This window comes from Microbacterium sp. NPDC090003, from assembly GCF_044748385.1.
Classification (GTDB): Bacteria; Actinomycetota; Actinomycetes; order Actinomycetales; family Microbacteriaceae; genus Microbacterium.
Genome location: NZ_JBIVFW010000001.1, coordinates 1,644,047 through 1,755,378 on the forward strand (window position 1 = coordinate 1,644,047; position 111,332 = coordinate 1,755,378).

The window sequence follows — 111,332 nt, forward strand, 5'->3', positions numbered from 1 at the left end:
GTTTCTCGAACACGATATATCTCGATCCTCGACCCAGGAGAAGCAGACATGACCGAGAAGTGGCTCATCGCCCCCGGCGAAGAACGCGTCATCGACATCGAATCCGTGACGCGCCTCAAGGTCGGCCTCGTCGGCGGACAGGTCGACGTGATCGCACACGACGAACCCGGCATCCGCATCGAGGTCCACGGTGTCACCACCAAGGACCTCCGCATCGAATCCCACGACGGCGAGGTCGAGATCGACCACCCGCAACTCGGCTGGGACAACTTCCTCGAGGTGTTCCGCAACTTCGGCAGCGGCGGCCCGCGCGCCGAGGTGAGCGTGGCCGTACCCCGCTCGATCGCGCTGAACCTCGGCGTCGTCAGCGCGGGCGCCCTCGTCTCCGGCATCCGCAACGACGCCCGCCTCAGCACCGTCTCGGGTGATCTCATCGTCGACACGCTGATCGGCGACCTCACCGTCAACACCGTCTCGGGCGACGTGCAGGTGCGTGGCCTCACCGGCTCGATCAACGCGAACAGCGTGTCGGGCGACGTTGCCGTCACCGGCGTCGTGCGCAAGGCGACCGTCGACATCGTCTCGGGCTCGACCACCGTCGACGCCGCGGGCGACGTGAACACCATCTCGGTGAACTCCGTCTCGGGCGGCACCACGGTGCGCCTCGACGAGTCGCTCGCGGCGAACTACGTCATCCGTTCGCTGAGCGGGCGCCTGCTCATCGACGGCGTCGAGCGCAGCACCTCGGGACCGAGCAACTACACCGGCACCAAGGGCGAACTCGCCGGGCGCTTCGTCGATCTGCGGGTGAACTCCGTCTCGGGGGGCGTCACCGTTCTGCGCCGCACTCCCGAGTCGATCACGAACGATGCGGAATGGGAGGAGGAAGCATGACCCCCGCCGTCTTCTCGCACGGCGACCTGCGCCTGTACCTGCTCTCGCTGCTCGCCGAGTCGCCGCAGCACGGGTACGGCATCATCCAGGCCCTCACCGACCGCACCGGCGGCACGTATACGCCGAGCGCCGGCACCATCTACCCTCGGCTCGCGAAGCTCGAAGAAGAGGGCCTCGTCACCAAGACGGTCGACGGGCGCACCACGATCTACGCGATCACCGACGAGGGCCGCGCCGAACTCGCCTCCCGTGAGAACGACCTGGCCGGGATCGAATCCGGGCTCGCCGACTCGGTGCGCCTCATCGCGAACGAGGTGCGTCAGAGCGTGCAGGACGCGATGAAAACGCTCCGCGCCGACCTCGCCTCGGCCGCGCACGATGAGCGTCAGTCGGCGAAGAGCCGTCCGCGTTCGGCATCCGACGACACCCGGGCGACGAGCCGTGAGGAGATGCACCGGGCGGATGCCGTGATCAACGCCTTCCGCGCACGCATCCGCACCGATCTGCGCACCCACGTGGCGCAGGGCGGTGCACTCCCCGCGAGCGTCGTGACCGATCTCGAGACTGCCCTCGACGCCGCCGCCCGCGCGGTGACCGTCGGCATCTCCGAGACCCGCTGACCGCCCGACCGGGTCGCTGACCCCGCAGCCGGGTCGCTGAGCCTGTCGAAGCGCCCCACCCCGCACCACCGTCAGCCGATGGTCCCGGTTTCGCACGTCGATACCGGGACCATCTGCGCTACTGTCACCCCATGCACATCGCTCGTCGCCTGCGCCGCGGCATCACAGCCGCAGTTTCGGTCGCAGCCACAGCCATCCTCCTCACCGCGTGCGTGCCCAGCATCACAGACATCCTTCAGCGTTCGACCGCTTCCTCCGTCGAGCAGATGCAGGACGAGCTCTGGCCTTACCGTGATGAGATCGTCGCGGATCCCGAACAGGCGATCATCGATCTCGGTTACATCCTGGACGCCCGCCAAGGGGTACCCCCGAAGTACAACCGCGGCGGAACCCTCCTTCTCGATATGAGCGACGCCGGCAACGGCCCCGCTCTCACGCTGCTCACAACGGGAGGGGCGGAAACCGGAGGCGGGTGGACCTATGACCAGCAGTCGGCCGCGGTCTGCTTCACGTTGACATTCCCGCTGACTCGGGATCGCATCGTCGCCACGCCCGCAGCCTGCCCCGACATCCCGCAGCTCGAGCACTTCGACCGCGTCTACTCCCTCGACGACCTCGACGTGCGCGGGGAGGTGACCGTCGCCGACTATCCCGCGCCCGTCTGCCAGTGCTACAGCGGCAGCCCGTGCGACTGCCCGGGCGGGTAGACGTAAGGGTCAAGCTTTCGACCGAAGCTTCGAGCGTCACGAGGGACTCAGGCCACGCACGAGGGTGAACGGTGCCAAATCCCGCTGTGCGCAGGCACCTGCCACGAGCGGCAATCGCCTAGGTCCCACTCCTCGAGCCCGAGCTACCCGGGTGTGATCCTTGCTCGGATACCCTCGACGAATGAGCGACGACCCTTCCGAATCCTCCGGGGAGCCACAGATTCCGTTCCCGAACGCGACATATAGGGAGCTGGCTGAACGGGCTACCGCGGCGGGCAGGAGCTATGCCCTCCGATACTTTGGTAATTCACCCACCCGGAGGCTGGTGGCCTTCGATCTATTCTTCCCGAGCGGTGCTGGCGAGCGCGCTCTGCCCTTGTCGAATGGGCGCCGGGTACGCGAGATGCTCGAGGTCCCGTTCGAATCTTTCCGTCTATCTGCTCGATACGAAGCACTGATCGACACACGCTCAGGCGAGGTCGAGGTGGGTTTGCTCGGACGAAACCGAGCCCGTGGCTCATCGCGGGTCGCGGTGTGGGATCTTCCCGGGGTCGTCATAGACGAGGACAGCTCACTCAGAACTGGCGCGGACATCTCCTTTTACGAGACGCCGGACGGCTGGCGCTTAGTCGTTTCAAACGGTGACGTTCAGCTAGAAGTATCTACTCCCAGCGAGATGTTCCAAACCGCTTACGCATACCCAGACATCACCCTGAAAGTGACTCATTCGAAAGGAGCCCAAGGTCCTCGTGCTGACCGGCTTCTCGCTGACTACGGTGAGGATTTCCTCCTAGAACTCGATCTGAAGTACGGCGTAGGACTGACCATGGCCAAGACTCGATCGGCACGCGCGAAGGGAATCGCCGCTGTTTCATCTGATACGGAACCGAGATTCCCTACGCTCCGCTACTCCCCAGAAGCCAGCGCCCTCTACTGGTACGGCGCATCGGCTACAGGTTTCCCGATGCTGCAGTTCCTCGCCTACTACCAGGTGCTTGAGTACTTCTTCTCCTCCTTCACCCGCCGGGCGGTTGTCGAGCGTTTGCGTTCGCGTTTGAAGGACCCGCGCTTCGATTTGCGAGTTGACACCGACATCGACGGCCTGATCGACGCAAGTCGCACTGCACATGCGGGATTGAAAAACGAACTCGATCAACTCCGACACACGCTGAGTGACTGCATCGCACCGGAGGCCGTGAGAGCGTTCATCCGCGGAGACGATCAGTTGTCGAGCCACTTCGTGACGCCAAAGTCCAAGATTCGAGGCACTACCGCCTTACGTCTCGACGCTGACGACGAAAATCTTCTGCGGCAGCTTGCCGATCGCGTATACCGAGTGCGTAATCGGATCGTCCACACCAAAGCAGGCGCTGAGGAGATCGGACTCGACCTTCTGCTTCCCTCCAGCTCTGAGAGCGACGATCTGTGGCCCGAAATCGAGCTCGTCAGGTTCCTTGCGCAGAGCGCTCTCGTTCATGGGGCGGTCCCGCGGTAACCTTCCGACGCCGGCTATCCCGCCCGCCTGCCAATGTTGCTCCGGCAGCGACTGTGACTACCCGGAGGCTCGGCGTACCGGAAGCTTGTCTCCGCTGACGCGTTCGGCTAACCCACTAGGGTGCGACCCCAGTCCTCAGTGTGATTGGGCCCTGATCCCACCACGAACGCTCAGCACCCGGAAGGACCGATATCGTCGGCTCGGCAAAATCAAGAAGGAGTTAGCCCCCGTCTTCCGAGGTCGGCTGCGAGTCGACGAAATCCAGCACCTTCAAGTTGCTGATGTCGACACGGGAGAAACGGGGATCTTCGGGAGTTCCCCACTCTGCACCGGGCTCGACGAAGATGTACCCCGCCGAAGAGATCAACAGAACCTCTTGTCGGCCCACCGTGGATGCCGGGCGACCCTTGTTGTCTCGTATAGTCCGGATGCCGCTGCCAACTTCAGCTTCGTACTCGGCTCCCTCCAAGCCGAACCTCGCTTTAGTGATCCTCGCGTCCTTCCAAATCACGTCTTGCGTGATGTGGCGATGTTCTCCGCTCTCGTGTGCGCGCGCGGCTACTGGCGAGTAGCCCTCAGCGATCTCTTGCGCCAACGTTCCATCGGATGGACCACCCCTGTGTAGATAGCTCATGTATGAAGTATCCACGAGCCTGATTTGAGTTCACGGGGCCGAGCGACAGGGGTCGACCGCTTGCGCTTCTTGATGCTTCTTGGAGATTCTTGCCGTGTGAATCTCTTCGCATCTGAGTGGCCTACTCTGGTAGCCGTCGCCGTATCCCTGCTCGGCCTTGTGGCGACCTTCTACACAGCGTTTGGTTCAACCGCGCGACGCCTCCGCCGCGACCTCACCATTGACGTTAAGCTTCTCGCCGACCTCGACGGCGACGTGAAGGCAGACCTCCAAGATAGCGTCACGGATCGCTCATACCGCCTCGTCGCAGCAACCCGGTATCCGAGCTTGACGTGGTACGAGGCCGCGCTCGCTCTCCTGCTAGCGCCGGTTTTTTGGTTCCTGTTCAGCCTGCCGAGTGAAGTGCGCGCATTGGCCGAAAGGGGAGAGAACACGTTCGAGTTGATGGGCCCCGGTCAACTCATGGCACTCTCCGTCGCCCTCGTGACCTGGGCCGCTCTTGTGCGCTCATGGTCTCGTCGCGCCGCTGCTCGGGTCGTATACATCTACGAGCGACTAGGCGACGATCAGGCTCGCGCGCTAGTCCGACTGCTCGCGTTCCCAGCCAACTTGGTGCCGATCTTCTTTGTCGCCGCGCTCGCGTTCAGCGCGCTGCTCAACGTCAAAGAGATCACTCAAGCAATCTCTTGGCCGTTGGGCGTGGGGGTGCTGATCACGACGGGAATCTGCTTCGTCCTGATCGGGCTCGTCTATTGGCCCGCTGCTCGCGAGGATCTGTCCGGGTACCTCCGCTTCTACACGGACCCGATGCACATCGGTGCGGATATACCCCGTCTTCGTCCTGCTGAGCTTGGACAGACCGAGGAGGATCTGACCCGCTACCTGGACGCGTACGACCGCCGTTTTCCCGGGAGGCGCCGCAAGAAGGAGTGACGCTGCATGCGCTACACCCGTGGGTGTCGGCGTTCGACCGTTTCACCAGGGTGTACCGCCAGTCATCAGTGTGAGAGTGTTCTGATCCCACGCTCGGTAGTGGCCGACGGTCGCCGAGGTCTCAGAACGGAAGTGCTTGCTCTACCCATGGGCTAGGCCGTCCTCTCGGATTCCCTCGCCAGTTCCGCCCGCATGTATGAGACTTCCGATTCGCTCAAACCCGTGAAAACAGCAGTCTGCTGCACCGCAGGCGGAGCTGCGGCGTCGAAGACCTCCATTGCTTCAGTCAGTTGAGCCGCAATCAGATACAGATCATCCCGCGCCTTCGTTGCCGCTTCAAGCGCCGGAGAGGGCAGCATCCGTGTCATACGGTTGGCTTCGCCTGCGAGCACGAGAGCCTCGGACATCTTCATCAACATGGACAGTCGGACGTCCCGACTGCGCCTCGCGGCTGCAAGCGCTTCTTCGCGACTGCGGATGACCTGTAGCTGCAGCCTCGAAAACCTTGACCACGGGACCCTGCGCGCCAGAAGCGTCCAGACATCGTGAGTCGCGTTCACGAACAAGAGAAGTGCAGGAGTTCCAATCGCGATGATCGCGGCCGAGAGGAGTGCCCCTGCGGCCACGCGTCCGCTCACGCTGTGAGTGGCAGTGCCACTGCGAAGTCCGTCCACCCCAAGCCAGAACGTGACGAGTAGCAGCGCGGACACCACGAGGGAGCTGATGCCCGTCCAAACTCTCACAACCCGACTGCTGGTGAACGCGAAGTCGTCCACCGACGTTCTCCGGAGAAGGTAGCGGTACTCGAAGATCACCGCGATGAAGAGCACCGGCGTGGTCTGTACCACCGTGCTCCAAAATGCCGCCACGTCCCCCACGATCACACCCCGCGAGGAAATTAGTCGAGAGCAACGAAGCTCGGCTTGGGCGCGATGACCTTGGCTTGACGCTCAGTGATTGAAAGCCAAGGTGGAGCACCAACGGACAGAAGCTCATGATCTACCGACACCAGACCTTGCTGCGCTGCCTCGTCAAGCGCGTCACAGATATCCACTACCTTCGACTTTTTGTACTTGAGGATCTGCTCGACCATGAGCTGGGACTTCACGCTGGGCTTCAGATAGTAGGGAGGCTTCTCGTGTTTTCCGATCTCGTAGATCGCACTGGCGACGCCCCAGTACGCGTCGTTGAAAAGACCCATGAAACCGTCGGGATCTGGCAATACCGTGAGCCAGAGTCCGGTCTTCGGGTCTCGTCTCGTGCCGGGCGTGTACTTCGTGGACGCGGGCACGATTCCGACTCTCAACCCCGGGCCGCCCTCAAGTAGCGCTGGGTTGCTCTTCACAGTCGCTGCGGTATACCGGAGTGCATTCTGGTCAGATATGAACAGGTCTGTCTTCCAGATCTTGGTTATGCGGTGACCCAATAGATGCTCGCCTCTCGCGCCGCGCGCCGCTTGGCGAAGCCAATCGCTGGTGAAGCGGTAGGGCTTACCGCGACCATCCGGAAGCAAAACTGCGTCCGCCCCGGCTTCCTTGACGACGGAGTCGAGGAAGCCAAGGTGCTGCGAACGCTCCTGCCCGAAGAGCAACGACGAGGTAAACTCGGCTCCTTTGAATTTCGGCGAGACCTTCGTCAGCGTATGGGCGAGGGGTTCAACAACCAGCGGTTCGCCGCCGACAATTGCTTCGTGAACCGCCCATTCGAAGCCGTCGCCGCGCTGTCCCTTGTCCCGCTCCAGTCGCGCATAGTTCGACAGCTGTCGCATAGTTACGTCAGTGCGATTGCTGAGGTTCAGATCCTCTAGGTCTTCGGCGCCCATCCCGTCAAGTTGTGCGCGAATGATCGACCGCGCCACTGCGTACAAAGCTCGGCCGTATTCGTCGACGGGTTGCGCCTGACGGAGAAAGGTGATGTCGCCCATGCGCTCATCATAGAGACGGCCATGCGCGCTATGCCACGAGCGACCGTTCCTGTGTCGATGGCGCATGCATGAGGTATCTACATGTGTGCCCGCAACGGACGTCCGTCGGCCACCACGGCCTTCGACCAGGGTCGACTTCCCGTCATCAGTGTGACCAGAACCCAGCAACCCGCAGCAAAGCGATCAGCGATGTTGCTGGCGCACATGCCCGGCACGAGGTCACTCACGGCATGATGAAGATCGGCCGGCGGCGCCCCGTCTCGCGCGCACCACGATGGACCGATGAAAGGATGACGGGATGACCACTCTCCGCCCGATCGACCTCGACTCGTGGCCGCGCGCCGAGCACTACCGCCACTACGCGACCGCCGTGCGGTGCAACTACGCCATCACGGTCGAGCTCGATGCGACCCGGCTCACGTCGGCGATCCGCGACGCCGGCCGCAAGACCTACCCGTCGCAGATCTGGGCGCTCGCGGACGCGGTCAACCGTCACGAGCAGTTCCGGATGGGGCTGACGGACGACGGTCAACCGGGTGTGTGGGACGTGGTGCATCCCTCGTTCACCGTCTTCAATCCCGAACGCGAGACGTTCGCGAGCGTCTGGGCTCCCTACGACCCCGACTTCGCCTCCTTCCACGACCGCGCCGTCGATCTTCTGCACACCCATCGCTCGGCGACCGAGATGTTCCCGCAGTCCGATTCCCCGCCCAACACCTTCGACGTCTCGAGCCTGCCGTGGACGACGTTCACGGGGTTCTCGCTGCAGATCGAGGATGCGTGGTCGCATCTCCCGCCGATCTTCACCCTCGGGCGCTACGTCGAACGTGAGGGCCGGGTGCTCCAACCGCTGGCGATCCAGATCCACCACGCGGCGGCGGACGGCTTCCACACGGGCCACCTGGTCGACGACCTGCAGCGGTTGTTCGACGACCCGAGCTGGGTCGACTGAGACGCTCCGGTCGCGCGAACGGTCACGCCGCGCTCCTCCGGTCGCGCGAACGGTCGATCCGAGCGCTCATACCGACCACTCGCGCGACCGGAATGGCAAGCGCCGGCTCCGAACTACTCCGCAGCCTCCGGCCAGATCTCCTTCTGGGAGTCGGGCACGAGGTCTCCCAGCGGCACGACGAGGATCGACCGGTGCTGGCGATGCGCGAGGCGGGCGGCGACCGAGCCGGTGAAGAACTCGCGGATGCTCTCGCCGATGCCCCGCTTGCGGGTGCCGATGACGATCAGCTGCGCGTCGAGCTTGTTCGCCAGCTGCTTGATCGCCAGGGCGGGGTCGCCGACGAGCTGACGCGCGGTCCAGGTGAGCCCCGAGGCGTCGAGCGCCGGAGCGACGGCCTCCTGCACGGCCTCGAACTCGGCGGCGCCGGCGTCGAAGTTGATGTCGATGGGAGCCGAGTGCACGTAGCCGTCGGGGTCCTCGTAGGTGACGAAGCGCGTCACATCGACGTGAGCGACCACGAGGGGAACGCCGAGCAGTCGGGCGTAGCGCACGGCCTCGTCGACCACGCGGCCGTCCTGATGGGGCTGCACTCCGACGATCACGGCCTTCTGCAGAGTCTGGTTCTGCGCCGCCTCGTCGGACGGAGTGGAGGTGTTCTCGGTCATGATGATCGCTCCCTTCACCAGCCCGCCTGAGGCCAGGGGGTCTGACCCGCGTGCTATTCTGAATGCTACTCTTACCGGCTTCGAACCGGTGTCGTGAATGCCGCGGGACCTGACCACCCGCCGCTTAACTCGTGAGGGGGTCTCGCGCATGGGCCGTGGCCGTCAGAAGGCGAAGCACACAAAGATCGCCCGCGAACTCAAGGCGTACAGTCCGTCGGTGAACTATTCCGCGCTCGAGCGCGAATTGGCTCACCCGACCGACGAAGACGCCTACGTCGACAAGTGGGCAGATGACTACGCCGACGAAGACGAGGACGAACTAGAGAAGGCCTGACCGCCCCTCTGTTCGACTTCTCCCCCGTATGACCTACGGGGGTTTCGTCGTACCCGGGTGGCACGATCTGGGAGGATCGAGGCATGCCCCACGTCGTCGCGCTCTACCGTCACCCGATCAAGGGCTTCACTCCGGAATCGGTCGACTCCCTGACCGTGCAGGCCGACGGACGGGTCGCGGGCGATCGCGTGCTCGCTTTCCGTTTCGCAGATGCCGCGGTGCCGGAGGAGCGCGACGGGCTCGATCACTGGCCGAAGGCGAAGGGGCTCGCCCTGCAGGACTTTCCGGCACTGGCCGCCCTCCGCACTCACTACGACGACGCCCGCGCGCGGGTGCGGATCGAGCACGACGGTGCCGTGGTCGTCGAGGCCGGACTCGACGACCACGGTCGCGAAGAACTGACGGATGCCGTCACCGCCTACGTGCGCGCGACGCGGGAGGGTCGACGCCTCGAGCGCCCCGGGCGGCTCCCGCTCGTGCTCGTGGGCGACGGCGAGACGTCACGCTTCCAGGATCGGGCCCGCGGCTACGTGTCCCTGCACAGCCGCGGCAGCGCGGCGGCACTGGGCGAGGCGGTCGGCACGGGGATCGACGATCGACGCTTCCGGTCGAACATCGTGATCGACGGGGTCGACGCGTGGGCCGAATTGGACTGGGACGGCGAGGTGCGGATCGGCGACGTCACCCTTCGGACGGAGGGCCCGATCGTGCGATGCCTCGCGACCCACGCGAATCCCGACACCGGCGAACGCGACGTGAAGGTTCTCACGACCCTCACCGGTGCGCTCGGACAGGATGAGCCCACGCTCGGGCGCCTGTTCCTCCCCGCGGTGTCAGCGGGCGACGAGCACGAGCCGGCGGGCGTCATCCGCGTCGGCGACGAGGTGCACGCGCTCTGAGCCGCGGACTCACCAGCGGCCGTGCCGCGCCTCCCACTCGTCTTCGATCGTGCGGCGGCGCCCGGCCACGAGTCCCGCGGGGATCGACACGACGAGCACACCGATGACGACCATCAACGGCACCTGCCAGCCGCCCGTCGTCTCGTGCAGAAGGCCGATCAGCAGCGGGAAGACCGCGGCGATCCCGTACCCGATGCTCTGCACGAACCCGCTCAGGGCGACGGCGCTCTCGGGGGTGCGGGCACGGATGCTCAGCAGCACCAGGCTCAGCGGGAACAGGATGGCGGTGAGCCCGTAGATGATCGCCCAGAGCGCAGGGGCGACCGTCGGAGCGAGCAGCAGACCGCCGAGACCCACGACGCCGCAGGCGACCGCGAACAGGAACAGCGGTCGCGTCGCCTGGAACCGAACGATCAGGATCGGTACCAGCAGCCCGCACGGCAGACCGGCGAGAGCGAAGAGCGACAGCAGGAATCCGGCGGTCGCCGGGGTCACTCCGGCGATGTCGACGAGCATGGTCGGCAACCACGCGAACGCGACGTAGGCCATGGTCGACGAGGTGCCGAAGACGAGCGCGAGGGCCCACGGCAGCGGCATCCGCCACAGCCGACCGAACACGCGCGGGCTGGCCGGGACGGTGGCGATGGGTCCGGTGGCGACGGCCGCGGCGTCCGTCAGATCGTCCACCCCGTCGGTCGGGTCGAGCACGACGTCGGCGGCAGGAGCGGATGCCGTCGCCACGCGCCCGCGTTCGCCGATGAGCAAGGCGATCCACGGCAGCAGCGCGAGCACCGCGAACCCGCCCCAGAGCCCGAGCGACACCCGCCAACCGAGCGAGTCGGCCACCGGCACGGCGACGAGCGGTGGCACGAAGGTCGAGACCGCCATCATGGTCGAGTACAGCGTCATCATGACGCCGAGACGGTCGGGGAAGTACTTCTTCACCAGCGGCGGCAGCAGCACGTTGCCCGCGCCCACACCGGCGAAGACGACCACGGTCGCCGCGAGCAGACTCGTCGAGTCACCCGCGAAGCCGCGCAGCAGCAGACCGAGAGACATCAGGGCGAGCGCGCCGACGGCGACGCGCTCGAGTCCGAGCCGTCGTTCGACGAGCGGGGTGACCAGTCCGAAGACGGCGAAGCACACCGGTGGCGCCGCACCGATGAGGCCGACGATCACCGGCGACACCGGGAAGTCGCGGGAGATGTGGTCGATGACCGGAGACAGCGAGGCGACCGCCGAACGCAGCGAGAACGCCACGAGCACGATCCCGATCAGCGCGAGAGCCCTCCCCTGCCAGAGCGGGCGGCCCTCCGACGAGCTCAGGGGCCCGCCCATCAGGAGGTCTGCGAGCTCTCCACCCAGGCCAGGTACTCGTCGCTCACGGTGCCGGTGACGTAGCGACCGTCGAAGCAGCTCATGTCGAGGTCGTCGACGACCGAGCCCTCGGTGATCGCGGCCTTCAGGTCGTCGACCTCCTGGTAGACCAGGTGGTCGCAGCCCAGCACCTCGGCGATCTCGGGGATCGTGCGGCCGTGCGCGATGAGCTCGTGGCGCGACGGCATGTTGATGCCGTAGACGTGCGGGTGGCGCACGGGCGGCGCCGCCGAGGCGAAGGTCACCGAGACCGCGCCGGCATCCCGCGCCATCTGGATGATCTCCTTCGACGTCGTGCCGCGCACGATCGAGTCGTCGATGAGCAGCACGTTCTTGCCCTGGAACTCGGTCGACATCGCGTTGAGCTTCTGGCGCACGCTCTTCTTGCGCACCGCCTGTCCCGGCATGATGAAGGTGCGGCCGACGTAGCGGTTCTTGTAGAAGCCCTCGCGGTACTCGATGCCGAGCTTGCGGGCGACCTCCATCGCGGCGGGGCGCGACGAGTCGGGAATGGGCATGACGACGTCGATCTTGTTCATCGGCACGTGCTTCGCGATGGTGTCGGCGAGACGGTCTCCCATGCGCAGACGCGACTCGTAGACCGAGATCCCGTTCATGACCGAGTCGGGACGCGCGAGGTAGACGTACTCGAACGCGCACGGCGAGAGCTGCGTCTCGGCGGCGCACTGCTTGGTGTGCAGCTCGCCCTCGGTGGTGATGAAGACGGCCTCACCGGGCTCGACCTCGCGCACCACCTCGTAGTCGCCGTTCTCGAGCACGAGCGACTCGCTCGCGACGACCCACTCGTCCTTGCCCTCGCTGCCGGGCACGGTCGAGGGGCGACGCCCCAGGATCAGCGGGCGGATGCCGAAGGGATCACGGAACGCGAGCAGACCGTAGCCGGCGATCACGGCGATGACGGCGTACGCGCCCTCGATGCGCTCGTGCGTGCGCTCGACGGCCTCGAAGACCCGCTCGGGGTCGAGATCGACCGTCGAAGTGGTGTTCTGCAGCTCGCCGGCGAGGACGTTGAGCAGCAACTCGGTATCGCTCGACGAGTTGAGGTGGCGGCGGTCGCGCTTCGCCATCTCGGCGGTGAGCTCACGCGTGTTGGTGAGGTTGCCGTTGTGGATGAGGATGATGCCGTACGGCGCGTTCACGTAGAACGGCTGCATCTCCTCTTCATTCGAGGCCGTGCCCTTGGTCGCGTACCGCACGTGACCGAGACCGACGTTGCCGAGCAGCGCGCGCATGTCGCGGGTGCGGAACGCTTCGCGCACCATGCCCTGCGCCTTGGCGTTGTGCATGACGCCGTTCGCCTCTGCCGTGGCGATGCCCGTCGCATCCTGGCCGCGATGCTGCAGCAGGAGGAGGGCGTCGTAGATGTCCTGATTGACCGGGGCAGTCCCCACCATTCCGACGATGCCGCACATGGGGTTTTACTTCGCTCCGTCCGCGTAGGCGCCCACGAGGCGCACCGCTCCACCGTCGACGCCCTTGGCGCCCTGTTCGAACTCTCCTGCCGGACGCCCGTCGAAACGCACCGTACCGACCTGCCACGCGGGCATGCCCTCGGCCTGGAGCGCCGCGATCGCGGCATCCTTCGCACTGTCGGAGACGACCGCGAGGAACCCGATACCCAGGTTCCAGGTGCCCTCCGCCGACTCGAGCGACGAACCGGCGATGTCGCTGAGCACGCGGAAGACCGGGCTCGGCGACCACGTGCTGCGGTCGACCTCGGCCCAGCTGCCCTGCGGGAGCACGCGAGCGAGGTTCGCCGCGATGCCGCCGCCGGTCACGTGGCTGAGTGCGTGCACCGCGCCCGGGACTGCGTCGATGAGACGCAGCAGGGGAAGCGTGTAGAGGCGGGTCGGCTCGAGCAGTGCCTCGCCCCACGTGCCGCCGAGGTCGGCCGAGTTGTCGCCGTAGGAGATGCCGGCGCCCGTGATGATGTGACGCACGAGCGAGTAGCCGTTGGAGTGCAGACCGCTCGACGCGATCGCGAGCACCGCGTCTCCGTCGGTCACGCGGTCGGCGCCGAGGATCGCATCGGCCTCGACGACTCCGGTCGCGGCACCCGCGACGTCGTAGTCGCGCGGACCCAGCAGACCCGGGTGCTCGGCCGTCTCGCCGCCGACGAGAGCGGTGCCGGTCGCGGCGCACGCCTCGGCGATGCCTCGCACGATGTCGGCGATGCGCTGCGGGAAGACCTTGCCGCAGGCGATGTAGTCGGTCATGAAGAGCGGCTTCGCCCCCACCACGACGATGTCGTCGACGACCATGCCGACGAGGTCCTGGCCGATCGTGTCGTGCTTGTCGATCGCCTGGGCGATCGCGACCTTCGTGCCGACGCCGTCGGTGCTGGTCGCGAGCAGCGGGCGGCGGAAGTCGCGCAGCGCGCTCGCGTCGAAGAGACCGGCGAATCCGCCGACGCCCCCGAGCACTTCGGGGCCGTGCGTCGCCCGCACGGACGACTTCATCAGCTCGACGGCGAGATCGCCGGCAGCGGTATCGACGCCGGCTTCGGAATAGGGATTGGTGGGGGAGGCAGCCACGCGTCCAGCCTACCGTCCGCCGGGCGTGCCGAGATGCGATCGACTCCTGGGGAAGGAGGCGATCGCATCGGCGCCACCGTCAGCGCTGAGCGTCGTCGGCCCCGTCGCCATCGTCGGTCGTGTCGCGCTCTCCTCCGGCATCCGCGGCGTCGCCGTGCCGCGCGTCCCCTTCGCCGCTCACGCCCCAGGGAGCGGTGCCCGTCTCCATCCCGCTCATCGCCTCGGACTCGCCGTCGGCGCCGTCGATTGCCGGGCCCTCGCCCGCGCGTTCGTTCTCCTGATTGCTGATCATCGCTCTTCCTCTCGTCTGCGGGCAGCGGACGGCCCGCTCCCCCGGTCTACGCCTCGACGGCCGAAAGGGCGCGCGGGTTGACGCGGCGAGCGGCAGCGGTTAGCACCGCCCTCCCGGATTCTCACCCCGAGCGCGGCCGCAGCCCTACGATGGGGCCATGGCCGACAAGCCGCAGTGGCTCATCCGCGAAGACGCGAGCGTTCCGGTGCTCGTCGCGCTCGCGCTGCGCCAGGCCCTCTGCATCCGCGTTCCGGACGATCTGCCCACTCTTCGCGATCTGCCGGTGCGCGCGCCGGATGCCGCCGACGCCACGTCGGCCCTCGAGAAGCAGTGGCGCGCCTACTGGGACATGACGGTCGAGCCGCGCGCGCACCCCTCCGGGGTGCCCCTCGAACTGATCGACGGTTTCGACACGCTGGTGGCGTTGCCCGCCTCGGGCGCGGAAGAGCTCGGGGCGGGGATCGCTGCCCATGCGGCATCCGCTCTGCGCTACGCGCGCGCCGCGCACGACCGCTACGTGAAGTCGATGAAGAGCCACACCGGCGGCGACGCCTACCGGGCGTACGCGAGCGCGATCGCCGAGTTCGAGCGCGACATCGGCCGGCGGGCCCATTCGTTCGAGCTGAACGTGCAGGTGCTGCCGTTCTCGCAGCGCGGGATCTGGTGGATCGGCGATCTGACCGTAGCGGTGACCGACGGTCTGCGCCGAGACATCGTGGCGTTCGACTCGGCCATCCGGCCGGTCATCGCCGAGCTGGCCTGAGGCTCAGTCGCGCTCGCGGCGCAGCTCTCGGTCGACGTCGGCCTCGACAGCGGGGCTCGCGGTCGGCGCGGACTCGGCATCCGGGGTCTCGGTCTCATCGGGCGCTTCGATGATCGTCTCGCGGTCGACGCGCACGACCCGGTCGTGCCGGCGGCCGGTGCGCTCCAGGATCAGCGCGACGACACCGCCGAGGGCGATCCCGATCGGCACCGTCCACAGCAGCAGGAATCCGAAGACCTGCCCGGGCGGGTAGACGACGTCGAGGGCCTGCGACTCCTCGAAGCTGCCGGTGAAGGTGAGGATGCCGGCGGCGATCACACCCAGCACGACACCGATTCCCATGAACACGCCGTACCGCGGCACGTGGCGCACGGTCGCTTCGACGGTCTGCGGGGTCTCGGAGGAGGACATGCCTCCATTCTCCCACCGTTCCCTGTGGGCCGCAGCACGTCGCTGGGCCCCGAGCCTGTCGAAGGGTCCCACCCCGCGCGCAGCGGAGGAGAACTCGCGCTCCGCAGGAGGCATCCGCCGTTCTGATCCTGCGGAAGGCGAGATCTCCTCCGTTACGGGCGGAGAACTCCGCGCCGGGCGGATGCTTCGCCCGGAGAACTCCGCCCGACGCCGAGACCTCCGCCCGACAAGGAGAACTCCGCCCGACACCGAGACCTCCGGCCGACCCTCCGACGACGAACCGCCCTCCCGCGCGATGCAGAAGGGCGGTTCGAGCGGGTGTCAGACCTCGGTCGAGGTGACCTGCGGCTCGGCCGTCCCGCGACTGCGGCGTCCGATGAGCACACCGCCCGTTCCGACGAGGGCGACCACGACGAGTCCGCCGACGATCCAGACCCAGACCGGCACGCCGCCCTGCTCGTCGGCGACCTCGGTCACGGCGGTGACCGCGGTGGTCGCCTCCGACTCGGTCTCCTCGTCGTCGGCCGGGGCCGCGACTCCGCAGTCCGCGCCGACGGGGATGACGGCGCTGACGGGGTCGAGCTCCTCACCCGCGGCGTAGGTGCCGAAGGCGGCGGCGCCGGCATCGGTGAGCGTCGACGGGATGCCGTCGAGCGTGATCACTCCGTCGACCGCGGTGACGTCGGCCAGCGAGAAGTCCGCGAACCGCACGTCCTTCAGGTCGATGGCCTCGCCGGACTGCGTGGTGCCGGTGACGTCGACCACGATGTAGCCGGTGTCGCCCGCGAGCTCGAGGCGGAAGTTCGCCAGCGTGGTGTTCAGCGCGCCGTCGTGGCCCGTGAAGGTGATGCTGCCGCCGTAGGTCACCAGGCCCGCGCCGCTCTCGTCGTCGTACGAGCCGGAGCCGTTCGACCACACGAAGTCGGGGTACTGGTAGACCACGTCGGTCAGCGTCCAGCCGCCCTTCGCGATGCCCTCGATGTAGGTGCGGAACGACTCCTTGTAGCCCCAGTTCAGGCTCGCGCCGTCAACGGTGCAGGCGCCGATCACCACGGTCTCACGGGCCAGCGTGAAGACGAGTCCGCGGGTCACCGAGCCCTGGAGGGTGAGCGTGTGCTCGCCGTTCTCGAGCGTGGCGGGCAGTGTGCCGGTCCATGTGGCGACACCGTCGGCATCGGCATCCACCGTGCCGAGCAGGACGGGCGTCGAATACACGACGACCTGGATGTCCTTCTCGTTCGGCTCGAAACCGGATGCCGTGATCGTCGCCGACCTGCCCGACTGCAGGGCGGTGAGGTTCTCGTCGTCGATCTCGATGCCGGTGGTCGCCGGAGGCGTGGCCGGGAGGGCCGTCTTCTTGACGACCGCCGCAGCTGCGGCGACCGTGCCCGTCGATCCGCTCGGGGCCGCGGCCGCGGACCCGACCGTGAAGGTGACCGGGCTCAGCGTCGTCGAGTACCCCTGGAACACCTGGTTGACGCCGGCGGAGGTGATGGATGCCGGAGCCGAGGTGTAGGTGACCGCGCCGTTCGCCGTGGTCTTGCCCGCACGCGACAGGTCGAGCGTCGCGAACGCGACCTGGCTTCCGCCGTTGGTGACGTAGAGCGTCGCCGCGTTCGCCGAGGTGAAGCGGATCTGTGGGTTCGCGATCGTGACATCGAGGATGCCGCCGTGACCGGTGAACCGCACGGATCCCACGTACGAAACCGTGCCGAGGCCGGTCGCGGGGTCGTAGGTGCTGCCCGCCGCCTGGCCGAACTGGAACAGTCCGTCGGCGCGCGTGGCGCCGCCCGTGACCTCGATCGCGCCCTTGGCGATGTCGCTCGTGATGTATCGCAGGAACGTGCTCGACACGTCCCAGCGCAGCGATCCACCGGTGACGGTCGCGACCGGAGCGGTCGGGGTGACCGGCGGCTTCGGAGGCTGCGGCGGCGTCTTGCCGAAGATCGCATCCCACTGAGCCTCGGTCACGGTGACGGTGCTGCGCGCGTGGATCGTCGACGCGGTCGGCATCGTGTGCTGCTGCCAGCTGATGACCTCGTACGTCTTCGTGCGGTCGAGCTTGCTCGCCGCCGCCGTGAGGTCGACCGAGTAGCCACCGCCCGAGACGCTGCGCACGTACTGCATCGCGACGAAGCCGCCCTCGGCCGTGACGTTCGCCTCGGTGCCCTTCTCGATGAGCGCCACGTACGCACCCGAGATCGAACCGTGCTTCGATCCGGTCGCCGTGACGGTCAGGCCGTTCTGCGCGGTCGCGGACTTCACCGCGGTCGTGACCTTCGGGCCGTCCACGGGGCCGAACACGGCATCCCACTGCGCATCCGACACCGTGACGGCCTGGCGGGCGTAGATCGTCGACGCCGTCGGGAGCGTGTGCTGCTGCCACACGATGACCTCGTACGACTTCGACCGATCCAGATCCGCCTTCGCCGCCGCCAGGTCCACGCTGAACGCGCCCCCCGACACGTTGCGCACGTACTGCATCGCGGCGAACCCGCCACCGGCGGTTACATCCGCCTCGGTGCCCGCCTCGATCAGCGCGACATACGCACCCGTGATCGACCCGAGGTTCGACCCCGACGTCGCGACCGTCAGGCCCTCGGTCGACGCCACCGACACCGAACCCGACACCGTCGGACTGCTCGGCGGGAACACGCTGTTCCACTGCGCATCCGACACCGTCACGGCCTGACGGGCGTAGATCGTCGACGCCGTCGGGAGCGTGTGCTGCTGCCACACGATGACCTCGTACGACTTCGACCGATCCAGACCCGCCTTCGCCGCCACCAGATCCACGCTGAACGCGCCCCCCGATACGTTGCGCACGTACTGCATCGCGGCGAACCCACCACCGGCGGTCACATCCGCCTCGGTGCCCGCCTCGATCAGCGCGACATACGCACCCGTGATCGACCCGAGCTTGGAGCCTCCGGCCGCGATGGTCAGGCCATCCTCGGTCGCCGAGGTCACCGTCGCGGTCGCCACCGCGGCCTCGCTGTAGTTCAGGGCGACGCTGCGCTCCTGCTCGGGGTTCACGACGCCGCCGGCGGCGTAGGTGTACACACCGTACGCACCGGGCTTGGCCGCGGCATCCTTCAGCGTGAGCGTCGCGGTGAACGTGCCGTCCGCCGCGATGTCGACCCACTGACTGCGGATGGTCGGCTGGAAGGCCTCGGGAACCTGGTTCAGCACGGTCTCGGAGAGCGCCCAGAGCTGCGAGCCGATCGAGCGGTTCGCAGACGGAGCGGATGCCGACGGCTTCCAGTTCTCGGCGAAGTTGCCGAACACGACGTACGTGCCCTGCGGCAGGCTCGCGGGGATCGGCACACCTCGGCCGCCGACGTTCGCGGTCGGGCTGTATCCCGAGCCCTTCACGACGACCTTGTCACCGGTCTTGAGGGCGGCGCCCTCGGCCGGGGTGACGCCGTCGGCCAGGAAGACCGAGATCGACGGGGCAGCCGGAACCGGCTGGACGATGTCCCACTGCGCCGTCGAGATCGTGACGGGCGTGCGAGCGAGCATGGTCTGCGCGTTCGGCATCGTGTGCTGCGTCCAGACGATGACCTCGTAGGTCTTCGTGCGGTCGAGAGCGGATGCCGGAGCCGCGAGCGCGACCGAGAAGGCACCACCCGACACGTTGCGCACGAACTGCATCGCCGCGAACCCGCCACCGGCGGTGACGTTCGCCTCGGTGCCGGTCTCGATGATCGCGGCGTACACCCCGGTCACGGCGCCGAACTGCGTGCCGTTGACGTTCGCCGTGATGCCCGCGTCGCTGACCGCGAGGTCGGTGACGGCGACCTTCGGAGCCGGTGCGTAGTTGAGGGCGACGCTGCGCTCCTGGTCGGCGTTGCTCACGCCACCGGCACCGTACGTGTAGACACCGTACGAGCCGGGGGTCGCCGTGGTGTCCTTGAGCGTGAGGGTCGCCGTGAACGAACCGTCGGCCGCGAGGGGGACCCACTGGCCGCGCACGGCGGCCTGGTACTGCGAGGGAACCTGGTCGAGCACGCTCTCGGCGAGCGCCCACGCCTGCACCGAACCGGAGCGGGTCGCGGCTGCGGCACCGGCCGACGGCTGCCAGGTCTCGGCGAAGTTGCCGAACACGACGTACGTGCCCTGCGGCAGAGTCGCGGGGATCGGCACGCCACGGCCGCCGACGTTCGCGGTCGGGTCGTAGCCCGAGCCCTTCACGACGACCTTGTCACCGGCCTTGAGGGCGGTGGTGCCGACCGGGGTCACGCCGTCGGCCAGGAAGACGGAGATCGCGGCGGAGGTGGGAACCTCCGGCTCCGTCGGGGTCTCCGGCTCGGTCGGGGTCTCCGGTTCCGTCGGGGTCTCCGGCTCGGTCGGGGTCTCCGGCTCCGTCGGCGTCTCGGGTTCGGTGGGGGTCTCCGGCTCGGTCACGGGCGGGAAGACGGCATCCCACTGCTCCTCACTGATGGCGACATCGGCGCGGGCGTAGATGTTCGTGGCGTCCGGGATCGTGTGCTGCTGCCAGACGATGACCTCGTACACCTTGGTGCGGTCGAAGGCGGATGCCGCCCCCGTGAGGTCGACCGTGAAGCCGCCGTCGGTGACGGTGCGCACGAACTGCATGGCCGCGAATCCGCCGCCCGCGGTGACGCCGCTCTCGGTGCCCTTCTCGATGACGGCGGCGTAGGCGCCGGTCGTTCCCTCGGGAAGCGCGGATGCCGTGGCCCGCACCGTCACACCGGACGTGTCGGCCACGGTGACGCCTGTGGTGACGACGGCGTCGGCCGCGAGCGCGGGCTGAGCGACCGTGAGGCCGGTCACGACGAGGAAGAGCGATATCAGCGCGGCTATCGCCGCGCGGACGCGGGTGCTCGCTGTGGTGCTGGATGCTGTGGAGTTCACGGTTTCTCTCCGGGCCCCGGGGTGCGCGGGCACGCACGCCGGCGGTGCCGCTATGCAGTCGGGCGAAGGGATTAGGTTAGGCTGCACTAAGCAGCTACCGATCCTGAGCGTAGGCTGTGCGCGAGGCTCGCGTCAAGTTTTAGGATAGCCTTGCCTTATGCGTCGCGTCCTTGCTGTCCTCCTCGCTGCCTCGCTCGCGATCGGACTCGCCGGTTGCGCACAGCCCGGCGCCGACGCCGCAACCCCCGACGCCTCGGCAACGCCGGCGGACGATTGCCCCCAGGCATCCGTCGCTCTCGCCGATCTCGACCTCGTCGACGACGTCCGCACCGTCGAGGGCGGATCGACCGCGTGCCTGTCGAGCCACGCCATCACCCCCGTCGACGACGACAGCGCCCCCGAGCTGCCGGTCGCGGTGACCGACAGCGAAGGCCGCGAGGTCACGGTCACGTCGGCGGACCGCATCCTGCCGATCGACATCTCGGGCACCATCGCCTCGACCGTCTTCGCCCTGGGCCTCGGCGACCAGGTCGTCGGACGGGACGCGTCGACCCGGTTCGCCGGCACCGAAGACCTGCCCGTCGTCACGCAGAGCGGGCACAGCCTGAACGCCGAGGCGATTCTCGAGCTCGCCCCCACCGTCGTGCTCACCGACACGACCATCGGGCCGAAGGAGGTGCGCCAGCAGCTGCGCGACGCCGGCATCGCGGTCGTCGTGATCTCGAGCGACCGCCGCATCGACACCACCGACGAGCTGGTCACCGAGATCGCCGGGGCCCTGGGCGTTCCCACACGCGGGGCGGCTCTCATCGAGCGCCTCGCGGGCGAGCTCGACGACGCCGAGGCCGAGATCGCCGAGATCGTGCCCGCCGACGAAGCCGACCGCGCCCGCATGCTCTTCCTCTACGTGCGCGGCAGTGCGAACGTCTACTACATCTTCGGCGAGGACTCCGGTGCCGACTCCCTGATCGATGCCGTCGGCGGCGTCGACGTCGCCGAGGAGATCGGCTGGGAGGGCATGAAGCCCATGACCGCCGAAGCCCTCGTCGCCGCGAAGCCCGACGTGCTCGTGATGATGACCGATGGACTCGAATCGGTCGGGGGCATCGACGGCCTGATCGAACGCGTGCCCGCCGTCGCCCAGACGCCCGCCGGAGCCAACCGCCGCGTCATCGATATGGCCGACAGCGAGATCCTGAGCTTCGGACCGCGCTCGGCCGAGATCATCAGCGCCCTCGCCCGAGCCCTCTACGCGCCCGAGCCCGCGAAATGACCTCGGAGGTCGTCACCCCGACGCCCACCACGCGCCAGGGGCTGCGCTTCGCGCTGGTCGTCACCGGCCTGCTCGTCGCACTCGCGATCACCTGCATCGCATCGATCACGAGCGGCCAGTACGACCTCTCCCCCACCGATCTCGTCGGCGTGCTGCTGCACGGCATCGGGATCGACACCGCGTGGGCGCCCGCGAACGCCACCGACTACGGCGTCATCAACAGCATCCGAATGCCGCGCCTGGTGCTCGGCCTGCTCGTCGGCGCCGCGCTCGCGGTGTCGGGCGTGCTCATGCAGGCGATCTTCGGCAACCCGCTGGCGGATGCCGGAGTCGTCGGCGTCTCGTCGGGCGCCGCCCTCGGCGCTGCCGCGAGCATCACGCTGGGACTCGCCTCGTTCGGAATGTGGACCACCCCCGCATTCGCCTTCATCGGCGGACTCGTGGCGGTGCTCTCGGTCTACTTCATCAGCCGCTCCGGCGGCCGCACCGAGGTCGTCACCCTCCTACTCACGGGTATCGCGATCAATGCGATCGCGGGTGCCGGGATGGCGTTCCTCACGTTCATCGGCACGACCTCGACGCGCGAGCAGATCGTGTTCTGGCAGCTCGGATCACTCAACGGCGCGCTGTGGCAGAACGTCGCCCTCGTCGCGCCGCTGGTCGCGATCGGTATCGTCGTGGCGTTGATCGTCGCTCCGAGCCTCGACCTCTTCGCCCTCGGCGAGCGCACCGCCCGGCACCTCGGTCTCAACGTCGAGCTGCTGCGCATCACGGTCATCGTCACCGTGGCGCTGCTGGTGTGCGCGGCCGTCGCGTTCGCCGGGATCATCGGGTTCGCGGGCCTCGTCGTGCCGCACCTGATGCGCATGATCATCGGCCCCGCGCATCTGCCGCTCGTGATCGCCTCCGCCGTCGGCGGCGCGCTGCTCATCGCCGTCGCCGACCTCGTCGCCCGTACCGCCGTGCCCCTCGCCGACCTGCCGATCGGCATGATCACCTCGCTCGTCGGCGGCCCCTTCTTCCTCTGGCTGCTCGTGCGCACGCGCCGCCGGGCGGGAGGCTGGGCATGAGCGTGCGGCTGCGGGGCACCGGCCTCACGGTGCGCGTCGGCGACGGCCGCGCGATCCTCGACGACGCCTCGATCGACATCCACTCCGGCGAGATCCACGCCCTCGTCGGCCCCAACGGCGCCGGCAAGTCGACCCTGTTCGGCGTGCTCGCGGGCGACGTGACGGCCCGGACCGGACGGGTCGAGCTCGACGGGGCGCCGGTCACCGGCATCCGTTCGCGTACGCTCGCACAGCAGCGGGCGGTGCTGCTGCAGGAGAACACGGTCACGTTCCCCTTCACGGCCGAGCAGGTCGTGCGCATGGGTCGCTCGCCCTGGGCGCGCACCCCCGCGGCCGACGACGACGACGCGATCGTCGCGACCTCGATGGGATCGACCGAGGTGCTGCCGCTCAGCGCCCGCTCGGTCACGTCTCTGTCGGGCGGTGAACGAGCCCGCGTAGCGCTGGCCCGCGTGATCGCTCAGAGCACCGGCGTTCTCCTGCTCGACGAACCCACCGCCGCCCTCGACCTCAAGCACCACGAAGACGTCATGCGGCTCATCGCTCTGCAGGCGGCCGAGGGCGTCGCCGTCGCGATCGTGCTGCACGACCTCAACGCCGCCCTCGCGCACGCCGACCGCGTCACACTCCTGTCGCGGGGGCGCGTCGTCGCCACCGGCACCCCCGCCGAGGTGCTCACGGCGGAGCGCATCGAAGAGGTCTACGGACAGCCCGTCGACGTCTTCCCCCACCCCGTCACCGGGGTTCCGCTGGTGGTCGCGCGGCGCTAGCGCCTCGGGGCCGGGATGCTTCGACAAGCTCAGCAACCCAGGGTGAGGGCCCCACGAACTGGGTCCCTGAGCCTGTCGAAGGGCCCACCCGAGAGACCCTACGGGCGCAACGGCAGCACGTCGACGAGGTCGGCGCGCGTACCCGAGGCGGCGATGCGCCCGGATGCCGCGGCATCCGCCCATTGCTCGTCACCCAGCGCGACCGCCAACCACGTCGCAGCATCCATCTCGACCACGTTCGGGGGCGTGCCGCGCGTGTGCCGCGGCCCCTGGATCACCTGCACCGCACCGAACGGCGGCACCCGCACCTCGACGCTGTTGCCCGGGGCCTTCTCGTCGAGCAGCTGCAGCAGGTACCGCACGGCCGTGGCGAGGGCGGGACGCGGGGGTTTCTCGCCCGCGGCATCCGCCCGCTTCACGACGTCGAGCGCCGTGCGCCCGTCGACGATGTCGATCTTCTTGGCCATCTCCCCACCCTACGACCGCGCGTAGGCTCGCAGCATGAGCATGCATCCCGAGGGCGCCCGCGCCGAACTGGTCGCCGCGGCCACGGGGCACAGCTGGGGCGGACCCTTCCCCGCACTGCTCGACCCCGAGAACGCTCACGACGCGGCGGTGCTGATCCTCTTCGGCGTGCTCGACCGTTCGCCCGCGGTTGTGCCCGATGCGGCCGTCGCGCGTGATCTCGACGTGCTGCTGCAGCGCCGCGCCCCCACGCTCTCGTCCCACCCGGGGCAGGTGTCGTTCCCGGGCGGACGCGTCGAGCAGGGCGATGCGGATGCCGTCGCCACCGCGCTGCGCGAAGCAGAGGAGGAGACCGGGCTCGACCCCACCGGCGTCGATGTGCTCGCGACCCTGCCCGAGATTCCCCTCGCGGCGAGCAACCATCGCGTCACACCGGTGCTCGGCTGGTGGCGCACGCCGTCGCGCGTGGCGGCGGTCGATCACGCCGAGACGGTGGAGGTGTTCCGGGTGCCGGTGGCGCAGCTGCTCGACCCCGCGACGCGGTACACCTCGGTGCGCACGTTCGGGGACCGCACGTTCCGGGCTCCGGCGTTCGACGTCGACGGCACGATCGTGTGGGGCTTCACGGCCATGGTGCTCAGCGGCATCTTCGACGCGGCCGGGTGGACGGTGCCCTGGAACGTGGCCGACGAACGTCCGGTCTGAGGTTTCGTGGGCGGTAGGCCTTCGACAGGCTCAGGAACCCAGGTCTCCCGTTCACAACTCCGGAGAAAAGTGGCGATTCCGGCCGGATCACGCAGCTGCGGAGCGATCCGGCTTGGATCTCCGGAGTTGTGCACGCCGCAGCCCACCGAAACGCACCCGACGAGGCTCGATAGGCTGGGCGGGTGAAGATCCTCGTCCTCGGTTCCGGTGCCCGTGAGCACGCGATCATCCTCGCTCTGCGAGCAGAGAAGGCGGAGCACGAGATCTTCGTCTCCCCCGGCAACGCGGGCATCGCGCAGGACGCGACCCCTGTCGCGGTCGACATGCTCGATGGCGGCGCGGTGACCGCCTTCGCGAACGAGCACGCGATCGACCTCGTCGTGATCGGTCCCGAGGCCCCCCTGGTCGCAGGAGTGGCCGATGCACTGCGTGAGCGCGGCATCCCCGTCTTCGGCCCGGGCAAGGCGGCCGCTCAGCTCGAGGGTTCGAAGGCCTTCGCCAAGCGCATCATGGATTCCGCGGGCGTTCCCACGGGTCGCGCCGTGCGCGCGACCACCGCGGCCGAGGTCGAGGCGGCGTTCGACGATCTCGGTGCGCCGCACGTCGTGAAGGCCGATGGTCTCGCCGCCGGCAAGGGCGTCATCGTCACCTCCGACCGCGCCGAGGCCCTCGCGCACGCCGAGCAGTACCTCCCCGCCGGCCCGGTTCTCGTCGAAGAATTCCTCTCGGGCCCCGAGGTCTCACTCTTCTTCCTCAGCGACGGCGACACCGTACGCGCCCTCAGCCCCGCGCAGGACTTCAAGCGCGCGCTCGACGGTGATGCCGGCCCCAACACGGGCGGCATGGGCGCGTACTCGCCGCTGCCCTGGCTCGTCGAGCAGTTCGGCCGCGAGCAGGAGTTCGTCGCCGAGGTCACGCGCGACGTGGCCGTGCCCGTGATCCGCCAGCTCGACGCCGAGGGCACCCCGTTCATCGGCCTTCTCTACGCCGGGCTCATCCTCACCCCCGCCGGTGTGCGCGTGATCGAGTTCAACGCGCGCTTCGGCGACCCCGAGACGCAGGTCGTGCTGCCTCGCCTGATCACGCCGCTGTCGGAGCTGCTGTTCGCCGCGGCATCCGGCACCCTCGAAGACCAGCCCGACCCCGTGTTCAGCGATGACGTCGCGATCACCGTCGTGCTCGCGAGCGAGGGGTACCCCGAGGCTCCGCAGACCGGCCGCCCGATCGAGAACCTCGCGGATGCCGCGGCCGTCGAGGGCGTGCGCATCGTCCACGCCGCGACGGCGGGTCCGGATGCTCCGGGCGGAGACCTGCTCGCGACCGGCGGCCGGGTACTGAACGTGGTGGCGACGGCATCCGATTTCGGCACCGCCCGCTCGCGCGCGTACGACGCGATCGCGCGCATCCGCCTCGAGGGCGCGCACTACCGCGGCGACATCGCCGCCCGCGTCGCGGAGTAGTCGCCGGCGCGGCGGTCACACCCCCGCTTCCCGTCCGCACCCCCGCTTACGCGCGCCTGCATCCGGGGGCGCGGGCGAGAACAGGGGGCGCGGACGACCCGCGACGCGGAGCGGAACTACAGCGCGATCCAGTAGCGGCGCAACAGCCCCATGCCGCGTTCGGACTGGTCACTGATGTCCTGCAGCACTCCACCCGCGCCCTCGATCGTGCGGTAGGAGCTCTCGTTGTCGACATCGCAGGTGACCAGCACGCGATCGAGACCGATCTCGCGGGCGCGCTCGAGGCCGAGGCGCAGCGCGGCCGACGCGATGCCCTCCCGACGGCGCGACGCGCGCACGGAGTACCCGATGTGTCCGCCCGCCTCGGCGAGCCAGGCGTTGAGCGCGTGCCGGAACGAGAGGAAGCCGACCACCTCGGCACCGTCGACGATCCAGTACAGGTCGTTGTGCACCCGGTCTTCGGGCGGCGCGATGGTCTTGTCGGCGAGGCGCGCGGCATCCGCGATCAGAGCATCCAGGGTCGCCCGGTCCGGGGCGACGGGAGCCGTCAGACCCGATCCGTCGACGTGCCCCTCGCCGAACTCCGCCACGGCGGCGGCCCAGGAGTCGAAGAGGACGGCGGTCGGACGCACGAGCTGAACGGTCATCGCCCCACCCCATCAGGTCGCGACCGCCGACACAACTTCGGAGATCTGCGACGACACTCCGCGCTCGGGGTAGTTCTGGCGGCGCGTCGCCGCGAAACTCCGAAGTTGTGCGCGTCACACGACGCAGAGCGGATGCCGCGGGCTACAGCACCTTCGAGAGGAACTCCTTCAGTCGCTCGTTCTGGGGCGCGTCGAAGAGTTCGGCGGGAGCGGCCTCCTCGACCACGACGCCGTCGTCCATGAAGACCGTGCGATCGGAGACCTCGCGGGCGAAGCCCATCTCGTGCGTCACGAGCACCATCGTCATGCCGCCCTCGGCCAGGTCGCGGATGACCTGCAGCACCTCGCCCACCATCTCGGGGTCGAGGGCGCTGGTGGCCTCGTCGAACAGCATGATCTCGGGATCCATCGCGAGCGCACGGGCGATCGCCACGCGCTGCTTCTGGCCGCCCGAGAGCGAGGCGGGCTTGGCATCCGCCTTCTCCGACAGGCCGACCCGCTCGAGCAGGGCCAGTGCGCGCTCGCGCGCCTTCGACTTCGACAGGCGCCCCAGCTCGATCGGCGCGATCGTGATGTTCTCGAGCACCGTCATGTGCGGGAACAGATTGAAGTGCTGGAAGACCATGCCGATGCGTTGACGCACCTCGTCGAGCTTGACGGTCTTGTCGGTGAGGTCGACGCCGTCGATGACGACCTTGCCCGAGGTGGGCTCCTCGAGCTTGTTGAGGCAGCGCAGCAGGGTCGATTTGCCCGAACCCGAGGGCCCGATGACCGCGACGACCTCGCCGTCGTCGACCGTCAGGTCGATGCCCTTGAGCACCTCGTTGCTCCCGAACGACTTGTGCAGGTTCTGCACGGAGATCTTGCTCATGCGTTGAACTTCCTCTCGAGGCGGTTCGCGAGCAGCGTCAGCAGCGTGATCACGACGAAGTAGATGATGGCGACGATCGTCAGCACCTGCGCCGACAGGTAGGTCGAGGCGATGATCTGACGCGACTGGAACGTCAGTTCGGCGAGACCGATGACGCTGATCAGCGACGTGTCCTTGAGGGTGATGATGCCCTGGTTCACGAACGACGGGATCATGATGCGGAACGCCTGCGGCAGCACGACCTTCTGCATGGTCTTCCAGTGCCCGAGACCCAACGAGCGCGACGCCTCGTTCTGACCGGGGTCGACGGCCTGGATGCCGCCGCGGATGATCTCGGTCATGTAGGCACCCGTGTTGAGCGAGAGCGTGATCGCTCCGGCCACGAACGGGTTGAACTGCAGACCCGGGAACAGCTGCGGGATGGCGAAGAAGACGAAGAACGCCTGCACCAGGATCGGGGTGCCGCGGAACACGAACACATAGGCGGTCGCGAGCCAGCGGAACGGCAGGAACTTCGAGATGCGCCCGAAGCCGAACACGATGCCGAGCACGAAGGCGGCGACGAGGGCGACGAGCGTCGCGAGGATGGTCAGCCAGAGACCGCTCATCAGCGCCGGCCAGTACTTCATGGCGACGGAGATGATGTCGGTCGGCTGCGCGGAGGCCTCGCCCGCGCTCAGGTAGGTGTCGACGATCTCGTCGTACTCGCCGCTCTCCTGCAGGTTCGCCAGGCCGGCGTTGAACTTCTCGATCAGCTCGGGGTTCATGCCCTTGTTGACCGCGAAGCCGTACTCGCCGCCGAGCTCGGGCTCGCCCACCAGGCGGAAGCCGGACCCCTGCTGGATGCCGTACGCCAGCACCGGGAAGTCCTCGAAGTAGCCGACGGCCTGGTTCGCCTTGACGGCGTCGACCATGTCGGTCGTGTCGGAGTAGGGCGTGATGCGGAAGCCGTACTCGTCCTGGTTGTCCTCGGCGAAGGTCTGCCCCTGGGTGCCGGTCTTCACCGCGACGGTCTTGCCGTCGAGATCGTCGAGCGAATCGATGTCGCTCGACTCGAGAACACCGAGCTGGATGCCGCTGGTGAAGTACGGGTCGCTGAAGTCGAACGTCTGCTGACGCTCCTCGGTGATCGACATGCCGGCCATCACGGCATCCACCTGGTTCGACTGCAGGGCCTGCAGGGCCGCATCGAATCCGAGCTGGCGGATCTCGACCTCGAAGCCCTGGTCTTCGGCGATCGCGCGGAGCAGGTCCATGTCGATGCCGACGAGCTCGCCGTCGGAATTCGTGAACTCGAACGGCGCGAAGGTCGTGTCGGTGCCGATGACGTACGTCTCACCGTCGGCGGCCGCGGCAGGGGCGGCTCCGCCGAGCAGCGCGGCGCCCGCGACGGCGGTCGCGAGCACGGCGGCTCCGGTCGTGCGGGCGAGGCGGCGGAGCCGGGCGCGCAGGGAAGAGGGGTGTGGGATCACGACGGATGCTCCTCGGATCGGGGCGGCGACCGGCCGGTCGCCGCCGTCTACCTTAGTCAACGCGAAACGCCCCGCCCATTTCGGGGCGGGGCGTTCGTCGGTGGATCAGACGGTCGGATGCTTCGGCGCACCGCGCAGGAACAGCGAGGCGATGAGCGCGACGAGGATCACGCAGGCCGGCAGCAGGATCGCCTGCGACATGCCCGTCGAGAAGCCCTCGGCGACGACATCCGGAAGCGTTCCGCCCGTGCCGATCGAGCCGCCGGCGTCGTCCATACCCGGCAGGTTCGCCTCCAGGCGTGCCTGCATGAACGTGGCGATCGCGGCCGATCCGACCACCGATCCGATCGTGCGAGTGGTGTTGTAGATGCCCGCGCCCGCGCCGGCCTGGCGCATCGGGAGCATCCGGGTGGCGGTCGTCGCGAGCGGACCCCACATGCCGGCGTTGCCGAGGCCCATGAGAGCCGAGGGGAACAGGAACATCCAGATCGGGGTGTCCATGTTCACCAGCGACGAGTACCAGAACAGGGCGCCCGAGACGGCGAGCAGACCCGGGATCAGGATGAGGCGGGGGTCGGTGCGGTCGAGGATCTTGCCCGCGACCGGCGCCAGCACGCCCGAGAGCACCGCCATCGGGATCATCAGCAGGGCGGCTTCGGTCGGGGTGAGGCCGCGGGCCGTCTGCAGGAAGAACATCAGCGGCAGCGACATGCTCGTCACCGTGAACCCCACCGCGGCGATCGCGACGTTCGCTCCCGAGAAGTTGCGGTCCTTGAAGAGCTCCAGCGGCACGAGCGCCTCGGACTTCGTCTTCCACTGCTGCACGATGAAGACCGCGAGCACGACGACGCCGGCGATGATCATGCCCCATACCGAGATCGGGCCCCAGATGACGCCCCAGTCGTACTTCTCACCCTCCTGCAGCCCGAAGACCACGAGGAAGATCGCGACGGCGCTCAGCACGACGCCGAGGATGTCGAAGCGGTGCGGGTGCGTCTTGAGCTTGGGTACGAGGATCCACGCGGCGACGAAGGCGATCACGCCGACGGGCAGGTTGACGAAGAAGATCCACTCCCAGCCGAGGCCGTCGACGAGCACGCCGCCGAGCAGCGGGCCGACGAGCGTCGCGACACCGGCGGTCGCGCCCCACAGGCCCATGGCCGCGCCGCGACGCTCGGGCGGGAAGGTGCGGGTGATGACGGCCATCGTCTGCGGGGTCATGAACGCGGCGCCGAGGCCTTGCACGGCACGCGCAGCGATCAAGCCCTCGAGCGAGCTCGACAGACCGCACCAGAGCGATGCCGCGGTGAAGATCGCGAGTCCGATGAGGTAGATGTTCTTCGGGCCGAAGCGGTCGCCGAGGCGCCCGGTGATCAGCAGCGGCACGGCGTAGGTGAGCAGGTAGGCGCTGGTCACCCACACGACGTTGTCGAGGTTGTTGGTGTCGGGGTCGAGGGCGGCCTTGATCGCGGGGTTCGCGACCGAGACGATCGTCGTGTCGACGAGGATCATGAAGAAGCCGATGACGAGCGCCCAGAGGGCGGGCCACGGGCTCTTCGGCGCCTGCCCCGTGGCGAAGGGGCCGGTCTGGGGCGCGGCGGCCTGGCGGGATTCGGTCATTGCTGTGCAGCCTTTCGCTGAGCGATGTAGCGGTCTGAGTCGGGGAAGGCGTCGGGTCCCCAGGGGAGCGCGTCGCCGCCGAGTCGGGTGAGAAGGCTGTCGAGCCAGCGCACCTCGGCGTCGAGCAGTGCCTCCTGGCGTTCTATCTCGACGAGCACCTGCGCGGGAGTACCCCGCTCGTGCGCTGCGCGGAGTCCGTCACGGTGGGCCACGTGGCTCTCGACCAGAGCGGCCCGGCGCTCGCGCAGAAGCGCGGAGACGTCATCGCGCTCGAGATTGTGGGATTCGGCGAGCGCGATACGGAAGTCGGTCTCGCTGTCGATGCGGGGCAGCTCGCGCCGCACCCACGCGATGACGGTGTCGCGACCGGCATCCGTCAGCGTGTAGGTGGTGCGTTCGGGGCGGTTGCCGTCGCGATCGATGCCGACCTCGTCGAGCAGGCCGGCCTTCTGCAGCCGCGCGACCGTGTGATAGAGCGTGCCGTTGGTGATCGTGAGCAGGCGATCGTCCTGGCGGACGCGCAGCAGCCGCACCATCTCGTAGGGGTGCATGTCGCCCTCGCGCAGCAGCGCGAGCACCATCACGCCCATGGGCGTGAGCGTGTCGATCGGGTCTTTCATCACCTGCTCCACTTCGATTAGTCCACGTGGACTATACGCCTGTGCGGCGGGAGTGGGCAAGCGCGATGCCGTCGGGCGCGCCGTCAGCTCTTCAGTCGCCGCAGCGCCGACCCCCTATGCGCGGCGCGGTCGCCGCTCTTCTCCGACTCGACGATGTAGGCCGGGTCATCGGCCGTCGCCGTGAATTTCTGCCCCGCGAACTCGAAGTCCGTCGTGCGCTTCTCCGCGACCGTTCCCCGCGTGCGCCCCTGCGAGGTGTTCCAGCTCACCCGGTCGCCCTTCGACAGCTCTTTCGACATGCGTCCTCCGTTCGTTGCGGAGAGCATCGCGGATGCCGCGGCATCCGCCACTCCCCTTGACACGGCACGGTCGCGCGACCGGGATAATGGGGCAGGTGAGCACTCCTGCAGACAGCACGTCCCAGAGCATCCCCGGCTGGCGTCACCTCTACTCGGGCAAGGTGCGCGACCTGTACGCCTCGGAGGATCCCGCCGACACGCGCATCCTGGTCGTGGCGAGCGACCGCGTGAGCGCGTTCGACTTCGTGCTGTCGCCCGGCATCCCGAAAAAGGGCGCGCTGCTGACGCGGCTGAGCCGCTGGTGGTTCGCGCAGCTCGACACCCCGAACCACCTCGCCGAGGGCGAGATCCCGGATGCCGTCGCCGACCGCGCGATGCTCGCACAGTCGCTCGAGATGCTGCCCGTCGAGTGCGTCGTGCGCGGCTACATCACGGGATCCGGCTGGGCCGAGTACGAGGAGAGCGGCACGGTCTGCGGCATCCCGCTGCCCGCCGGGCTGAAGAACGGCGACCGGCTGCCCGAGCCGCTGTTCACCCCCGCATACAAGGCGCCGATGGGCGAGCACGACGAGAACATCACCTTCGCGCAGACCGTCGAGCTGGTGGGTGAAGCGCGCGCCGCCGAGCTGCGCGACACCTCGATCGACCTCTACACCCGCGCGGCCGCCATCGCCGAGGAGAAGGGCCTGATCCTCGCCGACACCAAGTTCGAGTTCGGCACGGATGCCGACGGCAACCTGCGCCTGGCCGACGAGGTGCTCACGAGCGATTCGTCGCGGTACTGGGATGCCGAGGCCTGGCGCACCGGCGTCACCCCGAGCCAGCGCATGGCGAGCTTCGACAAGCAGATCGTGCGCGATTGGCTGGCGTCGCACTGGGACAAGCAGGGCGAGCCCCCCGCGCTGCCCGAGCACATCGTCTCGCGTACGGCCGACCGCTACCGCGAACTGATCGACCGCCTCGGAGCGTAGTCAGGCACCCAGGGAACACTCAGGAATCGGTAGTGTTGCTCCAGCACTCCCCCACCCCGAATCCCTGAGGAGCCCGCATGCCCCTGTGGAAGATCCACGGCAACGGCCGCACCGTCGAAGCCGGCGCCGTCGTCGCCCCCGAAGAGCGTCTGAACTGGCCCGCCACGATCGCGATCGGTGCGCAGCACGTCGTCGCGATGTTCGGCGCCACGTTCCTCGTGCCCACGCTGACGGGCTTCCCCGTCTCGACCACCCTGCTGTTCAGCGGTGTCGGCACCCTTCTCTTCCTCCTGATCACCAAGAACCGTCTCCCCAGCTACCTCGGCTCGTCGTTCGCGTTCATCGCGCCGATCACCGCCGCGGTCGCCGCGGGTGGCACCGGTTCGGCTCTCGCGGGAGTGGTCGCCGTCGGCATCCTGCTCGCCGTCGTCGGTCTCGTCGTGCAGTTCGCCGGCCTGCGCTGGGTCGACGCGCTGATGCCCCCGGTCGTCGCCGGCGCGATCGTCGCCCTGATCGGCTTCAACCTCGCGCCCACCGCGTGGAACAACTACAACCTCGACCCGGTCACCGCCACGATCACGCTCGTCGCGATCATCGTGTTCGCGGTGCTGTTCCGCGGCTTCCTCGGCCGCATCTCGATCTTCCTCGGCGTGGCCGTCGGCTTCATCTGGGCCGCGTTCAACGGCTCCTTCGACGTGCCGAACGAGCTGCGCGGCGGCAAGACGCCCGCCGAGCTCATCGGCGAAGCATCCTGGATCGGTCTGCCCGACTTCCAGTTCCCCGATTTCGTCGCCCCGGGCACGTGGTCGACGATCGCGATGTTCCTGCCGGTCGTGCTCGTGCTCGTCGCCGAGAACATCGGCCACGTGCGCGGTGTCGCCACCATGACCGAGGACCCGACGGTCAACAAGCAGACCGGTCGCGCACTCATCGCCGACGGTGTCGCGACGACCATCGCCGGGGGTTTCGGTGGTTCGGGAACCACGACGTACGGCGAGAACATCGGCGTCATGGCCGCCACCCGCGTCTACTCGACCGCCGTCTACTGGGTCGCGGGTCTCTTCGCTATCCTGCTCGCCTTCTCGCCCAAGGTCGGCGAGGTGTTCAACTCGATCCCCGCCGGTGTGCTGGGCGGCGCGACCACCGCGCTCTACGGGCTCATCGGCATCATCGGCATCAAGATCTGGGTCGACAGCCGCGTCGACTTCTCGCGGCCGGTGAACCAGTACACCGCCGCGGTGTCGCTCGTGATCGGCATCGCCGGATTCTCGATGAACCTGGGCGACTTCGCCTTCGGAGGCATCGTGCTCGGCACGGTCGCTGCGCTGCTGATCTACCACGTGGGCAACCTCATCGCCCGCGCGCGCAAGACCGGAGCCGACGACCCCAAGCCGCTCGAGCCCGTCGGTCCGCTGGGTGGCGACCCGGCCTGACCCCGGCCCGCACGACAGGCTCAGGGACCCAGTACGCAAACTGGGTCGCTGAGCCTGTCGAAGCGTCCCGCTCGCGAGACCCGGTCAGCCGTCGGAGCCGGCGCCCTCGCACACCCCGCCCCGAGCCCGGGGGCGTGGTTCGCCGTCACGCGGCGCGACGTCGAGCGGCAACGGCTCGGTGGGCTCCGGCAGGCCGTAGAGGCTGCGCACCCAGCGGCGTGCGTCTTCGAGGGGGTACGTGTCGCGATACACCGAGTACTTGACGAACACGCCCTCGAGCAGGCTTCGGAACATGACCTCTTCGAGGCCGGGATCGGATGCCCCGCGCGCGCGGAACAGGTCGCGCACCGCGTCTTCGGCCATCGTGACCTGCTCGCCGAAACGGTCCTCGGACTCGGCGAAGAGACGATGCGTGGCCGGCTGCTGCTGGATCGCCAGCACGACGCGTTGCAGCGGCACGGCGTAGGCGGTCGCCTGGAACACGCTGTCGATGATCGAGGCGAGCACCTCGTCGGGACTGCCCTCGACGCTCGGCAGTTCGAGGATCGTGAGGAACCAGCGGTCGATGACCGCGGCGATCAGCTGGTCCTTGCCGCCGAAGTGGTAGCTGACGAGCCCCTGGGCGACGCCGGCGCGCTTGGTGATCTCGGCGATGCTGGCACCCGAGACGCCTCTCTCCTCGAACACCTCGATCGCCGCCTGGAGGATCACCTCCTTGGCACGCTCGCGCGCAAGTCTGTTCTGGTCTTCTGACCGCGCCATCTGAAATTCACTTCCCCGTAAGCCCCCATAAATGCACTTGCGTGCGTCCCCGCCCTATAGATTACTCACTGAATGTACGTTCAGTTTAAGAATCTCTCTGGGGAGCCTCCATGCATCGTTTCGCGTCCGTCGATTTCAACGACCTCGGATCCATCGTCGGATGGCTGATCGGCCAGTGGTGGGTCTGGGCGATCGTGGGCGCCGTGGCCCTCATCTTCCTGATCCTCTGGATCATCCCCGCGGCCAAGGTGAAGCCCTCCGACACGTTCTCGACGACGGATGCCGAGGCGAACGAGATCGCCCTGGGCTTCCTGCAGATCCGCAACCTGCCCTCCGGCCCGTGGAACGACCCGACCGCGAGCGACCTCGGGCCGTCGGAGAAGTCAGTGCTCGTCGAGCAGTGGGGCGTGCACACCCGTGAGGAGTGGCTGTCGAACATCGAGCGCCTCACCACGGTGCGCCGCCGCCGCGAGGTCTGGGTGCTGTACCTCGCGGTGCGCGTCGCCCTCGCCGAGCGCCTCGGCCGCGCCCCGAAGGCGAAGGAATGGCTGGCGGGCATCGTCGAGGAGGGTGGCGACAAGCGCGACGCCAAGGCGTTCATCACCGCGATCGAGTACATCGAGTCCGAGGTGCGCAAGCGCGTCGGCAAGGACATCGTGACGCCGGGCCTGTTCGTGCAGACCCTCGACGGCTACGCGATCGGTCAGGCCGTCGCGATGGCGACCTGGGGCGTCGCCCTCGGACACGGCGACGTGCCCGAGGCACGCTCGATCATCCACGCGATCAACGTCGAGGCGCGTCCCGCGTTCTCGTCATGGGCCGACTTCGGCCTCAGCTACATCGCCGGGCGCGTCATGCACTGGTCCGACGGCCGCGTCGACGAGAAGTCGTTCGAGAAGTTCGGCGACGGATGGGCGGACTTCACGGCCGCCGCGACCGAGAAGCGCAACGGTCCGTGGGCGACCCTCCCGTGGACGCTGTAGCCGTCGATCTCGCTCCGCTGCAGCGCAGCGCCGGCATCCGCGACATCGTCGCCTACGAGCGGATCACGAAGGCCCCGCCGCACCGGCGCTTCGTGTTCCTGCTCGTGGTCGTGCTGCTGTTCGCGGCGGCGATGCTCGTGGGCCTGTGGTTCCTCGGGCGCACCGACATCCTCGCCGTCGCGCCGATCCTCGCGGTGTTCGTGATCGGCTATACGCTGCTCGCGGCCGTCGGATTCGTGTGGTTCGCGGTGGGCCTCAGCCGCCGCGTGAAGATCGCGGCGTTCGCCTGGCAGAACGGCTGGGCCTACGCGGATCGCCTCGAACAGACCCGCCGTACGGGCGCGCCCTTCGCCCGCGTGCTGCGCGGGCAGGAGCGTGCGGTGGTCGCGGGAGACGATCCGCGGATGCCGTTCGAGCTGGGCATCCATCACTCCCTGTCGCGCGGTCAGGAGGGTGCGACGGTGCAGCGTCCGTTCGCCTTCATCGAGCTGCCACTGCCGTCGTCGGTGCCGCACATCGTGCTCGCGAACCGGCGACGCAGCATCGTCCCGACGCTGGGCCTCGGCCGCGGCGCCGCCCGGATGGAGCTCGAGGGCGAGTTCGCGAAGGTGTTCCGGCTGATCGTGCCGGAGGGATATCAGGCCGATGCCCTGTACATCTTCACGCCCGACCTGATGGCGCGCGTGCTCGACCTCGCCCGCGGCGCCGAGATCGAGCTCATCTCCGACCGGTTGTACCTGTACCTTCCGGGGCGCACGCGCTTCGATCGCCCCGCGACGATGGCCGCGGCGCTCGTTGTCGCCGAGGAGTTCCACCGCCGCTTCGCCGCACGCACCGAGCTCTACCGCGACGACGCGGCAGGAGAGCTCGCGGCCCGCGCGGGCGCCTCGGTGGGGCTGCGAGGGCAACGTCTCGGCGGGCACGGCATCTCGGTGCTGGCCGTGGCGAGCACCGCCGGGGTGGTGCTGCTCTCGGCCGGCGTCACCGCCCTCGCCCTTTTCGGCGGCCTCTAGACCCACGGATGGGTTCCTGTACCCGCTCTAGGCACACACCGACTGACAACCGAGCAAGCCGTGTGACGCAATAACGACGTCACCTGGTCGGTCGGCTGGTGCTCGGACTGCGTGCGCGCAGTGCTGTGGCGGTTTAACGAGGACAGCGAGTCGCTGGTCACAACCTGGCCCTTCTACGATCATGAGTCATCGGCACTCTGCCCCATCCCCAAACGAACATCGCGTATCGCGGTAAGGTCGTCACCTCGATACAGTCACCGACAACCCGCGCCACTCTATGACGCGCGGAGAACAGGGCAGCGATGGATAGCTCCGACCTCACAGACGCGATCAACGCTGCTTTGCGAGGAACAGGCATGGAGTTTCAGCTCGCCGCATCCGGTCCGCAGATCCCCGGTGTCATGACCGTGATCTCAGGGTCGATCGACGGGCACCCCATCCGGTTCGACTTCCACGGCCCCGACAACGTCGAAGAGAAGCTGCACCTCGTGTGGGCCTTCGACCCACGCACCACGAACCAGATCGGGGACGCCTCTGACCCGCACGGGTTCACGGAAGCGCTCGAGCAGATGGACTGGGCGAACCTCCTCGGAGCCCTCACCCACTAGCGGGATCCCGCGGGATGCCTCCTGCTCAAACTCTCACCACAGTGAACGTGCGCCCGGCCTAACCGCTCAACGCAGAGAGGGACCAGGCCTGTCGGCCTGGTCCCTCTCTGCGTTCTTGCGTATGCGCTGTCCCACTCGCCGCGCTGGCGAGCCTGATACGCCGTCAGAGCCTCGTAGTAGTAGTCTTCAGCGGCATTTCCTACTCTGCCGAGTCCATCCAGTTCCCACTCCTGGCCCAGTGGCGCGCCCCCAGTTGTGGGGTCGTGCTTGACGCCCTCGCGCACCTGGAACGTCACCGTCCGCAGGATGTTCGCACGCTGGTGGAACGGAATACGCGTAGCGAGTTCACGCGCCTAGCGGGCGAGCTGAGCAATCTCGTTGTCAACATCGCTGGTAGTCATGCGCCCATTCTCGCGGACGACGTGCCCCACACCGCTGAGAGGGGCGGACTCTCACTCCGCTAGTGTCCAGGGGACCGAGCGTAATCCGCGTGGTTCAGAGATGGGTCCCGCTGTCCACCTGTGGGCGAGCTGAGCCCGGGCGTAGCTCGGGTCGCCCACAGCTGCGTCAGGGGGGCCGATCAGCCGAGCATGGGCCGCTGCCTTTTGAGGTACCCAGCGCAGCCGCATACTGCCCGGACGGAAGACTAAGCCGCCGACGTCTATGCTCGGCATCGTGTCGACACCGAAGAAGCATCACTATGTGCCTCAGATGTTGCTTCGGCGGTTCGCCCACGACGGACGCCTGTGGCACGTACCCGTGGACCGCGAGGATGTTCCGCGGAAACAGAGGCCCACAGACATCGGGCACGTGAACGGCGGACACAATTTGATCCGCCTCGATGGGACGGTCGATCGGGTCTCCATGGAACGAGCCATGGGGGAGATTGAATCAGAGGCATCCAAAGCGATCACCGCACTAGAGCAGGACGAGTCGCTCGATGTCGTCCCCCCTGAGCTCGCTTCCCCGATCGCGTGGTTGGCAAGCTTGCAGCGTGCGAGAAGTCGAGCACGACTCGGTTACATCGCCGAGTCGGTCAGCGGATCACGGGATGATGACCCTCACAAGGGGACCGCGTTCGATCTCCAATCCTCTCTGCTCCGTGTGGGCACCGTAGGGCTCTTCAACGCTTGGTCGCTCCGAGACGATGAAACCGCGCGTCCGAAGGACCGTTGGGATTTCACCACCCACGCGCTGCTGGGCATGCGATGGGACGTGATGCGGTACTCGGATCGATGCCTGGCTATCTCCGATGAGTTCGCGGCACAGTATGGCGTTCGTGTCGATGCTCGAGGCGACTTCACTCGTGACCCGTGGTCATCGAAGTTCGGACTTAACACACCACTCTGGGCGGCGACCGGCGCGACGATCGCGCTCACTCCGCAACTTGCCTTGAGCCTGCACCATGGCGATCACAGGAAGCCAACGGCGGCTGCGTCAGTAAACATGCACACGATTCGGTCTGCACGGTCGTTTGTAGCCTTCCCCACGGACTACGAACTGGAGCGGGTTCTTGAGAGCTGGGCTCTCTGGATTCAAGAATCTCGCTTCGTTCGAGATGCGCTACCCCGTGCGCTGTAACTGTGAATACCGGGTCGACAGTAAAGAACTCGCATCTGCACCAGCACGGCGTCAGGAACCCATTCGCTCCCGCGCTATCGCGAGCGGTATGGATGCTTCAAATGAAGAATCAGTACCGTTTCACTCCACGTATGCGGACATCCCTGCTCAGTGGGCACAGGATCGAGGGGATATCCGTGGGCCATAAGCATCTATTGCAGCGAGAAGTTGGGGTCCGGGGCGACAACGCCGAGCGTGGCGCTCGGGTCAAGACCGATGGCGCACCCGATAGAACTCGTGTTGCCATAGGTGCGCCATGCATAGAGTGAGTCGCTGTCAGCGGACGCGCAAACGATGAAGCGAGAATTTTCCAGTAGCCCTGATTCCGTGGATCCGCTGAGGTGCATCCCCGAATCGAGGTCGTTGAGGAGGCGGCTCGCCGAGTACGCGAACGCGCTCATCGTCGCGTCGGCTTTGAGATCGGTCAAGGCGGCGGCGAGCGCTTCATCGGCTGTCACAGTTTCTCGGATGTCGTTCTGGAAGGAGACCTCGGTGGCGAGCAGACAGTTGCTCTCGAGGATCGTCGCGAGCACATCCAGGCTCGTGTAATGCCAGATCAGCCCGCCGCCGATGCGGGCGCGCGCTCCTTGTTCATCCACGAGATCACCTATGCTCTTGCTGATCGGTTGACCGCCTACCTCGGTGAACCGGACTGAGATTGGGCCGCCGGCTCAATCTCACCACGAAAGATCGAAGAGCTCTCACTGGCTCAGCCAGGGCCACTCATCCTCACCGTAGCGTTTCAGCGAGATCGCATTCTCTACGAGATTGATGAAGTCGCGGAGGTCTGCGAAGTAGTTCGGGTATGCCTCTTTGAGGTCGTCAACGTCGTCGATAGCGACGAACAGGATGTCGTAATACGGGTTGTCCCGGACGTGCCGCTCCAAGGACTCGTACTTCCGAATGGCCTCGTCGCGGTCAGGGAAAGAGTTGATGGTGATGAAGGTGTCACGGATATCGAGGTCGAGGACCAGGAACTTCCCTGAGTACCCGCTGCCATCGGAGGTGACGTGGCGGAAGGCGCTGAGGCGCTTGAGCACGTCGAACTCGTCTTGGATCTCTTGCAACCGCTTACGACGTTCCGCAACATCCGCGGAAACGCCTGGAACGGCGGGAAGGCCTTCTGCGGCCGCGAGCTCGCCGCTCATGAGCGCGAAGAACTCGCGCCACCACTCGTCGCCGGCTCCAGACTTGAGGCGCTGCCCGGTGAAGAGATCCACAGTTTCGACGGCAGTCGCCCATGTGTGCTGGATGCGGGTTCGGATCTGCACTTCGACGCGCAGCCCTTCCCACGGAGTGGACCGTCGCGTGCCGTATGCGTGAACGAGGTGCACGGAGCGATACCCGTCGGGCTTCGGACTGGTCAGGTAGTCCTCGTGGCCGGTCAGCTGGTGCTCACCAGGACGATCGAGCAGCTTGCGCTGCAACATGCGAACGTCAGCGACACGGGGGACGATGACGCGCACACCGCCGAGATCCTGAATCGTCGATAGCTGCATGTTGTCGAAGCGTTGCAGCTTCTTCTCGATCGACGGCATGCGCTTGAGGCGTTGAACGACGCTCGATCCCTCGATGCCCTTGGCGTAGCGTCTCACTCGGATCTGCCAGGTGTTCATCGGATAAGCGTGCGCTCGTCGCCACGCCTCCGCCACGGTGAGCGCCCCTGCTCGCTCGGCTGGATCAGCTCCCGGGTTGCGCAGTACCTTGCCCGCCCGGACGATGCTCTTTTTCGAGCCCTCGAAGACTCCCCACTTACCTGAGCTCATGCGTGGCTTTCGTCTACGTGATGGTGATGTGGAACCGGTCACCTACAACGGTGAGCGCGGAATCGTTGGCATGGATCGGCTGCTCGCCGCTGATACTCACGCCGAGGAATGTGGCGGGTGTGTCTTCGGGTCGCCAGATCGCTCGGCACCAGGCGCCTCCGTGCTTGCTGGGGAACTGGATCCCTCGGGGGCCCGATCCATCGTGGAGGTCGGTGGTGCGGACCACATCCGCCAGGACCGTCGTCACCATGCGGTTGTTGCCGGTGAGAGCGGAAAGGGTGAGCGCGGAGATTCCCTGGCTCGACAAGAAGCGTGCCACGGGGCCATCTGCGGGCCCTTCGAGTGCAGAGATGGTTGCGGGGTGCTGGATATCTACGAGCCAGCCAGGGCCGTTCATTGTTGCCTCGAAGAGCCGTCGTGCTTCACGCCAGGAAGCGGGGATCCCGCCGAACCCCCGGAAATTCTCCTCGATCAACTCCCAGTCCTCGGTAATCCACTCGATGGCTGTGTTGCGTGGCACGCCGTACATGTCGGCGATGTCCTGCAGCGGATCGTTCACACCGTTGGGGAGCTTGAAGGCCGCGAGGACTTCGGCATAGGCGGTCTCGATGTCCTCGGCGACGTAGAACGTCTCGCCGAGGACATCGAAGCGACCCCAGTCCTGCCGGTGTACGTCCGCGGTGCGCACGGCTGCCGACGGCTGCCGGTACTTCGCCTTGCCTACGTGGTAGCCAACACTCGGACCAAACGGGACCAGCCGGAACCCACTAACCGGGCAGGTATGAGCCTGCCCGGTCACTCGTCGACGTCGCCGTCGACGAACGCCTGAGCGGCCCTGCGCACCTCTGCGTGGCGATCGTCGCGGATCGCGGCGATCGGCGATTGCTCGGACAGCAGCGGGTTCCCACCGATGAACCAGCGACGTGCAACGCCGGCACCTTCGGCCTCTTCGACGTCGCGCCAGATCTGGTGTGCGAACTGCAGCCGGTTCCACGCCGTTGCACGAGGCGTCGCACCATCAGCCTTCGCCCACTCGTACGGCTGGGCCCGGTTCTTCGACCCGGCGAGAGCTGCGACCAGCGTGGTGCCAAGACCGTCATTGAGTTCCCGGACGAGCTCGTGCGGCTCGTAGCGGCTCGTGTCCCGATGCCTTTGAACGACGGTTGAAGTGACCATGCGTCCAGGATAGCGCGAACTAGCGAAAAGTGGCTGAAAGACAACGAGAAAAAGATACGTATAAACAACAGTAAAACAACTGATAATAGTAATAATCTATCATCTGGGAGGTGGGCCACCGTCTGCGCGCCTCTCCCCCGCCTGTCAGAAGGTGATCAGGAGGCGCAAGAACCCAAGGGGTCCTGCGGCGAGGGCGACGATGAGCACGAAGAGTCCGCTGATCACGAGGGCAGCGAGAGCCACCCCGCGCGGTTGTGATCGCCGCACGGTCGCGATGATGCTCAGGATGAGGGCGATCACGCCGACGCGCACCAGCATGCGGCCCCCAGCCGGGTCGAGCCATCCGTAGGGCACGAGCGTCGGCAAAGACAGCAGGGACAGGAGCAGGGCACTCCACGCGAGCGCACCCAACGGCCGCGCCGGCTTCGCGAACTCATCCGGCGTGTTGATCCCGCCGATCTTGACGTCGCGCATGGGTCATCCTCCCCTCAGGCGGCTGCGGTCAGGAAGAAGACATACAGGAGCAGCATGGCCGTGGGGAAGAACGCGAACATGATCGACGATGAGACTGTCAGCGACGCGTAGAACCGGTAGCGGCGATCTTCCCTGTCCGCGGCCCTCGTCGCCTTCACCCCCCGCAACCGTCAGCAGGGCTATCACCACGAGTACCCCGATCACCGCGCCGACGGGCGTTCTCAAACCCCAGATCTGCGGGAACATGAACGAGGCCGCATTCGTCTCACCGATGGCTCCGATGACCGCGAACATCAATCCGATCAGGTTGACCACGGTGAGCGTCTTGACTCTTCCACGAGATTCCGCGCGGGAGAACGCCCTTCTCGCGGCCTCCGCGCGCTCTGCCGCCGCCAGGTCGGCCACGTCAGGCGAGAGGGACATGGGGCTCCTTGTCTCGGTGGCGAGAGTCGCTCGGCGCGTGCTTGTAACGCCCCCACGCTACCGCCCCGCGAGACCCCTCAGGCCGAACCCCGCACCACGAGCTCCGTCGGCAGGATGGTCGTGCGGGGCGGGTCTCCCCCGGCGAGCCGCGACAGCAGCACCTGCGCCATCGCCTCGCCCTGCGCGTACATCGGCTGGCGCATCGTGGTGAGCTGCGGGTCGCAGCTGAGCGCGACCGAGGAGTCGTCGAACCCGACGAGGGCGATGTCGTCGGGAACGCGGATGCCGGAGGCGCGCAGCGCCGTCAGCGCACCCCGGGCCATCAGGTCGCTCGCGACGAAGATCGCGTCGGGGCGCCCGGCCGCGAGGATGCGACGGGCGGCATCCGCACCGCTCGCCTCGCTGTAGTCGCCCTCTTCCTCGGCGAACGGCGAGAGCCCGGCATCCGCCAGCGCCTCGCGGAAGCCGCGCACCCGGTCGATCGACGAGAGCATCGTGAGCGGGCCGGAGATCGTGGCGATACGGGTGCGGCCGATGTCGACCAGGCGACGCACCGCTTCGCGCGCACCGGCCACGTTGTCGACATCGACCACGTAGTCGGTCTCGCGCGTGCGCACGGGGCGCCCGCCGTAGACGACCGGCACGGCCTCCGCGATCCGATCGATGAACGCGTCGCTCGTGTGGTGCGAGACGAGCAGCGCCCCGTCGACACCGCCGTTGCGCACGAAGCCCGTCATCTTGTCACCGGGGTCGTCGCTCGCGATGAGCAGGTTCAGCAGGTAGTCGGAGGTGCGGAGCGTGCCGGTGATGCCGGCGACGATCGCGGCGAAGAACGGGTCGCCGAAGAAGCGCGTGGTGTCTTCGGGAACGATCAGGGCGATCGCGTGGGTCTGACGTGACGCGAGCGACCGCGCCGCACGGTTCGGCACGTAGTTCAAACGCTCGATCGCGTCTCGCACCGCGGCGAGCGCCTCGGGGCTGACCGCCGTCGATCCGTTGACCACGCGCGACACCGTCGACCGTGACACGCCGGCGGCAGCGGCCACCTCTTCGATCGTCGCTCGCGACACAGCTCTTCCTCCGATCCGGCGGGCGATCGGGTGCTCCGACCGTCCTCGCCGCCCGGCCTCAGAGAGAGCGAGCGGCGATGATGCGAGCGTACTCCCGCGCGGAGTCCTTGAGCGTGCGCTCCTGGGTGTCGTAGTCGACGCGCACGATGCCGAAGCGCTTGTCGTAGCCCCACGCCCACTCGTAGTTGTCGAACAGCGACCAGTAGAAGTATCCGCGCACGTCGACCCCGGCATCCGCCGCGTCGAGCACGGCGGCGAGGTGCAGGCGCAGGAACTCGGCGCGGTCGTCGTCGTGCACGCGCGTCTCGCCGTCTTCAACGACCGCGACGTCGTCGTAGGCGGCGCCGTTCTCGGTCATGTACAGCACGGTTCCGGCGGGCTGCGCGTACTCGGTCCACACGCGCTTCAGCAGGCGGGTGAGGCCCTCGGGCTGCACCTCCCAGTTCTGCGCCGTGCGCGGAAGGCCCCGCTCCACGTTGTGGATGTTCTCGAACGAGGGGTAGGGGCTGCGCACCTTGCGCTCGGTGTCGGGCACGCTCTCGACGGCGACGTTCTCGGGCACCGCACCCGAGACGAGGTCGCCGTGGTAGTAGTTCACGCCCTGCGTGTCGATGTGCTGCGAGATCGTGGCGAGGTCGCCGCCGTGGATGGCCGCCTCGAAGGTCGCGACGGCGTCGGCATCCACCGCCCGGATGTCTTCGACGATGTCGGCCGGGTATTCGCCGCGGTAGATGGGGTCGAGGAACCAGCGGTTGAACTGGCCGTCGATGCGACGCGCGGCGTCGACGTCGGCGGGGTTCGTCGGGTCGGCCGGGTCGGCGACCGTGTGGTTGAGGGTGATGCCGATGTCGAGCGACGAGTCACGACGACGCAGCTCGCGCACCGTCTCGCCGTGGGCGAGCAGCAGATGGTGCGAGGCGAGCAACCCCTCGGCGACGCTCGTGTGGCCGGGCGCATGCTCGCCACCCGTGTACGAGAGGAACGACGAGCACCACGGCTCGTTCAGCGTGGTCCACACGTTCACCCGGTCGCCGAGCGCGTCGTGCATGGTGCCCGCGTACTCGAGGAAGCGCTCGACCGTGTCGCGGTTCGTCCAGCCGCCCGTCTCCTGCAGCGCCTGCGGCATGTCCCAGTGGTACAGCGTCAGCCACGGCAGGATGTCGGCGGCGAGCAGTTCGTCGACGAGACGGCTGTAGAAGTCGACGCCCGCCTGGTTCACGGCACCGCCGTCGGGGCGCACCCGCGACCACGAGGTCGAGAAGCGATACGTCTGCAGCCCCAGGTCCTTCATCAGCGCCACGTCTTCGCGGTACCGGTGGTAATGGTCGCAGGCGATGTCGCCGTTGTCCCCGTTGATCACCGCTCCGGGCACGCGCGAGAACGCGTCCCAGATCGACGCGGTGCGCCCGTCTTCGAAAGCCGCCCCCTCGATCTGGTAGGCCGCGGTGGCGGCGCCGAAGAGGAAGTTCTGGGGAAACGCACGGGTCATGGAGTCATCCTTTCACCGCGCCCGCCATGATGCCACTGACCAGCTGCTTGCCCGCGACCACGAAGAGCACGAGCAGCGGGAGGGTCGCGAGCACCGCACCGGCGAGCACGATCGAGTAGTCGATGTAGTAACCGGACTGCAGTTGGCTCAGCGCGGTCTGGAGGGTGGGGTTCGAGGGCGAGAGCACGATGAGCGGCCACAGGTAATCGGTCCACGCGGTCATGAACGTGAAGAGCCCGAGGATGGCCATCGCGGGGCGCGCAGCCGGGATGCCGACCGTCAGGAACGTGCGGAACTGGTTCGCGCCGTCCATCCGGGCCGCCTCGATCAGCTCGTCGGGGATGACGTCGACGAGGTACTGCCGCATGAAGAAGACGCCGAACGCGGTGACGAGCGTCGGCACGATCACGGCACCGATCGACCCCGTCCAGCCGAGTTCGCGCATGAGCATGAACAGCGGGATGATGCCCAACTGGGTCGGGATCGCCATCGTCGCGATCACGAACACCATGAGGCCGTCGCGTCCCTTGAACCGCAGCTTCGCGAACGCATAACCCGCCAGCGTCGAGAACGTGACGACCGAGATCGTGATGATGCCCGAGATGAGGAACGAGTTTCCCAGCGCCAACCAGAACGGGATCGCGTCGAACACCTTCGCCGCGTTCACGAAGAAGTTGCCGCCCGGGACGAGCGGCAGGGTCTCGCCGCGCGTGGCGTTCGTGCCGCTCGCGACGACGACCGACCACCACAGCGGATAGACGCTGCCGATGATGAAGGCGGCCAGCAGCCCGTAGGTGAGGAAGCCGGGCCGACTGCCGATGCCCGCGTTGCCGAGGGTGGCCCCGCGGCGACGACGGATCTTCTCGGGCACGCTCAGTGCCATGGTCGCGGTCATCGGGCGTCCTCCTCGAGGGTGGCTGCGGTCGCACGGGCGCGGCGGCGCGCGGCACGGTTCTTCGGGGCGTCGCCGGTGGAGATGCGGCGCGAGATCAGGAAGTTGATCACGCCGATGCCGACGATCAGCAGGAACAGCAGGATGGCGACGGCGGATGCTTCGCCCAGGTCGCGCCGGAAGAACGCGAGCTCCCAGAGGAACAGCACGGTCGTCTGGAACTGCCGATCGCTGCCGCCGATGCCGCCCGCCGTCGAGACGTCGAACAGCCGCGGCTCGGCGAAGATCTGCAGTCCGCCGATGGTCGCCGTGATGATGACGAAGATCAGGGTCGGGCGGATCGTCGGGATCGTGATCGAGAAGAAGCGGCGGGCCGCACCCGCGCCGTCGAGGGCCGCGGACTCGTAGAGATCGCGCGGCACGGCCTGCATCGCAGCGAGCAGGATGAGGGCGTTGTACCCGGTCCAGCGGAAGTTCACCATCACCGCGATCGCGATGTGCGACAGCGCGGTGTCGTGCTTCCACTGCTGGTCGGCGATGCCGATGAGGTTGAGCAGGTTGTTCGCGAGGCCGTCGGCCTCGTTGAAGATGCTCGAGAAGATGATCGCGACCGCCACCGGGGTGACCACGAACGGGATGAGCACGCTCATGCGCCAGAACGTCGGTGCGCGCAGGCCGCGATCGAGCAGATAGGCGATCGTGAGGGCGACCGCGAGCTGCGGGATCGCCGACAGCAGGAAGATGCTGAGGGTGTTGAGGATCGAGTTCCAGAACATCCCGTCGCCGAGGATCTCGGCGAAGTTGCCGAAGCCGACGAACCCGCCCTCGCCCTTGAGCAGATCCCACTCGTGCACGGCGACGTACACCGTGTACAGCAGCGGGAAGAGACCCACCAGACCGAACAGCAGGAAGAACGGCGAGATGTAGAAGTACGGCGAGGCGTTCTGGTCGAAGCGCGAGAGCCGGTGGCGCCAGGGGCGCTTCGGCGGAGCATCCGATTCAGGGGCGGATGCCGCGGCCCGCTGCGGCGCGGGCGGTGCGGTGAGAGTCATGGGGTTCCTTTGCGGGATGCTTCGACAGGCTCAGCAACCCAGTACCGATGGGTCCCTGAGCCTGTCGAAGGGCCGGTCAGCCGACCAGGTCGTTCAGGAGGGAGATCGCCTGATCCCAGGCACCCTTCGTGTCGGTCTCGCCGCGGTCGAGCGCGCTGAGCGCCGGGCCGAAGACGTTCTCCTGGATCACCGAGTCATCGGCGCCCTTGAACTGCGCGACCACGCCCTTCGCGCGCTCCGCGAGGATCGCGCCGGTGGGGGCGTCGTTGAAGAACGCGTTCGGCGTGGCGTCGGCGGCGAGGGTCTCCTGCGCCGTCACCGTCGAGGGGAAGTTGCCGGCCGCGGCCGACTGCTTCACCTGCTGCTCGGGCTGCGTCAGCCAGTCGGCGAGTTCGGCCGCGGCCTCCTTGTGCTGCGAGGACTCGGGGATCGAGAGGAACGCCCCGCCCCAGTTCGCCGCTCCTCCGGGGAAGACATCCGCGAAGTCCCAGCCGGTCGATGCGTCGCCGCCACCGGCCTCGACCTGCCCCTGCACGACGCCGAGCATCCAGCCCGGGCACACGAACGTCGCGAAGGTGCCGTCGACGAACGACTTGCCGCCGTTCCAGTCCCACGCCGTCTGCGCGGCGGACTGGCCGCTCTCGGTCGCCGCTCCGAGCAGTTCGAAGCGCTCCTGCAGCTCGTCGTTGCCCTCGACGTTCAGCTCGCCGTCGGCGGTGTAGTACCCCTCGTCGAGCTGGTTGACCATCGCGTTCCAGACGAAGCCGGAGTGGTCGTACCAGGCCTTGCCGGTCGTGGCCGTGTAGTCGGCGCCGACCTGGAAGTAGTTCTCCCAGTCGCCGTTCAGCAGCTCGGCGACCGACTCGCGGTCGCTCGGAAGACCGGCAGCCTCGAATGCGGCGCCGTTGTAGCAGATGCCCGAGGGGCCGATGTCGGTGCCGTAGCCGATGACGCGGCCCTCGGCATCCGTCGCCTGGCCGTACTTCCAGTCGACCCAGTCGTCCTTGCGGTCCTCGATGCCGTAGTCGCGCAGATCGACGAAGGTGTCGGAGACGTCCATGACGGCGCCGAGCCAGCCCTCCTCGATCGCGACGACGTCGCTGAGGCCGGAACCTGCTGCGATCTTGGTGAAGGCGTCGGTGCGGGCGTTGCCACCGGTGTCGATGTTGGTGGCCTCGATGGTGATGTTCGGGTGGGCGGCCTCGTACTCCTCGTACAGGTCGTCGTAGCCGAAGGTGCCGAACGTGGTGACGGTGAGGGTGATCTTCTCATCGGCGTTCGAGCCGCCCTCGTCTCCTCCGCCGGTGGAACAGCCGGCGAGGGCGAGGGCCGAGACGGATGCCACGGCTGCGGTCGTGAGGACCCGGTGGCGGGCGCGTGCGTTCACAGTTCACTCCTTTGTGAGGTGGTGCGGTGGGTGGTGCGTCGGGATAGTGCTGAGCCGTGGACTCCGCGATGGGAGCGCTCCCACGACGTTCCGGCCACGATATGAGAGCGCTCCCACGATTGTCAAGGGTTCTCGTTTTCGAAACCGTCGAACGCGAGGAGTACCCTTGCTCAGTGCCCGAAGCCGAACTCGCCCCTGCCCTCGTCCGCGCCCAGTCGCTGATCCGCAACGTGCCGGACTACCCCCAGCCGGGCATCGTCTTCCGCGACATCACTCCGCTGCTCGCCGACGCCGAGGCCCTCCGCGTCACGACCGAGGCCATCATCGAGCCCTTCGCCGGGCAGTTCGACGTGATCGCCGGGATCGAGGCCCGAGGGTTCATCCTCGCGAGCGCCGCCGCGATCGCCGCGGGCACCGGGCTCATCCCGATCCGCAAGGCGGGCAAGCTGCCCCGCCCCGCGGCATCCGTCGACTACGCCCTCGAGTACGGCACCGCCACGATCGAGATGCACGACGACCTGCCCGCGGGATCGCGCGTGCTGCTCATCGACGACGTGCTCGCGACGGGTGGCACCCTCGCCGCCGGGCGTCAGCTCGTCGAACGCCTCGGCAGCCACGTGGTCGGCATCTCGGTGCTGTTCGAGATCGACGGCCTCGGCGGCCGCGAGCTCATCGGCGATCTGCACACCGTCTTCCACGCCTGAGCGAAGCCACCTTCCACGCCTGAGCGACGCCCCGTGCGCCACGCCCGGCGGCGAATCGCGCCCGGAGCAGGGCGGTAGACTGGACGCGCCTTCCTGCCCGCGACTTCTGGAGCCGTTCATGCCCACCATCGTCGTCGACGTCATGCCCAAGTCCGAACTGCTCGACCCGCAGGGGAAGGCCGTCTCCGGAGCGTTCGCACGCCTCGGCGTCGAGGGCTTCTCCGACGTCCGCATCGGCAAGCGCTTCGAGCTCACGGTCGAGGGCGAGGTCACCGACGAGCTGCTCGCCGAGGCGACCCGCATCGCCGACGAGGTGCTGTCGAACTCCGTGATCGAAGACGTCGTGGGCATCGAGGTCGTCCAATGACCGTACGCATCGGGGTCGTGACCTTCCCCGGCTCGCTCGACGACCGCGACGCGCAGCGCGCCGTACGCATCGCCGGTGCCGAGCCCGTCGCCCTCTGGCACGGTTCGCACGACCTCGAGGGTGTCGACGCCCTCGTGCTGCCGGGCGGGTTCAGTTACGGCGACTACCTGCGCGCCGGCTCCATCGCCGCGCTCTCGCCGATCATGGCCGAGGTGAAGGATGCCGCGGCCAAGGGCCTTCCCGTGCTCGGCATCTGCAACGGCTTCCAGATGCTCGTCGAGTCGCACCTGCTGCCCGGCGGACTCATCCGCAACAGCCACCAGCACTTCATCCGCCGCGACCAGAAGCTGACGGTCGAGAACTCCGACACCGCGTGGACCAACGAGTTCCGCCGCGGTCAGGAGATCGTCATCCCGCTCAAGAACGCCGACGGCGGCTACATCGCCGACGAGCAGACCCTCGACCGCATCGAGGGCGAGGGTCTCGTGGCCTTCCGCTACGCGGGCGTCAACCCCAACGGTTCGCTGCGCGACATCGCCGGCATCACGAACGAGGCGGGCAACGTCGTGGGGCTCATGCCGCACCCCGAGCACGCGACCGAGGCCGGCTTCGGCCCCGACACCTCGGTGGCCATGCGCTCCGGCATCGACGGGATCGGCTTCTTCGCGAGCGCGATCGCCGCGGTCGCGCGCGTCGCCGCGTAACTGCTTCGAAGAGGGGGCGGATGCTTCGGCATCCGCCCCCTCTCGTTCGCGACGGCGAGGAGGAGACGCCGCTCAGCGGATGCCGAGTTCCTCGGCCACGACGAGGGCGGTGCCGCCGAGCAGCACGATGTCGTCGCCGCGTACGGCGACGCGGATCTCGAAGTCATCGGTGACGATGGCCAACGAGTGGTGCTCGATCGCCGCTCGGGTCTCGTCGAGGAACACCCCGGCGACGATCTCGGGAGGCCCCGAGAGAACGACCTGTTCGAGCCCGAGAGCGGCGACCACCGGTGCGAGAACCCTGCCGAGCGCGCGACCGGCATGGGCGAGGACGGTGTCGGGCGAGACCCCGGGCTCGGCCAGCCTCTCGCGGATCCACGGAACCGCCGCAACGACCTCGAGGCACCCGCGGCGGCCGCAGCGGCATACCGCGCCGCCCTCCTCGACCAGCACATGACCGATCTCGCCCGCCGTGAAGCGTGCTCCGGTGACGAGCGCACCGCCCACGATGACACCGCTGCCGATACCCTGCCCGATCCGCACGAGAGCCAGGTTGTCGACGCCGGGCTGGCCGTAGGTGCGAGCGGCGAGCGCCGCGGCGTTGGCATCGTTGGCGACGTGCACCGGCACCGGCACCGCGCGCGAGATCGCCGCGGCGACCTCGAGGTCGTGCCAGTCGAAGGCCACCGCTTCGCGCACGACGCCCTCCGTGTCGACGACACCCGGCGAGCCGACGCCCACCCCGAGAACCCGCACGGTCGAGCGTTTGACGAGGGCCGCGGCGAGAGCGCACACGCGATCCAGCAGGGCGGCGCCGCGCGCGCCGTCGGTGGGCACGCTCATCGCGTGCACGACCTCTCCGTCGAGGTTCATGATCGCGCCACTCAGCTCGGCGTACGCCGAGAGGTCGAGGGTCACGACATGGTACGCGTCGGGATTCAGCGCGATGAGCGTGCTGGGCTTCCCCACCCGCCCCTCCGGGCTCGGCCCGCTCTCGCGCACCAGACCTTCGGCCGCGAGGTCGTCGACGATGCGCGACACGCTCACCCGCGTGAGCCCGGTCGCCCGGGCCAGGTCGGCCCTGCTCATGCCGTCGCAGCGGAAGAGGGTGCGCAGGATCAGGGAGCGGTTCGACTTGCGCGTGTGCTCGGGCAGCGCCTTCTCGCCGTCGCGGCTCACGAGATGCCCAACTCTGCCGAGAGGACGGCGACGAGCGGGCCCTGCAATGCGAGCAGACCGCCGTCCGAACCGATGTCGACGCTCACCACGCTCGTCGTGGTGGGAAGGGTGCGATCGACGAGGCGAGCGCGCGTGCGGTCGGCGAACCCGTCGTCGAGGATGTCCTCCGGGCCCACGAGCACCACGTGAGTCGCACCGAGAACCGAGATGATCGGCCCGAGTGCCGCGGCGAGAGCATCCGCCGCGTCGTCCATGACGGAGTCGCGGTCCTCGCCGTCGTCGAGACGGCGACGGATCTGCGGGACGGCCACGATCGAATCGAGACACCCCTTCCGGCCGCAGAGGCAGGTGGTCTCCCGGCGCGGGTCGATGACGACGTGGCCGATCTCGCCGGCCGTGAAGTCGACCCCGTCGACCAGCGTCTCGCCGACGATGAGACCGGCGCCCGCACCTCGCTGGATCGTCACGATGAGGATGCTCCGGCCGTCGTTGTCGCGGAAGGTGTGCACGGCCAGCGCCATGCCGTTCGCGTCGTTGACCACGTGCACCGGGAGCCCGAAGCGGTCGGCGAGCGCACCGCGCAGGTCGGCGTCGAACCATCCGAGGTGCGGGGCGTAGCGCACGACGCCGGAGCGATCGACGATCCCGGGACTGCCGACGCCGATGCCGAGGACCGGAGCGGATGCCTCGGCGAGCAGCTCCTCGGCGAGCGAGACGACGCGGGCGATCGCCGCATCGCCCTTCTCGGTGACCGCATCGACCTGGCGTTGGTGAGCCGCCCGACCGCGCAGGTTCATCACTGCTCCGCGGAACGAGAGCGCATCGGACAGATCGAGGCTGATGATCGATCGGGAGTCCTCGTCGAGCGCGACGAGGGTGGCGGGCTTGCCGACTCGCACGTCCGTGGACTGCCCGGCCTCGACGACGATGCCCTGCTCGATCAGGTCGCCGACGATCGTCGAGACGGTGACCTTGTTGAGTCCCGAACCGCGCGCGATGTCGGCGCGACTGCGGGGCCCGTCGTGGAAGAGGGTCTGCAGCAGCATCGCCCGGTTGCGCAGACGGTTGTGCTCGGGGAGCGCCTTGGTCGTGATGCGGAGATCGGCCACAGCCCATTGTCCCCCGACGCGCCCCTCCGACGATAAGGACTCATCGACGGAGGAGGCGTTCGACGAGGGGAGCCCGTCGCCCGCGGGCATCCGTCCGTTCACCCCTTGACGGCACCGGCCGACATGCCGGTCACCAGATTCCGCTGGATGATCATGAAGAAGACGACGACGGGAAGTGAGAAGAGGGTGGCCGCGGCCATCTGCCCGCCGTAGTCGGTTCCCATCTCGCCGCCCACCGAGACGGTGAACGAGTTCAGCCAGACGGGCAGCGTGTAGTTCGCCTGATCCTTCATGAACGTGAAAGCGACGATGTAGTCGTTCCACGCGGCGATGAACGCGAACACGCTGCTCGAGACGATGCCCGGCATCACGAGCGGGAACAGCACGCGCGTCAGCACCTGCCAGGTTGAGGCGCCGTCGATGCGGGCGGCCTCGTCGATCTCGATCGGGATCGCGAGGAAGAATCCGCGCATGACCCAGATCGAGAACGGCAGCACGCTGGCGACGTAGGCGAAGATCAGCCCCCAGTACGTGCCGAGGAGCCCCATCGAGTTGAAGATGAGGAACTGCGGGATCAGCAGCGCCGTGCCGGGCAGCATCTGCACGATGAGGATGAGCACCAGGATCGGTCGGCGGCCACGGAACCGGAACCTCGAGAGGGCGGCCGCCGCGAAGATGCCGAGGACGATCGCGAAGATCACCGCCCCGGCGACGACGATCACGGAGTTCTGCAGGTAGACGAGGAACTGGCCCTTGCCGATCGCGGTGAAGAAGTTGTCGAGCGTCGGCGCCTGCGGGAAGAAGTGCGGTGTGCTGCTGAGCATCTCGGACCGCGGTTTGAACGCGGTGTTGATCATCCAGTAGACGGGGAACGCCCACACGATGCAGAACAGGATGGCGATGCTGCTGCTGACCCAGGGGGCGCGCCGCACACGACGGGAGCGGGTGGTCATGTCAGAGGTCCTCTCCCGAGCGCACGAGGTGCCGGATGTACACGGCGCTCAGCGCCGCGAGGATGATCGTCGAGGCGACCGCGATGGCCGAGCCCGCACCGATCTGCAGGTTGCCGGAGAAGGCGGTCGTGTAGGTGAAGACGCCGAGCGTCGAGGTCGCCCCGTTGGGCCCGCCCTCGGAGATCAGCCAGATCTGGTTGAAGACGTTGAAGTCCCAGATGATCGAGAGCATCGTCACCAGCAGGATGGTGGGCCCGATCGACGGCAGCACGACGACCCGATAGATGCGCCACTCGGATGCTCCGTCGAGTCGAGCCGCTTCCTTGAGCTCGACGGCCACCTGGGTCTCGGCGGCGTAGAGCGTGAGAGCGATGAAGGGCACGGCGCCCCAGACCACGAGCAGCCAGATGCAGACCCACACGAGGACGGGATCGGATGCCCAGTCGCGACTGGTCATGTCGCCGAAGACGCCGAGCTGGGTCAGGATCCAGTTGATCACGCCGTACTGCGGCTGGAAGAGCCAGGACCACACGATCGACGACGCCACGTTCGGCATCGCCCAGGCGAGGATCAGCACCACGGTCGTGAGGTGACGGATGCCGGTGGGGAGGCGCGTCATGAGATGCGACATCCCGGCGCCGATGGCGACGCTGCCGACGACCAGCGCCGCGGTGAAGATGATGGTGCGGATGAGCGACAGCCAGAATTCCTGGTCGGTCAGAACGGCCGCGTACTGGTCGAAGCCCACGATGTCGAACGCGCCGGTGAAAAGGGTGCGCTGGTTGTAGTTCGTGAACGAGGTGAAGACGAGGAACCCGATCGGGAGGAGCGTGACGAACACGATCATGAGCCCTGCGGGGGTCAGCAACCAGAACGGCGCCGACGAACGGGTGAGTGAGCCGGAGCGGTGCGTCTTCGATGACGCAGCCGGCCGGGGAGAGCGGGAAGGAGCCGTCGGCGGGGACTCCACGGGGGTGGTGACCAAGGACTCGCCTTTCTTCAGGTCGGGGCCCGGAAGGGGCAGGAGGGGGCGATGCGACGGGATGCCGCGCGGCGCGACCGCGCGGCATCCCGGGCGACTACTCGATGTTGAGCGTCTTGTCGGCGTCGGCGTCGAAGTCCTTCGCCGCCTCCTCGACGCTCTTCGAGCCGGACGCGATCCCCGAGAAGAGGTTGTTGATGGCCTTGTTGCTCTCGATGGTCGTCCAGTTGGCGTTCGCGGGGGTGGCCTTCGAGGTCAGCGCCGCGGTGAAGAAGCTCGACCGCACCTCGTCGAGCGACTCCTGGGCGAACTCAATGCCCTCGACGCTGTTCGGGATCCACTTGTCGACGCCCACGACGTACTCCTGCTGGATCTCGGGGCTGGCGGCGATCTTCACCCAGTTGAGGGCGAGGTCGGACTTCGGCGACTTCGCGGGGATCGCCCAGTCCGATCCGCCGAGCATGACCGGCTGCGCCTCGCCCGAGATGCCGGGGAACGGGAAGGTACCGAGGTCGGCCTCGAGCGCGGGATTGATCTTGAGGATCGCGCCCGTGTTGGTGTTGAGGATCGCCGAGGTCTTTCCGTCGGCGAAGAGCTGGCTCTGGTTGGGCTCGAAGGTGTCGAGCGTCGCCGAGGCCGCCGTGGAGTACTCGTTCTGGAACTCCTTGAACGCCTCGAGCCCCTCGATCGCCTCGTCGGAACTGAAGCCCGAGGTCCACTCGCCGTCCTTCTCGGTGGCGATGTCTCCGCCGGCGTCCCAGACGAATTGCATCCCCGCGTAGAAGTACTGGCCGGGGAGGTAGAAGGCCGAGAAATCGGCGCTCTGCGCATTGGCGGCCTTCACCTTGTCGAGAGCGGCGGTGAGTTCGTCGTAGGTGGTCGGCGCCTCGGTCACACCCGCATCCGCCCACATCTTCTTGTTGTAGATGACCGCACGGGCTCCGGCGAAACCGGGCACGCCGTAGAGCGTGCCGTCGACCGTGGCGGGATCGACCAGTCCGTCGAGCCAGGTCTGCCCCTGGGCGAGGTCGTCCTTGTACGGCGTCAGGTCGAGGAGCCCTCCGTTGGCGGCGTAGCTGGCGATCTGCGTGTTGCCCACGTCGAGCACATCGGGCGGGGTGTCGGTCGCGAGAGCGGTGGTGATCTTGGTGGTGATGCCGTCCCAGGTCTGCGACTGCACGCTGACCTCTGCGCCGGTGAGCTCGGTGAACTTCGCGTTGATCGCGTCGAGCGTCTCGGGGGTGTAGTCGTTCTGCATGACCCAGACGGTGATCTTCTCGCCCGAGCCGTCGACCTCGGGCACCTTGCCGTCGGTGGGTGCTCCGGCATTTCCGGCGCCGGCCGAACCCGAGCATGCGGTGAGTGCGAGAGCGGTGACGATGCCCATCGCACCGATCGTCGCCAACTTCCTGATTGCCACGTGAGTCTCCTTGGTAGGTGGGATACCGCAAACGGATACGTCGATGTGTCGTGCGGTGAAGTTAGTACACATCTGTTGCATATCCTTTGTCAATCATTATGTTGGGAGATGTAGAACTGTTATGTTTCCCCGTTATGACGGCCTTGTTTCGCAATCACCGGAAATCCAGCTCGTCGAATTAGGTCACTTTATTTACTAACTATTAGGGCATGTAACCAACTAATTCATGCCCGGGCGAAATACAGCGAGGAGCTGCCCCATGCCGACCCTTCTGCCCCGACCCGCTTCGCAGACCACCACCCCCGGAGAGTTCGAACTCGCCTCGGACGCGACGCTCTCCACTCACCCCGCGCTACTCGAGCCGGCCCTGCGGCTGCAGGAACGATTGCGCGCGGCGACCGGCTTCGTGCTCCCGGTGGCGGTGGCCGATAGCGCGGCCCCCGCAGGCGACGCCGACGCGCCGAGCATCCGCCTCGACCTCGACCCGGCTCTCGCGCCCGAGGGGTTCGGGCTTGAGACCACCGAGCGGGGCATCCACCTCACGGCGTCGACCGACCGGGGGGCGCACTGGGCCGTGCAGGCGCTGCTCCAGTTGTTCCCGTCTGCCGCGTACCGCCGCTCCCCCGTGGCCACGACACGGTGGACCACCCCGGTCACGCGCGTCGAGGATGCCCCGAAGTTCCCGTGGCGCGGCGCCATGCTCGATGTCGTGCGCCATTTCGCCCCGACCCGCGACGTGCTGCGCTTCATCGATCTGCTCGCGATGCACCGCCTCAACACGCTGCATCTGCACCTCACCGACGACCAGGGATGGCGGATCGAGATCGCCCGGTATCCACGGCTGACCGAGGTCGGCGGGTGGCGTCCCGAGACCCAGCTCGGCGCAGCCCACGGGTCGGCGACCGACGGGCGCCCGCACGGCGGGTTCTACACACAGGACGACATCCGCGAGATCGTCAGCTACGCGGCGGCCCGCGGCATCACCGTCGTTCCGGAGATCGAGCTGCCCGGTCACGCCCAGGCGGCGGTCGCGGCCTACCCGGAGCTGGGCGTCGGCGATGCCGAGCCGACCACGCCCTGGACTCGATGGGGTATCAATCCCGTGATCTTCAATGTCGAGGAGTCCACCATCGACTTCCTGTGCGGCGTACTCGACGAGGTCATCGACCTGTTCCCTTCGCCGTACATCTGCATCGGCGGTGACGAGTGCCCGAAGGTCCAGTGGGTCGAGGACGAGCGCACCCAGGAGCGCATGCGCGAGCTCGGTCTGCACGACGAGGAGGAGCTGCAGAGCTGGTTCGTCGGACGCATCGGTGCGCACCTCGCCTCACGTGGACGCAAACTCCTCGGCTGGGACGAGATCCTCGAAGGCGGCCTCGCCGACGGGGCATCCGTGCTGTCGTGGCGCGGCCGCGTCGGGGCGCTGGCCGCCGCGCGAGCCGGTCACGACGTCGTCGCCTGCCCGGAGGACACGGTGTACCTCGACTACCGCGAATCGGATCTCGCTTCCGAACCCATCCCGACGGGTACCGTCACCACGGTCGAGAAGGCGTACACGTTCGATCCCGTTCCCGCCGAGCTCGACCCCGATCAGGCCCGCCACGTGCTGGGTGGGCAGGCCAACCTCTGGACCGAGCACATCGACTCGATGCGAGGCCTCGACTACCGCGCTTTCCCCCGCCTCGCCGCCGTGGCCGAGGCACTGTGGACCGTGGGAGAGCGGTCGTACGACGAGTTCGCGCCCCGCCTGACGGAGCACCTCGCGCGCCTGGATGCCGCGGGCGTCGAGTATCGGCCCGCCGACGGCCCCCGACCCTGGCAGCAGCGCCCCGGCGTGAGCGGCCGGACGCGCTCGGCGGAGGAAGCAGCCGCTCACCTGGCGAAGATCACGGCGAACATCGCCTGAGGGACGACTCCTCCGGGCTTTCGAATCGCTTGATCCGTCGCTTCCGGCGACGACGAGTCAAGCGGTTCGAAAGCCGGAGGCGTCAGTCGGCCGGCAGGGTGAAGGGGTTGTCGCCCGCCTCGGCCAGGAGGTACCAGGCGGTCGCACCGGTGTGCAGGCTGGCGTAGTAGAGGTCGCCGAACCCGGAGTCGAGTCCGTCGGTCGAGGTCGCGACGATCCCCTTGCCATCGCCGTTCACCGCGTCGCGCTGACCGAGACGGATGCTGTCGAGCAGTGTCTCCGCGTAGGCGTCATCGCCCGCCGCCCCCCGCAGTTTCAGGGCGAGCGCCAGGTGCCCGGCGCCCTCGAACCACACCTTCGACGTGTCGACGTTGCTGATGCCCGGGCCGACGTAGGGGCCGTCGGTGCCGATGAGGTTCGCGAGCGTCCAATCGAGGGCCGCGTCGTAGCGGGGGTCGCCGGTGGCGAGCGAGGTCCAGGTCTGCCCGTCGAGCGGAATGGGGTGCGTATTGACCGTGCTGCCGTCGAGCAGAGTGCCGGTGTCGACGTGGCCGTCAGCGCTCTGCATCGCCGTGACGAAATCTGCGGCGACCGCGGCGCGATCGGCCCAGACGGTGTCGCCGGTGAGCTGCGCGAGCTGACCGAAGAACCCGGCGATGTCGGCGTTGTGCTCGGTCGACTTCCAGAGGAGCGGGTCTCCGGCATCCGTCTGCCCGCCGGTGTAGCCGTAGGGCGCGCGCACCATGTCGGCGGTGTTCGTCTGGATCCAGTTCGCGATGCGCAGCGCACCGTCGAGATAGCGCTGGTCGCCGGTGGCGTGGAAGAGGCGGGTGAGCGCCAGCCCCGCCCAGGCCTGGTTGCCCGTGAAGGTGCCGGGTCCGGTGATCTCCATGCGGCCCTGACGGATGGCGTGGGGCTCGTAGTGCGTGCGCACGCGGCCGTCGCCGATCGGGTCGTTCTCCTGCACGAACAGCAGGGTCTCGCCGATGGTCTCGGCGCGACGGATGTCGTCGGGCAGACCGCGCGCCGTGTAGGCGATGACGACCAGGGCGTCGTCGTAGACGAACGATGGCGTGAAGTCCCAGGTCGGCGTCGTGAAGAAACCGCCCTCGTAGCTGCGCGGGAGGCACATGCCCTCGCCGTCGCAGAACTGATCGGTGCGCGCGTCGAGGAACTCGTAGGCGAGGGCGATCGACACGGAGGGCTCCGGTGCAGTGGGGTCGGATGCCTCGTCGGCGGCGGCCAGGTCGCCGGAGGCTGCGGACGCCGCGCCGGCGAGTACGGCGGTGGCCACGAGCGCGGCCGCGACGGTCCAGCCGATGGCGCGGCGTGGGAGACGAGACATGTGGGGACCTCTCGCAGAGGACGCGTGTGCGGGGGATCACACGGGCGACCCGGGGGTCACGCGATGATCTTCTCAAATCCCGGCGCGAGAGGGAAGGGGATTTCTTCCAGTTTCTGCTCGTGTACCAGAAAAGGATTTACACGGTCATCGCGGGCGGCCACACCCCGATGATCGCCGCCATCACGAGCACCGTGACGAGCTCGTGCGCGATGTTGAGCGTCGTGAGCCGGGTCGAACGCCCCTCGAAGGCGTCGTGGGTGATGAAGCGGGCCGCCGTGAGGCCCGCCCAGAGGGTGACCGCGGTGATGACGGCGCCCCAAAACCAGGACCCGCCGTAGAAGTGCCAGGCGATGGCGGATGCCCCGGCGAGCACCCAGGAGGTGATGAAGCTCACGATCACCGTCGTGATGATCGGCCAGACCGCGGTGGCGGCGGGGCGATCCATGTCGACGTTCGCGAGCTTCGACCAGCGCGTGCCGAACACCTTCGGCGAGTACCAGATCGAACCGACGATCATGCTCGACAGCGTGGCCAGCAGAACGGCCCAGTAGTTGATCTCGGGAACCATGATGGCGCCTCCTCGTGATGGTGCCGTCAGCGTACTCCCGGGCGCGCGGTGCGCGAGTGATGCAAGCGCTTGCATTAGGCTCGGGGGATGCCTGAGATCGAACAGTTCGCCGCGCCCGGATCCGAGTGGTGGCGCAGCGCCGTCATCTACCAGATCTACCCCCGATCCTTCGCCGACGCCTCGGGCGACGGCATCGGCGACCTGCCCGGCGTCACGAGCCGGCTGGACTCGCTCAAGGACCTCGGCGTCGACGCCATCTGGCTGAGCCCCTTCATGACCAGCCCGCAGCGAGACGCCGGATACGACGTCGCCGACTACCGCGACGTCGACCCGCTCTTCGGCACCCTGGCCGACTTCGACACCATGCTCGAGGCGGCCCATGCCCGCGGCATCCGCGTGATCGTCGACCTCGTGCCGAACCACTCCTCCGACCAGCACGTCTGGTTCCAGGAAGCGCTCCAGGCCGCTCCCGGCAGCCCCGAGCGCGCGCGCTACATCTTCCGCGACGGCAAGGGCGAGAACGGCGAACTGCCGCCGAACAACTGGGAGTCCGTCTTCGGCGGCGGCATGTGGCAGCGCGTCACCGAGGCCGACGGCACGCTCGGCCAGTGGTACCTGCACATCTTCGACGCCACCCAGCCCGACTTCGACTGGACCAACGAAGTGGTGCGCGAGGAGTTCCGCTCGATCCTGCGCTTCTGGCTCGACCGGGGCGTCGACGGATTCCGCGTCGACGTGGCCCACGGCATGATCAAAGCCGACGGTCTGCCCGACTACACCCCGCCGACGGATGCCGACTCGATGGGCGGCGGCGAGGCGAACGTGCCGTACTGGGGGCAGGACGGCGTGCACGACATCTACCGCGACTGGCACCGGCTGCTCGCCGAGTACGACGGCGACCGCGCCCTCTGCGGCGAGGCCTGGCTGCCGACGATCGAGAAGACCGCGCTCTGGGTGCGGCCCGACGAGATGCACCAGACCTTCAACTTCGGGTACCTGATGACCCCGTGGGACGCGCAGGAGCTCGGCGACGTCATCCGTAAGTCGCTCGATGCCTTCGGCGCGGTCGGCGCCCCCAGCACCTGGGTGCTGTCGAACCACGACGTCGTGCGCCACGCCTCGCGCCTCGCGCTCACCGTCGACAACCCGCAGGGCGAGGGCATCGGCCCGAACACCCCGAACAAGCCCGACGCCGTGATCGGTCTCGCCCGTGCCCGCGCGGCGACGACCCTCATGCTCGCGCTGCCCGGATCGTCGTACCTCTACCAGGGCGAGGAACTCGGCCTGCCGGAGGCCATGGAGATCCCCGACGAGTACCGCCAGGACCCGACCTGGTTCCGCACCCAGCACGAGCGCTACGGTCGCGACGGATGCCGCGTGCCGCTGCCCTGGGAGGCGGATGCTCCCGCCTTCGGCTTCAACGACACCGGACTCTCGTGGCTGCCGCAGCCCGACGAATGGGCGACGTATGCGCGCGACGTCGAGCTCGCCAACCCGAACTCCACGCTCTCGCTCTACACCGAGCTGCTCGCACTGCGCCGTGCGCACGGCTTCGGCTCAGGATCGCTGGTCTGGGAGGACCTCGGCGCGGATGCCGTCGCCTTCCGCCGTGGCGACGTGCACGTGGTCGCGAACCTCGGCACCGCGCCGCTTGCGCTGCCCGACGACGCGACGTCCCTCGTGAAGAGCCAGCCCTTCGCGGGGTCGGAGCTTCCCGTCGACACGACCGTCTGGTTCACGCGGGGCTGATCGCCTCGGCCGGGGCCGCGCGTGCGTGCGGCCCCGGCATCCGCTCACCCACCAGATCACTCGATTCGAAAGGCGGCGAGATGGCGAGCATCGACGACGTGGCACGACTGGCCGGCGTCTCGACGGCGACCGTCTCGCGCGCCCTGAGCGGGCGCGGCAAGGTCTCGGACGCGACGCGCGAGCGAGTTCTGAGTGCCGCCGACAGCCTCGGGTACGTGGTGTCGTCGCGTGCGTCGAGCCTCGCCTCCGGGCGCACCCGCACGGTCGGCGTGATCGTTCCCTACCTCGACCGTTGGTTCTTCAGCACCGTGCTGTCGGGGGTGTCGTCGGCGCTCATGCGCGCCGGCTTCGACATCACGCTGTACAACATCACGACCGACCGCGAGACGCGGAAGCACGTCTTCGACACCTTCCTGCGACGCCAGGGGGTGGATGCCGTCATCGCCGTCTCGATCCGGTTCGAGGACGATGAGATCCGGCAGCTGAGCGGGTTGGGATTGCCGATCATCGCGATTGGCGGGCCGCATCCGTCGCTCGACACGCTCACCGTCGACGAGCTCGGGATCGCCCGCCTCGCGACCGAGCACCTGATCGGGCTCGGGCACCGGCACATCGCCTATATCGGGGCGGGACCCGAGTTCGACGAGGGCTTCCACGTGCCCACGAACCGGCGTCTGGGGTTCGAGAAGGCGCTGAGCGATGCGGGCATTCCGGTCGACCCGTCGCTCGTCGTGGCGGCGGACTTCACGATCGCGGGCGGCGTGCGCGCGGCGACGCAGTTGCTCACCGGCTCGGGCGCTCGACCAACCGCGGTGTTCGCGGCATCCGACGAGATGGCGATCGGGGCGATCCTCGCCGCGCGGGAGCAGGGGCTGCGCGTGCCGGACGATCTTTCGGTCATCGGCATCGACGGGCACGAGCTCGGTGCGATCTTCGATCTCACGACGGTCGATCAGTTCCCGCTGCAGCAGGGCGAGAGGGCGGCCGCTGCCGTGCTCGCGCGGCTGGGCGAGGGCGAGGTTCCGGCCGCCGAGCTGCCGTTCGTGCTCACGGAGCGGGGTTCGACCGCCGCGGTGTGACGCAGCATCCGCCTTCCGGCCTTCGATCCGAGGTCCGGTTCGTCGGCGTCGTTCATAACTCCGGAGAGAACGAGCGTTCCGGGAGTTTCGGCCCGGAATCGTGGCCGCGGGCGCCCGAGTTTGAGGAGTTATGCACGCGGGAGCTCGCCCGCCCGTCTCGTTTTACAGCGGTTCGACGCGCACATCAGTGAGATCGAAGCTTCGGAGAACCGCCAGGGCGCCCGGCGAGACGACAAGCCCCGAGCGTCCTTCGAGGTGAGCGAAGTCGTCGGTTGCAGCGTCTCCCCACACCTCCACGCACCGGAGGTCCGGCAGCTCTCGTCCATCGAACTCGCCGAGACCGGCCATCTGGGGGTCGAAGGACATCGTGAACTCTCTTTCGCTGAGACCGCTCAGGCCATTCACTTGCACGGCATCCAGAAGCCTTGGTGTCACGAAGTAGACGCCGGACAGGCGAGAGATGCTCGACCGCGGCATGGCCAAGAGGACGACGTCGATCACCGTCACACGGGGACGCCCATTGATCCAGCGATCCGGATCCTGATCGATCTCGGCGCGTTCACCCAGCGCCATGTCCACCGGTGCCTTCACGAGGAGTCGGGTGCTCATGGCGTCAACCGTAGGCGATGCGGGCACGAGAGAGGGTTCGCCCGCGCATCCCGGAGGCATCGCCTCCTAACCTTCGCGCGCGGGGCGCGGCACCACCTCAGGACAAACCTCGCCGAAGCAACCGATCCGCGCACGATTCGGCTTCTCGCGCACCGTTTGTCCTGAGTTGAGGACGCGCAGGTCGTGGGCCGTTCATAACTCCGGAGAGAACGAGCGTTCCGGGGAGATTCGGGCCGGATTCGGGGCCGCGGCGCCCGACGCTGAGGAGTATGCGCGCTAGCGGCGTACCCAACTCAGGAACAACGCGGCGGTAGCACCGTTTCGGTGTCGGAAATTGCCGCCCGGCGGCCGATCTTCCTGAGTTGGGTACGGGGCGCGGCCGGGTCAGGAGGGGTGCGGGAGGGCGTGGAACTTCCGGTCGACGTAGACGAGGGGGCGGCCCTGGGGGCCCGAGAACACCTCGAGCACCTCGGCGATCACCACGCTCGACGTTCCGACGGGCACGGTCTGGATCGCGCGGCACCGCAGGGCGAAGCGCGCGGCGGGGAGGTACGGCTCGCCGGTCGGGAGGGTGCTCCACTGCTGCTCGGGGGTGAAGCGCTCCGATCCGCTGACGGCGAAGCTCTGCGCGAGGGCCGAATGGTCGTGGTCGATCAGGTGCACGACGAACGTGTCGGCCGAGAGGAGTCCGCCCGCGCTGCCGGTCGCGCGGGTGACGGAGAAGACGATCGCGGCGGGGTCGACGGCGACGGATGCCACGCTCGATGCCGTGAGCCCGACGGGGCCCTCGGGGGTCGCCGCCGTGATGATCGCGACGCCCGCGGGGTGGGTGCGGAACGCCGCCTTGAGCCCTTCGCCGACGGCGCTGGGAACAGGGATGCCGGATGCTGCGGTGCTCACTCGGCACCCTCCTGCGGGGGAAGAGCGGCGATGAGGGGGTGGTCGTGGGCGATCATTCCCACCTTCGCGGCGCCGCCGGGCGAGCCCACCTCGTCGAAGAACTCGACGTTCGCCTTGTAGTAGTCGGTCCACTCATCGGGCAGGTCGTCCTCATAGAAGATGGCCTCGACGGGGCACACCGGCTCGCACGCCCCGCAGTCGACGCACTCGTCGGGGTGGATGTAGAGCGAGCGTTCACCCTCGTAGATGCAGTCGACGGGACACTCGTCGATGCACGCGCGGTCCTTGACATCGACGCACGGCAGGGCGATCACATAGGTCATCGGGGCTTCCTTCGGGTCAGCGTTCCACGCTAGAACCTCAAGTACACTTTAGGTCAAATCCGCGGGCCAGGATCCGCGGACATGAGCCAGAGTATTCCGGAGGCAGGGATGACCTCGCACGCCGATACCGCGCACACCGCCGAGGACGCCCTCTCGATCGGCGAGATGACGCGGCGCACGGGGGTCGCGGCATCCGCACTGCACTTCTACGAGTCGATCGGCCTCATCGCCTCGTTCCGCACGCCCGGCAATCAGCGTCGCTACCCGCGCCACATGATCCGGCGGGTGTCGCTGATCGCGGTGGCGAAGCGCCTCGGCATCCCGCTCGCCGACGTGCAGACCGCGTTCGCCGACGTGCCGCTCACCGAGACCCCGAGCCACGACGACTGGCAGCGCGCCTCGCGTCGCTGGAAGCGCGCGCTCGAGAAGCGTCGCGAGGGCATCGAACGCCTCGAACGCGAACTGACCGGATGCATCGGCTGCGGTTGCCTGTCGATGAAGGCGTGCGGTCTGCTGAACCCCGACGACGAGCTCGGCAGTCTGGGCGCGGGGCCCCAGCGCCTGCAGGAGGATCCTCCCGCCGGATGACCTCGTGTTGCACTCGAACGTGCGGGCGGATGCCGGGGAGCCATAGCGTCACGGTAGTCCCACCCGTCAGCAGAGAGCAGAGCATGAGCGCCTACTTCGACAGCGAAGCCGACAAGACCTACACGAAGGTCTACAAGGAGCACACCCCCGACATCCTCGCGGCGTTCGCGGCCTTCGACAGCGCCGTGTTCGCGCCCGACGAATCGCGGGCGATCCCGCTGAAGTACCGCGAGCTGATCGCACTGGCCGTGGGCATCACCACGCAGTGCGTGTACTGCATCGACGCGCACTCGCAGAAGGCCGTCGCGGCCGGCGCCGACGAGGCCGAGCTGGCCGAGGCCGCCTGGGTCGCGACCGCCATCCGCGCGGGCGGCGGCTTCGCGCACGGACGCCTGGCGTTCAAGCTCGCCGAACCCGCGCACGAGCACCAGCACTGAGAGCAGGATCATGCCCGACTTCGCCCCCGAGAAGCAGTGGATCGTCGTCGACACCGACACCGGGATCGACGACGCCCACTCCCTGCTCTACCTGCTGGCGCAGCCCGACGTCGAGATCGTCGGCATCACGACGATCTACGGCAACTGCGCGGTCGAGGACTCGGCCCGCAACGTCGCGTACGTGCTCGACGTGGCGGATGCCCCGCGCATCCCGATCTACCTGGGCGCGAGCGGCCCCCTCGACGGCGACCCGTCGATCGCGTGGTTCGTGCACGGCCACGACGGCCTCGGCGACCGCGGCTTCGAACGCCCCGAGCCTACGCTCGAAGCGGAGTCCGCAGCCGACTACCTCGTGCGCATCGCGAACGAGCACCCGGGTCAGATCGACCTGCACCCGCTCGGACCGCTCACGAACATCGCACTGGCGCTGGAGAAGGACCCGGAGCTGTTCCTGAAGTTCCGCTCCGTGGTCATCATGGGCGGCGCGGGGCCGTACCCCGCACCCGGCACCCCGACCGTGACCGATGCGAACACGAACAACGACCGCGCGGCCGCCGAGGCGGTGTTCGGTGCCGTGAACGACGGCAACGTGATCATGGTGGGCGTCAACGTGACCTCGCAGGCGCTGCTCGAGGAGGACGTCACGGCACTCCTGCTGGGCTCCGACCTGCCGGCGGCGCACTTCGCGGGCACGATCCTCGACGCGTACAACGACTTCTACCAGTACAAGTGGGGGCGCCGGATCTCGGCCGCCCACGACGGCCTGTCGTCGGTGATCCTGCACCGCCCCGAGATCGTGACGGGCTGGATCGAAGGCCCGGTCGATTTCACCCCGGCCGCGGGTTCGCTCGCGACCCGGGTCGCACTCACGAGCGATGGCCTGCCGCTGGTGTGGGGCACGCCCGAGGGTGCCTCGACCCGCGCGGTCACCTCGTTCGACCTGACCGAGTTCCGCCGCCGCTTCGTGCACGCGCTCGCCTACGGCCGCACCCGTCCGGCCCTCGACCCGGCCGGGCGCACGGCCCCCGCCGGCTGGCCGAACTCCGCCCCGTCCGGCGTGGTCGGGACGGTCTGACGGATGCCGGAGGATCTGCTCGCATTCACCTCGGTCGCCGATGCGGGGTACGCCCTGCCGAACGTCGCCGAGATCGATGAGGTCATCGGCCGCATCGCCGCCGAATCGCCGGCGCGCGACCATGACCGCGACCCCGGACGGGGACTCCGCGCCGACGTGCGCGAGCTCGCCCGCCTCGGGCTGGCGGCCGCGCGCCTGTCGGTCGCGGCCGGGGGCGCGGGGCTCACGTACCCGCAGCTCGTCGACCTGCAGATCCTCCTGGCCCGCGCCGACGCGAACGTCACGCAGAGCCTGCGCACGCACTTCACCACCAGCGACCGTGCCGCCCGTGCCATCGCCCGCGGCGAGACGGATGCCGCGACCGCCGACATCGCAGCCGGTCTGCTCTTCGCCGGCGCGACCACCGAGGGCGCCGGAGAGATCGGCACGGTGGGCACGACGCTGCGCACCGATGCCGACGGCATCCCGCGTCTGAACGGCCGCAAGGCCTATGCGACCGGCACGGGCTACGCCGACCGGATCTCGGTGCTCGCTTCCGACGAGGAAGGCCGCCATCTGGTCGCGGTCGTGGCGGCGGATGCCGAGGGCGTCGTGCTGCACGACGACTGGGACGGCGTGGGCCAGCGGCTCACCACGTCGGGCACGGTCGAGTTCACCGACGTCGTCGTCGACCCGGAGCGCGTGCGGGTGGGCGAGGGCTCGCGCACCGACCGGCTCGGCAACCTCGACGCCGTGCTGCAGCTCACGCATCTCGCCACGCTGGCCGGGATCGCGCTGCGCACCCGCGACGACGCGATCGCCTGGTTGCGCTCGCGCACCCGCAACTTCAGCCACGCCTCGACCGCCGTGCCCGCCGACGACCCGCAGTTGCAGGAGCGCATCGGCACGCTCGACGGTCTCGCGCAGGCCGTCGTGGCATCGGTGCGAACGGCCGCCTCGCTGCTCGGAGCAGACCTGGAACGCCCGCTCGACGCGCAGACCGGTGACGGCCACCTCGCCGTCACGCGCGCGCAGATCACGGTGCCGGCGCTCGTGCAGCGGGCCGCGCAGAGCGTGTTCGACCTGGGCGGCGGCTCGCTCGTCGACGGACGCCTCGCGCTCGATCGGCACTGGCGCAACGCCCGTACGCTCAGCAACCACAACCCCGTGCATCTCAAGGCCCGGGCGCTCGGCGAACGAGCGCTGGTCGGCAGCGACCTGCCCGAGATCTGGTACGTCGGCACGGGCCGGCTCGCGAGTGGGGCGGACTCAGAACTTCGCAGTTCTGCAGAACCTCGGATGCCTCGCCCCGAGAACCTGCGGGATTCTGCAGAACTGCGAGATTCAGACACGAAGGAGCCCGCCCGATGACCCGTCCCCTCGTGATCGGCGCGAACGTCTACGACTACGGAACGGATGCGGGTGCCTGGCGCGCCCCGGGCGAAGACCCGTTGCGCGTGTTCGGTGCCGACTTCTGGCGCGACGCCGCCCGCACGGCGGAGGACGCCGGCATCCACGCGATCTTCCTCGCCGACACCCCGGGGCTCGCGTCGAACCCCGCGATCCGTCCGAGCCGGCTCCTCGAGCCCCTCGCGGCGCTGGCCACGGTCGCCGCCGAGACCGAGCACCTCGGCATCATCTCGACCGTCTCGTCGAGCACGAACGATCCGGTCGAGCTCGCCCGCCGTCTGCTCAGCGTCAGCGCGTTCAGCGGCTCGCGGTTCGGGTGGAACGTCGTCACGGGTGTCACCGGTCCCGCCGTCACCGACTTCGGCTACACCTCCGACCCCGGACGCGAGGAGCGCTACGCCCGCGCCGAGGAGTTCGTCGACGCGTACACGGCGTACCTCGCCGCCGTGCAGGGCGACACCGACTACGTGCACGAGGGCGAGTACTTCGGCGACAGCATCCGTCGGGCCGACCTGGGCGTCGATCCCGCGATCCGGGCCCTGCTGCCCGACGTCGCACCCCTCGTGGTGCAGGCCGGTGGCTCACCGCGCGGGCGACAGCTCGCCGCCGCGAGCGCGGAGGCCGTGTTCGCGGCCGAGACAGTGAAGGAGACGGCGGCCGAGAACCGCCTCGACCTGCGCCGCCGATCGGCGGAGCTCGGGCGGCCCGCGCCGCTCGTGCTGCCCGGCATCCATCTCGTCGTCGGCTCGACCGAGGAGGAGGCCGAGCGCCGATTCCTGACCGTCCACGAACGCGGTCCCGACGGCTACGTGCTCAAGCGCTTCACCGCGATGTTCGGGATCGACGGCTCGCGACTCGACCTCGACGCACCGGCCGAGGGCGAGATCCAGCGGCTGTCGGGCGATCCCTCCGCCGCGCCGATCGGATTCCGCAAGGCGATCGCCGCCTACGGCGCCGCCGGTAACCTCACGGTGCGCGAGCTGCTGCGGTACTTCGCCGGCTTCGGGCACCAGCTCTTCATCGGCACGCCCGAGCGGCTCGTCGACATCATGACCGACTGGGTGGATGCCGGAGCCGCCGACGGGTTCAACCTGCTGTTCGACACCAACCCGTGGGGACTGCGCGAGTTCGCCGAGCACGTGACGCCGGTGCTGAAGTCGCGCGGGCTGCTCGCCTCGCCGGGCGATCAACCGTTCACCCGCTGGATGAGAGAGGCCCGCCGATGACCCGTCTGCTGCGCGTCGACGACGCCACCCTCGCCGCCTTCGCCGTGCGCTCCGGCTCCGGGCGCGATGCCCGTGCCGCGCTCGGGGCCGAGTTGGATGCCGGAGCCGACGTGCTGCTGCTGGGCGACCTCACCGGTCCCGGACCCGACCGCACGGCTGCGGCGGGAGCCCTGCTCGCGATCACACAGCGGGTCGTCGTGGTGCCGATCATCGCTGCGCGACAGCATCCGATCAACCTGGGCCGGAACATCGCGACCCTCTCGAACCTGCACGGACGGCGGATCGGGCTGGCCGGGACCTCCGCGTCGGTGCTGGCGCTGATCTCACGGCTGTTCGAGTCGTGGCCGCTCGATGCGATCATCGGCGACACCGAGGCCGGGGCGTACGTCGACGATTCGCGCATCGTGCGGATCAGCGACCCGGGCTTCCCGTCGATCGGCGGGCCGCTGACGGTGCCCGTCGACGTGACGGACAAGCCCGTGACGGTGCTGCTGGGCTCTGGTGGGGCCATTCCGGGCGTCGATGTGGTGCTCGCGGTCGACGAGGTGCCGGTGTGGGGTGCCGTGCCAGTGCTCGGCGACGACGGTGATGCGGATGCCGTGGGCGCTCGCGCCGCCTTCGGTCTCGGTGCTTCTGAGGCGATCGCCGTGGGCACCCCGGCGTTCGCGGGCTCGGGGCGCTTCGACCAGGTCTGAGGTCTCTCCGGGCGGGACGCTTCGACAGGCTCAGCGACCCAGCTTCGGCTCAGCGACCCAGCCTCTTGCACCCGACTGGGCCCCTGAGCCTGTCGAAGGGCCCGCCCCGCAGCGTCCGCCCATCAGTGGTACTCGATCTCGCTCACCGGGACGAACTCGTCGAACACGTCGTCACTCGCGCTGTACTGCTCGAGGTACGTCGGCACGCCGTTGTCGACGAAGAGGAGCAGGCCCTCCGTCCCCCGCCACCCGTCGAGCACGACGCGCGGGCCGGTGCTGGGGTACTCGCCGGAAGTATCACCGAGGTCGATCGAGGGGCAGCGACCGCACCCGCATCTCCCCCACACGCGCACGTCGTCGACGGTCTCGAGCAGTGCCGCACGCTCGCTCGCCCCGAACGCGCCGTGGGAGGGTTTCGCGTGCGTGATCATCGCGACCAGCACCTCGCGTTCGCGCGACGTGAGTGCGCGGCCGTCTGGTGTGTCCATGGTTGTCGAGGGTAGCGCGCCACGCGGGCGGGGCGCTTCGACCAGGTCTGAGGTCGCGCGGCACCGCGTGGGGCGGAGTTCTCCGTGATGGGCGGAGGAACGCGCCGAGAATCTCCGCCCGACAGCGAGATCTCCGCCCGCACCACTCGGTGGCCGCCCCGCATTGCAGGAGATCTCGCGCTCCGCAGGATCAGAACAGCGGATGCCCCCTGCACAAGGCGAGATGTCCTCCCCTGCGCGCGTTCGGGGCGCCTCGCGCCCACCCGGCTACGGCCGACGGAAGCGCTCCAGCACCCCACCCTGGCCGTACTCTCGCCGGAAGATCCCGCGGCGCTGCAGCTCGGGCACGACCTGGTCGACGAAGTCCTCCAACCCGGAGGGGAACAGGTCGAGCATGATGTTGAAGCCGTCGGCCGAGCCCGCCCGGAACCACTCCTCCATCGTGTCGGCGATCTGCTCGGGCGTTCCGGCGAGGAACCGCTGCCCGTAGCCGCCGAAGTCGCGCAACAGGCGGCGGATCGTGGGCTGCTCCGTCCGGATCCGCTCGATCAGCACCCGACGGTACGCCGCCGACCATCCGGCATCCTGAGCCTCGGCATCCGCCAGCACCTGCTGCGGGACCTGTGCGTCGAGGTCGAGCCCCGAGAAGTCGGCACCGAGCGCCTTCGACAGCTCGTTGAGGCTGTAGGTCGCGGGGGCGAGGTGCTCCCAGTGATCGAAGCGGTCCCAGGCTTCCTGCTCGGTGCTGCCGATCACCACCGCGAGCCCCGGGAAGACGCGCACGTCATCGGCCGAGCGACCGGCGTCGACGGCGTACGAGCGGATCTTCTGGCGGTGCTCCGCCGCGGATGCCGGGTCGTGGTCGACCGAGTACACCCCGTCGGCGACGAGCCCTGCGAGGCGCCAGCCCGGCTCCGACCCGCCGGCCTGCACGATGGCCGGCCGCTCGGGCACGAGGGCGTCCATCTCGAGCCCGGCGTGCACCGAGAACGAGCCGTCGTGGTCGACCACGTCGGAGGTGCCAGCGGTCGCCCACAGCCTCTTGATGACGGTCACGAACTCCTCGGCGCGGGCGTAGCGCACGGCGCGCTCGGGCACCTCGGTGATGCCGAAGTTGCGCACCGCCTCGACGTCCCAGCTGGTGACGGCGTTCCACGCGAAGCGGCCCTGCGTCGCGGTGTGCAGCGCCCACAGGCGGCGCGCGAGTTCGACCGGCTCGTTCAGGGTGGTGGATGCCGTCGCCACGAAGCCCAGATGCTCGGTGGCCGCGGCCATCGCGGGCACGAGAACGCCGGGGTCGAGGTACTGCACCGGTCGGCTGCGCGGGTCGGTGATCGCGGGGCGGTCGGCGAGGAAGATCGCGTCGACCAGCCCGCGCTCGGCGATGCGGGCGACCTCCTGCCAGTGTGCGAGGTCGACGATCGCGTCGGGGTGGATGTCGGGGGCGCGCCACGCGGCGGGTCGCTGGCCGACACCGAGCACGTTGATGTTGACGGTGAGCAGGCGGTCGTCGTGGCTCATGATGCCTCCGTCTCGCTGCCGCGCTCGAAGCGGGCGGATGCTCCGGGGAGCTCGTACAGCGCGGGTGCCGGCAGCCGCAGCCGGGCGCGCAGGGTCTGGGGCACAGCATCCGCTGCGGCATCCGCGATCTGCGGCAGGGCACCGGCGATCAAGAGCAGTCCGTCGATGTCCGACACCTCGTGGATGGTCGCGAGCGGGTGGCCCGCGGCATCGGCGTAGGGCAGCACCCAGGCGTCGTCGCGTACGAGCAGATCGACATAGCGATGCACGTCGTCGAACCGGCGCGACGACACGAACACCGGCAGGTGCTGCGGGCTGCTCGGCACGTTCAGCGGGCCGGCCGTCGGGTAGGCGCCGTCGGCGTTGATGCGACGGATCTGCTCGGTCTGCGCGAAGTGCCGGGCACCGGCATCCGCGGCGATCGACTCGCGTGGCCAGGTGCGCAGCAGCTGCTGCACCACGCGGATGCGGTCGCGCTGCTCGTCGGTCTCGGCGGTGCCGTCGTCGAGCACCCAGGCGGTGCGTCCGCCCGAGAGCTGCTCGAGCGAGGCGATGCGCCGCGCGAGGTTGTAGGGGTGGCCGGTGTCGCCGAGGTCGGCGGTGCCGATCGCGAACCACGCCGACGGCAGACGGTGCAGCAGGGTAGCGATCGCGACCGCTGCGTCGAAGTGCGCGCCCGGGCGCTCGTCGAACTGGAAGAGCACCGGCTCGCGCCCGCCGAAAGCTGCGGCGACCGCGTCGAGCGAGCGCGGGTCGGCGGTGAGTCCGGCGGCCAGCGCGGCGTCGACGCGCACCACGGTGAGCGGGCGAATGCCGTCGGTGATCGACTGCGCGACGGCGACCTCGCGCTCGGCGGGATCGGCGATGCGGTCGATCGCGTAGATCTCGCGGTCGGCGATCGCGCGCAGTCGGTGCAGCACGGGGTTGTGCGTCGACAGCGTCTGGGCGTTGCGCCAGAAGCGGTCGAGACGAAGTGACTGGCGGAGGTTCTGCGCCTCGGCGACGTCATCGAGCAGCGCGGGCAGGGTCATGAGTTTGTCGGCGGCCTCGATGACCTGGGGCACGATCGTGGCCTGCGCCTGGAAGACGGCGTTCACCGCATCGTCGGCGAGGGTCTCGGCATCCGCATCTCCGGCGATGATCGCCTGGTGCGCGATCTCGCTCAGCCGGCCGATCTCACCGAGCGAGGCGCGGGCCGACGCGACGAGCGCGCTGATGCGGCCGTACCCCTCGAGCACGAGGATCGGGGAGCCACCGTGCGCGCGGTCGATCTGATCGATGAGATCGGATGCCGCGGCCCGAGCACCCTCGCCGATGCCGACGAGCACGGCGAGCAGGATCATCTGCTGCCACCCCGGCGTGCCGAGGTGCTGCGTCTGCCAGGGGGCGACGTCGTCGGGATCGACCGGGGCGCCGTCGAGCACGGTCGTTCCGCTCGCGGTGGCACGCTGGCCGAAGCCGGTCCAGTCGTCGAGGAGCGTGACGCCGGGGGCATCCGTCTTCAGGGCCGCGATCACGAGCTCGCCCGCATCGTCGACCGCGCTGTACTCGAGCCAGTCGGCGTAGCGGCTGCCCGTCGAGTAGAACTTGCGACCGGTGAGGCGCGGGATGCCGGTCTCGGTCGACAGGCGGGTGGTGAAGACGCTCGGGCCGGAGCCGTCGGCCTCGGTCCAACCGCCGCCGATGATGGAGCCTGTGGCGACGCGGGAGATCCAACGGTCGCGGAGAGCGCCGGCGGGCGACTTCACGTGGCGCTCGGTGGCGAGCACGTGCGTGCGCCAGGCCTGCGCGAGGTTCGAGTCGGCCGCGGCGATCGCGACCAGCGCGTCGAGCAGATCGAGCACGTCGCCGCCCAGACCGCCCTCGGCGACGGGTACGCGGATGCGGCCGAAGCCGGCGGCGGCGAGACGGGTGAAGAAGCTCTGCGGGAGCTCGGGGGCATCGGCGATGCTCGCCTGGCGGATCTCGTCGAGGAGCGCCGGGATTCCCGGGGTTCTCCGCGCCCAATCCAGGGAGCCGAACGGACGGGAGGTCATGGCTTCAGCGTATCCAGCGGGCCGCCTTCGAGTCGCTCACGTTAACGCGCATGACGTTCGGGACGGATGCCGTTCGCTACAGTCGGAGCATCCCGCCGCCGTCTTCTCCGAGGAGCACCATGCCCGCCTCCGCTCTGCCGTCCGACCGTGCCACCGGGCTGGTGCGCGACCTCGCCGACCTGATCGCCGAGGTCACCGAGACGGGCGCCGCGCAGACCGCCGCACGCACTCGCCGCCAGCAGCACGGCAACACCGAGCGCGCGGCCGACGACCCCCAGTTCTTGCGGGTGCTCGCTGATTCTGCAGCCCGCTCGGCCGTGGCGTCGGCCGCCGCGGAGTCGGTGCTGCGTCGCGCGGAGGAGGGCACGGCATCCGTCGCCGATGTCGAACTCGTGGCCGCAGGTCTCGTACCCCTGGCCGGCGATGCCGTGCGAGCACTGTTCGAGACGCTCGGCGCCTCGGCCACCCTCTCGGAGCATGGCCTCCACCACTTCTGGACGCGCCTGCACGACCTCGAGGCCCGTTAGGCGGGCGCGCGGGTTCGCACAATTTCGCAGATCTGCTCTATTTCGCAGACATAGAGGCGGATGCCTACGAGATTCTGCAGATCTGCGAACCCCTGCTTACCGGCATGGGTTAGCGAGCCTGTCCGCCCTGGGTTGCTGAGCCTGTCGAAGCATCCCGGGCGGGACCCTTCGACAAGCTCAGGGACCCAGTTGCACCGCGACCCTCCCAGGTGCAGGTGCGCGCGGTCTCCTCGCGAGTCGCGACCCCGGTCCACTGGCTGCGGGCGGTCACGGGGCGACCGCCGCGGCATCCGAAACGCCGGAAAGATACGCGCTCACCGCGGCGAGCGCCGCGTCGAGGTCGGCGATGAGGTCGGCCACGGTCTCGATGCCGACCGACAGCCGTACGAGTCCCTCGTCGATGCCGAGCTGCGCGCGCAGTTCGGGCGTGAACGACAGATGCGTGGTGGTCGCCGGGTGCAGCACCATCGAGCGCACATCGCCGATGTTGGTCATGCGGCTGAACACCCGCAGGCTGTCGATGAAGATCTCGGCTCCGGCCCGCCCGCCGCGCACGGTGACGGCGAACACCGATCCGCTGCGGCCGCCGAGGGTGCGCTGGGCGATCTCGTGCTGCGGATGCCCCGGGAGCCCTGCGTAATCGACGTACTCGACCGCCGGGTGCTGGGCGAGGAACTCGGCGATGGCGCGGGAGTTCGACACGTGCCGTTCCATGCGCAGCGACAGGGTCTCGATGCCCTGCTGCAGCAGGAATGCGTGGAACGGCGAGAGCGCCGGGCCGAGGTCGTTCACGATGCCGCCGCGCACGAAATACTCGTAGGCCCGGCGACCGTAGGTCTCGAGTGCACTCGGCACGCCGGGAGCCGGCGATTCGGTGATGCCGGGGTAGTCGCGCGGGCTCCCGGCCCAGTCGAAGGTGCCGCCGTCGACGACGACGCCCGAGATCGCGGCGCCGTGGCCGGTGAGGAACTTGGTTCCCGAGTGCACGACGATGTGCGCGCCGTGCTCGAACGGGCGCACGAGGTAGGGGGTGCCGATCGTGTTGTCGACGATGAGCGGGATGCCGTGGCGCTCGGCGATGCGGGCGACCGCCGCGATATCGACGACGTCGTTCTTGGGGTTCGGGATGGTCTCGGTGAAGATCGCCTTGGTGTCGGGGCCGATCGCGGCCTCCCACTCGACCTCGTCGGTCGGGTCGTGCACGTAATCGACGCCGACGCCGAAGCGGGCGAACGAGCGGCCGAAGAGGATGCGGGTGCCGCTGTAGATGCTCGCGGTCGAGACGAACCGGTCGCCGTTGCCGACGATCGAGAGGATCGCCGCGCTGATCGCCGCCTGACCCGACGAGACGACGATCGCGCCGACGCCGCCCTCGAGCGCGGCGATGCGACGCTCGGCGACCTCGTTGGTGGGGTTGAGGTTGCGGGAGTAGATCTGCCCGTCCTCGCCGCCGAAGCGACGCGTGCTCTCGTCGAACGAGTCGAAGCGGAACGCGGCGCTCAGGTAGATCGGCGCGATGCGCGACCCGTGGGCGGGTTCTTCGAACTCCCCCGCATGGATCTGGCGGGTGTCGAAGCCGAAGCCCGTCCAGTCGTACACCGGTTCGAGCACTTCGTGCGGGACGGATTCGGGACGGATGCCTTCGCTCATTGCCCCGACGCTAGACAACGCGCGCCCGCCGCGCTCGCCCGCGCGTCATGAGAGGTCACAGACGGGCGGTGCTCGCGGGCGAACGGATAGCGTCGCGACCGTGACCGCTGCCCCCTCCCGCACCCTGCCGACGGATGCCGTGACGCCCCCGGGATTCCGGCTCGCGGCGGCCGCGGCATCCGCTTTCCCGACCCTCGACGGCGTGGCCGCCGTCGTCTCGTGGCGGTTCCCGGCGCTGCCGGATGGGGTGGAGGATGCCGCGCGCGCGGCGTTCGGCGTGACGATCACCGTCGCTGACTCGGCGCCGGACCCGCGCGAACTCCCTGCGTTCACGGCGATCTTCGCCCACGCGCGCGCCGAGCAGATCGTACGCGCGCTGGCCCGCCGCACGAACCTCGTGCTGCCCGCGGCATCCGCGCTCGTGATCGGCGACGGCCCGGTCGCCGATCGTCTCGCCGCCACGCTCACCGTCGGCGGCACCCGGGTGATCCGCGGGATCGCCGATCCGGTCGTGCGCCTCCGCGCGCACCTCGTCGGCGCTCCCACGGTAGACGAGCCGTGGCCCGCGGCCGACCTCGTGCTGACGACCGGCGAGGGCCATGCGGCCGTCGACCCGGCATCCGTCCGCGGTGTGCTGATCGATGCCTCCGTGGATGTGAACGGCCTCGTGCCGTCGGCGGGCGACACGGTTCGCCCGTTCGTCACCCGCGTCGGAGACGGCACCTGGGTCGCCGAGGCCCCGGGGGTGTTCGAGACGCTCGGGCAACCGAGTCCGCTCGCCGACGCGCTCGTCGCCCTGTCCATCCTCACGGCCCGGGCCCCGGCATCCGCCGCTCGGGAGGAGAGGGGACGCTTCGACAGGTTCGGCGACCCGGTTGTGGCCGACGCCCACCTCGCCCGTCTGGTGCTCGCCGGATCGGCCCGCGCATGACCGGCCGCATCGCCGACCCGAGGCTCTGGCGCGAGGGCACCGAGCGCATCGCCTGGGCCCGCCAGTTCATGCCCGCCACGACGGCGCTCGCGGCCGAGCTGCGCGAGAGCGGGAGGGTGCGCGGCATCCGCATCGCCGTCTCCGACGTGCTCGAGCCGAAGACCGCGACCGTCGCCCTGCTGCTCGCCGAGGCGGGCGCCGACGTCGCCGTGTCGTGCGTCGGGCGTGACACCGACGACGCGGTGGCCGCGGCTCTCGTGCACGCCGGCATCCCGACCTACGCGCACCGCGGCGCGACCGACGCCGAAGACCGCGACAACGTCCTCGCCCTGCTCGACCACCACCCCGAGGTGATCGTCGACGACGGTGCCGCGACCATCCGTCTCGCGCACACCGAGCGTCCCGGCATCCTGGGTTCGATGGCCGGGGCGACCGAGCAGACCACGAGCGGTGTGCGCCCGCTGCGCACGATGGAGCACGAGGGAGCCCTGCGCATCCCGATCGTCGCGGCGAACGACGCCCGCACCAAATCGCTGTTCGACAACGCCCACGGCACCGGCCAGTCCGTCGTGCTCGCCGTCGCCGACCTGCTCGACCGGTCGTGGGCCGGAACCGACGTCGTGGTCGTCGGGTTCGGACGCGTCGGCAGCGGCGTCGCCCGCCACGCCGCAGCCCTCGGCGCGCGCGTGACGGTGGCCGAGGTCGATCCGGTGGCGGCGCTGCAGGCGGCGTTCGCCGGGTACGCCGTCGAGCCGTTGGCGGATGCCGCGGCCCACGCCGACGTGCTCCTCTCGACGACCGGCATCGCCCACACCGTCGCGGTCGAGCACCTCGAGCGCCTGCCCGACGGCGCCGCGGTCGCGGTCGGCGGCGGAGCGTTCCAGGAGATCTCGCTGCTCGCGGCACTCGATGCGGGCGCGGTCGAGACGTCGCGGCGGGGCGCGGTGTCGGTGCTGCGGCTCGCGAACGGGCGCCGCATCCGCGTGCTCGACGACGGCCACTGCATCAACGTGAGCGCTGCCGAGGGCAACCCGATCCAGGTCATGGATCTGTCGTTCGGGGTGCAGCTCTCGGCGGTCGACCACCTGCTCGCGGGGCGCGGCACCCTCACGCCCGCCGTGCACATCCTGCCCCGCAGTGCCGACGACCGCGTGGCCGCGCTGGCGCTCGGCGCTTTCGGCGGCGGACTGGACGCCGTCTCGTCTGCGCAGAGCGACTATCTGACCTCGTGGCGTCCCCGAGACGTCACCCCGTGAACCCGACCCGCACACCCGAGAGACGACCATGAGCGACATCACCCTCCACCGCGCGCGCACCGTGCTGCCCGTCGTCACGCCCCCGATCGCCGATGGCGCGGTCGCCGTGCGCGACGGACGCATCGTCGCGGTCGGCGCGCACGATGCCCTCACCTCCGAGCTCGGCGACGCGATCGGCGAGCGCCGCGAATGGGACGGCGCCCTCACTCCCGGACTCGTCAACGCCCATACGCATCTGCAGTACACCGACATGGCTGCGGTGGGGCGCGGGCAATACCCCAGCTTCGAGACCTGGGCGCTCGCCTTCGAGAAGGGCTACCGCGTCGAGCACGACTGGGCGGCGTCGGCCGCCGAGGGCGTGCGCCTGTCGATCGAGTCGGGCACGACCGCGGTCGCCGAGATCGTCACCGACCCCGAGGCGGGGCGCGCCGTGCACGACGGCGGACTCCACGGTGTCGTGTTCTGGGAGGTGTTCGGCTGGAAGCGCGCCGCCTGGCAGCACGATGGCCCCGAGCGGGTGCTCGCTCAGCTCGACGCCCTCCCCTCCCCTCCCGCCACCGGCCTCTCGCCGCACGCGATCTACTCGCTCGACACCGACGTGTTCCGCGAGCTGCAGCGGCTCGCCGAGGCGCACGGGGTGCGCCTGCACATCCACGCGGCGGAGTCGGCATCCGAAGACGAGTTCGCCCGCTTCGGCACCGGACCACTCGCCGAGCGCTGGCGCGGCCTCGGGCACTCCGACATGCAGCTGCTCTCGACAGGCGGCTCGGGCAGCGGTGTCGTGCACTACCTCGATACGGTCGGCGTGCTCACGCCGCACTCGCACCTCGCACACGGCATCTACGTCGACACCGCCGATCGCGCACTGCTGCGCGAACGCGGGGTGTCGGTCGCGCTGTGTCCGCGGTCGAACGCCGTCATCGGATTGGATGCCCCGCCCATCGCCGCGTACCTGACCGAGGGCAATCCCATCGGGGTGGGCACCGACTCGCTCTCGTCGTCGCCCTCGCTGCGGGTGCTCGACGACGTCGCCGAGCTGCACCGGCTCGCCCGGGCGCAGGGGTACTCGGCCGACGACCTGCACGCCCGGCTGCTGCACGCGGCAACGGCCGGTGGTGCCCGCGCCCTCGGACTCGCTGACGGACCGGCACCGGCCGGCACCCTGGTCGACGGCGCACGGGCCGACCTCGCGGTGTTCGCGACGGCATCCGCCGACCCGCGCGACGCGCTCGCGGAGATCGTCGAGAGCGCACCGGCGGCGCTCGCCACGATCGTCGACGGGCGGATGCTGTGGGACGCGGGTTCCGTGGCGCGGGGCCCTTCGACAGGCTCAGGGACCGTCGCTCGCGGCTCAGAGACCCGACGACGGAAACTGGGTCGCTGAGCCTCTCGAAGCGCCCGAACCCTCCCTGCGTAACGCGCAGATTTCGGCCGAATGACGATCTGCGTCACATCATTTCGCCGTGTTTCCGAACCCGTGACCGCACGCCCCCGCGTCCGAGAGACTCATGCCACGGGCATCCGCCCGACCTTCTCCCGACGATCGGTCACAGCCCGGTCGAGCTAAGGATCCCGCACCCTCATGAGCACCTCTCGCACGCGCGCCACCCGGGTCGCGCTGTCTGCCGCCGCCGGAGTCGCGTCCGTCGTCCTCCTCGCCGGCTGCACCGGTTCCGCCGCCCCGTCGAGCACCTCCGGCGACGCCGACGACTTCGAGGGCGTCGAGCTGACGTCCTGGAGCAGCATCGACTTCGACCCGTACCAGACGCTGCAGAAGGAGTACTTCGAGAAGTGCGCCGCTGACCTCGGCATCACGATCGACGCCCAGACCCTCTCGGGCGACTACACGACCAGCCTGCTGCAGGCGGCGGGGTCGAAGTCGCTGCCCGACATCGCCCTCGTCAACACCGACACCCAGCTGCCGACGCTCGCCGCCCAGGGTGTGCTCTCCGACCTCGACACCCTCGGCCTCACGACCGACGGTCTCGCCGAGCCGGTCGCCGCCCTCGGCCAGTACGAGGACACCCTCTACGGTCTGCCCACGCAGGTCGAGGACTACTCGGTCTTCTACAACAAGGCGTACTTCGAAGAGGCGGGTATCACCGAACTGCCCACCACGTTCGACGAGCTCATCGCAGCCGCCAAGGCCACCACCACCGCCGACCACTACGGCATCGCGCTGCCCGGCATCGCGGGCGACGGCTCGACCTCGTCGTACTTCCTGCCGTTCCTGCTGAGCGCGGGCGGCGACCCGGCCGATCTCACCGGTGACGGCGCGGTCGCGGCGGTCGATCTCTACAAGACCCTCGTCGACGACGGCAGTCTCTCCAAGGAGTTCGTGAACTGGGGCTGGGACGGCATCGACCAGTGGAAGTCCGGCAAGGCCGCGATCACGGTGTCGGGCCCCTGGAACCTCGTCGACACGAGCCTCGACTTCGAGTACGGCACATTCTCGGTTCCGGCCGGCACCAGCGCCGACGAGAGCAGCGTCGGACTCCTCGGCTACGCCTACACCGTGCCGGTGCAGGGCGACGAGAAGCGCGAGAAGGCGGCGGCCGCTCTGATCGAGTGCCGTGCGTCGGAGGAGAACCAGGTCGACACCGCGGTGCAGGGCGGGTACGTCCCGGCGCTGACGTCGGCTCAGGATGCCTTCGTCGCCGAGGTCCCGGCCGCCGAGGCCTTCGTCACCCCCGTCGCGAACGCCTTCAACCCGGCGACGCTCGGAACCGAGTGGAGCGCCCTGCAGGCGAAGTACGTCGACGCCCTGCAGAACGCGACCGTCAACGGCGTGAGCGCCGAGGAAGCGCTGAGCAAGGCCGACCAGGGTTGATGACGACCGCTGCCACAGCGCCGAAGCGGCCGGGGACTCGCGCCTCCGGCCGCTTCGGCCTGACCCTGGTGCGGCGACGGAACCTCGAGCTGTGGGCCTTCCTGGTGCCCGCGATCGTGTTCTTCACCGCGTTCTTCCTGTTCCCGCTCGGGTACGGCGTGTTCATGAGCACGACCGACTTCACGACCGGGACCTTCATCACGGGTGAGGCGCCGTTCGTCGGGTTCCAGAACTTCATCGACATCTTCCGCGCGGATGCCACCGGTATCGCGATCGTGAACACCCTCACCATCACGGTCGTCGCCGTGGTCTCGGAGCTCGTGATCGGCCTCGCGCTCGCGCTGTTGTTCACACGGCGCTTCCCGGGCAGCCGCTGGCTGCCCGCCCTCATCCTCATCCCCTGGCTACTGCCGGCCGTCGTCGTCGCGACGATCTGGAAGTCACTGCTCGCGGGAGACGGGGCGTTCAACGACATCCTGCGCACGCTCGGACTGCCGACCAACGCCTGGCTCGCCGATCCCACCACCGCCCTCGCCGCCGTGATCATCGTGACCGTGTGGGCGAGCCTGCCGTACTGGTCGACCATCCTCGCCGCGGCCCTCAAGCAGGTGCCGGTCGAGCACCTCGAGGCGGCATCCCTCGACGGGGCCGGGGCGTTCAAGCGCCTGTGGCACATCATCATCCCCAGCATCTGGCCCGTGATCTCGGTTCTCGTCGTGATGAGTGTCGTCTTCAACCTGCTGATCGTCGACCTCGTGCTCGCGCTCACGCAGGGCGGCCCCGCCAACAGCACCATGACCCTCGGCGTGCTCTCGTACCGCTCGGCGTTCAGCCTGTTCGAGTTCGGGCACGCGGGCGCCTACGGCATGCTGCTGCTCGTCATCAGCCTCGCCTTCGCCGCCGTCTACACGTGGCTCTCCGCCCGACAGGAGCGTGCCGAGCGATGAGCACACGCACTCCCCGCCGCCGCGGCTGGTTCTGGACCGTGCTCACGGTCTCGATCCTCATCGTCTACCTGTTCCCGATCTACTGGATGATCTCGGCATCCCTCCAACCCGACGCGAACTCCACCGACACCGCCTGGTTCCCGACCGCCCCGGGCTTCGACGGGTACGTGACGGCATTCGAGGACGGCGGTCTCGACGGCCTGCGCGTCAGCCTGATCACCGCGATCGGATCGGTACTGCTGACCCTCGTCGTCGCGGTGCCCGCCGCCTATTCGCTCAGCCGGCTGCGGTCACGCGCGGTGAGCCTGGGACTCGTGATCCTGTTGCTCGCGCAGATGATCCCGAGCATCGTGCTCGCGAACTCGTTCTACGCCATGTTCAACACCTGGGGTGCGCTGAACAGCTACATCGGCCTGATCCTCGCGAATGCGACCGCCGGCATCCCGTTCGCGATCATCCTGCTGCGCTCGTTCATGCTGCGCCTCGACACGGAGGTCATCGAGGCCTCCACCCTCGACGGACTCGGACCGGTCGGCTCACTGTGGCGCGTGGTCGTGCCCCTGTCGCGAAACGCGATCATCACGGCCGGGGTGTTCACGTTCCTCTTCGCCTGGGGCGACCTGTTGTTCGGCCTCACCCTCGTCACGAAGACCGAGATGTACCCCGTGACCGTGTTCATCTACGCGCTCGCGAACTCGAACATGAACACGTGGGCGGCGACGATGGGAGCATCCCTCATCGCGAGCCTCCCGGCACTGGTGCTGGTTCTCGCCGCGCAACGCTACGTCAAGGAGGGCGTGATCGCGGGCAGCGGGCGGTGAGCATCCGTTGAGACGGTTCCCGGTGCACAACTCCGGAAGAAAGCCCCCGGAACGCCGGTTCCGGGGGCTTCGCGGGCTCGACGGCTCGCTTCTCAGGAGTTATGAACGCCCGCCGGGTCAGACCGCGACAGGTGCGGCATCGCGGGCGAGCAGTCCGCCGAGGAAACTCGCGATCGTGCGCGGACCCGAGACGGTGGCCGTGGCCTCGACGTCGGGGTTGTAGTTCGTGTTCGTGTTCACGTCGTAGGTGACGAAGCGGCCGTCGACGGTCTCGATGAACTCGATGCCCGCGACCGTGATGCCGGCGTCCTTCAAGAAGGCGAGGTACTGCTGAACGAGCGGATGCTGCGCCGTGATCTCCTCGCGGATGCGGAACAGCGGCTCGGGCTCGACACCGTCGGCACCGGGCAGCGCGCACGCCTCGGCGGGGCACAGCTCGAAACTGCCGGCACTGGTGTCGACGCGCACGGCGTAGACGAACTCCCCGCCGGCGAACTCGACGCGTGTGACGAAGGGCGCGGTCGCGAAGAGGTTTTCCTGCAGCAGCGTGATGCCGTCGGGCGAGGGTTCGAACTCGGGGCCGTCGACCCAGGCGTCGAACTCGTCGTGGCTGTCGTGACGGCGAACACCGAGCCCCTTGCCGCCCTGATTGTGCTTGCTGATGAAGGGGGCGGCGAACTCACGGGCGCGCTCCTTGAGCGCGGCCGTGCCGAAGACGGCGACGGTGCGCGGCACCTCGATGCCGGCGCGCTGCAGCGCGGCGTGCTGAGCGGCCTTGCTGACCTCGAGCTCGAGCACGGGGCTGCCGTTCACGACGGTGCGACCGGATGCTTCGAGCCACCGCAGCACCGCACGACCGAACTCCTTCGAGTCGCCGTGGTCGCGCGTGTGCGCCGAGGCGCTCAGCCGAGACCAGAACACACCCGCGGGCGGTTCGGCGTTGAGGTCGATCGATCCGTCGGTGAGCAGCCATTCCTGCGCGGGCACGCCCTCGGCCTCGAAGGCCGCGGCGAACGGCGGGAACCATTCGGCGTTCTCGTGGATCACGTACACGCGGGGCTCTGCAGTCATACCCTCACGCTAAATCACCCTCGGGGGTCGAGGGCCGGTCGTCGTGATGCAGCGTAATGCGGGCGCTACCCCTCGCCGCCGAGCTGCCCCGTCAGCCGTCCGTGGAAGGCGCCCGACGCCTCGTTCAGCCCGACGAGCTCGACGGTCGTGCCGTGCCGGGCGTACTTCGTCTCGATCGCGTCGAGGGCGGCGACGGTGGAGGCATCCCACACGTGTGATCTCGACAGGTCGATGACTACCCGCGCGGGGTCGGCCGCGTACTCGAACAGCGTCGTGAGGTCGTTGCTCGACGCGAAGAACAGCGCCCCGTCGACCACATAGGTCGCGACCTGGCCATCGTCCGAAACGGTGCGGCTCACCGACACCACGTGCGCCACCCGGCGCACGAACAGGACGGATGCCGTGATCACACCCGCCACGACCCCGACCGCCAGGTTGTGGGTGAGCACCACGGCGACGACGGTGACGATCATCACGAACGTCTCGCTCTTCGGCATCCGCTTGAGGGTGGACGGACGGATGCTGTGCCAGTCGAACGCGCTGATCGAGATCATGATCATGACGGCGACGAGTGCGGCCATCGGGATGGTCGCGACGAAGTCGCCGAACACGACGACGAGCAGGAAGAGGAAGACACCGGCGAAGAACGTCGAGATGCGCGTGCGAGCGCCGGAGCGCACGTTGATCATGGTCTGGCCGATGACCGCGCATCCGCCCATGCCGCCGAAGACACCCGACAGCATGTTCGCCGCACCCTGCGCCCACGCCTCGCGGGTCTTGCGGGAGTGCGTGTCGGTGATCTCGTCGACGAGCTTCGCGGTCATCAGTGATTCCATGAGTCCGACGAGCGCGACTCCGAGGGCGTACGGCGCGATGATCGTGAAGGTCTCCCACGTGAACGGCACGTTCGGGATGAAGAGCTCGGGCAGGCTGCGCGGCAGGTCGCCTTGGTCGCCGACGGTGGGAACGTTGATCGCGAACACCAGGACGACGGCGGTCACGATGACGACCGAGACGAGGGGTGCGGGTACGAGCTTGGTGATCCTGGGCATGAAGATCATGACGAGGATGCCGAGGGCCACCAGTGGATACACCAGCCAGGGAACCCCGATCAGCTGCGGCACCTGCGCGCTGAACACGAAGATCGCGAGCGCGTTGACGAACCCGGTCATGACGCTGCGCGGGATGAACCGCATGAGCTTGGCGACGCCGAGCACGGCCATCAGCACCTGGAAGACGCCGGCGAGGATGACGGTGGCGATGAAGTAGTCCATGCCGTACGTCGGGGCGACGGGCGCGATCACGAGGGCGACGGCGCCGGTCGCGGCGGTGATCATGGCGGGGCGTCCACCCAGGAACGAGATCGCGATCGCCATGATGAACGACGAGAACAGGCCCACCGCAGGATCGACGCCGGCGATCACCGAGAACGAGATCGCCTCGGGGATCAGCGCGAGGCCGACGACGAGACCGGCGAGTACCTCGCGCGTCAGCAGGCGCGGGCTCTTCAGCGCGGTGAGCACGGAGGGGTTCGGGCGATAGCGCGCGCGGTCGTCGACGGAGGTCACGGATGCTCCAGAGGGGGGTGAGGGGCCCGAGGGGGCCGATCCACTCTATGCCTCGAGAGGGTTTCGGCGTGTCGGTCGTCGACGACCCGACGCGCCGCGGTCTCAGAGGCCGGGGGCGTCGTTCCAGGCGTCGATGAACCCCTGCACGTCGCCGTCCGGTGTGCCGGCCGACACCTTCACCACGTTCTGGTGGAGCTTCCCGAGCACAGTGAACGAGAACAGCGTCCGGTCGGTGACCGGACCCCAGCTCGTCGAGCCGAAGATCTCCGCCTCCTGGTCGCGAAGCGCCGCTGCTTTGACCGCCGGGGCGACCTTCGCCGCATCAGCACCGTGGTCGAGCACGACATCCAGTTCGAGCGGACCGAGCGCGACCGACCGCACCCCGTCTGTCTCCGCAAGCCCGAGCGCACGGTCGAAGTTGCTGACATAGCCCTCGTCGCTCATGGTCTTCGCGGTGATGAGCGTGCCGGGCTCGTCCTGTTGCAGCACGAAGAGCTGCAGGGAGTTGAACGCCTGCAGATCCGCTGAAGCGAGGAGCGCCTGCTGCGCGGTCGCGGCCGTCTCGGCATCCGTCGTCGTGACCGACAGGTGCAGAGCCTTCGGACCGTGCGTGTCGATCGATGCCCCGACCACGCCCTCGATCGGCGTGAGGATCGCGCTGAGCCGCGCGGCCAGATCGTCCTGCAGCTGTGGCGCGGTCATGATGCCGCTGCTCAGGTCGACGTCGAGCGGCAGCTCGGCGGCCAGTGCGTCGACTTCAGGTGCCACTGCCTGCGCGCCTTCGGCCGTGCGCATCCGCAGCGTCAACGAGTCGTCCTCCAGCGTGTACTTCTGGATCGCTCCGGCGGCGGCCGCGACGGCGATCGTCTCGAGTGCCGGCTTCAGCTCCGCCGGATCCTGCGTCTCGACCGACGATCGCTCATGCACGTCGGAGACCTTCAGCCGCACCCCGTCGTCGATCGGACCCGCCGCCGCCGCCGCAGCCAGCGGCGTGATCACCGCAGCCGGATCGACCCCCGCCTCCGCAACGGCCTCGATGCCGAGGGCGCCGCCATCGGACCAGACCTTCCCCTGCAGGATGCCGTCGACACCTGCCAGCTCCCCGACCGCCTGCGCGAGGTCTGTCACGTCATCGTCGTCTCCCGCGAGCGTCCACTGCCAGGCGGCGGCGCGCAATCTCAGGACCACGTCGTCGTCGGTGACCGACTCGGCGAGGTCCCCCAACCGCCCGGCGACCTCGGCGAGATCTGCGGGAGCGATCGAGTCGTCGAGCGTGATCTCGTATCCGCCGTCCGCTGCTTCCTCGACCGAGGAGACGGCCGGATCCTCGGCGACCTGCGCTTCGAGGTTCTCCGGCTTCCGCGCCGTGCACCCCGCGAGCGCCGTCACGGCGATCACCCCTCCGAGCAGCAGAGCAGCACCACGAACGATCCCCCGGTTCTCACGCATTCTTCAAAGGTAGGGGACAACCTGTCTGGGCCTGTGGGGGAGAACTGCCCATTGCGTTCGTGCAGGAGTCGTCCGACACCGCACAGTCCTGCCGCCGACGATCGCGAAGATCCGCGCGATCACGTCGAGACCCGTGAGCGGCCACACCCATCCGTACTTCGCGCGCGGCAGGGCCTGTCCAAGAGGCCGAGGAGCCGCGATGATGGCGGCATGACGACAGATCCCGACATGATCGACGTGACGGTGCCTCCCAGCGGTACGGGGTGCGTGGAATGCGATGAGACCGGCTCATGGTGGGTTCACCTGCGGCGGTGCGCCGCATGCGGACACATCGGATGCTGCGACGACTCCCCGAACATGCACGCGACGAAGCACTGGCAGCAGACCGGCCACTCCGTGATGCAGAGTTTCGAACCCGGGGAGGACTGGTTCTGGGACTTCCGAGACGAGACCGCGTTCGATGGTCCGCCGCTCGCCGCGCCGACGAGCCATCCTGAGTCACAGGCCGTTCCCGGCCCGAGCGACCGTCTTCCCGCCGACTGGATGGACGTTCTCAACGGCGGAGGCCGCTGAGAATTCGTCCCGCAGGACGATCCTCGACTACTGCATCCGTCCGAACGTCGCATCGATGTCGGCCATCTCCATCGCCGCGGTCGCCTCGATGAGCTCGCGCAGCTCGTCGTCGGCACCCGGGGAGAACTCCTCGGGACGCTCCGGCGAGATGGTCATCGGGAAGCCCTCGGGCGCCTGCTCGCTCGCGTCGAGGTCGGTGCCGTCGTTCGACGGCGACGCGCCCTGGAAGATCTTGCCCGCCTCGGATTGCGCCGTGAGGTCGAACGAGTAGTTCTTGCTCTGCAGGCCGAGGTCGAGGAGTCTCTTCACCTCGGGGAACTGCTCGGCGTTGGTCTTCGGGATCGGCAGCGATGTGCGCCAGTTCACGCCGAGGGTCTCGAGCGCCTTCGCGTAGGCGTTCTCGTGCGCCTGGTCACGCACGATGAGGTACGAGATCGTGCTGCGCGCGGTCTTGTTGTCGGTCATCTCGTACAGTCGGCACTTCTGCAGCCGCCCGGTGGATTCGAGCATGAGGTTGTAGAGCAGGTCGAGCACGAGATTGCCCGAGTTGTACACGTAGCTCCCCGACCACGGGTTGCCCACCGCATCCACCGGCAGTGCGCCCTGCGCGCCGACGAGGTAGTGGTGGATGTTGCTGGTGTCGACGGCGATGCTCAGCGGCGTCGCGCCACCGGCACCGGGCTGGTCCACCGGGTCGGTCGGCTTGCCCTGGTACCTCGGCGAGCCGTCGAGGAGCCGGGAGATCGTGGTGCCGATCAGTTCGACGTGGCTGATCTCCTCGGTGCCGATCCCCTGGATGAGGTCCTTGTACGGCTTGCCGTCGGGACCGCGGAAGTTGATGCTCTGGAAGAGGTACTGCATCATCGTGCGCATCTCGCCGAACTGACCGCCCAACCCCTCTTGCAGCGCATTCGCCGCCGCGGGATCCGGCTCGTCCACAGCGATCTCGTTGATGAATTCCTGTACGTGGAAATACATGGTGCGCCTCCGTCGGCTCTGTGGGGTGTGCGCTCACCATGCGCGCTCATCGCGACTTCACCGCGCCCCTCGACGGATACCCCGGCACGACGTACCATGCCCCCTCGGCTCCCCTGCCCGCCCGCACCATCGGTGAGCGATCCGCAGCGCCCCCGGTCAGCCGAGCGGTTCGGGATCGAAGTCGTACAGGCCCCCGAAGGGAAATGCTTCGTTCCCCGTGTCGCGGGGGTCGTGCCGCACCGTCTCGGTGGAGATGACGACCTGGGACCTCGGGGTGACGAGAACCTTGACCCGCCGATTCCCGACGACGACGAACTCGACGAACGCTGCAGGTCCGTTCGCCGCCGTCTCGATCTGTTGCAGGAGCTCCCCGACGTCTTGTTCCTGCGCGAGGTGCGCACTGACGCCGTCGATCAGGATCTCTGTTCTCTCCATCGTTCGCATGCGGTCCATCCCGGCACCGTACGCCCCACTCGACCCGAACGAGACCGGGGTTGCACGGGCACGGATGCCCTGCAAGAGACGACCGGCGAGGACGTATGGTTGCTCCATGGGAACCCTGGAGTACAACAGCGCTCGTCCTCCGATCGAAATCGATGATCGGACGCTGGCGCACCTGAAGATCGTGATCGGCACGAAGCTGCGTCGCCAGGAGAGTTTCATGATGACCTGGCTTCCCGAGGCGCGGAACCCCGCCGCGCGGATGACCATCTGGATGCATCCGAGCATCCCGCTGATCCTGTCGTTCGACGAAAGCGCCCTGCCACCGATCGACGGAGGTCGCATCGAGCGTCTGATGGAGTCGCTCAACTCGCGGGGAGAACTGGTTCTCGACCAGCTCGAAGCGTGACCCCCCCGATCGCTTCGGACACTCGCCTCTCTCGCAGCCGTGGCCGCCCCGGGCACTTGCCCGGGGCGGCCACGGCTGCGACTGTCGTCGACTACTGCTGACGCAACCGACGGCGCACCGTCAGCCCCGCGCCGACGATCAGCGCGAGAACCGCCGCCCACACGACCGGCATCGGGATCTCCCCACCGGTCTGCGCGAGCGCCTCGCCATCGGCATCCGCACTCGGCGCTGCGGTCACGGTGACGGCGGCGGTCACCTCGGTGCCGTCCGGCAGGATCACGACGAGCGTGTGCGCACCGGGCGTGACGGATGCCGGGATCGTGACGGTCGTCGAGAAGGCTCCCGCATCCGAGGCCGTCACCGTTCCGAGCGCGACGGGCGTGGAGCGCAGTTCGAGCGTCAGCGGAGCACCGGCGGCGAAGCCGGCGCCGGTGACCCTCAGGCTTCCGCCCGCGACCACGCTGGACGCTCCGAGAACCACAGCCGGGGCATCCGAACCCGGCTCCTCCGCAGCGGCCACCGTCACGGCAGCGCTGGTCGCCTCGGCCGGCGCGTATCCGTCGAGCGTCCCGCCGACGCGCACGGAGAGCGAACGACCTGCGAAGTCGGCCGGGATCGGGAACGTGGCCGAGGTCGCGCCCTCGATCGCGTCGCCATCCGCCAGCCACTGGAAGGTGAACGCGGTGCCCGCCGTCCACTCGCCCGGAACCGCGGTGACCTCGGTCGCGACGACCGCCGAGCCGGTGATCGTCGGCGTGCCGACGACGAGGTCGCCGAGCTCGGGCTCGGCCTGGCAGGCGTCGCCGCAGATGACGAAGTCGGACTGGAGGCCCTTGTGGTCGCTGGTCCACAGCGTCTGCGGGGTGAAGATCTCCTCGTCCGAGACCGGCAGGGCACGGGCGCCGCGCACGATGTCGCCCTTCGGTCCGACGATGCGCGTGCCCGTCAGGCTGAGGCGGTCATCCGGCGCGAAGAAGATGTAGTCGATGCGGTCGCGCTCGTCGGCCTCGGGCGCCCAGGCGAGCTGCGAGACGTCGACGTTCGGGGTGTCGGCCGGCCACGTGAATCCGGGGTGGGTCACGGGGTCGGGGTACACGGCCCGGTAGGCGTCGACGAGGCCGCCGTCGCGGAGGATGCGAGAGGTCTGCCAGGGAGCGACGACCCCGTTGTGGTCGTAGAGATCCGCCGTGGTCTCGGTCCAGTCGAGCACCGACGGCTCGTTCATGTCGGCGCCCATGATCGTGAGACGTCCGGCGGTGCGCTCGTTCGCCATGTCGGCGGTCAGCGCGGCGGCGGCGGCCGGTCGTCCCGACGCCTCGTTGGCCGCGAGGATCTGCGGCACGTCCGTCACGGGGGCTGCGAGCTTGTTCCACCCGCGCCACTCGGCCGGGAACCCGGGGGCGAGCACGTCTCCGGCGTACCCACGGGGCAGGTAGGTGGCGTAGTAGCGGTACTCGAGGTGCCCTCCGTACGCGGCGATCTGGGTGTCGCCGACCTGCACGATCGCCTTCGTCCATCCGCCCTGCGTACCGGGCACCGCGACGACTCCCGCGTCGACGATCGGGTAGCGCGAGATGACTCCCGCGCTGCCGCCGGTGGAGTGATAGTCGAAGCCGAGATCGCGGGCTACGGCCGCCGTCGCGGACTGCGCCTCCTCGACGAAGATCAGGTCTGCGCCGATCTCGGTGAGCATCGTCGCGTCGGTGGTCTTGCCCCAGACGTTGAGCTGCACGACCGACAGGTCGATCGGCTTGGTCGGGTCGACCTCCGGGCCCTCGCCGGGCTCCTCGACGACCGGCCCGCCGGCGATGGTGAACGGCACCGGCTCGCTGACACGGGAGTAGCCGTCGTTGTAGAGGTACTCGACGCGGTAGTCGCCCGCGGGAAGCGGGTTGCCGGTGCGGTCCATCGTGGGCAGCTGCACCGTGCCGGTCGCGCCGGGTGCATACGCCCAGGCCATGCCGCAGGCGTCGCAGGGCTCGGGCGTGGACTCCGGGTAGATCGCCACCCAGTTCGTGGACGTCGGGCGATCCGTCGAGTATGCGACCGACAGGGTTCCCCCGACCGCGACGTCGGAGCTTGAGAGAGTGACGCCGGATGCCGCGGCGACGGCGGGCGACGCGGCCAGCAGCGGCGACACGAGCAGTGCTCCGGCTGCGGCGAGCGCGGCGAGCAGGTGCGCACTCCGACGGGGGCGCACCGCGCGGGGAGGTGACGAGGACATGTCTGACGAGATCCTTCCGGGAACGATGTCGGCGTCCCCGACGGGACGCCCCTCGGAGGTCGTGATCGCCTCCTGCAGCGACAGAACAGCCGCAAGGTGACCGGCTGATGAACGCGACTCGTCCGAGCGGCGACGGCGACGGCATCCGCTCCGGATCCGGGAGCCCACGATGCACAGTTGTACAGCCCCCGCGCCCGGCTCACCCCGGATGGCGTGTGAGCGAGGAGCCCTGCAACGACACCTGCATCTGGAACGACATAGCATCGGGAGGGTAGTGGTCGTCGCCGGCTTCGATCGCACGCCCATCGCCGGAGTAGCTGACGCGTTGCACGCGCAGCAGCGGACTCGACCGTCGGATGCCGAGAAGACGTGCATCCTCACTGGACGCCGCGATCGCGTCGATCGTCTGCTCTCCGGAGACCATCCGCACGCCGCGCGATTCCAGCGCCCCGACGACCGAGGGCTCGTCGGGCGAGAGCTCTTCGACGATCGGCGCGATCCACGACGGGTAGACCGTGCGCTCGAGCATCACGACGCGACCGTTCAACGAGCGCAGTCGCACGACCTCGAGCACCTCGCCGATGCCACGACCGCCCCGGAATCGACGCACTTCGGTCGCGGTCGCCGGACGGCGTTGCTGCGAGAGCACGTGCCCGCCGGGTTCCATGCCGCGGCTCGACGCCCACTGCGCGAACGACCGCATCTCCGAGAAGCGCTGGCTCTGGGCTGCCGTGCGCACCAACCAGCCCGACCCGCGGCGAGGAGCGATCGCCCCCTGCCGCGCCATGAGCACGAGCGCATTGCGCACGGTGCCGCGCGAGACCTCGTAGGTCGCCGCGAGCTGCGCTTCGGACGGCAACATCCCCGAGGCGTCGAACCCACCCTCGGCGATCTGGATCGTGAGGTCGCGGGCGATCTCGCGATATCGATGCACGACGCCAGGTTATCCGCCGACGTCGTGTCGCCGTCACTCCACCGTGAACTCCGCCCCGAGCAGCACCTCCTCGCGCGACGACGGGCCCACCAGCAGGGCGAACTCGCCCGGCTCGACGACCCGCACACCCGCGGCATCCACGATCGTGCAGTCGGCGACGGGCACCTCGACCCGCACCCGCGCCGACTCCCCCGGCGCGAGCTCGACCTGGCGGTACGACTTGAGTTCGCGGTCGGTCCAGCTGACGCTCGTCACGGCATCCCGCACATACACCTGCACGGTTTCGCGCACCGGTCGCGGCCCCGTGTTCGTCACCGTCACGTGCCCGACGACGACGTCGTCGCGGCCCAGCGCCGAACGCTCCAGCGACAGGTCGGAGTACTCGACCGTCGAGTACGACAGCCCCTCGCCGAAGCCCCAGGCGGGCGCCTGCGTGAGGTCGGCATAGCGATCGCCATGCTGCCCGCGGATCTGGTTGTAGTACGTCGGCTGCTGGCCGACGTGGCGCGCGAACGAGATCGGCAGACGCCCCGAGGGCTCGACCTCGCCCGCGATGATCTCGGCGATCGCACGCCCACCCTGCATGCCCGGGCTCGCGGCCCAGATCACGGCGGCGGCCTGCGAGACGGATGCCGGCAGCACGAGCGGCTTCGAGGCCATCAGCACCACGACGACGGGTGTGCCGGTCGCGATCACCGCGTCGAGCAGGGCGTTCTGCCCGCCGACGAGTTCGAGGGTCGCGGTCGAGCGGCCCTCGCCGACGAGCTCGATGCGGTCTCCGACGACGGCGACCACGACATCGGCGGCCTCGGCGGCGGCGACGGCTTCGGCGATCAGCGCCTCATCCGGGGCGCACGGCTTCACGATGCGCGGACGCGGCTGCCCGTCGGGGAACAGCGCTCCCTGCGGGTCGTCCTCGAGGGAGAGGATGTCGGCGCCGCGCGCGTGCGAGACCTCCCAGCCCCCGACGCCCGACAGCCCGTCGAGCACGGTCGTGATCATCTCGCGCGGCTGCCCGTCGAGCCATCCGGCCTGGCCCGACCCGCCGGCCCAGTCGCCGAGCTGCGTCTGCGCGTCGTCGGCGAGCGGGCCCACGACGGCGACCTTCGTCCGCGCCGAAGCATCCAACGGCAGCACGCCGTCGTTCTCGAGCAGCACGATCGACCGGCGCGTGATCTCGAGATTCAACTCGGCGTGTGCGGCGCTGCCGACGATCCCATCGAGGTCGTCGCGCGGCAGGCGCGGGTCTTCGAACAGCCCCAGTTCGAACTTGAGGGTGAGGATGCGCGCGGCCGCGGCGTCGAAGGCATCCGCCGGCAGCAGTCCGCGCTCGACGGCCTCGAGCGCTCCCTCGAAGAAGCGCGGCGTCGTCATGATCATGTCGTTGCCGGCGCGCGTCGCGGCGGCCGAGGCGTGCGCGTAATCGGGCTGCACGTGCTGCTCCCAGACCATCCGGCCGACGTTGTCCCAGTCGGTGACGAGCGTGCCGGTGTAGCCCCACTCGCCGCGCAGCACGTCGGTGAGCAGCCAGTCGTTGGTGGTGATCGGGATGCCGTCCATCGTCTGGTAGCCGAGCATGAACACCCGGCATCCCTCGCGGGCGACCCGCTCGAACGGCGGCAGGAACCACGAACGCAGCTTGCGGCGCGAGATGTCGGCCTCGCTGGCGTCGCGCCCGCCCTGGGTCTCGGAGTACCCGGCGAAGTGCTTGGCGGTCGCGAGGATCGCGGTCGGGTCGTCGAGGCCGTCACCCTGGTAGCCGCGCACCATGGCCGAGGCGAGCTCGCCGATGAGGAACGGGTCTTCGCCGAAAGACTCGTCGATGCGGCCCCAGCGCAGGTCGCGGGCGATGCAGAGCACCGGCGAGAAGGTCCAGTGGATGCCGGTAGCCGCGACCTCCACGGCGGTGGCGCGGGCCACCCGTTCGACGAGACCGGCATCCCACGAGGCGGCCATGCCGAGCTGGGTCGGGTAGATGGTCGCGCCGGGCCAGAAGGAGTGGCCATGGATGCAGTCCTCGGCGACCAGCAGCGGGATGCGCAGGCGCGTCTCGGCGGTCAGCGCGTTCGCGCGCAGGATCCGCTCGGGCGACGTGTGCAGGATCGACCCGGCGTGACGGCGCAGGACGTGGTCGTCGAGGTCGTCGCGCGCGTCGAGCTGCAGCATCTGCCCGACCTTCTCCTCGAGCGTCATGCGTCCGAGGAGGTCGGCGACGCGCTCGTCGATCGAGAGGGTGGGGTCCTGGTACGGCAGAGCCGTGGTGAGGGTGGGAGAGGTCATCACTTCGCGTTCCGGGTCGAGATGTTCGAGGAGTTCTGCGTGGTCGTATCGTGTCGGGTCGAGCTGGGCGGAGCATCCGTGTTCGCCATCGGGATGCTGCGCACCGCCGTGACGGCGTCGTTCACGTCGAGCCCCTTCTTCTTCATCGCTCGCGCCCGTTCGCCCGCCGAGCGCAGGCGCGGGTTGACGTACTCGTCGATGCCGAAGTTGATGAGCGAGAGCGCGACGCCGATGATCGCGATGCAGAGTCCGGCGGGCACGTACCACCACCAGAGCCGCGGGAACGCGCCGTTCTGCTGGGCCCAGAAGAGGATGGTGCCCCAGTTGAGGTTGTTCACCGGGATCACCCCGATGAACGCCAGCGTGGTGAGTCCCAGGATCGCGGCGGTCACGGTGCCGACGAAGCTCGACGCGATGAGCGCCATGAGGTTCGGCAGCATCTCGACCGTGATGATGCGGCGCAGGGGCTCGCCGTTCGCGCGCGCGGCCTGGATGAAGTCGCGGTTGCGCAGCGACATGGTCTGCGCGCGCAGTACGCGCGCACCCCACGCCCACCCGGTGAGACCGAGCACCGCGGCGATGAGGATGAGCGGCGGGTTGTCGAACTGCGAGGCGATGATGATGATCAGCGGGATGCCGGGGATCACGAGGAACACGTTCGTCAGCGCCGACAGCGACTCGCTCTTCCAACCGCGCACGTAGCCGGCGATGACGCCGATCGTGATCGCGATGACCGTCGCGATCGCCGCCGAGAGGAAGCCGACCACGATGACGCCGCGGGTGCCGAAGATGATCTGGCTGAGCACGTCCTCGCCCATGTGCGTCGTGCCGAGCCAGTGCTCGAACGAGGGCGGCTGGCGCAGCGCCGAGCGGTCTTTCTGGGTCGGGCCGTAGGGCGCGATCCACTCCGCGAAGATCGCGATGAGCACGAAGACACCGAGGATGATGAGCCCCGCGATCGACTTGCGGTTGCGGAACATCGCGAACGCCTGCGCGAGCTGCGACCAGAAGGTCTTGCGCTCGGGAGGGACGGATGCCGGCGTGCGCAGCGTCGCGGTCTCGGGCATGCCCGAGGCGACCGGCGAGCCGTCCGGTGCGGCCCCTGCGGCGGTGGTGGGAACGGTCATCTCAGGCCTCCGTCTGGCGGGTGCGCGGGTCGAGGTACGCGTAGACCACATCGGCGAGGATGTTGGCCGCGAGCACCGAGAGTGTGATCACCAGGAAGACGCCCTGCATGAGCGCGAAGTCCTTGGCGTTGGTGGCGTCGAGCAGCAGCTTGCCGAGGCCGGGGTAGCTGAAGACCATCTCCATGACGATCGTGCCGCCGACGATGAAGCCGATCGAGAGCGCGAAGCTCTGGATCTGCGGCAGCACCGCGTTGCGCGCGGCGTACGCCCAGAGCACGCGCCGGTTGGGCATGCCCTTCGCCTGCGCGACGGTGATGTAGTCCTCGTCGAGCACGGTCAGCATCATGTTGCGCATTCCGAGCATCCACCCGCCCAGCGACGCGATGATGATCGTCAGCGCGGGCAGGGTGCCGTGCATGATGACCTGCCCGATGAAGTCGAGGCTCCACTCGGGCGACTGCCCCTTGTCGTAGGCGTGCGACGACGGGAACCACTTCAGCGTCGACGAGAAGATCGCGATCGCGATGAGACCCAGCCAGAAGTACGGGATCGTGTTGAAGAAGGTCGTGATCGGGATGAGCGCGTCGAGCCTGCTCCCCCGCTTCCAGCCGACGATCGCGCCGCCGACGGTGCCGATGAGGAAGGAGATGACGGTCGCGAGGCCGACCAGCCCCAACGTCCACGGCAGGGCGGCGGCGAGCACCTCGCCCACCGGCCGCAGCCCGTGCAGCGTCGAGATGCCGAGGTCGCCGCGGAACAGCATCCCCCAGTACTCCAGGTACTGCTGCCAGATGGACTTGTCGCTGTCGATGCCGAGGAGGATGCGCAGCGATTCCGCCGCCTCCGGACTCACGTTGCGGTTGCGCGCCAGATACGAGCTGACCGCGTCGCCCTTCATGAAGCGGGGCAGGAAGAAGTTGATCGTGATCGCGGCCCACAGCGTGAAAAGGTAGAAGCCCGTGCGCCCGAGGAAGAACCGCCAGGCGACCGGGCGTTGCCCGCGCTCCGCCGTCGTCGCGGTCGTGCCGACCTCGAGAGCGTCCTGCTGGACGAGGTCGTTGTCGTCGAGTTGGGGGAATGCGGTGCTCACAGCGCGCCTCCGTTCGCGGATGCCGAGGCGAAGTGCTTCTCGGGATCGGGGGATGCCGCGCGCAGCTCGCGCGTGTACGGGTCCTGCGGGTTCAGGATGACGTCGTCGGCGGTGCCGTACTCGACCACCCGCCCCTGGTTGAGCACCATGATCTCGTCGCTGAAGTGACGCGCGGTGGCGAGGTCGTGGGTGATGTAGAGCACGCCGAGCCCCTCTTCGCGTTGGAGATCGGCGAGCAGCGTCAGCACGCCCAGACGGATCGAGACGTCGAGCATCGAGACCGGCTCGTCTGCCACGAGGATCGAGGGCCGAGAGGCCAGGGCGCGGGCGATCGCGACGCGCTGGCGCTGGCCGCCCGACAGTTCGTGCGGGCGGCGATCGATCACGGCATCCGCATCGAGACGCACCCGGGCGAGCAGACGCCGCACCTCATCCTCCGTCTCCTTCTTCGGCACGACGGCGTCGAGGCGGATCGGCCGCTCGAGGTGATAGCGGATCGAGTGGTAGGGATTGAGCGAGGCGAACGGATCCTGGAAGACCATCCGCAGCTGCTGACGGTAGCGCCGCAGGCCCTTCCCCCGGCGGGGCACGGGTGCACCGTCGAGCAGCACCCGCCCGCTCGTGGGGGTCTCGAGCTGGGTGAGGATCTTCGCGATCGTCGACTTGCCGCTGCCCGACTGGCCGACGAGCCCGAGCGTGCGCCCCGAGTCGAGGGTGAAGCTCACGTCGTCGAGCGCCGTGATCTGCCCGGCGCCGCGCACCGTGTAGGTCTTGGTGATGTTCTGGAACTCGAGGGTGGTCATCGCACCAGCACCCCTCTCTCCCCGGTGAGCCGGGGGAACGACGACAGCAGCGTGCGCGTGTACTCCTGCTGCGGCTGCCGCCAGATCTGCTCGGCGGTGGCGAGCTCGATGATCTCGCCCTCGCGCATGATCGCGATCCGGTCGCTGATCTCGAGCAGCAACGGCAGATCGTGTGTGATGAAGATCACCGAGAAACCGAACTCGTGCCGCAGCTGCGAGATCTGCTTCAGGATCTCGCGCTGCACCAGCACGTCGAGGGCGGTGGTCGGCTCGTCCATCACCATCAGCTGCGGGCGCAGCGCGAGCGCCATCGCGATCATGACGCGCTGACGCATGCCGCCCGAGAGCTCGTGCGGGAACGACCGCACCCGCTGCCGCCCCACCTTGACGATCTCGAGCAGTTCCTCGGCCTCGGCTCGCCGCTGACGACGATTCATGTCGGGGCGGTGGATCTCGAACACGTCCTCGAGCTGCGAGCCGATCGTCGCCACCGGGTTGAGGGCGTTCATGGCGCCCTGGAACACCATCGAGATCTTGTCCCAGCGGAAGCGCTGCATCGCATCGACGTCGAGGGAGTTGATGTCGACGTCGACACCGGAGACGTCGTGGAAGGTCACATCGCCCCCGGTGATCACGGCGGGCGCACGCAGCAGGCGCTGCACACCGTACGCGAGCGTGGTCTTGCCGCATCCGCTCTCGCCGGCGAGACCGAGGATCTCGCCGCGCTGAAGTTCGAGGGTGACGTTCTTGACCGCCGCGACGGGTGGGTCGACGTCGTACACGACCGAGAAGTCGCGCACGGTGAGGAGGGGGTCTGGCATGGGGTGTCCTTCGTGTGGACGAGGAGGCCGGGGCGTACCCGGCCTCCTCGTCGCGGGTTACTCGGCCGGCTTGAGCTTCGTGAGGATCATCACGATGTTCTGCTGCGTCGGATCTCCGGTGGCGTAGGGGTCGTCCTCCGACGGCCAGCCGACGTAGTTGCGAGTGTTGAACTGGCCGAGCAGCGGGTGGGCACCGAGCGGGATCGCCGGCACCTGCTCGACGAAGATCTTCTGCAGGGTGTCGAGCGATGCGGTGCGCTCCTCGTCGGACGACGCGTTCGCGTAGGTGTTCAGCGCCTCGGTCGCGGCGGGGTCCTCGAAGCGGCCGAAGTTGAAGCCGGCGACGCCCTCCGGCGAGATCCAGCGCGGATCCATGGTCGAGGTGTACAGGCCGTAGGCCGTGCCGCTGTCCTCGAGCCAGTGGATGATCGCCGAGAACGAACCGTCATCGCGGGGGCCGGCCCAGCCGCCCCAGTCGGGCATGTCGATCTTGACCTCGGCGCCGATGGACTCCTTGACGTCTTCGGCGATGAGCTCCTGCGCGGTGTTCCAGTCGCTCCAGCCCGAGGGCACCGAGAGCGTGAACGAGACGGGCGTGCCGTCGGGGTCGACGAGCGCGTCGCCCTTCCAGGTGTAGCCCGCGCCTTCCAGAAGGTCGCGTGCCTTCTCGGCATCCACCTCGTAGTTCTGGCCGGCGAACTCGGGCTGGATCTCGTCTTCGAGGATCGACGACAGACCCGTCACCGACCACACCGCCTCGCTTGCACCCTCGCGGGCGATGTCGACGTAGGCGTCGCGATCGATCACCCAGGCGAGCGCCTGGCGGAAGGCCGGGTCGTCGAAGGGCTTCTCGTGCAGGTTCATGAAGAGCGTCGCCGAGCCGGTGGTCGGAGCGACGAAGTACTCGTTGTGCTCGGGGTCGACGTCGAGGAACTGCTGCCGGATCTGCGGGATGAACGCCTGCGCCCAGTCAGCCTCTCCCTGTGCGAGAGCGGTGGTCAGAGCCGTGTTGTCGCCGTAGGAGACGTAGTGCAGCTCGGGCACGGCGAGGTCGCCACCCCAGTAGTCGTCGCGCGCCTCGAGCGTGACCGACTCGGTCGACCAGTTCGACATCGTGTACGGGCCGGTGCCGACGAGGTCGTCGCCGAGCACCGGATCGGTGGCGGGCTCGTCGAGGTTCTCCCAGATGTGCTTCGGCACGATCGGCACGTGCAGCACGCGTGCCTGGTTGACGTACTTCGACTCGCCGAAGGTCAGGGTGACGGCGTCGCCGTCGACGGTCGCGCCCTCGAACTTCAGTCCGGCGGTGTCGAGCGCGGGCGTCGAGACGAGCTCGTAGGTGAAGACGATGTCGTCGGCGGTGAAGGGCTCGCCGTCGCTCCAGGTGACGCCCTCGCGGGGCACGACGGTGAGCTGCGTGTAGTCGTCGTTCCACTCGATGCTCTCGGCGAGCCACGGGGTGACGCCGCGGTCACCGGTCTGGTTCACGAGCCCGAGGGTCTCGAAGATGACCTTGCCGTACCCGTACTTCGAGGCGGCGGAGTCGCCGACGTAGGGGTTGTTCGACTCGGTGGTGATCGCACCGTCCGGCTTGGCGATCGTGAGGGCGGCGGAGCCGGTGCCCTCACCGGCATCCGACGATCCACCGGACGAGCATCCGGCGAGCGCGGTGGTGCCGAGCGCGGTGACCGCCGCGAGGGCGATCAAGGACCTTCTGAGCTTCATTGCTTCTCCTTGGGGGCACGGGTCATTGTGCTGCGTCGCCGTCGAGCGGTCGGTCGATCGACGGCCTCGTGATTTGCTTACTGGCGAGAAAGTAAGCTTTCGTGAGGTTACCTACTGGTGAGTAAGATGGCAAGTCTCAGACCGGACGACGAGCGGGGCGACATGAGCGGCACCAGTGCGAAGTCGGCGCGCCCGGCGACCCGCGCCAAGCGCGAGCAGATCCTGCAGGCGGCGGTCGAGATCTTCGGCAACAAGGGATCGACCAACGGCACCCTCGCCGACGTCGCCGAACAGGTGGGCATGACCCACGCCGGTGTGCTGCACCACTTCGGCTCGAAGCAGAAGCTGCTGCTCGAAGTGCTCGCCTACCGCGATCAGGCCGACGTGGCCGACCTCGCCGAGAAGCACATCCCCGACGGACCCGAGCTGTTCCTGCACCTGGTGCGCACCGCGTTCGCCAACGAGCTGCGCCCCGGCATCGTGCAGGCGTACACCGTGCTCTCGTCGGAGTCGGTCACCGACCACCACCCCGGACGCGAGTACTTCGAGGAGCGCTACACGACTCTCCGTCGCGAGGTGACCGCCGCGTTCCACGAGCTCTGCACGCAGGAGGGCGTCACCGCGCCCGACACGATCGCCGCGGCATCCGCCAGCATCCTCGCCGTCATGGACGGCCTCCAGCTGCAATGGTTGCTGCACCCCGACCTCATCGAGCTCGGCGAGACCAGCGCCTTCGCGATCCAGGCGATCGTCACGGCCGTGCTGCACCCCGGCCCCACCCTCGAGACCTACGTCGCCGGCGCCTGACCCGTGCACCGATCGGTGCGAAACGCCGGTTCTCGACGCTCATTCCCGACATTGTGCACCGATCGGTGCACAAGGCGCGACCCGCTCGCCGCCGGATAGGCTCGGGCCATGACGATCGATCTCGAAGCGCTCTACGTCGACCTCCACCAGCACCCCGAGCTCTCCTTCCAGGAGACGCGCACCGCCGGCATCGCCGCCGGCCATCTGCGCGACCTCGGCCTCGAGGTGCACGAGGGTGTCGGAGTGACAGGTGTGGTCGGCATCCTGACCAACGGCGACGGGCCCGTCGTGTGGGTGCGCGCCGACATGGACGCCCTGCCCGTCGGTGAGCAGACCGGCCTCGCGTACGCCAGCACCGCCACGGGCATCGACCCCGCCGGCAACACGGTGCCGGTCATGCACGCCTGCGGACACGACATGCACGTGACCGCGATGATCGGTGCCGTCGAGAAGCTCGTGGCCGATCGTGCCGAGTGGTCGGGCACGCTCGTCGTGCTCATCCAGCCGGCCGAGGAGTACGGCGCCGGATCCCGCGCGATGCTCGACGGCGGCCTGCTCGACATCGCCCCGAAACCCGACATCGTGCTCGGCCAGCACGTCACCCCGCTCCCCGCCGGCACGATCGGCGTGCGCCCCGGAACCCAGATGGCGGCATCCGACGGCCTCACCGTCACCCTGCACGGCCGCGGTGGTCACGGCTCGCGCCCGCACTCGACGATCGACCCGATCGTGATGGCCGCCGCGACCGTCATGCGTCTGCAGACCATCGCTTCCCGCGAGGTCGACCCGCGCGACGTCGCCGTCGTGACCGTGGGCTCCATCCACGCCGGACTCAAGAACAACATCATCCCCGCCGAGGCGAAGCTCGAGCTCAGCCTGCGCTACCCGAACGACGAGATGCGCGACCGGGTGCTCGCCAGCGTCGAGCGGATCGTGCGCGCCGAGGCCGCGGCATCCGGAGCCGAGCGCGAGCCCGAGATCCGCACCGATCACACCCTGCCGCCCACGATCAACGATGCGGATGCCACGGCCCGCGTCACCCGGGCGATCCAGGGCGCACTGGGCGAGGCATCCGTCGTCGACCCCGGCATGTTCACCGGCAGCGAGGACGTCTCGTGGTTCGCCCGCGACACCGGCGCGCCCCTCGTGTTCTGGTTCTGGGGCGGCGTCGACCCGGCGACGTTCGCGGCCGCGATGGCGGGTGGCACGCTCGACAAGGACATCCCCACCAACCACTCGCCGTACTTCGCACCGGTCATCCACCCGACCATCGAGGTCGGGGTCACGGCGATGTCGGCCGCCGCGCGCGAGTTCCTCGACTGACGCCGGGGCGGGGCGTGCACTAACTCAGGAAGAACGGGACGGATCACCCTTTGCGGCCACCGTTTCGGCACGATTCAGCCCGTTTGTCCTGAGTTAGTGCCACCCATCCCGCGCACAACTCCGGAGAAATCGTCGGCGCACGGCCACTCCGGCCCCGAAACCGCTCGGAACGCCCGTTCATTGAGGAGTTATGAACCGCGCGCTCCTTATCCACAGGGCTCGAGCGGGCAACGGTCGACCCTGCGCATAATCGCTCGGTGTACGAACTGTTCGGACAGGCGATGCTGTTCTTCTGATCCCGGGTCAGGGAACCCACGGCGTCGACCAGTAGTCGACGACGAGGTTGAGGGTCGCTCCTGCCGGTCGCGCTGAGACCCAGACGGTGCGCGGGTCGAAGAAGTTCCCGGGGATCGCCAGTTGCGGGGTCGCCCCCATCTCCTCGGCGAGCGCCTCGGGTGTCTGGTCGGCCGGCGGACGAACCGTGAACGTGATCGAGCATCCGCCGCTGCCACAGCCGATGTTCTCGCCGAGAATCTCCGCGTCGTCCGGGAGCGGAAGCGCGGATGCCGGAGGCACATCGCCCTCGGTCGCCATCATCGAGAGCCACGCCACCCGCCCCGCGTAGATCAGCGCCGCAATGACCAGCACGCCGATGCCCACCGTCCACAGCATCCGCCGCCTCCTTCGCGCGGATTCCGCCGCCGCCCACTCGCGACCGGGCGCGGAGTCGACCCACTGCTGCACGCTCAGCCGCCGATCGCGTTCATCCCACGCGCGGGCTGCAGGAACGACGGGTCGTCGATCGCATGACCGGGCAGCTTTCCGAGGATGCAGGACCGGAGCAGGTCGGCGATCTCGTCGTCGCGCTGACCGGGAACGGATGCTTCGCCCCGCAGCAGCGTCGTGAGGTCGTACTCGTCGTTCGAGAAGAGGCAGTTGCGCAGCTGCCCGTCGGCCGTGAGCCGCAGGCGGTCGCACGCACCGCAGAACGGGGCGGTGACCGAGGCGATCACACCGACCTCGTGCGGTCCGCCGTCGATACGCCACTTCTCGGCGGGCGCTCCCCCGCGGCCGGGCACGGGCTCCAGCGACCACCGCTCGCCGAGGGCTTCGAGGATCTCCTCGCGCGTGACCATCGTCGCGCGATCCCAGGTGTGCCCCGCATCGAGCGGCATCTGCTCGATGAAGCGCAGTTGCGCGCCGACCTCCATCGCGAAGGCCACGAGATCGGCGAGTTCGTCGTCGTTCACCCCGCGCATGGCGACGGCGTTGAGCTTGAGAGGACGCAGGCCGGATGCCGCAGCGGCAGCGATCCCCTCGAACACGTCGTCGAGCCGGTCGCGCCGGGTGAGATCGGCGAACTTCTGCCGGTCGATCGTGTCGATGCTGATGTTCAGGCGCGTGAGACCCGCGTCGATGAGTGCGGGGAGCTTCTGGGCCAGGCTGATGCCGTTGGTCGTCATCGCGACCTCGACCGGCCCGTCCTCGCCCTGGATGCGCGAGATGCGTCGCACGACGTCGACGATGTCGGGCCGGAGGAGCGGTTCGCCCCCGGTGAGACGGAAGGTGCGGATGCCGAGGGCCGCGGCGACCTCGCCGACTTCGACGATCTCGTCGGTCGAGAGGATGCTGGTGCGCGCCAGCCACTCGTTGCCCTGCTCGGGCATGCAGTAGGTGCAGCGCAGCGAGCAGCGGTCGGTGAGCGAGATGCGCAGGTCGCGGTGCACGCGGCCGTGGGTGTCGACGAGTCCGCGCGGGTCGATCTCCGCGCGTTCGCGGGGCAGGGCATCGGGCGCTCGTCGGCCGATCACGACCGGTACGGCCGTCATCGCTCCCCCTCGATCCCCGTCATCCTCCGAGAATAGCCGCTGGAATACCGGTCGGGGCGGGCGCGCGGGGGATCGGCGGGTGATTGCCAGGCCGCACGGAGGACAGGGGACGATGCCGCAGGACGGATGCCGTGACCGACTCAGTCGACGGTCACGAATCGCACGGCGGCCGGGTCGATCCGCACCCGCATCGTGCTCCCGACGACGAGCCCGCCGGCCTCCGCGAGCGGCACGTCGACGACCCCGAGACCGGTTCGCACGCGCACTCCGGTGAGCGTCTGCTCGAGATCGGTGATCGCCAGCGCCCAGGCATCAGCATTCGACGCCCCGACCACCCGCACATCCTCCGGGCGGAACACCGCGGCCAACGGCACGCCGTCGACCGCGGCGAGCGCCCGCGACGCGGCATCCGCACTCGTCAGCCGCAGATCGCCACGCACCCACGCACCGCCCGAAGCCACACCGACGAGACGGTTCACCCCGCCGATGCTGGCGACGAAGTCCGACGCAGGCTCGCCCAGCACCTCCCGCACCGGTCCGCTCTGCGTGACCCGCCCCGCCTCGATGACGAGCAGGCGATCGGCGAGCGCCACCGCATCGGCGGCATCGTGTGTGACGGCGACGGTCGTGACGTCGGCGAGTTGCTCGCGCAGCATGCGACGGATGCCGCCCGCCGTGTCGGGATCGAGGGCGACGAGTGGTTCGTCGAGCAGCACCGCCTGGGGCGAGGCGGCGAGCGCGCGAGCGACCGCGACGCGCTGGCTCTCGCCGCCCGACAGCTCGTGCGGCATCCGATCGCCGGCGCCGGGGAGGCCGACTCGTTCCAGCCAGGCATCGGCGGATGCCCGGGCCCTGCGCGCCGGGACGCCGGCCGACCGCGGGCCGAAGGCGACGTTCTCGCGCACGGAGAGGTGCGGGAAGAGGCGGGCGTCCTGTCCGAGCAGCACGATTCCGCGGTGCATGGGGGCGACCTGCACCCGGGGTGCGACCGCGCGGTCGACGACCCGCTCACCGACGGAGATCTCGCCGCCGCCGAGCGGCACGAGCCCGGCGAGTGCCTGCAGCAGCGTCGACTTGCCCGCACCGCTCGGCCCCATCACCGCGACGGTCTCGCCAGCGGCGACCTCGACGGAGACGTCGACCGCGAAGTGCTCGCGTTCGACGACCACCCGGGCCCGCAGCGCCGTCATCGCGCTGCCCCCGGCCGCCAGCCCCGCACGAGCAGAAGCACCGCGATCGCGGTGGCGAGCAGCAGCAGTGCGAGGGCGACCGCCGCTCCCTGCGAGACGCCCGCACCGTTGAACGCGGTGTAGATCGCCAGAGGCATGGTCTGCGTGACCCCCGGCCGGTTGCCCGCGAACAGCGCGGTCGCCCCGAACTCACCGATCGCCCGGGCGAAGCACAGCACGACGCCGGCGACGATCCCGGGTGCCGCGAGGGGAAGGGTGATGCGACGCAGGATCGTCCAGCGTCCGGCTCCCAGCGCGGCGGCGGTGCGCTCGTGATCGACGCCTGCGGCGCGGACGGCCCCCTCGACGGCGAGCACGAGGAACGGCAGGGCGACGAACGACTGCGCCAGCACGACCGCGGGGGTGCTGAACGACAGCCCGAGACCGCCGAGCCATCCCGCGCGCCCGAAGAGATAGAGCAGGGCGACACCGCCCACCATCGGCGGGAGTACCAGCGGCACGGTCACGACGGCGCGCAGCACCGCCGCGACGCGGGGGCCCGAGCGTGCGATGAGCAGGGCGAGCGGCACCCCGACGACGATGCAGAGCAGCGTCGCGACGAGTCCGGTGCCGAGCGAGAGACCGAGCGCGGAGCGCGCGGCATCCGACGTCACGTCGTCGAGGAACGTCGCCCACTCGACCCGCGAGATCAGAGCGATCAGCGGCAGCAGCAGGAAGACGAGCCCGATCGTCGCGGGGATCGCGAGCGCGCGCGGAGCGTACCCCGGCACGCGGCTCGTGCTCACGGCTTCCCGAATCCGAAGTCCGCGAGGATGGCCTGTCCGGCATCCGACAGCACGAAGGCGACGAAGGCCTGCGCGGCATCCGGGTTCGGCGCATCGGCGAGAGCGCCGATCGGATAGTGGTTGACGACGTCGTCGGCGTTCTCGGGCACGACGCCCTCGACGTCGTCGCGGCCGATCACGTCGGTGGCGTAGACGAGCCCGGCGTCGGCTTCACCGGTCTCGACCTTCGTGAGCACCGCCGTCACGTTCTGCTCGAGGCTCGCGGCCTCGATCGAGACTCCGGCGGCGTCGAGGAGCTTCGCGGATGCCGCGCCGCACGGCACCTCGGCGGCGCACAGCACCGTCGTGACGTCGGCGAGATCGGCGAGATCGGCGATGCTCTTCGGGTTGCCGGCGGGAACGGCGATCACGAGGGTGTTCGAGGCGAACAGCTCCGGGTCGACGGCGGCGTCTCCCGCTTTGTCCATGTTGGCCTCGTCGGCCGAGGCGAAGACGTCGGCCGGGGCGCCTTCGAGGATCTGGGTCACGAGGGTCGAGGAGCCGTCGTACACCGGGACGACGGTCACGCCGGGGTGCTCGGCCGTGAACGCCGCGGCGATCTCGTCGAAAGCGCCCGCCAGTGAGGCTGCGGCGTAGACGGAGACCTCGCCGTCGAGGGTGTCGGCGGCGTTCGTCGCGGACGGCGTGGATGCCGACGGAGACGCGCTCGCGCACCCGGCGAGCGCCAGCGCGAGCGCGGCGATGCCGACGGTGGTGGCGCGGCGCAGGAAGAGGCGCATGGTCACCCCTTCGGGACCTCGATGACGACCTGGGTCGCCTTGACGGAAGCGGTGGCGAGTGAGCCGACCTCGAGCCGCAGGTCGCGCGCGGCCTCGGCCGACATGAGCGACACGACCCGGTGAGGACCGGCCTGGATGTCGACCTGTGCCATCAGCCCCTCGATCTGCACGCGCGTGACGATGCCGACGAAGCGATTGCGGGCGCTCGAGAGGGAGTCGCCCTGCGCGGTCGCCTCGTCGGCGAGCTCGACGGCGCGAGCGGCGAGGGCGTCGCCCGGGATCTCGGCGGGCGTGGAGTCGGTCACGGGCAGCATCCCCTGGTCGATCCAGCGGCGCACCGTGTCGTCACTGACCCCGAGAAGCTGGGCGGCTCGTGCGATCCGATACGTCTGCATGCGCTCGAATCTACCGCAGATGCGGAGCTTCAGGGCGTAAAAATCCGTAACGACGGACCCCCGTCCTCTCTCGCTCGACCGATCTGGTCGTGAGGGGTCAGAACACGCCCCATGCGGGCGGTCGGTCGCGGCGTGTTTCGACCCCTCACGGCCCTCCGGAACGTCGGGCGCACGGCATACCCTGAACCCATGAACCCGCTCGTCGCCCCCGCACCGACCCTCGACCCGACCGAGCTCGTGCGCACCGCGCGTCACGCCGTGCTCGCCGGCATCGGCGAAGAGGGTCAGCGTCGCCTCAACGCCGCGCACGTCGCGGTCGTCGGCGCCGGCGGCCTCGGCTCGCCCGCCCTGCTCGCGCTGGCTGCGGCCGGCATCGGCACCCTCACAGTGATCGACGACGACGTGGTCGAGCTCACCAATCTGCAACGTCAGCTCGCGCACCGCGTCGACGACATCGGCACACCGAAGACGGCATCCGCCGCGCGCGCGATCTGGGCGCTCGCGCCGCAGACCGTCGTCACCGAGGCGGCGGAGCGCCTCGACCCCGGCAACGCCGCGCGGCTGCTCGCCGATGCCGACATCGTCGTCGACACGAGCGACTCCTTCGAGACGCGGCGGGCGGTCGCCGCGGCATCCGAGGCCCTCGGCGTTCCCCTCGTCTGGGGAGCCGTGCAGGAGTGGCACGCGCAGGTGACGGTGTTCTGGTCGGATCCGCCCACGTCGGATGCCGTCGTGCTGGCCGACCTGTTCCCGATCGGCACCGAGGGCGAACCGCCCAGCTGCGCGCAGGTCGGCGTGCTCGGCGCGCTGTGCGTGCAGGTCGGCGGGATGCTGGCGGGCGAGGTCGTGAAGCTCGTCACGGGTGCCGGAGACCCCCTGCTCGGTCGCCTGGCCGTGATCGACGCCCTGTCGGCCCGGCAGCACGAGGTCGCTATCCGTCCCGCGGGGCCGGTCCGCGTCGCGACGGAGGCCACGGCATGAGCGCCGCGCCCGGGGGCCGTCGCACGGTCGAGGAGCAGCTCGCCCGCGTGCTCGACGCGGTGCGTCGGCTGCCGTCCGAGACCCGCGCGATCCGCGACGCCTCCGCCCGCACCCTCGCCGCCGATGCCACCGCCACGCACGACATCCCCCTCTTCGACAATTCCGCGATGGACGGCTTCGCCGTGCGGTACGCGGATGTCGCGACGGCATCCGCCGATGCCCCCGTCACCCTGCGCGTCGTCGCCGATCTGCCGGCCGGAGTCTCGGATGACCCGACACTCGGCCCCGGCGAGACGGCCCGCATCATGACCGGTTCGCCGGCGCCGACCGACGCCGACGCGATCGTCCCCTTCGAAGACACCGCGGGGGGTCTCGCCGACTCGCTCGGCGAGGTGCAGGTGCTGCGCGCGCCGGCGCAACCGGGCGCGTTCATCCGACGCCGGGGCGCCGACCTCGTCACCGGCGATCCTGTCGTGCGCGCCGGCGAGCGACTCGGCGCATTCCAGATCGCCGCGGCCGTCGCCGCCGGGATCGCCGAGGCCGCCGTGACCCGAGCGCCGCGCGTGGCCGTGGTGTCGACCGGCAGCGAGCTGCTCGCCCCCGGCGACGCCGTCGTGCGGGGACGGATCCCCGACTCGAACGGCCCGCTCCTCGAACAGCTGGTCGCCGGAGCGGATGCCGAGGTCGTGCTGGTCGCCCGCGTGCCCGACGAGGCGGATGCCGTCCGCGCGGTCACGGCCGAAGCGGTCGCGCTCGACGCCGACGTGATCGTCTTCACGGGCGGTGTGAGTGCCGGAGCCTACGAACCCGTGCGCGGGGCGTTCGACGGCGGCGGCGAGATCGAGTTCGCGAGCGTCGCGATGCAGCCCGGCAAGCCTCAGGCGTTCGGCGTGCTCGACTCGGGAACGCTCGTCTTCGGCCTACCCGGCAACCCGGTGAGCGTGGCCGTGTCGTTCGAGACATTCGTGCGGCCCGCGCTGCTGGCGATGCAGGGTCGGGCGGCGATCCACCGCCCGCTCGCAGCCCTGACCGCGGATGCCGCCTGGACCACCCCGCCGGGGCGACGCCAGTATCTGCCGGCCGTCGTCGACCTCGCCACCGGTACCGTGCGTCCCGCGACGGCGGGAGGCTCCGGATCGCACCTGGCCGGCGGGCTCGCACGAGCGCAGGCGTTCGCGATCGTGCCCGCCGACGTCGAGGCCGTCGCCGTCGGCGATCGGATCGATGTCATGCTGGTGGGATGAGCTTCACCCACCTGGATGCCGCCGGCCACGCGCACATGGTCGACGTCACCCTCAAGCAGCCGACCGTCCGCACCGCCACCGCCCGGGGGTTCGTGCGCTGCAGCGCCGACGTGGTCGCCGCGCTGCGTGACGGCTCCGCCCCCAAGGGTGACGTCATCGCCGTCGCCCGCATCGCCGGTATCCAGGCCGCGAAGTCGACGGCATCCCTGCTGCCCCTCGCCCACGTGATCGGCGTGCACCGGGCGAGCGTCGACCTCGAGATCGTCGACGACGGCGTGCAGATCGAGGCCACCGTCGGCACCGCCGACCGCACCGGCGTCGAGATGGAGGCGCTCACCGCCGTCTCGGTCACGGCACTCGCGATCGTCGACATGGTCAAGGGACTCGACCGCTCGGTCGTGATCGAAGACGTGCGCATCACCGCCAAGTCTGGCGGCCGCTCGGGTGACTGGGTGCGTCCGGGCGAGGCATCCGCATGACCCGCGTGCGCTACTTCGCCGCCGCTGCCGAAGCCGCGGAAACGGATGCCGAGGAGCGCCGCGAGCCCACGTTGGCCGAGCTGCGGGTAGCGGTCGTCGCCGACCACCCGGCACTCGCCGACATCCTGCCGCGCTGCGCCGTAATGGTCGACGGCGTGCGCACCGACGACGACCGTCCGCTCGACGGGGTCGAACTCATCGACGTTCTACCGCCCTTCGCGGGCGGCTGATCCCGCCTCTACCGTGGCGGGGCCCTTCGACAAGCTCAGGGACCCGTTCGATGCGCAGACGCCAGGGTCAGCCCCCGATGCCCTTCCACGACGAGGTGCCGTCCGACTCGTGCTGGCGCTTCCACACGGGCAGGTCGCGCTTGATCGCCTCGATGAGCTCGCGGCAGACGGCGAAGGCCTCGGCCCGATGCGCGGAGGCCACCGCGATGACGACGGCGGCGTCTCCCACGGCCAGCTGACCGATGCGGTGGCTGACCGCGACGAGCGCGCCGCTCTCGCCCTCGGCCTCCGTGGCGATGCGGCGCAGCGTGGCCTCGACGTCGGGGTGTGCGCTGTACTCCAGACCCACCACCGGCGTGTCGGCATCCGGGTCGTTGTCGCGCACGCGCCCGATGAACGTGGTGACCGCACCGAGCGTGGGATCGTCGACCGCGGCGAGGTGCGCCTCGAGATCGAGGGGCGCGTCGATCACGCGCGCGATGCGAACGTCGTTCATCCGTGGTCCCCGCCGGCGAGCTGGTCGACGATGTGCGCGGCGACCGTGAGCACGATCGGGACGCCGGCGGAGACCGCATTCGTGGAGCCGGGCAGGTTCACGACGAGGGCGCCGAACGGGTCGACGACGCCGGCGAGGCCGCGCGACAGCACCGACTTCGGGGTGTCGGCGAGACCCTGACGACGCAGCTCCTCGGCGATCCCCGGAAGCTCGCGCGTGATCACCGGACGGGTGCCTTCGGGCGTCTCGTCGCGCGGTGCGAT

The 111,332-nt window shown here is 68.9% G+C and carries 111 protein-coding genes (1 of these 111 cut by a window edge); 47 read left to right on the plus strand and 64 right to left on the minus strand.

The window, feature by feature from the left end:
- Window positions 1-48: 48 nt before the first annotated feature.
- From ACIPVN_RS07860 to ACIPVN_RS07875, 4 genes are all read left to right on the plus strand, one after another.
- Window positions 49-894, plus strand: coding sequence for a DUF4097 family beta strand repeat-containing protein (locus ACIPVN_RS07860; RefSeq protein WP_400441725.1), 846 nt, complete (start codon window positions 49-51; stop codon window positions 892-894).
- The gene (locus ACIPVN_RS07865) at window positions 891-1,514 is read left to right on the plus strand and encodes a PadR family transcriptional regulator (protein ID WP_400441728.1); all 624 of its coding nucleotides are present in this window, start codon (window positions 891-893) and stop codon (window positions 1,512-1,514) included. The genes ACIPVN_RS07860 and ACIPVN_RS07865 overlap by 4 nt, the downstream gene beginning before the upstream one ends.
- A 131-nt stretch (window positions 1,515-1,645) precedes the next feature.
- The gene (locus tag ACIPVN_RS07870; protein ID WP_400441731.1) at window positions 1,646-2,221 is read left to right on the plus strand and encodes a hypothetical protein; all 576 of its coding nucleotides are present in this window, start codon (window positions 1,646-1,648) and stop codon (window positions 2,219-2,221) included.
- Window positions 2,222-2,402: 181 nt separating this feature from the next.
- Complete coding sequence (locus ACIPVN_RS07875) at window positions 2,403-3,716, plus strand: hypothetical protein (RefSeq protein WP_400441734.1); 1,314 nt, start codon at window positions 2,403-2,405, stop codon at window positions 3,714-3,716.
- A 220-nt stretch (window positions 3,717-3,936) separates the two neighbouring features.
- Here ACIPVN_RS07875 and ACIPVN_RS07880 read toward each other — a convergent pair whose 3' ends face one another.
- Window positions 3,937-4,350, minus strand: a complete 414-nt coding sequence (locus tag ACIPVN_RS07880) for a hypothetical protein (RefSeq protein WP_400441737.1) — start codon at window positions 4,348-4,350, stop codon at window positions 3,937-3,939.
- A gap of 96 nt (window positions 4,351-4,446) precedes the next feature.
- On the opposite strand from ACIPVN_RS07880, the gene ACIPVN_RS07885 reads away from it, so the two are divergent.
- Window positions 4,447-5,283, plus strand: coding sequence for a hypothetical protein (locus ACIPVN_RS07885; RefSeq protein WP_400441740.1), 837 nt, complete (start codon window positions 4,447-4,449; stop codon window positions 5,281-5,283).
- 152 nt (window positions 5,284-5,435) lie between these two features.
- On the opposite strand, the gene ACIPVN_RS07890 is transcribed toward ACIPVN_RS07885, so the two are convergent.
- A complete protein-coding gene (locus ACIPVN_RS07890; RefSeq protein ID WP_400441743.1) occupies window positions 5,436-6,131 on the minus strand; it encodes a hypothetical protein in 696 nt (231 codons plus the stop codon).
- A 50-nt stretch (window positions 6,132-6,181) separates the two neighbouring features.
- Complete coding sequence (locus ACIPVN_RS07895; protein WP_400441746.1) at window positions 6,182-7,207, minus strand: hypothetical protein; 1,026 nt, start codon at window positions 7,205-7,207, stop codon at window positions 6,182-6,184.
- Between the two features lie 298 nt (window positions 7,208-7,505).
- On the opposite strand from ACIPVN_RS07895, the gene ACIPVN_RS07900 reads away from it, so the two are divergent.
- On the plus strand, window positions 7,506-8,159 hold the full coding sequence (locus ACIPVN_RS07900) for a CatA-like O-acetyltransferase (RefSeq protein ID WP_400441749.1): 654 nt from the start codon (window positions 7,506-7,508) through the stop codon (window positions 8,157-8,159).
- A gap of 113 nt (window positions 8,160-8,272) precedes the next feature.
- Here ACIPVN_RS07900 and ACIPVN_RS07905 read toward each other — a convergent pair whose 3' ends face one another.
- Window positions 8,273-8,824: a universal stress protein gene (locus ACIPVN_RS07905; protein WP_400441752.1), complete on the minus strand. Its 552-nt coding sequence runs from the start codon at window positions 8,822-8,824 to the stop codon at window positions 8,273-8,275.
- Window positions 8,825-8,972: 148 nt separating this feature from the next.
- Between ACIPVN_RS07905 and ACIPVN_RS07910 the strand changes: the two genes are divergently transcribed.
- Together ACIPVN_RS07910 and ACIPVN_RS07915 are read left to right on the plus strand one after the other, a co-directional pair.
- Window positions 8,973-9,158, plus strand: a complete 186-nt coding sequence (locus tag ACIPVN_RS07910) for a DUF3073 domain-containing protein (RefSeq protein ID WP_017204296.1) — start codon at window positions 8,973-8,975, stop codon at window positions 9,156-9,158.
- Window positions 9,159-9,241: 83 nt separating this feature from the next.
- On the plus strand, window positions 9,242-10,057 hold the full coding sequence (locus tag ACIPVN_RS07915) for an MOSC domain-containing protein (protein WP_400441756.1): 816 nt from the start codon (window positions 9,242-9,244) through the stop codon (window positions 10,055-10,057).
- A 9-nt stretch (window positions 10,058-10,066) separates the two neighbouring features.
- On the opposite strand, the gene ACIPVN_RS07920 is transcribed toward ACIPVN_RS07915, so the two are convergent.
- The 4 genes from ACIPVN_RS07920 to ACIPVN_RS07935 form a co-directional block, all read right to left on the minus strand.
- Complete coding sequence (locus tag ACIPVN_RS07920; RefSeq protein ID WP_400441759.1) at window positions 10,067-11,395, minus strand: CynX/NimT family MFS transporter; 1,329 nt, start codon at window positions 11,393-11,395, stop codon at window positions 10,067-10,069.
- Window positions 11,395-12,867, minus strand: a complete 1,473-nt coding sequence (gene purF / locus ACIPVN_RS07925; RefSeq protein ID WP_400441761.1) for an amidophosphoribosyltransferase — start codon at window positions 12,865-12,867, stop codon at window positions 11,395-11,397. The genes ACIPVN_RS07920 and purF overlap by 1 nt, the downstream gene beginning before the upstream one ends.
- A 6-nt stretch (window positions 12,868-12,873) precedes the next feature.
- Complete coding sequence (purM, locus tag ACIPVN_RS07930) at window positions 12,874-13,989, minus strand: phosphoribosylformylglycinamidine cyclo-ligase (protein WP_247633057.1); 1,116 nt, start codon at window positions 13,987-13,989, stop codon at window positions 12,874-12,876.
- A gap of 79 nt (window positions 13,990-14,068) precedes the next feature.
- Window positions 14,069-14,281 carry a hypothetical protein gene (locus ACIPVN_RS07935; RefSeq protein WP_400441764.1) on the minus strand — a complete coding sequence of 71 codons (213 nt, stop codon included), beginning with the start codon at window positions 14,279-14,281 and terminating at the stop codon, window positions 14,069-14,071.
- A gap of 157 nt (window positions 14,282-14,438) precedes the next feature.
- Here ACIPVN_RS07935 and ACIPVN_RS07940 point away from each other — a divergent pair, with 157 nt between their 5' ends.
- The gene (locus ACIPVN_RS07940; protein WP_400441767.1) at window positions 14,439-15,044 is read left to right on the plus strand and encodes a zinc-binding alcohol dehydrogenase; all 606 of its coding nucleotides are present in this window, start codon (window positions 14,439-14,441) and stop codon (window positions 15,042-15,044) included.
- A 3-nt stretch (window positions 15,045-15,047) separates the two neighbouring features.
- Here the strand turns inward: ACIPVN_RS07940 and ACIPVN_RS07945 are convergent, their stop codons facing one another.
- A complete protein-coding gene (locus ACIPVN_RS07945) occupies window positions 15,048-15,455 on the minus strand; it encodes a potassium transporter Trk (RefSeq protein ID WP_400441770.1) in 408 nt (135 codons plus the stop codon).
- A gap of 321 nt (window positions 15,456-15,776) precedes the next feature.
- Window positions 15,777-20,333, minus strand: coding sequence for an HtaA domain-containing protein (locus ACIPVN_RS07950; RefSeq protein ID WP_400441773.1), 4,557 nt, complete (start codon window positions 20,331-20,333; stop codon window positions 15,777-15,779).
- A gap of 157 nt (window positions 20,334-20,490) precedes the next feature.
- Between ACIPVN_RS07950 and ACIPVN_RS07955 the strand changes: the two genes are divergently transcribed.
- The 3 genes from ACIPVN_RS07955 to ACIPVN_RS07965 are packed head-to-tail and all read left to right on the plus strand — an operon-like array spanning window position 20,491 to window position 23,446.
- A complete protein-coding gene (locus ACIPVN_RS07955) occupies window positions 20,491-21,606 on the plus strand; it encodes a hemin ABC transporter substrate-binding protein (protein ID WP_400441776.1) in 1,116 nt (371 codons plus the stop codon).
- Entirely contained in the window at window positions 21,603-22,676 is a 1,074-nt protein-coding gene (locus ACIPVN_RS07960; RefSeq protein ID WP_400441779.1) for a FecCD family ABC transporter permease, read from the plus strand. Before ACIPVN_RS07955 ends, ACIPVN_RS07960 begins: the two co-directional genes overlap by 4 nt.
- Window positions 22,673-23,446: a heme ABC transporter ATP-binding protein gene (locus tag ACIPVN_RS07965; protein ID WP_400441781.1), complete on the plus strand. Its 774-nt coding sequence runs from the start codon at window positions 22,673-22,675 to the stop codon at window positions 23,444-23,446. Before ACIPVN_RS07960 ends, ACIPVN_RS07965 begins: the two co-directional genes overlap by 4 nt.
- 98 nt (window positions 23,447-23,544) lie before the next feature.
- Here ACIPVN_RS07965 and ACIPVN_RS07970 read toward each other — a convergent pair whose 3' ends face one another.
- Complete coding sequence (locus ACIPVN_RS07970; RefSeq protein ID WP_400441784.1) at window positions 23,545-23,913, minus strand: sterol carrier family protein; 369 nt, start codon at window positions 23,911-23,913, stop codon at window positions 23,545-23,547.
- A gap of 34 nt (window positions 23,914-23,947) precedes the next feature.
- Between ACIPVN_RS07970 and ACIPVN_RS07975 the strand changes: the two genes are divergently transcribed.
- Both ACIPVN_RS07975 and purD read left to right on the plus strand, forming a co-directional pair.
- Window positions 23,948-24,616 (plus strand): NUDIX hydrolase, encoded by a 669-nt coding sequence (locus ACIPVN_RS07975; protein ID WP_400441786.1) that lies wholly within the window; start codon window positions 23,948-23,950, stop codon window positions 24,614-24,616.
- A gap of 182 nt (window positions 24,617-24,798) precedes the next feature.
- The gene (purD, locus tag ACIPVN_RS07980; RefSeq protein ID WP_400441789.1) at window positions 24,799-26,076 is read left to right on the plus strand and encodes a phosphoribosylamine--glycine ligase; all 1,278 of its coding nucleotides are present in this window, start codon (window positions 24,799-24,801) and stop codon (window positions 26,074-26,076) included.
- A gap of 116 nt (window positions 26,077-26,192) precedes the next feature.
- On the opposite strand, the gene ACIPVN_RS07985 is transcribed toward purD, so the two are convergent.
- The 6 genes from ACIPVN_RS07985 to ACIPVN_RS08010 all read right to left on the minus strand — a co-directional run bounded on the left by ACIPVN_RS07985 (window position 26,193) and on the right by ACIPVN_RS08010 (window position 31,605).
- Window positions 26,193-26,723, minus strand: a complete 531-nt coding sequence (locus ACIPVN_RS07985; RefSeq protein WP_400441792.1) for a GNAT family N-acetyltransferase — start codon at window positions 26,721-26,723, stop codon at window positions 26,193-26,195.
- A 142-nt stretch (window positions 26,724-26,865) separates the two neighbouring features.
- A complete protein-coding gene (locus ACIPVN_RS07990) occupies window positions 26,866-27,594 on the minus strand; it encodes an amino acid ABC transporter ATP-binding protein (protein ID WP_400441795.1) in 729 nt (242 codons plus the stop codon).
- Window positions 27,591-29,066 carry an amino acid ABC transporter substrate-binding protein/permease gene (locus tag ACIPVN_RS07995; protein WP_400441798.1) on the minus strand — a complete coding sequence of 492 codons (1,476 nt, stop codon included), beginning with the start codon at window positions 29,064-29,066 and terminating at the stop codon, window positions 27,591-27,593. Before ACIPVN_RS07995 ends, ACIPVN_RS07990 begins: the two co-directional genes overlap by 4 nt.
- 105 nt (window positions 29,067-29,171) lie before the next feature.
- Window positions 29,172-30,686, minus strand: a complete 1,515-nt coding sequence (locus ACIPVN_RS08000) for a DHA2 family efflux MFS transporter permease subunit (protein WP_400441800.1) — start codon at window positions 30,684-30,686, stop codon at window positions 29,172-29,174.
- On the minus strand, window positions 30,683-31,306 hold the full coding sequence (locus ACIPVN_RS08005) for a PadR family transcriptional regulator (protein WP_400441802.1): 624 nt from the start codon (window positions 31,304-31,306) through the stop codon (window positions 30,683-30,685). Before ACIPVN_RS08005 ends, ACIPVN_RS08000 begins: the two co-directional genes overlap by 4 nt.
- Window positions 31,307-31,389: 83 nt before the next feature.
- Complete coding sequence (locus ACIPVN_RS08010; protein WP_400441805.1) at window positions 31,390-31,605, minus strand: DUF2945 domain-containing protein; 216 nt, start codon at window positions 31,603-31,605, stop codon at window positions 31,390-31,392.
- A gap of 86 nt (window positions 31,606-31,691) precedes the next feature.
- On the opposite strand from ACIPVN_RS08010, the gene ACIPVN_RS08015 reads away from it, so the two are divergent.
- Both ACIPVN_RS08015 and ACIPVN_RS08020 read left to right on the plus strand, forming a co-directional pair.
- The gene (locus tag ACIPVN_RS08015; protein ID WP_400441808.1) at window positions 31,692-32,576 is read left to right on the plus strand and encodes a phosphoribosylaminoimidazolesuccinocarboxamide synthase; all 885 of its coding nucleotides are present in this window, start codon (window positions 31,692-31,694) and stop codon (window positions 32,574-32,576) included.
- Between the two features lie 77 nt (window positions 32,577-32,653).
- A complete protein-coding gene (locus ACIPVN_RS08020) occupies window positions 32,654-34,009 on the plus strand; it encodes a uracil-xanthine permease family protein (protein ID WP_400441811.1) in 1,356 nt (451 codons plus the stop codon).
- Window positions 34,010-34,093: 84 nt separating this feature from the next.
- Here the strand turns inward: ACIPVN_RS08020 and ACIPVN_RS08025 are convergent, their stop codons facing one another.
- A complete protein-coding gene (locus ACIPVN_RS08025) occupies window positions 34,094-34,771 on the minus strand; it encodes a TetR/AcrR family transcriptional regulator (RefSeq protein WP_400441814.1) in 678 nt (225 codons plus the stop codon).
- A 110-nt stretch (window positions 34,772-34,881) separates the two neighbouring features.
- On the opposite strand from ACIPVN_RS08025, the gene ACIPVN_RS08030 reads away from it, so the two are divergent.
- The 4 genes from ACIPVN_RS08030 to ACIPVN_RS08045 all read left to right on the plus strand — a co-directional run bounded on the left by ACIPVN_RS08030 (window position 34,882) and on the right by ACIPVN_RS08045 (window position 38,956).
- The gene (locus ACIPVN_RS08030) at window positions 34,882-35,754 is read left to right on the plus strand and encodes a DUF1266 domain-containing protein (protein ID WP_400441817.1); all 873 of its coding nucleotides are present in this window, start codon (window positions 34,882-34,884) and stop codon (window positions 35,752-35,754) included.
- On the plus strand, window positions 35,742-36,767 hold the full coding sequence (locus ACIPVN_RS08035) for a hypothetical protein (RefSeq protein WP_400441820.1): 1,026 nt from the start codon (window positions 35,742-35,744) through the stop codon (window positions 36,765-36,767). Before ACIPVN_RS08030 ends, ACIPVN_RS08035 begins: the two co-directional genes overlap by 13 nt.
- A gap of 356 nt (window positions 36,768-37,123) precedes the next feature.
- Complete coding sequence (locus ACIPVN_RS08040) at window positions 37,124-37,375, plus strand: hypothetical protein (protein WP_400441823.1); 252 nt, start codon at window positions 37,124-37,126, stop codon at window positions 37,373-37,375.
- Between the two features lie 675 nt (window positions 37,376-38,050).
- Window positions 38,051-38,956 carry a DUF4238 domain-containing protein gene (locus ACIPVN_RS08045; RefSeq protein ID WP_400441825.1) on the plus strand — a complete coding sequence of 302 codons (906 nt, stop codon included), beginning with the start codon at window positions 38,051-38,053 and terminating at the stop codon, window positions 38,954-38,956.
- Window positions 38,957-39,147: 191 nt separating this feature from the next.
- Here ACIPVN_RS08045 and ACIPVN_RS08050 read toward each other — a convergent pair whose 3' ends face one another.
- The 11 genes from ACIPVN_RS08050 to ACIPVN_RS08100 form a co-directional block, all read right to left on the minus strand.
- Window positions 39,148-39,594, minus strand: a complete 447-nt coding sequence (locus tag ACIPVN_RS08050) for a hypothetical protein (protein WP_400441828.1) — start codon at window positions 39,592-39,594, stop codon at window positions 39,148-39,150.
- Window positions 39,595-39,696: 102 nt separating this feature from the next.
- Window positions 39,697-40,761 (minus strand): hypothetical protein, encoded by a 1,065-nt coding sequence (locus ACIPVN_RS08055; protein ID WP_400441831.1) that lies wholly within the window; start codon window positions 40,759-40,761, stop codon window positions 39,697-39,699.
- Between the two features lie 13 nt (window positions 40,762-40,774).
- Entirely contained in the window at window positions 40,775-41,449 is a 675-nt protein-coding gene (locus ACIPVN_RS08060) for a hypothetical protein (RefSeq protein WP_400441834.1), read from the minus strand.
- Window positions 41,450-41,556: 107 nt separating this feature from the next.
- The gene (locus ACIPVN_RS08065) at window positions 41,557-41,937 is read right to left on the minus strand and encodes a hypothetical protein (protein ID WP_400441836.1); all 381 of its coding nucleotides are present in this window, start codon (window positions 41,935-41,937) and stop codon (window positions 41,557-41,559) included.
- Window positions 41,938-42,081: 144 nt separating this feature from the next.
- Window positions 42,082-42,411: a hypothetical protein gene (locus ACIPVN_RS08070; RefSeq protein WP_400441837.1), complete on the minus strand. Its 330-nt coding sequence runs from the start codon at window positions 42,409-42,411 to the stop codon at window positions 42,082-42,084.
- A gap of 3 nt (window positions 42,412-42,414) precedes the next feature.
- Window positions 42,415-42,834 carry a hypothetical protein gene (locus ACIPVN_RS08075; RefSeq protein WP_400441839.1) on the minus strand — a complete coding sequence of 140 codons (420 nt, stop codon included), beginning with the start codon at window positions 42,832-42,834 and terminating at the stop codon, window positions 42,415-42,417.
- A gap of 77 nt (window positions 42,835-42,911) precedes the next feature.
- Window positions 42,912-43,904, minus strand: a complete 993-nt coding sequence (locus tag ACIPVN_RS08080) for a LacI family DNA-binding transcriptional regulator (RefSeq protein WP_400441841.1) — start codon at window positions 43,902-43,904, stop codon at window positions 42,912-42,914.
- Window positions 43,905-43,962: 58 nt separating this feature from the next.
- A complete protein-coding gene (locus tag ACIPVN_RS08085; protein WP_400441842.1) occupies window positions 43,963-45,393 on the minus strand; it encodes a GH1 family beta-glucosidase in 1,431 nt (476 codons plus the stop codon).
- Between the two features lie 4 nt (window positions 45,394-45,397).
- A complete protein-coding gene (locus ACIPVN_RS08090) occupies window positions 45,398-46,288 on the minus strand; it encodes a carbohydrate ABC transporter permease (RefSeq protein WP_400441844.1) in 891 nt (296 codons plus the stop codon).
- Window positions 46,285-47,337, minus strand: a complete 1,053-nt coding sequence (locus ACIPVN_RS08095; RefSeq protein WP_400441847.1) for a carbohydrate ABC transporter permease — start codon at window positions 47,335-47,337, stop codon at window positions 46,285-46,287. The genes ACIPVN_RS08090 and ACIPVN_RS08095 overlap by 4 nt, the downstream gene beginning before the upstream one ends.
- Window positions 47,338-47,413: 76 nt before the next feature.
- Window positions 47,414-48,724, minus strand: a complete 1,311-nt coding sequence (locus ACIPVN_RS08100) for an ABC transporter substrate-binding protein (protein WP_400441849.1) — start codon at window positions 48,722-48,724, stop codon at window positions 47,414-47,416.
- 173 nt (window positions 48,725-48,897) lie between these two features.
- Between ACIPVN_RS08100 and ACIPVN_RS08105 the strand changes: the two genes are divergently transcribed.
- From ACIPVN_RS08105 to purQ, 3 genes are all read left to right on the plus strand, one after another.
- Window positions 48,898-49,428, plus strand: a complete 531-nt coding sequence (locus tag ACIPVN_RS08105; protein ID WP_400441852.1) for an adenine phosphoribosyltransferase — start codon at window positions 48,898-48,900, stop codon at window positions 49,426-49,428.
- Window positions 49,429-49,546: 118 nt separating this feature from the next.
- A complete protein-coding gene (gene purS, locus ACIPVN_RS08110) occupies window positions 49,547-49,795 on the plus strand; it encodes a phosphoribosylformylglycinamidine synthase subunit PurS (protein WP_400441855.1) in 249 nt (82 codons plus the stop codon).
- Window positions 49,792-50,499, plus strand: coding sequence for a phosphoribosylformylglycinamidine synthase subunit PurQ (purQ, locus tag ACIPVN_RS08115; protein ID WP_247623654.1), 708 nt, complete (start codon window positions 49,792-49,794; stop codon window positions 50,497-50,499). The genes purS and purQ overlap by 4 nt, the downstream gene beginning before the upstream one ends.
- A 72-nt stretch (window positions 50,500-50,571) precedes the next feature.
- On the opposite strand, the gene ACIPVN_RS08120 is transcribed toward purQ, so the two are convergent.
- From ACIPVN_RS08120 to ACIPVN_RS08140, 5 genes are all read right to left on the minus strand, one after another.
- Entirely contained in the window at window positions 50,572-51,678 is a 1,107-nt protein-coding gene (locus ACIPVN_RS08120; protein WP_400441858.1) for an ROK family protein, read from the minus strand.
- Window positions 51,675-52,787: an ROK family protein gene (locus ACIPVN_RS08125; RefSeq protein ID WP_400441860.1), complete on the minus strand. Its 1,113-nt coding sequence runs from the start codon at window positions 52,785-52,787 to the stop codon at window positions 51,675-51,677. Before ACIPVN_RS08125 ends, ACIPVN_RS08120 begins: the two co-directional genes overlap by 4 nt.
- Before the next feature lie 98 nt (window positions 52,788-52,885).
- Entirely contained in the window at window positions 52,886-53,740 is an 855-nt protein-coding gene (locus ACIPVN_RS08130; RefSeq protein ID WP_400441862.1) for a carbohydrate ABC transporter permease, read from the minus strand.
- A gap of 1 nt (window position 53,741) precedes the next feature.
- The gene (locus ACIPVN_RS08135) at window positions 53,742-54,587 is read right to left on the minus strand and encodes a carbohydrate ABC transporter permease (RefSeq protein ID WP_400441864.1); all 846 of its coding nucleotides are present in this window, start codon (window positions 54,585-54,587) and stop codon (window positions 53,742-53,744) included.
- 232 nt (window positions 54,588-54,819) lie between these two features.
- Window positions 54,820-56,142, minus strand: a complete 1,323-nt coding sequence (locus tag ACIPVN_RS08140; RefSeq protein WP_400441867.1) for an extracellular solute-binding protein — start codon at window positions 56,140-56,142, stop codon at window positions 54,820-54,822.
- Window positions 56,143-56,401: 259 nt separating this feature from the next.
- Here ACIPVN_RS08140 and ACIPVN_RS08145 point away from each other — a divergent pair, with 259 nt between their 5' ends.
- Entirely contained in the window at window positions 56,402-58,048 is a 1,647-nt protein-coding gene (locus tag ACIPVN_RS08145; protein WP_400441869.1) for a beta-N-acetylhexosaminidase, read from the plus strand.
- An 82-nt stretch (window positions 58,049-58,130) separates the two neighbouring features.
- On the opposite strand, the gene ACIPVN_RS08150 is transcribed toward ACIPVN_RS08145, so the two are convergent.
- Both ACIPVN_RS08150 and ACIPVN_RS08155 read right to left on the minus strand, forming a co-directional pair.
- A complete protein-coding gene (locus ACIPVN_RS08150) occupies window positions 58,131-59,393 on the minus strand; it encodes a hypothetical protein (RefSeq protein WP_400441872.1) in 1,263 nt (420 codons plus the stop codon).
- A gap of 136 nt (window positions 59,394-59,529) precedes the next feature.
- Window positions 59,530-59,961: a DUF1761 domain-containing protein gene (locus tag ACIPVN_RS08155; protein WP_400441875.1), complete on the minus strand. Its 432-nt coding sequence runs from the start codon at window positions 59,959-59,961 to the stop codon at window positions 59,530-59,532.
- An 87-nt stretch (window positions 59,962-60,048) separates the two neighbouring features.
- Here ACIPVN_RS08155 and ACIPVN_RS08160 point away from each other — a divergent pair, with 87 nt between their 5' ends.
- Window positions 60,049-61,710, plus strand: a complete 1,662-nt coding sequence (locus ACIPVN_RS08160; RefSeq protein WP_400441877.1) for a glycoside hydrolase family 13 protein — start codon at window positions 60,049-60,051, stop codon at window positions 61,708-61,710.
- A gap of 80 nt (window positions 61,711-61,790) precedes the next feature.
- On the plus strand, window positions 61,791-62,789 hold the full coding sequence (locus ACIPVN_RS08165; RefSeq protein WP_400441880.1) for a LacI family DNA-binding transcriptional regulator: 999 nt from the start codon (window positions 61,791-61,793) through the stop codon (window positions 62,787-62,789).
- Between the two features lie 162 nt (window positions 62,790-62,951).
- On the opposite strand, the gene ACIPVN_RS08170 is transcribed toward ACIPVN_RS08165, so the two are convergent.
- From ACIPVN_RS08170 to fdxA, 3 genes are all read right to left on the minus strand, one after another.
- Window positions 62,952-63,398, minus strand: coding sequence for a hypothetical protein (locus ACIPVN_RS08170; RefSeq protein WP_400441882.1), 447 nt, complete (start codon window positions 63,396-63,398; stop codon window positions 62,952-62,954).
- A 384-nt stretch (window positions 63,399-63,782) separates the two neighbouring features.
- Window positions 63,783-64,298: a flavin reductase family protein gene (locus ACIPVN_RS08175; protein ID WP_400441884.1), complete on the minus strand. Its 516-nt coding sequence runs from the start codon at window positions 64,296-64,298 to the stop codon at window positions 63,783-63,785.
- Window positions 64,295-64,621, minus strand: coding sequence for a ferredoxin (fdxA, locus tag ACIPVN_RS08180; protein ID WP_247623660.1), 327 nt, complete (start codon window positions 64,619-64,621; stop codon window positions 64,295-64,297). Before fdxA ends, ACIPVN_RS08175 begins: the two co-directional genes overlap by 4 nt.
- 108 nt (window positions 64,622-64,729) lie before the next feature.
- Here fdxA and soxR point away from each other — a divergent pair, with 108 nt between their 5' ends.
- From soxR to ACIPVN_RS08210, 6 genes are all read left to right on the plus strand, one after another.
- Window positions 64,730-65,209: a redox-sensitive transcriptional activator SoxR gene (soxR, locus tag ACIPVN_RS08185; RefSeq protein ID WP_400441888.1), complete on the plus strand. Its 480-nt coding sequence runs from the start codon at window positions 64,730-64,732 to the stop codon at window positions 65,207-65,209.
- Window positions 65,210-65,292: 83 nt separating this feature from the next.
- Window positions 65,293-65,646 carry a carboxymuconolactone decarboxylase family protein gene (locus ACIPVN_RS08190; protein WP_400441891.1) on the plus strand — a complete coding sequence of 118 codons (354 nt, stop codon included), beginning with the start codon at window positions 65,293-65,295 and terminating at the stop codon, window positions 65,644-65,646.
- Window positions 65,647-65,656: 10 nt separating this feature from the next.
- On the plus strand, window positions 65,657-66,721 hold the full coding sequence (locus tag ACIPVN_RS08195) for a nucleoside hydrolase (RefSeq protein ID WP_400441893.1): 1,065 nt from the start codon (window positions 65,657-65,659) through the stop codon (window positions 66,719-66,721).
- 3 nt (window positions 66,722-66,724) lie between these two features.
- Window positions 66,725-68,071: a hypothetical protein gene (locus ACIPVN_RS08200; RefSeq protein ID WP_400441895.1), complete on the plus strand. Its 1,347-nt coding sequence runs from the start codon at window positions 66,725-66,727 to the stop codon at window positions 68,069-68,071.
- Window positions 68,068-69,336 carry an LLM class flavin-dependent oxidoreductase gene (locus tag ACIPVN_RS08205; RefSeq protein WP_400441897.1) on the plus strand — a complete coding sequence of 423 codons (1,269 nt, stop codon included), beginning with the start codon at window positions 68,068-68,070 and terminating at the stop codon, window positions 69,334-69,336. The genes ACIPVN_RS08200 and ACIPVN_RS08205 overlap by 4 nt, the downstream gene beginning before the upstream one ends.
- The gene (locus ACIPVN_RS08210) at window positions 69,333-70,031 is read left to right on the plus strand and encodes a hypothetical protein (RefSeq protein WP_400441900.1); all 699 of its coding nucleotides are present in this window, start codon (window positions 69,333-69,335) and stop codon (window positions 70,029-70,031) included. The genes ACIPVN_RS08205 and ACIPVN_RS08210 overlap by 4 nt, the downstream gene beginning before the upstream one ends.
- A 122-nt stretch (window positions 70,032-70,153) precedes the next feature.
- Here the strand turns inward: ACIPVN_RS08210 and ACIPVN_RS08215 are convergent, their stop codons facing one another.
- From ACIPVN_RS08215 to ACIPVN_RS08225, 3 genes are all read right to left on the minus strand, one after another.
- On the minus strand, window positions 70,154-70,519 hold the full coding sequence (locus ACIPVN_RS08215) for a hypothetical protein (RefSeq protein WP_400441903.1): 366 nt from the start codon (window positions 70,517-70,519) through the stop codon (window positions 70,154-70,156).
- Between the two features lie 267 nt (window positions 70,520-70,786).
- Complete coding sequence (locus ACIPVN_RS08220) at window positions 70,787-72,040, minus strand: LLM class flavin-dependent oxidoreductase (protein WP_400441906.1); 1,254 nt, start codon at window positions 72,038-72,040, stop codon at window positions 70,787-70,789.
- A complete protein-coding gene (locus tag ACIPVN_RS08225; RefSeq protein ID WP_400441909.1) occupies window positions 72,037-74,076 on the minus strand; it encodes an acyl-CoA dehydrogenase family protein in 2,040 nt (679 codons plus the stop codon). Before ACIPVN_RS08225 ends, ACIPVN_RS08220 begins: the two co-directional genes overlap by 4 nt.
- A gap of 119 nt (window positions 74,077-74,195) precedes the next feature.
- Here ACIPVN_RS08225 and ACIPVN_RS08230 point away from each other — a divergent pair, with 119 nt between their 5' ends.
- Complete coding sequence (locus ACIPVN_RS08230) at window positions 74,196-74,603, plus strand: hypothetical protein (protein WP_336641126.1); 408 nt, start codon at window positions 74,196-74,198, stop codon at window positions 74,601-74,603.
- Window positions 74,604-74,870: 267 nt separating this feature from the next.
- Here ACIPVN_RS08230 and ACIPVN_RS08235 read toward each other — a convergent pair whose 3' ends face one another.
- Window positions 74,871-76,253: an O-acetylhomoserine aminocarboxypropyltransferase/cysteine synthase family protein gene (locus ACIPVN_RS08235; RefSeq protein WP_400441912.1), complete on the minus strand. Its 1,383-nt coding sequence runs from the start codon at window positions 76,251-76,253 to the stop codon at window positions 74,871-74,873.
- A 100-nt stretch (window positions 76,254-76,353) separates the two neighbouring features.
- Between ACIPVN_RS08235 and ACIPVN_RS08240 the strand changes: the two genes are divergently transcribed.
- The 6 genes from ACIPVN_RS08240 (at window position 76,354) to ACIPVN_RS08265 (ending at window position 83,038) form a co-directional block, all read left to right on the plus strand.
- Window positions 76,354-77,184, plus strand: coding sequence for a hypothetical protein (locus ACIPVN_RS08240; protein WP_400441915.1), 831 nt, complete (start codon window positions 76,354-76,356; stop codon window positions 77,182-77,184).
- The gene (locus ACIPVN_RS08245) at window positions 77,181-78,440 is read left to right on the plus strand and encodes an adenosylhomocysteinase (protein WP_400441918.1); all 1,260 of its coding nucleotides are present in this window, start codon (window positions 77,181-77,183) and stop codon (window positions 78,438-78,440) included. The genes ACIPVN_RS08240 and ACIPVN_RS08245 overlap by 4 nt, the downstream gene beginning before the upstream one ends.
- 28 nt (window positions 78,441-78,468) lie before the next feature.
- Complete coding sequence (locus tag ACIPVN_RS08250; protein ID WP_400441921.1) at window positions 78,469-79,824, plus strand: amidohydrolase family protein; 1,356 nt, start codon at window positions 78,469-78,471, stop codon at window positions 79,822-79,824.
- 198 nt (window positions 79,825-80,022) lie between these two features.
- Window positions 80,023-81,270 (plus strand): extracellular solute-binding protein, encoded by a 1,248-nt coding sequence (locus tag ACIPVN_RS08255; protein WP_400441924.1) that lies wholly within the window; start codon window positions 80,023-80,025, stop codon window positions 81,268-81,270.
- Window positions 81,270-82,217, plus strand: a complete 948-nt coding sequence (locus ACIPVN_RS08260) for a carbohydrate ABC transporter permease (RefSeq protein WP_400441927.1) — start codon at window positions 81,270-81,272, stop codon at window positions 82,215-82,217. Before ACIPVN_RS08255 ends, ACIPVN_RS08260 begins: the two co-directional genes overlap by 1 nt.
- Entirely contained in the window at window positions 82,214-83,038 is an 825-nt protein-coding gene (locus tag ACIPVN_RS08265) for a carbohydrate ABC transporter permease (RefSeq protein ID WP_400441929.1), read from the plus strand. The genes ACIPVN_RS08260 and ACIPVN_RS08265 overlap by 4 nt, the downstream gene beginning before the upstream one ends.
- A gap of 117 nt (window positions 83,039-83,155) precedes the next feature.
- Here the strand turns inward: ACIPVN_RS08265 and ACIPVN_RS08270 are convergent, their stop codons facing one another.
- From ACIPVN_RS08270 to ACIPVN_RS08280, 3 genes are all read right to left on the minus strand, one after another.
- Window positions 83,156-84,109, minus strand: coding sequence for a RimK family alpha-L-glutamate ligase (locus ACIPVN_RS08270; protein WP_400441932.1), 954 nt, complete (start codon window positions 84,107-84,109; stop codon window positions 83,156-83,158).
- A gap of 65 nt (window positions 84,110-84,174) precedes the next feature.
- Window positions 84,175-85,677 carry a SulP family inorganic anion transporter gene (locus tag ACIPVN_RS08275; protein WP_400441935.1) on the minus strand — a complete coding sequence of 501 codons (1,503 nt, stop codon included), beginning with the start codon at window positions 85,675-85,677 and terminating at the stop codon, window positions 84,175-84,177.
- A gap of 102 nt (window positions 85,678-85,779) precedes the next feature.
- The gene (locus ACIPVN_RS08280) at window positions 85,780-87,126 is read right to left on the minus strand and encodes a hypothetical protein (protein WP_400441937.1); all 1,347 of its coding nucleotides are present in this window, start codon (window positions 87,124-87,126) and stop codon (window positions 85,780-85,782) included.
- A gap of 210 nt (window positions 87,127-87,336) precedes the next feature.
- On the opposite strand from ACIPVN_RS08280, the gene ACIPVN_RS08285 reads away from it, so the two are divergent.
- The gene (locus ACIPVN_RS08285; protein ID WP_400441940.1) at window positions 87,337-87,699 is read left to right on the plus strand and encodes a UBP-type zinc finger domain-containing protein; all 363 of its coding nucleotides are present in this window, start codon (window positions 87,337-87,339) and stop codon (window positions 87,697-87,699) included.
- Between the two features lie 27 nt (window positions 87,700-87,726).
- Here the strand turns inward: ACIPVN_RS08285 and ACIPVN_RS08290 are convergent, their stop codons facing one another.
- Entirely contained in the window at window positions 87,727-88,677 is a 951-nt protein-coding gene (locus tag ACIPVN_RS08290; protein WP_400441943.1) for a manganese catalase family protein, read from the minus strand.
- A 156-nt stretch (window positions 88,678-88,833) separates the two neighbouring features.
- Complete coding sequence (locus tag ACIPVN_RS08295) at window positions 88,834-89,130, minus strand: hypothetical protein (RefSeq protein ID WP_400441945.1); 297 nt, start codon at window positions 89,128-89,130, stop codon at window positions 88,834-88,836.
- Window positions 89,131-89,227: 97 nt separating this feature from the next.
- On the opposite strand from ACIPVN_RS08295, the gene ACIPVN_RS08300 reads away from it, so the two are divergent.
- Window positions 89,228-89,527: a hypothetical protein gene (locus ACIPVN_RS08300; RefSeq protein WP_400441947.1), complete on the plus strand. Its 300-nt coding sequence runs from the start codon at window positions 89,228-89,230 to the stop codon at window positions 89,525-89,527.
- Between the two features lie 91 nt (window positions 89,528-89,618).
- On the opposite strand, the gene ACIPVN_RS08305 is transcribed toward ACIPVN_RS08300, so the two are convergent.
- The 8 genes from ACIPVN_RS08305 to ACIPVN_RS08340 all read right to left on the minus strand — a co-directional run bounded on the left by ACIPVN_RS08305 (window position 89,619) and on the right by ACIPVN_RS08340 (window position 100,531).
- On the minus strand, window positions 89,619-91,751 hold the full coding sequence (locus ACIPVN_RS08305; protein ID WP_400441950.1) for an endonuclease/exonuclease/phosphatase family protein: 2,133 nt from the start codon (window positions 91,749-91,751) through the stop codon (window positions 89,619-89,621).
- 199 nt (window positions 91,752-91,950) lie between these two features.
- Window positions 91,951-92,685 carry a GntR family transcriptional regulator gene (locus ACIPVN_RS08310; RefSeq protein ID WP_400441953.1) on the minus strand — a complete coding sequence of 245 codons (735 nt, stop codon included), beginning with the start codon at window positions 92,683-92,685 and terminating at the stop codon, window positions 91,951-91,953.
- 33 nt (window positions 92,686-92,718) lie between these two features.
- On the minus strand, window positions 92,719-94,965 hold the full coding sequence (locus ACIPVN_RS08315) for a glycoside hydrolase family 3 N-terminal domain-containing protein (protein WP_400441956.1): 2,247 nt from the start codon (window positions 94,963-94,965) through the stop codon (window positions 92,719-92,721).
- On the minus strand, window positions 94,965-96,092 hold the full coding sequence (locus ACIPVN_RS08320) for an ABC transporter permease (protein ID WP_400441959.1): 1,128 nt from the start codon (window positions 96,090-96,092) through the stop codon (window positions 94,965-94,967). The genes ACIPVN_RS08315 and ACIPVN_RS08320 overlap by 1 nt, the downstream gene beginning before the upstream one ends.
- A gap of 1 nt (window position 96,093) precedes the next feature.
- On the minus strand, window positions 96,094-97,182 hold the full coding sequence (locus tag ACIPVN_RS08325) for an ABC transporter permease (protein WP_400441961.1): 1,089 nt from the start codon (window positions 97,180-97,182) through the stop codon (window positions 96,094-96,096).
- Window positions 97,179-97,985 (minus strand): ABC transporter ATP-binding protein, encoded by an 807-nt coding sequence (locus ACIPVN_RS08330; protein WP_400441963.1) that lies wholly within the window; start codon window positions 97,983-97,985, stop codon window positions 97,179-97,181. The genes ACIPVN_RS08325 and ACIPVN_RS08330 overlap by 4 nt, the downstream gene beginning before the upstream one ends.
- A complete protein-coding gene (locus ACIPVN_RS08335) occupies window positions 97,982-98,806 on the minus strand; it encodes an ABC transporter ATP-binding protein (protein ID WP_400441965.1) in 825 nt (274 codons plus the stop codon). Before ACIPVN_RS08335 ends, ACIPVN_RS08330 begins: the two co-directional genes overlap by 4 nt.
- Window positions 98,807-98,863: 57 nt before the next feature.
- Window positions 98,864-100,531 carry an ABC transporter substrate-binding protein gene (locus tag ACIPVN_RS08340; RefSeq protein WP_400441968.1) on the minus strand — a complete coding sequence of 556 codons (1,668 nt, stop codon included), beginning with the start codon at window positions 100,529-100,531 and terminating at the stop codon, window positions 98,864-98,866.
- 126 nt (window positions 100,532-100,657) lie between these two features.
- On the opposite strand from ACIPVN_RS08340, the gene ACIPVN_RS08345 reads away from it, so the two are divergent.
- Window positions 100,658-101,338 (plus strand): TetR/AcrR family transcriptional regulator, encoded by a 681-nt coding sequence (locus tag ACIPVN_RS08345; RefSeq protein WP_400441971.1) that lies wholly within the window; start codon window positions 100,658-100,660, stop codon window positions 101,336-101,338.
- Between the two features lie 108 nt (window positions 101,339-101,446).
- Window positions 101,447-102,661, plus strand: coding sequence for an amidohydrolase (locus ACIPVN_RS08350; RefSeq protein ID WP_400441974.1), 1,215 nt, complete (start codon window positions 101,447-101,449; stop codon window positions 102,659-102,661).
- Window positions 102,662-102,964: 303 nt separating this feature from the next.
- On the opposite strand, the gene ACIPVN_RS08355 is transcribed toward ACIPVN_RS08350, so the two are convergent.
- The 6 genes from ACIPVN_RS08355 to ACIPVN_RS08380 all read right to left on the minus strand — a co-directional run bounded on the left by ACIPVN_RS08355 (window position 102,965) and on the right by ACIPVN_RS08380 (window position 107,639).
- The gene (locus ACIPVN_RS08355; RefSeq protein ID WP_400441976.1) at window positions 102,965-103,333 is read right to left on the minus strand and encodes a hypothetical protein; all 369 of its coding nucleotides are present in this window, start codon (window positions 103,331-103,333) and stop codon (window positions 102,965-102,967) included.
- Window positions 103,334-103,407: 74 nt separating this feature from the next.
- The gene (moaA, locus tag ACIPVN_RS08360; protein ID WP_400441977.1) at window positions 103,408-104,490 is read right to left on the minus strand and encodes a GTP 3',8-cyclase MoaA; all 1,083 of its coding nucleotides are present in this window, start codon (window positions 104,488-104,490) and stop codon (window positions 103,408-103,410) included.
- A 140-nt stretch (window positions 104,491-104,630) separates the two neighbouring features.
- Window positions 104,631-105,680, minus strand: coding sequence for an ABC transporter ATP-binding protein (locus ACIPVN_RS08365; protein WP_400441980.1), 1,050 nt, complete (start codon window positions 105,678-105,680; stop codon window positions 104,631-104,633).
- Window positions 105,677-106,465 carry a molybdate ABC transporter permease subunit gene (modB, locus tag ACIPVN_RS08370; RefSeq protein ID WP_400441983.1) on the minus strand — a complete coding sequence of 263 codons (789 nt, stop codon included), beginning with the start codon at window positions 106,463-106,465 and terminating at the stop codon, window positions 105,677-105,679. Before modB ends, ACIPVN_RS08365 begins: the two co-directional genes overlap by 4 nt.
- Window positions 106,462-107,244 (minus strand): molybdate ABC transporter substrate-binding protein, encoded by a 783-nt coding sequence (gene modA, locus ACIPVN_RS08375; protein ID WP_400443336.1) that lies wholly within the window; start codon window positions 107,242-107,244, stop codon window positions 106,462-106,464. Before modA ends, modB begins: the two co-directional genes overlap by 4 nt.
- Window positions 107,245-107,246: 2 nt before the next feature.
- Complete coding sequence (locus ACIPVN_RS08380) at window positions 107,247-107,639, minus strand: molybdopterin-binding protein (protein WP_400441986.1); 393 nt, start codon at window positions 107,637-107,639, stop codon at window positions 107,247-107,249.
- Between the two features lie 189 nt (window positions 107,640-107,828).
- On the opposite strand from ACIPVN_RS08380, the gene ACIPVN_RS08385 reads away from it, so the two are divergent.
- From ACIPVN_RS08385 to ACIPVN_RS08400, 4 genes are read left to right on the plus strand one after another with little or no spacing between them, the layout of a single operon-like run.
- Complete coding sequence (locus ACIPVN_RS08385) at window positions 107,829-108,620, plus strand: HesA/MoeB/ThiF family protein (RefSeq protein ID WP_400441989.1); 792 nt, start codon at window positions 107,829-107,831, stop codon at window positions 108,618-108,620.
- Complete coding sequence (gene glp, locus ACIPVN_RS08390; protein WP_400441992.1) at window positions 108,617-109,864, plus strand: gephyrin-like molybdotransferase Glp; 1,248 nt, start codon at window positions 108,617-108,619, stop codon at window positions 109,862-109,864. Before ACIPVN_RS08385 ends, glp begins: the two co-directional genes overlap by 4 nt.
- Window positions 109,861-110,343, plus strand: coding sequence for a cyclic pyranopterin monophosphate synthase MoaC (moaC, locus tag ACIPVN_RS08395; RefSeq protein ID WP_400441995.1), 483 nt, complete (start codon window positions 109,861-109,863; stop codon window positions 110,341-110,343). Before glp ends, moaC begins: the two co-directional genes overlap by 4 nt.
- Window positions 110,340-110,573, plus strand: coding sequence for a MoaD/ThiS family protein (locus ACIPVN_RS08400; protein WP_400441996.1), 234 nt, complete (start codon window positions 110,340-110,342; stop codon window positions 110,571-110,573). Before moaC ends, ACIPVN_RS08400 begins: the two co-directional genes overlap by 4 nt.
- A 67-nt stretch (window positions 110,574-110,640) precedes the next feature.
- On the opposite strand, the gene ACIPVN_RS08405 is transcribed toward ACIPVN_RS08400, so the two are convergent.
- Together ACIPVN_RS08405 and ACIPVN_RS08410 are read right to left on the minus strand one after the other, a co-directional pair.
- Window positions 110,641-111,069, minus strand: a complete 429-nt coding sequence (locus ACIPVN_RS08405) for a molybdenum cofactor biosynthesis protein MoaE (RefSeq protein WP_400441998.1) — start codon at window positions 111,067-111,069, stop codon at window positions 110,641-110,643.
- A protein-coding gene (locus ACIPVN_RS08410; RefSeq protein ID WP_400442000.1) for a molybdenum cofactor biosynthesis protein B crosses the window boundary here: on the minus strand, window positions 111,066-111,332 show its 3' portion. The gene runs 222 nt beyond the window's last position; only the last 267 of its 489 coding nucleotides appear in the window; the start codon falls outside the window, past its right edge; it ends in the stop codon at window positions 111,066-111,068. The genes ACIPVN_RS08405 and ACIPVN_RS08410 overlap by 4 nt, the downstream gene beginning before the upstream one ends.

Coding starts and splice junctions, on each gene's coding strand:
- ACIPVN_RS07860 (WP_400441725.1), top strand. CDS start 49: ATGACCGAGAAGTGGCTCATCGCCCCCGGCGAAGAACGCGTCATCGAC.
- ACIPVN_RS07865 (WP_400441728.1), top strand. CDS start 891: ATGACCCCCGCCGTCTTCTCGCACGGCGACCTGCGCCTGTACCTGCTC.
- ACIPVN_RS07870 (WP_400441731.1), top strand. CDS start 1,646: ATGCACATCGCTCGTCGCCTGCGCCGCGGCATCACAGCCGCAGTTTCG.
- ACIPVN_RS07875 (WP_400441734.1), top strand. CDS start 2,403: ATGAGCGACGACCCTTCCGAATCCTCCGGGGAGCCACAGATTCCGTTC.
- ACIPVN_RS07880 (WP_400441737.1), bottom strand. CDS start 4,350: ATGAGCTATCTACACAGGGGTGGTCCATCCGATGGAACGTTGGCGCAA.
- ACIPVN_RS07895 (WP_400441746.1), bottom strand. CDS start 7,207: ATGGGCGACATCACCTTTCTCCGTCAGGCGCAACCCGTCGACGAATAC.
- ACIPVN_RS07900 (WP_400441749.1), top strand. CDS start 7,506: ATGACCACTCTCCGCCCGATCGACCTCGACTCGTGGCCGCGCGCCGAG.
- ACIPVN_RS07905 (WP_400441752.1), bottom strand. CDS start 8,824: ATGACCGAGAACACCTCCACTCCGTCCGACGAGGCGGCGCAGAACCAG.
- ACIPVN_RS07910 (WP_017204296.1), top strand. CDS start 8,973: ATGGGCCGTGGCCGTCAGAAGGCGAAGCACACAAAGATCGCCCGCGAA.
- ACIPVN_RS07915 (WP_400441756.1), top strand. CDS start 9,242: ATGCCCCACGTCGTCGCGCTCTACCGTCACCCGATCAAGGGCTTCACT.
- ACIPVN_RS07920 (WP_400441759.1), bottom strand. CDS start 11,395: ATGGGCGGGCCCCTGAGCTCGTCGGAGGGCCGCCCGCTCTGGCAGGGG.
- purF (WP_400441761.1), bottom strand. CDS start 12,867: ATGTGCGGCATCGTCGGAATGGTGGGGACTGCCCCGGTCAATCAGGAC.
- ACIPVN_RS07935 (WP_400441764.1), bottom strand. CDS start 14,281: ATGATCAGCAATCAGGAGAACGAACGCGCGGGCGAGGGCCCGGCAATC.
- ACIPVN_RS07940 (WP_400441767.1), top strand. CDS start 14,439: ATGGCCGACAAGCCGCAGTGGCTCATCCGCGAAGACGCGAGCGTTCCG.
- ACIPVN_RS07945 (WP_400441770.1), bottom strand. CDS start 15,455: ATGTCCTCCTCCGAGACCCCGCAGACCGTCGAAGCGACCGTGCGCCAC.
- ACIPVN_RS07955 (WP_400441776.1), top strand. CDS start 20,491: ATGCGTCGCGTCCTTGCTGTCCTCCTCGCTGCCTCGCTCGCGATCGGA.
- ACIPVN_RS07960 (WP_400441779.1), top strand. CDS start 21,603: ATGACCTCGGAGGTCGTCACCCCGACGCCCACCACGCGCCAGGGGCTG.
- ACIPVN_RS07965 (WP_400441781.1), top strand. CDS start 22,673: ATGAGCGTGCGGCTGCGGGGCACCGGCCTCACGGTGCGCGTCGGCGAC.
- ACIPVN_RS07970 (WP_400441784.1), bottom strand. CDS start 23,913: ATGGCCAAGAAGATCGACATCGTCGACGGGCGCACGGCGCTCGACGTC.
- ACIPVN_RS07975 (WP_400441786.1), top strand. CDS start 23,948: ATGAGCATGCATCCCGAGGGCGCCCGCGCCGAACTGGTCGCCGCGGCC.
- ACIPVN_RS07985 (WP_400441792.1), bottom strand. CDS start 26,723: ATGACCGTTCAGCTCGTGCGTCCGACCGCCGTCCTCTTCGACTCCTGG.
- ACIPVN_RS07990 (WP_400441795.1), bottom strand. CDS start 27,594: ATGAGCAAGATCTCCGTGCAGAACCTGCACAAGTCGTTCGGGAGCAAC.
- ACIPVN_RS08000 (WP_400441800.1), bottom strand. CDS start 30,686: ATGACCGAATCCCGCCAGGCCGCCGCGCCCCAGACCGGCCCCTTCGCC.
- ACIPVN_RS08005 (WP_400441802.1), bottom strand. CDS start 31,306: ATGAAAGACCCGATCGACACGCTCACGCCCATGGGCGTGATGGTGCTC.
- ACIPVN_RS08010 (WP_400441805.1), bottom strand. CDS start 31,605: ATGTCGAAAGAGCTGTCGAAGGGCGACCGGGTGAGCTGGAACACCTCG.
- ACIPVN_RS08015 (WP_400441808.1), top strand. CDS start 31,692: ATGGGGCAGGTGAGCACTCCTGCAGACAGCACGTCCCAGAGCATCCCC.
- ACIPVN_RS08020 (WP_400441811.1), top strand. CDS start 32,654: ATGCCCCTGTGGAAGATCCACGGCAACGGCCGCACCGTCGAAGCCGGC.
- ACIPVN_RS08025 (WP_400441814.1), bottom strand. CDS start 34,771: ATGGCGCGGTCAGAAGACCAGAACAGACTTGCGCGCGAGCGTGCCAAG.
- ACIPVN_RS08030 (WP_400441817.1), top strand. CDS start 34,882: ATGCATCGTTTCGCGTCCGTCGATTTCAACGACCTCGGATCCATCGTC.
- ACIPVN_RS08040 (WP_400441823.1), top strand. CDS start 37,124: ATGGAGTTTCAGCTCGCCGCATCCGGTCCGCAGATCCCCGGTGTCATG.
- ACIPVN_RS08055 (WP_400441831.1), bottom strand. CDS start 40,761: ATGAGCTCAGGTAAGTGGGGAGTCTTCGAGGGCTCGAAAAAGAGCATC.
- ACIPVN_RS08065 (WP_400441836.1), bottom strand. CDS start 41,937: ATGGTCACTTCAACCGTCGTTCAAAGGCATCGGGACACGAGCCGCTAC.
- ACIPVN_RS08070 (WP_400441837.1), bottom strand. CDS start 42,411: ATGCGCGACGTCAAGATCGGCGGGATCAACACGCCGGATGAGTTCGCG.
- ACIPVN_RS08075 (WP_400441839.1), bottom strand. CDS start 42,834: ATGTCCCTCTCGCCTGACGTGGCCGACCTGGCGGCGGCAGAGCGCGCG.
- ACIPVN_RS08085 (WP_400441842.1), bottom strand. CDS start 45,393: ATGACCCGTGCGTTTCCCCAGAACTTCCTCTTCGGCGCCGCCACCGCG.
- ACIPVN_RS08090 (WP_400441844.1), bottom strand. CDS start 46,288: ATGACCGCGACCATGGCACTGAGCGTGCCCGAGAAGATCCGTCGTCGC.
- ACIPVN_RS08095 (WP_400441847.1), bottom strand. CDS start 47,337: ATGACTCTCACCGCACCGCCCGCGCCGCAGCGGGCCGCGGCATCCGCC.
- purS (WP_400441855.1), top strand. CDS start 49,547: ATGCCCACCATCGTCGTCGACGTCATGCCCAAGTCCGAACTGCTCGAC.
- purQ (WP_247623654.1), top strand. CDS start 49,792: ATGACCGTACGCATCGGGGTCGTGACCTTCCCCGGCTCGCTCGACGAC.
- ACIPVN_RS08130 (WP_400441862.1), bottom strand. CDS start 53,740: ATGACCACCCGCTCCCGTCGTGTGCGGCGCGCCCCCTGGGTCAGCAGC.
- ACIPVN_RS08135 (WP_400441864.1), bottom strand. CDS start 54,587: ATGATCGTGTTCGTCACGCTCCTCCCGATCGGGTTCCTCGTCTTCACC.
- ACIPVN_RS08145 (WP_400441869.1), top strand. CDS start 56,402: ATGCCGACCCTTCTGCCCCGACCCGCTTCGCAGACCACCACCCCCGGA.
- ACIPVN_RS08150 (WP_400441872.1), bottom strand. CDS start 59,393: ATGTCTCGTCTCCCACGCCGCGCCATCGGCTGGACCGTCGCGGCCGCG.
- ACIPVN_RS08155 (WP_400441875.1), bottom strand. CDS start 59,961: ATGGTTCCCGAGATCAACTACTGGGCCGTTCTGCTGGCCACGCTGTCG.
- ACIPVN_RS08160 (WP_400441877.1), top strand. CDS start 60,049: ATGCCTGAGATCGAACAGTTCGCCGCGCCCGGATCCGAGTGGTGGCGC.
- ACIPVN_RS08165 (WP_400441880.1), top strand. CDS start 61,791: ATGGCGAGCATCGACGACGTGGCACGACTGGCCGGCGTCTCGACGGCG.
- ACIPVN_RS08170 (WP_400441882.1), bottom strand. CDS start 63,398: ATGAGCACCCGACTCCTCGTGAAGGCACCGGTGGACATGGCGCTGGGT.
- fdxA (WP_247623660.1), bottom strand. CDS start 64,621: ATGACCTATGTGATCGCCCTGCCGTGCGTCGATGTCAAGGACCGCGCG.
- soxR (WP_400441888.1), top strand. CDS start 64,730: ATGACCTCGCACGCCGATACCGCGCACACCGCCGAGGACGCCCTCTCG.
- ACIPVN_RS08190 (WP_400441891.1), top strand. CDS start 65,293: ATGAGCGCCTACTTCGACAGCGAAGCCGACAAGACCTACACGAAGGTC.
- ACIPVN_RS08195 (WP_400441893.1), top strand. CDS start 65,657: ATGCCCGACTTCGCCCCCGAGAAGCAGTGGATCGTCGTCGACACCGAC.
- ACIPVN_RS08200 (WP_400441895.1), top strand. CDS start 66,725: ATGCCGGAGGATCTGCTCGCATTCACCTCGGTCGCCGATGCGGGGTAC.
- ACIPVN_RS08205 (WP_400441897.1), top strand. CDS start 68,068: ATGACCCGTCCCCTCGTGATCGGCGCGAACGTCTACGACTACGGAACG.
- ACIPVN_RS08210 (WP_400441900.1), top strand. CDS start 69,333: ATGACCCGTCTGCTGCGCGTCGACGACGCCACCCTCGCCGCCTTCGCC.
- ACIPVN_RS08215 (WP_400441903.1), bottom strand. CDS start 70,519: ATGGACACACCAGACGGCCGCGCACTCACGTCGCGCGAACGCGAGGTG.
- ACIPVN_RS08220 (WP_400441906.1), bottom strand. CDS start 72,040: ATGAGCCACGACGACCGCCTGCTCACCGTCAACATCAACGTGCTCGGT.
- ACIPVN_RS08225 (WP_400441909.1), bottom strand. CDS start 74,076: ATGACCTCCCGTCCGTTCGGCTCCCTGGATTGGGCGCGGAGAACCCCG.
- ACIPVN_RS08230 (WP_336641126.1), top strand. CDS start 74,196: ATGCCCGCCTCCGCTCTGCCGTCCGACCGTGCCACCGGGCTGGTGCGC.
- ACIPVN_RS08235 (WP_400441912.1), bottom strand. CDS start 76,253: ATGAGCGAAGGCATCCGTCCCGAATCCGTCCCGCACGAAGTGCTCGAA.
- ACIPVN_RS08245 (WP_400441918.1), top strand. CDS start 77,181: ATGACCGGCCGCATCGCCGACCCGAGGCTCTGGCGCGAGGGCACCGAG.
- ACIPVN_RS08250 (WP_400441921.1), top strand. CDS start 78,469: ATGAGCGACATCACCCTCCACCGCGCGCGCACCGTGCTGCCCGTCGTC.
- ACIPVN_RS08255 (WP_400441924.1), top strand. CDS start 80,023: ATGAGCACCTCTCGCACGCGCGCCACCCGGGTCGCGCTGTCTGCCGCC.
- ACIPVN_RS08260 (WP_400441927.1), top strand. CDS start 81,270: ATGACGACCGCTGCCACAGCGCCGAAGCGGCCGGGGACTCGCGCCTCC.
- ACIPVN_RS08265 (WP_400441929.1), top strand. CDS start 82,214: ATGAGCACACGCACTCCCCGCCGCCGCGGCTGGTTCTGGACCGTGCTC.
- ACIPVN_RS08270 (WP_400441932.1), bottom strand. CDS start 84,109: ATGACTGCAGAGCCCCGCGTGTACGTGATCCACGAGAACGCCGAATGG.
- ACIPVN_RS08280 (WP_400441937.1), bottom strand. CDS start 87,126: ATGCGTGAGAACCGGGGGATCGTTCGTGGTGCTGCTCTGCTGCTCGGA.
- ACIPVN_RS08285 (WP_400441940.1), top strand. CDS start 87,337: ATGACGACAGATCCCGACATGATCGACGTGACGGTGCCTCCCAGCGGT.
- ACIPVN_RS08290 (WP_400441943.1), bottom strand. CDS start 88,677: ATGTATTTCCACGTACAGGAATTCATCAACGAGATCGCTGTGGACGAG.
- ACIPVN_RS08295 (WP_400441945.1), bottom strand. CDS start 89,130: ATGGACCGCATGCGAACGATGGAGAGAACAGAGATCCTGATCGACGGC.
- ACIPVN_RS08300 (WP_400441947.1), top strand. CDS start 89,228: ATGGGAACCCTGGAGTACAACAGCGCTCGTCCTCCGATCGAAATCGAT.
- ACIPVN_RS08305 (WP_400441950.1), bottom strand. CDS start 91,751: ATGTCCTCGTCACCTCCCCGCGCGGTGCGCCCCCGTCGGAGTGCGCAC.
- ACIPVN_RS08315 (WP_400441956.1), bottom strand. CDS start 94,965: ATGACCTCTCCCACCCTCACCACGGCTCTGCCGTACCAGGACCCCACC.
- ACIPVN_RS08320 (WP_400441959.1), bottom strand. CDS start 96,092: ATGACCGTTCCCACCACCGCCGCAGGGGCCGCACCGGACGGCTCGCCG.
- ACIPVN_RS08330 (WP_400441963.1), bottom strand. CDS start 97,985: ATGACCACCCTCGAGTTCCAGAACATCACCAAGACCTACACGGTGCGC.
- ACIPVN_RS08335 (WP_400441965.1), bottom strand. CDS start 98,806: ATGCCAGACCCCCTCCTCACCGTGCGCGACTTCTCGGTCGTGTACGAC.
- ACIPVN_RS08340 (WP_400441968.1), bottom strand. CDS start 100,531: ATGAAGCTCAGAAGGTCCTTGATCGCCCTCGCGGCGGTCACCGCGCTC.
- ACIPVN_RS08345 (WP_400441971.1), top strand. CDS start 100,658: ATGGCAAGTCTCAGACCGGACGACGAGCGGGGCGACATGAGCGGCACC.
- ACIPVN_RS08350 (WP_400441974.1), top strand. CDS start 101,447: ATGACGATCGATCTCGAAGCGCTCTACGTCGACCTCCACCAGCACCCC.
- ACIPVN_RS08355 (WP_400441976.1), bottom strand. CDS start 103,333: ATGCTGTGGACGGTGGGCATCGGCGTGCTGGTCATTGCGGCGCTGATC.
- moaA (WP_400441977.1), bottom strand. CDS start 104,490: ATGACGGCCGTACCGGTCGTGATCGGCCGACGAGCGCCCGATGCCCTG.
- ACIPVN_RS08365 (WP_400441980.1), bottom strand. CDS start 105,680: ATGACGGCGCTGCGGGCCCGGGTGGTCGTCGAACGCGAGCACTTCGCG.
- modA (WP_400443336.1), bottom strand. CDS start 107,244: ATGCGCCTCTTCCTGCGCCGCGCCACCACCGTCGGCATCGCCGCGCTC.
- ACIPVN_RS08380 (WP_400441986.1), bottom strand. CDS start 107,639: ATGCAGACGTATCGGATCGCACGAGCCGCCCAGCTTCTCGGGGTCAGT.
- ACIPVN_RS08385 (WP_400441989.1), top strand. CDS start 107,829: ATGAACCCGCTCGTCGCCCCCGCACCGACCCTCGACCCGACCGAGCTC.
- glp (WP_400441992.1), top strand. CDS start 108,617: ATGAGCGCCGCGCCCGGGGGCCGTCGCACGGTCGAGGAGCAGCTCGCC.
- moaC (WP_400441995.1), top strand. CDS start 109,861: ATGAGCTTCACCCACCTGGATGCCGCCGGCCACGCGCACATGGTCGAC.
- ACIPVN_RS08400 (WP_400441996.1), top strand. CDS start 110,340: ATGACCCGCGTGCGCTACTTCGCCGCCGCTGCCGAAGCCGCGGAAACG.
- ACIPVN_RS08405 (WP_400441998.1), bottom strand. CDS start 111,069: ATGAACGACGTTCGCATCGCGCGCGTGATCGACGCGCCCCTCGATCTC.